The 114,569-nt window shown below is 55.4% G+C and carries 109 protein-coding genes, 1 tRNA gene and 1 pseudogene (1 of these 111 running past the window's edge); 75 read left to right on the top strand and 36 right to left on the bottom strand.

Annotation, left to right across the window (positions count from 1 at the left end; all coding sequences use genetic code 11):
* The 4 genes from QGM61_RS11990 to groL all read left to right on the top strand — a co-directional run.
* On the top strand, positions 1–1,051 hold the 3' portion of the coding sequence (locus QGM61_RS11990; protein WP_237134799.1) for an AmpG family muropeptide MFS transporter. 311 nt of this gene lie to the left of the window's left edge; the window shows 1,051 of its 1,362 coding nt (coding positions 312–1,362); its start codon lies beyond the left edge, outside the window; the stop codon is at positions 1,049–1,051.
* A complete protein-coding gene (locus tag QGM61_RS11985) occupies positions 1,051–1,563 on the top strand; it encodes an FxsA family protein (protein WP_237134798.1) in 513 nt (170 codons plus the stop codon). The genes QGM61_RS11990 and QGM61_RS11985 overlap by 1 nt, the downstream gene beginning before the upstream one ends.
* A gap of 209 nt (positions 1,564–1,772) precedes the next feature.
* On the top strand, positions 1,773–2,063 hold the full coding sequence (locus QGM61_RS11980; protein ID WP_237134797.1) for a co-chaperone GroES: 291 nt from the start codon (positions 1,773–1,775) through the stop codon (positions 2,061–2,063).
* A gap of 79 nt (positions 2,064–2,142) precedes the next feature.
* On the top strand, positions 2,143–3,786 hold the full coding sequence (gene groL / locus QGM61_RS11975) for a chaperonin GroEL (RefSeq protein ID WP_237134796.1): 1,644 nt from the start codon (positions 2,143–2,145) through the stop codon (positions 3,784–3,786).
* 94 nt (positions 3,787–3,880) lie between these two features.
* Here the strand turns inward: groL and QGM61_RS11970 are convergent, their stop codons facing one another.
* A complete protein-coding gene (locus QGM61_RS11970; protein WP_281133140.1) occupies positions 3,881–5,011 on the bottom strand; it encodes an OmpA family protein in 1,131 nt (376 codons plus the stop codon).
* Between the two features lie 163 nt (positions 5,012–5,174).
* Between QGM61_RS11970 and QGM61_RS11965 the strand changes: the two genes are divergently transcribed.
* From QGM61_RS11965 to QGM61_RS11945, 5 genes are all read left to right on the top strand, one after another.
* The gene (locus QGM61_RS11965) at positions 5,175–6,119 is read left to right on the top strand and encodes a sodium-dependent bicarbonate transport family permease (RefSeq protein ID WP_281133139.1); all 945 of its coding nucleotides are present in this window, start codon (positions 5,175–5,177) and stop codon (positions 6,117–6,119) included.
* Complete coding sequence (locus QGM61_RS11960; RefSeq protein ID WP_281133138.1) at positions 6,116–6,430, top strand: P-II family nitrogen regulator; 315 nt, start codon at positions 6,116–6,118, stop codon at positions 6,428–6,430. The genes QGM61_RS11965 and QGM61_RS11960 overlap by 4 nt, the downstream gene beginning before the upstream one ends.
* A gap of 39 nt (positions 6,431–6,469) precedes the next feature.
* The gene (purE, locus tag QGM61_RS11955) at positions 6,470–6,973 is read left to right on the top strand and encodes a 5-(carboxyamino)imidazole ribonucleotide mutase (RefSeq protein ID WP_237134792.1); all 504 of its coding nucleotides are present in this window, start codon (positions 6,470–6,472) and stop codon (positions 6,971–6,973) included.
* Between the two features lie 24 nt (positions 6,974–6,997).
* Positions 6,998–8,074 (top strand): 5-(carboxyamino)imidazole ribonucleotide synthase, encoded by a 1,077-nt coding sequence (locus QGM61_RS11950; RefSeq protein ID WP_281133137.1) that lies wholly within the window; start codon positions 6,998–7,000, stop codon positions 8,072–8,074.
* Between the two features lie 77 nt (positions 8,075–8,151).
* The gene (locus QGM61_RS11945; RefSeq protein ID WP_281133136.1) at positions 8,152–9,066 is read left to right on the top strand and encodes an alpha/beta hydrolase; all 915 of its coding nucleotides are present in this window, start codon (positions 8,152–8,154) and stop codon (positions 9,064–9,066) included.
* Positions 9,067–9,073: 7 nt separating this feature from the next.
* Here QGM61_RS11945 and QGM61_RS11940 read toward each other — a convergent pair whose 3' ends face one another.
* Positions 9,074–9,901, bottom strand: coding sequence for a flagellar motor protein MotB (locus tag QGM61_RS11940; protein WP_281133135.1), 828 nt, complete (start codon positions 9,899–9,901; stop codon positions 9,074–9,076).
* 18 nt (positions 9,902–9,919) lie between these two features.
* A complete protein-coding gene (locus tag QGM61_RS11935) occupies positions 9,920–10,726 on the bottom strand; it encodes a motility protein A (protein WP_237134788.1) in 807 nt (268 codons plus the stop codon).
* A 179-nt stretch (positions 10,727–10,905) separates the two neighbouring features.
* On the opposite strand from QGM61_RS11935, the gene QGM61_RS11930 reads away from it, so the two are divergent.
* Both QGM61_RS11930 and QGM61_RS11925 read left to right on the top strand, forming a co-directional pair.
* The gene (locus tag QGM61_RS11930; RefSeq protein ID WP_281133134.1) at positions 10,906–13,467 is read left to right on the top strand and encodes a TonB-dependent receptor; all 2,562 of its coding nucleotides are present in this window, start codon (positions 10,906–10,908) and stop codon (positions 13,465–13,467) included.
* Positions 13,468–13,604: 137 nt separating this feature from the next.
* Positions 13,605–14,780, top strand: coding sequence for a DUF3667 domain-containing protein (locus QGM61_RS11925; RefSeq protein WP_281133133.1), 1,176 nt, complete (start codon positions 13,605–13,607; stop codon positions 14,778–14,780).
* Positions 14,781–14,816: 36 nt separating this feature from the next.
* Here QGM61_RS11925 and QGM61_RS11920 read toward each other — a convergent pair whose 3' ends face one another.
* Complete coding sequence (locus QGM61_RS11920) at positions 14,817–15,404, bottom strand: superoxide dismutase (RefSeq protein ID WP_237134785.1); 588 nt, start codon at positions 15,402–15,404, stop codon at positions 14,817–14,819.
* A gap of 152 nt (positions 15,405–15,556) precedes the next feature.
* Here QGM61_RS11920 and QGM61_RS11915 point away from each other — a divergent pair, with 152 nt between their 5' ends.
* The 8 genes from QGM61_RS11915 (at position 15,557) to QGM61_RS11880 (ending at position 21,605) form a co-directional block, all read left to right on the top strand.
* On the top strand, positions 15,557–16,339 hold the full coding sequence (locus QGM61_RS11915; protein WP_237134784.1) for a hypothetical protein: 783 nt from the start codon (positions 15,557–15,559) through the stop codon (positions 16,337–16,339).
* A 61-nt stretch (positions 16,340–16,400) separates the two neighbouring features.
* Positions 16,401–16,485, top strand: a tRNA-Leu gene (locus tag QGM61_RS11910).
* Between the two features lie 18 nt (positions 16,486–16,503).
* Positions 16,504–16,836 carry a cupin domain-containing protein gene (locus QGM61_RS11905; protein WP_281133132.1) on the top strand — a complete coding sequence of 111 codons (333 nt, stop codon included), beginning with the start codon at positions 16,504–16,506 and terminating at the stop codon, positions 16,834–16,836.
* A gap of 228 nt (positions 16,837–17,064) precedes the next feature.
* Positions 17,065–17,463, top strand: a complete 399-nt coding sequence (locus QGM61_RS11900; protein WP_281133131.1) for a BlaI/MecI/CopY family transcriptional regulator — start codon at positions 17,065–17,067, stop codon at positions 17,461–17,463.
* A 2-nt stretch (positions 17,464–17,465) separates the two neighbouring features.
* Positions 17,466–18,788, top strand: a complete 1,323-nt coding sequence (locus tag QGM61_RS11895) for a M56 family metallopeptidase (protein ID WP_281133130.1) — start codon at positions 17,466–17,468, stop codon at positions 18,786–18,788.
* Positions 18,789–19,012: 224 nt separating this feature from the next.
* Positions 19,013–19,753, top strand: a complete 741-nt coding sequence (locus QGM61_RS11890) for a cytochrome b/b6 domain-containing protein (protein WP_281133129.1) — start codon at positions 19,013–19,015, stop codon at positions 19,751–19,753.
* A gap of 280 nt (positions 19,754–20,033) precedes the next feature.
* Positions 20,034–20,780, top strand: a complete 747-nt coding sequence (locus QGM61_RS11885) for a VWA domain-containing protein (protein WP_281133128.1) — start codon at positions 20,034–20,036, stop codon at positions 20,778–20,780.
* Positions 20,781–20,834: 54 nt separating this feature from the next.
* Entirely contained in the window at positions 20,835–21,605 is a 771-nt protein-coding gene (locus QGM61_RS11880) for a molecular chaperone DnaJ (RefSeq protein ID WP_281133127.1), read from the top strand.
* Positions 21,606–21,639: 34 nt separating this feature from the next.
* Here QGM61_RS11880 and QGM61_RS11875 read toward each other — a convergent pair whose 3' ends face one another.
* Both QGM61_RS11875 and QGM61_RS11870 read right to left on the bottom strand, forming a co-directional pair.
* The gene (locus QGM61_RS11875; RefSeq protein WP_237134774.1) at positions 21,640–22,401 is read right to left on the bottom strand and encodes an enoyl-CoA hydratase; all 762 of its coding nucleotides are present in this window, start codon (positions 22,399–22,401) and stop codon (positions 21,640–21,642) included.
* Positions 22,402–22,462: 61 nt separating this feature from the next.
* On the bottom strand, positions 22,463–23,326 hold the full coding sequence (locus QGM61_RS11870; protein ID WP_272907350.1) for a ferritin-like domain-containing protein: 864 nt from the start codon (positions 23,324–23,326) through the stop codon (positions 22,463–22,465).
* A 300-nt stretch (positions 23,327–23,626) separates the two neighbouring features.
* Between QGM61_RS11870 and QGM61_RS11865 the strand changes: the two genes are divergently transcribed.
* From QGM61_RS11865 to QGM61_RS11845, 5 genes are all read left to right on the top strand, one after another.
* Positions 23,627–25,291 (top strand): AMP-binding protein, encoded by a 1,665-nt coding sequence (locus tag QGM61_RS11865; protein WP_237134772.1) that lies wholly within the window; start codon positions 23,627–23,629, stop codon positions 25,289–25,291.
* Entirely contained in the window at positions 25,284–25,571 is a 288-nt protein-coding gene (locus QGM61_RS11860) for an acyl carrier protein (protein WP_237134771.1), read from the top strand. Before QGM61_RS11865 ends, QGM61_RS11860 begins: the two co-directional genes overlap by 8 nt.
* A 467-nt stretch (positions 25,572–26,038) precedes the next feature.
* A complete protein-coding gene (locus QGM61_RS11855) occupies positions 26,039–26,851 on the top strand; it encodes a hypothetical protein (RefSeq protein ID WP_281133126.1) in 813 nt (270 codons plus the stop codon).
* Positions 26,852–26,856: 5 nt separating this feature from the next.
* Positions 26,857–28,092: an HlyD family secretion protein gene (locus QGM61_RS11850; protein ID WP_281133125.1), complete on the top strand. Its 1,236-nt coding sequence runs from the start codon at positions 26,857–26,859 to the stop codon at positions 28,090–28,092.
* Positions 28,089–30,167 (top strand): peptidase domain-containing ABC transporter, encoded by a 2,079-nt coding sequence (locus QGM61_RS11845; RefSeq protein WP_281133124.1) that lies wholly within the window; start codon positions 28,089–28,091, stop codon positions 30,165–30,167. Before QGM61_RS11850 ends, QGM61_RS11845 begins: the two co-directional genes overlap by 4 nt.
* Before the next feature lie 98 nt (positions 30,168–30,265).
* Here the strand turns inward: QGM61_RS11845 and QGM61_RS11840 are convergent, their stop codons facing one another.
* From QGM61_RS11840 to QGM61_RS11815, 6 genes are all read right to left on the bottom strand, one after another.
* On the bottom strand, positions 30,266–31,261 hold the full coding sequence (locus QGM61_RS11840; RefSeq protein ID WP_237134767.1) for an FAD binding domain-containing protein: 996 nt from the start codon (positions 31,259–31,261) through the stop codon (positions 30,266–30,268).
* A gap of 10 nt (positions 31,262–31,271) precedes the next feature.
* Positions 31,272–33,716 (bottom strand): xanthine dehydrogenase family protein molybdopterin-binding subunit, encoded by a 2,445-nt coding sequence (locus QGM61_RS11835; protein ID WP_281133123.1) that lies wholly within the window; start codon positions 33,714–33,716, stop codon positions 31,272–31,274.
* On the bottom strand, positions 33,713–34,300 hold the full coding sequence (locus QGM61_RS11830) for a (2Fe-2S)-binding protein (RefSeq protein WP_237134765.1): 588 nt from the start codon (positions 34,298–34,300) through the stop codon (positions 33,713–33,715). Before QGM61_RS11830 ends, QGM61_RS11835 begins: the two co-directional genes overlap by 4 nt.
* A 178-nt stretch (positions 34,301–34,478) precedes the next feature.
* A complete protein-coding gene (locus QGM61_RS11825; RefSeq protein ID WP_281133122.1) occupies positions 34,479–35,624 on the bottom strand; it encodes a homoserine O-acetyltransferase family protein in 1,146 nt (381 codons plus the stop codon).
* Between the two features lie 103 nt (positions 35,625–35,727).
* Positions 35,728–37,332 (bottom strand): long-chain fatty acid--CoA ligase, encoded by a 1,605-nt coding sequence (locus QGM61_RS11820; protein WP_317622187.1) that lies wholly within the window; start codon positions 37,330–37,332, stop codon positions 35,728–35,730.
* A 22-nt stretch (positions 37,333–37,354) separates the two neighbouring features.
* Complete coding sequence (locus QGM61_RS11815; RefSeq protein ID WP_281133120.1) at positions 37,355–38,659, bottom strand: GntP family permease; 1,305 nt, start codon at positions 38,657–38,659, stop codon at positions 37,355–37,357.
* A gap of 169 nt (positions 38,660–38,828) precedes the next feature.
* Between QGM61_RS11815 and QGM61_RS11810 the strand changes: the two genes are divergently transcribed.
* A complete protein-coding gene (locus tag QGM61_RS11810) occupies positions 38,829–41,120 on the top strand; it encodes a TonB-dependent receptor (RefSeq protein ID WP_281133119.1) in 2,292 nt (763 codons plus the stop codon).
* Positions 41,121–41,245: 125 nt separating this feature from the next.
* Positions 41,246–41,947, top strand: coding sequence for a response regulator transcription factor (locus QGM61_RS11805; protein ID WP_281133118.1), 702 nt, complete (start codon positions 41,246–41,248; stop codon positions 41,945–41,947).
* Here QGM61_RS11805 and QGM61_RS11800 read toward each other — a convergent pair.
* Positions 41,944–45,333, bottom strand: a complete 3,390-nt coding sequence (locus tag QGM61_RS11800; protein ID WP_281133117.1) for a PAS domain-containing hybrid sensor histidine kinase/response regulator — start codon at positions 45,331–45,333, stop codon at positions 41,944–41,946. The two genes, QGM61_RS11805 and QGM61_RS11800, sit on opposite strands and share 4 nt — an antisense overlap.
* Positions 45,334–45,519: 186 nt before the next feature.
* Here QGM61_RS11800 and QGM61_RS11795 point away from each other — a divergent pair, with 186 nt between their 5' ends.
* The 5 genes from QGM61_RS11795 to QGM61_RS11775 all read left to right on the top strand — a co-directional run bounded on the left by QGM61_RS11795 (position 45,520) and on the right by QGM61_RS11775 (position 49,384).
* The gene (locus QGM61_RS11795; protein ID WP_281133116.1) at positions 45,520–47,049 is read left to right on the top strand and encodes a fumarate hydratase; all 1,530 of its coding nucleotides are present in this window, start codon (positions 45,520–45,522) and stop codon (positions 47,047–47,049) included.
* Positions 47,050–47,325: 276 nt separating this feature from the next.
* On the top strand, positions 47,326–47,859 hold the full coding sequence (locus QGM61_RS11790) for an EF-hand domain-containing protein (RefSeq protein ID WP_281133115.1): 534 nt from the start codon (positions 47,326–47,328) through the stop codon (positions 47,857–47,859).
* A 45-nt stretch (positions 47,860–47,904) separates the two neighbouring features.
* The gene (locus QGM61_RS11785; RefSeq protein WP_281133114.1) at positions 47,905–48,447 is read left to right on the top strand and encodes a sigma-70 family RNA polymerase sigma factor; all 543 of its coding nucleotides are present in this window, start codon (positions 47,905–47,907) and stop codon (positions 48,445–48,447) included.
* Positions 48,447–48,896 carry a hypothetical protein gene (locus tag QGM61_RS11780; RefSeq protein ID WP_281133113.1) on the top strand — a complete coding sequence of 150 codons (450 nt, stop codon included), beginning with the start codon at positions 48,447–48,449 and terminating at the stop codon, positions 48,894–48,896. The genes QGM61_RS11785 and QGM61_RS11780 overlap by 1 nt, the downstream gene beginning before the upstream one ends.
* The gene (locus QGM61_RS11775; protein WP_281133112.1) at positions 48,893–49,384 is read left to right on the top strand and encodes a periplasmic heavy metal sensor; all 492 of its coding nucleotides are present in this window, start codon (positions 48,893–48,895) and stop codon (positions 49,382–49,384) included. Before QGM61_RS11780 ends, QGM61_RS11775 begins: the two co-directional genes overlap by 4 nt.
* 50 nt (positions 49,385–49,434) lie before the next feature.
* On the opposite strand, the gene QGM61_RS11770 is transcribed toward QGM61_RS11775, so the two are convergent.
* Positions 49,435–51,354, bottom strand: a complete 1,920-nt coding sequence (locus QGM61_RS11770; protein ID WP_281133111.1) for a beta-ketoacyl synthase — start codon at positions 51,352–51,354, stop codon at positions 49,435–49,437.
* Positions 51,355–51,459: 105 nt separating this feature from the next.
* On the opposite strand from QGM61_RS11770, the gene QGM61_RS11765 reads away from it, so the two are divergent.
* The 4 genes from QGM61_RS11765 (at position 51,460) to QGM61_RS11750 (ending at position 54,066) form a co-directional block, all read left to right on the top strand.
* Positions 51,460–52,041: a M15 family metallopeptidase gene (locus QGM61_RS11765; protein WP_281133110.1), complete on the top strand. Its 582-nt coding sequence runs from the start codon at positions 51,460–51,462 to the stop codon at positions 52,039–52,041.
* A gap of 29 nt (positions 52,042–52,070) precedes the next feature.
* Positions 52,071–53,120 carry a lytic transglycosylase domain-containing protein gene (locus QGM61_RS11760; RefSeq protein WP_281133109.1) on the top strand — a complete coding sequence of 350 codons (1,050 nt, stop codon included), beginning with the start codon at positions 52,071–52,073 and terminating at the stop codon, positions 53,118–53,120.
* Between the two features lie 101 nt (positions 53,121–53,221).
* Positions 53,222–53,638: a ribosome hibernation-promoting factor, HPF/YfiA family gene (gene hpf, locus QGM61_RS11755; protein ID WP_237134748.1), complete on the top strand. Its 417-nt coding sequence runs from the start codon at positions 53,222–53,224 to the stop codon at positions 53,636–53,638.
* Positions 53,639–53,802: 164 nt separating this feature from the next.
* Positions 53,803–54,066: a DUF1244 domain-containing protein gene (locus QGM61_RS11750; RefSeq protein ID WP_281133108.1), complete on the top strand. Its 264-nt coding sequence runs from the start codon at positions 53,803–53,805 to the stop codon at positions 54,064–54,066.
* Positions 54,067–54,075: 9 nt separating this feature from the next.
* Here QGM61_RS11750 and QGM61_RS11745 read toward each other — a convergent pair whose 3' ends face one another.
* From QGM61_RS11745 to QGM61_RS11730, 4 genes are read right to left on the bottom strand one after another with little or no spacing between them, the layout of a single operon-like run.
* Positions 54,076–55,074, bottom strand: coding sequence for a GlxA family transcriptional regulator (locus tag QGM61_RS11745; protein ID WP_281133107.1), 999 nt, complete (start codon positions 55,072–55,074; stop codon positions 54,076–54,078).
* Positions 55,071–55,577: a transcription elongation factor GreB gene (greB, locus tag QGM61_RS11740; protein ID WP_237134745.1), complete on the bottom strand. Its 507-nt coding sequence runs from the start codon at positions 55,575–55,577 to the stop codon at positions 55,071–55,073. The genes QGM61_RS11745 and greB overlap by 4 nt, the downstream gene beginning before the upstream one ends.
* Complete coding sequence (gene serC, locus QGM61_RS11735) at positions 55,574–56,662, bottom strand: 3-phosphoserine/phosphohydroxythreonine transaminase (RefSeq protein WP_281133106.1); 1,089 nt, start codon at positions 56,660–56,662, stop codon at positions 55,574–55,576. The genes greB and serC overlap by 4 nt, the downstream gene beginning before the upstream one ends.
* 37 nt (positions 56,663–56,699) lie before the next feature.
* Positions 56,700–57,881, bottom strand: coding sequence for a 3-phosphoglycerate dehydrogenase family protein (locus tag QGM61_RS11730; RefSeq protein ID WP_281133105.1), 1,182 nt, complete (start codon positions 57,879–57,881; stop codon positions 56,700–56,702).
* Positions 57,882–58,089: 208 nt separating this feature from the next.
* Between QGM61_RS11730 and QGM61_RS11725 the strand changes: the two genes are divergently transcribed.
* The 14 genes from QGM61_RS11725 to QGM61_RS11660 all read left to right on the top strand — a co-directional run bounded on the left by QGM61_RS11725 (position 58,090) and on the right by QGM61_RS11660 (position 70,627).
* The gene (locus QGM61_RS11725) at positions 58,090–58,995 is read left to right on the top strand and encodes an MBL fold metallo-hydrolase (protein ID WP_281133104.1); all 906 of its coding nucleotides are present in this window, start codon (positions 58,090–58,092) and stop codon (positions 58,993–58,995) included.
* A complete protein-coding gene (locus QGM61_RS11720) occupies positions 58,985–59,266 on the top strand; it encodes a GIY-YIG nuclease family protein (RefSeq protein WP_281133103.1) in 282 nt (93 codons plus the stop codon). The genes QGM61_RS11725 and QGM61_RS11720 overlap by 11 nt, the downstream gene beginning before the upstream one ends.
* Positions 59,263–60,219: a YbgA family protein gene (locus tag QGM61_RS11715; RefSeq protein ID WP_281133102.1), complete on the top strand. Its 957-nt coding sequence runs from the start codon at positions 59,263–59,265 to the stop codon at positions 60,217–60,219. The genes QGM61_RS11720 and QGM61_RS11715 overlap by 4 nt, the downstream gene beginning before the upstream one ends.
* A gap of 50 nt (positions 60,220–60,269) precedes the next feature.
* A complete protein-coding gene (locus QGM61_RS11710; RefSeq protein WP_281133101.1) occupies positions 60,270–61,529 on the top strand; it encodes a glutamate-5-semialdehyde dehydrogenase in 1,260 nt (419 codons plus the stop codon).
* Positions 61,526–62,182, top strand: a complete 657-nt coding sequence (gene nadD, locus QGM61_RS11705) for a nicotinate-nucleotide adenylyltransferase (RefSeq protein WP_281133100.1) — start codon at positions 61,526–61,528, stop codon at positions 62,180–62,182. Before QGM61_RS11710 ends, nadD begins: the two co-directional genes overlap by 4 nt.
* A 31-nt stretch (positions 62,183–62,213) precedes the next feature.
* The gene (gene rsfS / locus QGM61_RS11700; RefSeq protein WP_281133099.1) at positions 62,214–62,576 is read left to right on the top strand and encodes a ribosome silencing factor; all 363 of its coding nucleotides are present in this window, start codon (positions 62,214–62,216) and stop codon (positions 62,574–62,576) included.
* Positions 62,573–63,043 carry a 23S rRNA (pseudouridine(1915)-N(3))-methyltransferase RlmH gene (rlmH, locus tag QGM61_RS11695; protein ID WP_281133098.1) on the top strand — a complete coding sequence of 157 codons (471 nt, stop codon included), beginning with the start codon at positions 62,573–62,575 and terminating at the stop codon, positions 63,041–63,043. Before rsfS ends, rlmH begins: the two co-directional genes overlap by 4 nt.
* 88 nt (positions 63,044–63,131) lie before the next feature.
* A complete protein-coding gene (gene mrdA, locus QGM61_RS11690) occupies positions 63,132–65,096 on the top strand; it encodes a penicillin-binding protein 2 (protein WP_281133097.1) in 1,965 nt (654 codons plus the stop codon).
* Between the two features lie 76 nt (positions 65,097–65,172).
* On the top strand, positions 65,173–66,051 hold the full coding sequence (locus QGM61_RS11685) for a septal ring lytic transglycosylase RlpA family protein (RefSeq protein WP_281133096.1): 879 nt from the start codon (positions 65,173–65,175) through the stop codon (positions 66,049–66,051).
* Positions 66,052–66,178: 127 nt separating this feature from the next.
* Positions 66,179–67,285: a D-alanyl-D-alanine carboxypeptidase family protein gene (locus QGM61_RS11680; protein WP_317622190.1), complete on the top strand. Its 1,107-nt coding sequence runs from the start codon at positions 66,179–66,181 to the stop codon at positions 67,283–67,285.
* Positions 67,286–67,291: 6 nt separating this feature from the next.
* Entirely contained in the window at positions 67,292–67,561 is a 270-nt protein-coding gene (locus QGM61_RS11675) for a YbeD family protein (protein ID WP_237134732.1), read from the top strand.
* Positions 67,558–68,235, top strand: a complete 678-nt coding sequence (lipB, locus tag QGM61_RS11670) for a lipoyl(octanoyl) transferase LipB (RefSeq protein WP_272907348.1) — start codon at positions 67,558–67,560, stop codon at positions 68,233–68,235. Before QGM61_RS11675 ends, lipB begins: the two co-directional genes overlap by 4 nt.
* A gap of 17 nt (positions 68,236–68,252) precedes the next feature.
* The gene (locus tag QGM61_RS11665) at positions 68,253–69,278 is read left to right on the top strand and encodes a peptidylprolyl isomerase (protein ID WP_281133094.1); all 1,026 of its coding nucleotides are present in this window, start codon (positions 68,253–68,255) and stop codon (positions 69,276–69,278) included.
* On the top strand, positions 69,275–70,627 hold the full coding sequence (locus tag QGM61_RS11660) for a sodium-dependent transporter (protein WP_281133093.1): 1,353 nt from the start codon (positions 69,275–69,277) through the stop codon (positions 70,625–70,627). The genes QGM61_RS11665 and QGM61_RS11660 overlap by 4 nt, the downstream gene beginning before the upstream one ends.
* A gap of 23 nt (positions 70,628–70,650) precedes the next feature.
* Here QGM61_RS11660 and QGM61_RS11655 read toward each other — a convergent pair whose 3' ends face one another.
* The 3 genes from QGM61_RS11655 to QGM61_RS11645 all read right to left on the bottom strand — a co-directional run bounded on the left by QGM61_RS11655 (position 70,651) and on the right by QGM61_RS11645 (position 74,824).
* On the bottom strand, positions 70,651–71,847 hold the full coding sequence (locus QGM61_RS11655; RefSeq protein WP_281133092.1) for an aminotransferase class V-fold PLP-dependent enzyme: 1,197 nt from the start codon (positions 71,845–71,847) through the stop codon (positions 70,651–70,653).
* A gap of 2 nt (positions 71,848–71,849) precedes the next feature.
* Positions 71,850–73,340, bottom strand: a complete 1,491-nt coding sequence (locus QGM61_RS11650; RefSeq protein WP_281133091.1) for an aspartate kinase — start codon at positions 73,338–73,340, stop codon at positions 71,850–71,852.
* Positions 73,341–73,441: 101 nt separating this feature from the next.
* Positions 73,442–74,824, bottom strand: a complete 1,383-nt coding sequence (locus QGM61_RS11645; RefSeq protein WP_281133090.1) for a hypothetical protein — start codon at positions 74,822–74,824, stop codon at positions 73,442–73,444.
* 138 nt (positions 74,825–74,962) lie between these two features.
* Here QGM61_RS11645 and QGM61_RS11640 point away from each other — a divergent pair, with 138 nt between their 5' ends.
* The 3 genes from QGM61_RS11640 (at position 74,963) to QGM61_RS11630 (ending at position 76,502) form a co-directional block, all read left to right on the top strand.
* Positions 74,963–75,529 (top strand): methyltransferase family protein, encoded by a 567-nt coding sequence (locus tag QGM61_RS11640; protein WP_281133089.1) that lies wholly within the window; start codon positions 74,963–74,965, stop codon positions 75,527–75,529.
* Positions 75,502–76,125 (top strand): hypothetical protein, encoded by a 624-nt coding sequence (locus QGM61_RS11635; RefSeq protein ID WP_237134725.1) that lies wholly within the window; start codon positions 75,502–75,504, stop codon positions 76,123–76,125. Before QGM61_RS11640 ends, QGM61_RS11635 begins: the two co-directional genes overlap by 28 nt.
* Before the next feature lie 119 nt (positions 76,126–76,244).
* Positions 76,245–76,502 (top strand): DUF4404 family protein, encoded by a 258-nt coding sequence (locus tag QGM61_RS11630; protein ID WP_237134724.1) that lies wholly within the window; start codon positions 76,245–76,247, stop codon positions 76,500–76,502.
* On the opposite strand, the gene holA is transcribed toward QGM61_RS11630, so the two are convergent.
* From holA to miaB, 7 genes are all read right to left on the bottom strand, one after another.
* On the bottom strand, positions 76,471–77,514 hold the full coding sequence (holA, locus tag QGM61_RS11625; RefSeq protein ID WP_281133088.1) for a DNA polymerase III subunit delta: 1,044 nt from the start codon (positions 77,512–77,514) through the stop codon (positions 76,471–76,473). The two genes, QGM61_RS11630 and holA, sit on opposite strands and share 32 nt — an antisense overlap.
* Positions 77,511–77,999 carry an LPS assembly lipoprotein LptE gene (gene lptE / locus QGM61_RS11620; protein ID WP_281133087.1) on the bottom strand — a complete coding sequence of 163 codons (489 nt, stop codon included), beginning with the start codon at positions 77,997–77,999 and terminating at the stop codon, positions 77,511–77,513. Before lptE ends, holA begins: the two co-directional genes overlap by 4 nt.
* A complete protein-coding gene (gene leuS, locus QGM61_RS11615) occupies positions 77,999–80,485 on the bottom strand; it encodes a leucine--tRNA ligase (protein ID WP_281133086.1) in 2,487 nt (828 codons plus the stop codon). Before leuS ends, lptE begins: the two co-directional genes overlap by 1 nt.
* A gap of 69 nt (positions 80,486–80,554) precedes the next feature.
* A complete protein-coding gene (locus QGM61_RS11610) occupies positions 80,555–81,421 on the bottom strand; it encodes an HlyC/CorC family transporter (RefSeq protein ID WP_237134720.1) in 867 nt (288 codons plus the stop codon).
* Entirely contained in the window at positions 81,418–81,936 is a 519-nt protein-coding gene (gene ybeY / locus QGM61_RS11605; RefSeq protein ID WP_281133085.1) for an rRNA maturation RNase YbeY, read from the bottom strand. Before ybeY ends, QGM61_RS11610 begins: the two co-directional genes overlap by 4 nt.
* A complete protein-coding gene (locus QGM61_RS11600; RefSeq protein WP_237134718.1) occupies positions 81,920–82,963 on the bottom strand; it encodes a PhoH family protein in 1,044 nt (347 codons plus the stop codon). Before QGM61_RS11600 ends, ybeY begins: the two co-directional genes overlap by 17 nt.
* A gap of 142 nt (positions 82,964–83,105) precedes the next feature.
* Entirely contained in the window at positions 83,106–84,452 is a 1,347-nt protein-coding gene (miaB, locus tag QGM61_RS11595; RefSeq protein WP_281133084.1) for a tRNA (N6-isopentenyl adenosine(37)-C2)-methylthiotransferase MiaB, read from the bottom strand.
* Between the two features lie 195 nt (positions 84,453–84,647).
* Here miaB and QGM61_RS11590 point away from each other — a divergent pair, with 195 nt between their 5' ends.
* Together QGM61_RS11590 and QGM61_RS11585 are read left to right on the top strand one after the other, a co-directional pair.
* Positions 84,648–84,980 carry a DUF1820 family protein gene (locus QGM61_RS11590; RefSeq protein WP_237134716.1) on the top strand — a complete coding sequence of 111 codons (333 nt, stop codon included), beginning with the start codon at positions 84,648–84,650 and terminating at the stop codon, positions 84,978–84,980.
* 81 nt (positions 84,981–85,061) lie between these two features.
* The gene (locus tag QGM61_RS11585) at positions 85,062–85,571 is read left to right on the top strand and encodes a hypothetical protein (protein ID WP_281133083.1); all 510 of its coding nucleotides are present in this window, start codon (positions 85,062–85,064) and stop codon (positions 85,569–85,571) included.
* On the opposite strand, the gene QGM61_RS11580 is transcribed toward QGM61_RS11585, so the two are convergent.
* A complete protein-coding gene (locus QGM61_RS11580) occupies positions 85,568–86,842 on the bottom strand; it encodes an aminotransferase class I/II-fold pyridoxal phosphate-dependent enzyme (RefSeq protein ID WP_281133082.1) in 1,275 nt (424 codons plus the stop codon). The genes QGM61_RS11585 and QGM61_RS11580 overlap by 4 nt on opposite strands.
* A gap of 195 nt (positions 86,843–87,037) precedes the next feature.
* Here QGM61_RS11580 and QGM61_RS11575 point away from each other — a divergent pair, with 195 nt between their 5' ends.
* Positions 87,038–88,048 carry a serine/threonine protein kinase gene (locus QGM61_RS11575; protein ID WP_237134713.1) on the top strand — a complete coding sequence of 337 codons (1,011 nt, stop codon included), beginning with the start codon at positions 87,038–87,040 and terminating at the stop codon, positions 88,046–88,048.
* Between the two features lie 40 nt (positions 88,049–88,088).
* Here QGM61_RS11575 and QGM61_RS11570 read toward each other — a convergent pair whose 3' ends face one another.
* Both QGM61_RS11570 and QGM61_RS11565 read right to left on the bottom strand, forming a co-directional pair.
* Positions 88,089–88,634: a TlpA family protein disulfide reductase gene (locus QGM61_RS11570; protein WP_281133081.1), complete on the bottom strand. Its 546-nt coding sequence runs from the start codon at positions 88,632–88,634 to the stop codon at positions 88,089–88,091.
* Positions 88,635–88,641: 7 nt separating this feature from the next.
* Positions 88,642–89,841: an acyl-CoA desaturase gene (locus tag QGM61_RS11565; RefSeq protein ID WP_237134711.1), complete on the bottom strand. Its 1,200-nt coding sequence runs from the start codon at positions 89,839–89,841 to the stop codon at positions 88,642–88,644.
* A gap of 234 nt (positions 89,842–90,075) precedes the next feature.
* Here QGM61_RS11565 and QGM61_RS11560 point away from each other — a divergent pair, with 234 nt between their 5' ends.
* A complete protein-coding gene (locus QGM61_RS11560; protein WP_237134710.1) occupies positions 90,076–90,297 on the top strand; it encodes a SlyX family protein in 222 nt (73 codons plus the stop codon).
* A 75-nt stretch (positions 90,298–90,372) separates the two neighbouring features.
* Here the strand turns inward: QGM61_RS11560 and QGM61_RS11555 are convergent.
* A pseudogene (locus QGM61_RS11555) lies at positions 90,373–90,579 on the bottom strand (cold-shock protein); the annotation flags it as partial.
* Positions 90,580–91,111: 532 nt separating this feature from the next.
* Between QGM61_RS11555 and QGM61_RS11550 the strand changes: the two are divergent.
* From QGM61_RS11550 to QGM61_RS11535, 4 genes are all read left to right on the top strand, one after another.
* Positions 91,112–91,627, top strand: a complete 516-nt coding sequence (locus QGM61_RS11550; RefSeq protein WP_237134709.1) for a glycine zipper 2TM domain-containing protein — start codon at positions 91,112–91,114, stop codon at positions 91,625–91,627.
* A 125-nt stretch (positions 91,628–91,752) separates the two neighbouring features.
* A complete protein-coding gene (locus tag QGM61_RS11545) occupies positions 91,753–92,031 on the top strand; it encodes a PepSY domain-containing protein (protein ID WP_237134708.1) in 279 nt (92 codons plus the stop codon).
* 2 nt (positions 92,032–92,033) lie between these two features.
* On the top strand, positions 92,034–92,708 hold the full coding sequence (locus QGM61_RS11540; protein ID WP_237134707.1) for a response regulator transcription factor: 675 nt from the start codon (positions 92,034–92,036) through the stop codon (positions 92,706–92,708).
* 6 nt (positions 92,709–92,714) lie between these two features.
* Positions 92,715–94,145 (top strand): ATP-binding protein, encoded by a 1,431-nt coding sequence (locus QGM61_RS11535; RefSeq protein WP_281133080.1) that lies wholly within the window; start codon positions 92,715–92,717, stop codon positions 94,143–94,145.
* A 50-nt stretch (positions 94,146–94,195) separates the two neighbouring features.
* On the opposite strand, the gene QGM61_RS11530 is transcribed toward QGM61_RS11535, so the two are convergent.
* Complete coding sequence (locus tag QGM61_RS11530) at positions 94,196–94,954, bottom strand: sulfite exporter TauE/SafE family protein (RefSeq protein ID WP_237134705.1); 759 nt, start codon at positions 94,952–94,954, stop codon at positions 94,196–94,198.
* 146 nt (positions 94,955–95,100) lie between these two features.
* Between QGM61_RS11530 and QGM61_RS11525 the strand changes: the two genes are divergently transcribed.
* Genes QGM61_RS11525 through QGM61_RS11515 form a run of 3 tightly spaced genes read left to right on the top strand, consistent with a single transcriptional unit; the run spans position 95,101 to position 96,565 of the window.
* On the top strand, positions 95,101–95,565 hold the full coding sequence (locus QGM61_RS11525; RefSeq protein ID WP_281133079.1) for a hypothetical protein: 465 nt from the start codon (positions 95,101–95,103) through the stop codon (positions 95,563–95,565).
* Positions 95,565–96,242 (top strand): type II secretion system protein J, encoded by a 678-nt coding sequence (locus QGM61_RS11520; protein ID WP_281133078.1) that lies wholly within the window; start codon positions 95,565–95,567, stop codon positions 96,240–96,242. The genes QGM61_RS11525 and QGM61_RS11520 overlap by 1 nt, the downstream gene beginning before the upstream one ends.
* Positions 96,239–96,565, top strand: coding sequence for a hypothetical protein (locus QGM61_RS11515; protein WP_237134702.1), 327 nt, complete (start codon positions 96,239–96,241; stop codon positions 96,563–96,565). Before QGM61_RS11520 ends, QGM61_RS11515 begins: the two co-directional genes overlap by 4 nt.
* Positions 96,566–96,585: 20 nt before the next feature.
* On the opposite strand, the gene QGM61_RS11510 is transcribed toward QGM61_RS11515, so the two are convergent.
* Positions 96,586–97,158, bottom strand: coding sequence for a GspH/FimT family pseudopilin (locus QGM61_RS11510; protein ID WP_281133077.1), 573 nt, complete (start codon positions 97,156–97,158; stop codon positions 96,586–96,588).
* Between the two features lie 76 nt (positions 97,159–97,234).
* Here QGM61_RS11510 and thiO point away from each other — a divergent pair, with 76 nt between their 5' ends.
* The 3 genes from thiO (at position 97,235) to QGM61_RS11495 (ending at position 100,747) form a co-directional block, all read left to right on the top strand.
* A complete protein-coding gene (thiO, locus tag QGM61_RS11505) occupies positions 97,235–98,407 on the top strand; it encodes a glycine oxidase ThiO (protein WP_411268765.1) in 1,173 nt (390 codons plus the stop codon).
* A gap of 21 nt (positions 98,408–98,428) precedes the next feature.
* Positions 98,429–100,084 carry an NAD+ synthase gene (locus tag QGM61_RS11500; RefSeq protein ID WP_281133075.1) on the top strand — a complete coding sequence of 552 codons (1,656 nt, stop codon included), beginning with the start codon at positions 98,429–98,431 and terminating at the stop codon, positions 100,082–100,084.
* Between the two features lie 63 nt (positions 100,085–100,147).
* Complete coding sequence (locus QGM61_RS11495) at positions 100,148–100,747, top strand: SIS domain-containing protein (RefSeq protein ID WP_237134698.1); 600 nt, start codon at positions 100,148–100,150, stop codon at positions 100,745–100,747.
* Here the strand turns inward: QGM61_RS11495 and QGM61_RS11490 are convergent.
* On the bottom strand, positions 100,738–101,775 hold the full coding sequence (locus QGM61_RS11490; RefSeq protein ID WP_237134697.1) for an outer membrane protein assembly factor BamD: 1,038 nt from the start codon (positions 101,773–101,775) through the stop codon (positions 100,738–100,740). The genes QGM61_RS11495 and QGM61_RS11490 overlap by 10 nt on opposite strands.
* A gap of 111 nt (positions 101,776–101,886) precedes the next feature.
* Between QGM61_RS11490 and rluD the strand changes: the two genes are divergently transcribed.
* From rluD to ilvN, 5 genes are all read left to right on the top strand, one after another.
* Complete coding sequence (gene rluD / locus QGM61_RS11485; RefSeq protein ID WP_237134696.1) at positions 101,887–102,849, top strand: 23S rRNA pseudouridine(1911/1915/1917) synthase RluD; 963 nt, start codon at positions 101,887–101,889, stop codon at positions 102,847–102,849.
* Positions 102,839–103,654 (top strand): peptidoglycan editing factor PgeF, encoded by an 816-nt coding sequence (gene pgeF / locus QGM61_RS11480; RefSeq protein ID WP_281133074.1) that lies wholly within the window; start codon positions 102,839–102,841, stop codon positions 103,652–103,654. The genes rluD and pgeF overlap by 11 nt, the downstream gene beginning before the upstream one ends.
* 120 nt (positions 103,655–103,774) lie before the next feature.
* Positions 103,775–106,381 carry an ATP-dependent chaperone ClpB gene (gene clpB / locus QGM61_RS11475; RefSeq protein WP_281133073.1) on the top strand — a complete coding sequence of 869 codons (2,607 nt, stop codon included), beginning with the start codon at positions 103,775–103,777 and terminating at the stop codon, positions 106,379–106,381.
* Between the two features lie 366 nt (positions 106,382–106,747).
* Positions 106,748–108,472, top strand: coding sequence for an acetolactate synthase 3 large subunit (locus QGM61_RS11470; RefSeq protein WP_237134693.1), 1,725 nt, complete (start codon positions 106,748–106,750; stop codon positions 108,470–108,472).
* A gap of 1 nt (position 108,473) precedes the next feature.
* Positions 108,474–108,965 (top strand): acetolactate synthase small subunit, encoded by a 492-nt coding sequence (gene ilvN, locus QGM61_RS11465; protein WP_237134692.1) that lies wholly within the window; start codon positions 108,474–108,476, stop codon positions 108,963–108,965.
* 193 nt (positions 108,966–109,158) lie between these two features.
* Here ilvN and ilvC read toward each other — a convergent pair whose 3' ends face one another.
* Positions 109,159–110,628 (bottom strand): ketol-acid reductoisomerase, encoded by a 1,470-nt coding sequence (gene ilvC, locus QGM61_RS11460; protein ID WP_272907347.1) that lies wholly within the window; start codon positions 110,626–110,628, stop codon positions 109,159–109,161.
* A gap of 151 nt (positions 110,629–110,779) precedes the next feature.
* On the opposite strand from ilvC, the gene ilvY reads away from it, so the two are divergent.
* The 4 genes from ilvY (at position 110,780) to QGM61_RS11440 (ending at position 114,396) form a co-directional block, all read left to right on the top strand.
* Entirely contained in the window at positions 110,780–111,715 is a 936-nt protein-coding gene (ilvY, locus tag QGM61_RS11455; RefSeq protein ID WP_281133072.1) for an HTH-type transcriptional activator IlvY, read from the top strand.
* 49 nt (positions 111,716–111,764) lie between these two features.
* Complete coding sequence (gene pssA, locus QGM61_RS11450; RefSeq protein WP_237134690.1) at positions 111,765–112,604, top strand: CDP-diacylglycerol--serine O-phosphatidyltransferase; 840 nt, start codon at positions 111,765–111,767, stop codon at positions 112,602–112,604.
* A 61-nt stretch (positions 112,605–112,665) separates the two neighbouring features.
* Complete coding sequence (msrP, locus tag QGM61_RS11445) at positions 112,666–113,709, top strand: protein-methionine-sulfoxide reductase catalytic subunit MsrP (RefSeq protein ID WP_237134689.1); 1,044 nt, start codon at positions 112,666–112,668, stop codon at positions 113,707–113,709.
* 108 nt (positions 113,710–113,817) lie between these two features.
* The gene (locus QGM61_RS11440; RefSeq protein WP_281133071.1) at positions 113,818–114,396 is read left to right on the top strand and encodes a sulfite oxidase heme-binding subunit YedZ; all 579 of its coding nucleotides are present in this window, start codon (positions 113,818–113,820) and stop codon (positions 114,394–114,396) included.
* The last annotated feature ends 173 nt before the right edge of the window (positions 114,397–114,569 follow it).

Raw genomic sequence — 114,569 nt, 5'->3', positions numbered from 1 at the left:
CGATCCGGCGAGCAACCTTTGGCTGATCAGCATCAGCGCACTGGCTGTGGCGCTGTTTTCTGCTACGCAGGACATAGCGGTAGATGCCTATCGAATCAGTATCTTCAAACGCGAAGAAATGGACGAAAAAATGCCATTTGCCGCCGCCGTCACTACTACAGGCTGGTGGGCAGGCTATGGCTTTATCGGCGGTGCGTTTGCGCTGGCGCTGGGCGGAGAAACCATCGGTCTGGAGTGGCCGCAGGTGTATCGCACATTGCTATTCTTGTACCTGCTGTTAATGGCCTGTGTGGTTCTGATCAGGGAACCCGATGAAGAAGTGGAGGCGTCTGCCAGGACGCTGCAGGCGCCCAGGGCCGCACCCTCAGCATTGCGAGCACTTATTAACGGGTTTACAACCTACGTGGTGGGGCCGTTCAGGGAGTTCTTTGTTCGATGCGGCTGGAAGCTGGCCCTGTCGATTCTGGTGCTGCTGCTGGTGTTCCGGCTGGGTGATGCCATGCTGGGCCGTATGTCGCTGGTTTTCTATGTCGAGATCGGCTTTACCCGAGATCAGATAGCCTTTTATTCCAAGTTTTTTGGTGGCGTCATGACCGCCCTGTTCTGCCTGGGCGGCGCACTGATCAACACCCGTTATGGTGTCATCAAGGGGCTGATGGTGGGTGGTGCGGCCATGGGGGCCACCAACCTGATGTTTGCCTGGCTGGCGCTGGCCGGTCCAAGTATTCCCATTCTGCTGGCAACCCTGGTGCTGGATAACTTCACTGGCGCCTTTGCCACCGTCGCGTTCATATCATTTATTTCCTATTTCACCAGCCGGACTTACACCGGAACGCAGTACGCCCTGATGTCATCGGTGTCGAACTTTGGGCGCACCACACTGGCAGCCAGCAGTGGCCTGATCGTGGATTCAATGGATGGAAACTGGCCATTGTTCTTTGTGATGACAGCTGCGATGGTGATTCCCGGCCTGTTGATGTTAGGCTGGATAGGCAAGCAGATTGATCAATACAAAGAACGTCAGGATGCCCTGGCCGAAGAGAATGCCTGATGAGAATACCGTTTTTAGCGCTGGTCGTTGTCCCACTCGCCGAGCTTTACCTGCTTTTCGCAGTGGCTGACCTGATCGGCGGGCTGGCGACGCTGGCACTGGTGATACTGACTGCGGCGGTTGGCCTCAGCGTGTTGCGTTATCAGGGCTTCAGTACCCTGAACCGCGCCAATCAGCGTATGGCCGCCGGGCAACTACCGGGTCAGGAGATTGTTGAGGGAATGATGCTGGCGGTCGCTGGTGCGCTGCTGCTGACTCCCGGCCTGATAACGGATACGATTGGGTTTTTGCTGCTGACTCCAGTTGTGCGCAAGCGACTGGCGAAACGCGCGATCAGCAAAGGCAGCGGCTTTTTTGTTGGCGGCTTTACGTCCGGCACCCACTGGCAGTCCGGGCCCTCAAACAGTCGCGGCCAGGGCGACATTATTGATGGTGAGGTTGTGGACCGGGACGCGCCGCCGCGAGACTCGACGCTTGAGCACAACAGCGACGATGAACGCTTTCGCCATTAAAACCCCGATGCAAACCTGCGACTCCGGCCCATAAGCGTTACTCAGAAAAACCCGCAAAAAGTTTAAAAATTTTTTGCCCCAGCCATTGAAATCCTGCCGGTCATCCCCACATACGCTGTCACAAGGTAGTAAGTTTTGCCGGCCTGGCACCGCCAGTCTGGCGATTTTCAACATCGATAATCAATGTTTCAGTCAGGAGAGTACGAATAATGAACATTCGACCTTTGCAAGACCGTGTTGTCGTCCGACGCAAGGAAGAAGAGACCAAGACAGCAGGCGGTATTGTTCTGCCGGGTTCTGCAGCCGAAAAGCCGGCTCAGGGCGAAGTGCTGGCAGTGGGTCCTGGTCGCATTCTGGAAAACGGTGAAAAGCGTCCGGTCGACGTAAAAGTGGGCGATGTCGTGGTCTTTGGCAAGTATGCCAGCAACACCGTAAAGATCGGCGATGAAGAGCTGCTGATCCTCAACGAAAACGAAATTTATGGCGTGATTGAAGGCTAAACACCTGACTCAGAGGTACTCCTGAGTCACTCGCAATCACACTTTGTTTGTATTCTGGATTTAAAAGGAAACATAGAACATGGCTAAAGACGTAAAATTCGGTGATCCAGCCCGTCAGAAACTGCTGAAGGGTGTTAACGTACTGGCAGACGCAGTCAAGGTAACCCTGGGCCCCAAAGGCCGTAATGTGGTCCTGGACAAGTCTTTTGGCGCACCTACCGTAACCAAGGACGGCGTATCTGTAGCTAAGGAAATCGAGCTGAAGGACAAGTTCGAGAACATGGGCGCGCAGATGGTGAAAGAAGTCGCTTCCCAGACCTCCGATGTGGCTGGCGATGGTACGACCACTGCAACTGTTCTGGCTCAGGCGATTCTCAACGAAGGCCTGAAGTCTGTCGCCGCTGGCATGAACCCAATGGATCTCAAGCGCGGCATCGACAAGGCTGTAAAAGCTCTGGTTGAGGAAATCGGCAAGATCTCCACGCCCTGCACCGACTCTCGTTCCATCGCTCAGGTTGGCACAATCTCTGCCAACTCTGACTCCGATGTCGGCAAGATCATTGCCGAAGCAATGGAAAAAGTGGGCAAAGAAGGCGTCATCACTGTTGAAGAAGGTTCCGGTTTCGACAACGAACTGGACGTGGTTGAGGGTATGCAGTTCGACCGCGGTTACCTGTCTCCCTACTTCATCAACAACCAGGACAACATGAGTGCGGAGCTGGAAAATCCGTACATCCTGCTGGTTGACAAGAAAATCTCCAACATCCGCGAAATGCTGCCGCTGCTGGAAGGCGTAGCAAAGTCCAGCCGTCCGCTGCTGGTAATTGCTGAAGACGTCGAAGGTGAAGCGCTGGCAACACTGATCGTCAACAACATGCGCGGCATCGTCAAAGTGGCTGCGGCCAAGGCGCCTGGTTTCGGTGACCGCCGTAAGGCCATGCTGGAAGACATTGCTGTGTTGACTGGCGGTACCGTCATCAGCGAAGAAGTGGGTCTGAGCCTGGAGCAGGCTGACCTGTCACATCTGGGCAGTGCCAAGAATGTCACGCTGTCCAAGGAAAACACCACCATCGTTGATGGCGCAGGCGACAAGAAGGCCATCGAAGCGCGTGTGAATCAGATTCGCAAGCAGATCGAAGATACCTCGTCTGACTACGACAAGGAAAAGCTGCAGGAGCGCGTGGCCAAGCTGGCTGGCGGTGTTGCGGTCATCCGTGTTGGCGCCGGCACTGAAATGGAAATGAAAGAGAAGAAGGCTCGCGTGGAAGACGCGCTGCACTCAACTCGTGCTGCGGTGGAAGAGGGTGTTGTTCCTGGCGGTGGTGTCGCACTGGTTCGTGCGCTGCAGGCCGTTGAAGGCAAGCTGAAAGGCGACAACGAAGATCAGAACGTGGGTATCGCGTTGCTGATGCGTGCTGTTACTGCTCCGCTGCGTCAGATCGTACGCAACGCCGGTGATGAGCCATCAGTTGTTCTCGACAAGGTGAAGTCTGCCACTGGCAACCAGGGCTACAACGCAGCCACCGGCGAGTATGTAGACATGGTTGAAGCGGGCATCATCGACCCGGCCAAAGTGACTCGCAGTGCATTGCAGGCTGCTGGCTCCGTGGCTGGCCTGATGATCACTACTGAGTGCATGATCACTGAAATCCCGGAAGAGAAGCCTGCTGCTGCTCCTGATATGGGCGGCATGGGTGGTATGGGCGGCATGGGCATGATGTAAGCCCGGCTTCCTGAGCCAACAAAAAAGGGCCAGCGCAAAAGCGCTGGCCCTTTTTTTTGCCTCGTTGAAAAAGGCCCAGAAAGGGCCTTTTCGTTTATGGTTCGCGGGTTCCGTCGATTTCGACAACAACACGACGATCTGGCTGCAGACACTCGATGGTTGCGGCATTGCTGCCCAGACCACGGCAATCAGATGGAGACAGCAGGGATTCGTCGTTCGCTACCCCTCGGGCCGTGATGGTGCCTGCCGGAACACCGCCCTGTACCAGGTATTCGCGGACTGCTTCTGCGCGGCGCTGGGACAGTCCAAGGTTATATTCACGGCTACCGATACGGTCTGTATGGCCGACCACAATGGCTGCGTCGTAATCCAGTTCGTTGAGCTGGCGCAGCAGGGCATCAAGCTCCTGACGTCCGGACGGTCTGATCGTTGACTCGTCAAAGTCAAACAGCAGGCTGGCATCCAGAGTGATGCTTACCGGCTCAGGTGCTGGCTCAGGGGCAGGCTCGGGCCGTGGTGCGGGTGCAGGCGTTGGAGCCACTGGTGCTGGAGCCGGGGCAGCCCGTCCGAAGCGGTAAACCACACCAACTGTCGCCATATGGGCACTGTCGCCAATCATCTGGTTTGAAGGCAGCTTGTAGTAATCCAGCTCTGCGCGTGCTGACAGGGCATCAGTAAAGTCATATTCCAGACCAACGCCGGCCTTGCCCTCGAATTCACGATCGGTCCGGCCGTCAAAGCTGTTGGCAGGCGTCGATGGGAAACGGGAGAATGACTGCGCGACTGCAGTACGTGCCACACCGGCGCGGAGCAAGGCTGTCAGTCTGTCGGTTACCGGCATTTTGGTGACCAGATCGAGCCCGAAGCCGTCTACATTGGCTCTGCCTCTCATGTTCTGAGCGGGAGCGAGTCTCGTATTGAAATCATAGTCGCCAAGGCGAAAATAACTGAATTCGGCAGCGAAGATCTCGTTGATATCGTAGCCCAGCAGAAGTTTGCCGGCGCCGTCCTCGTCATCCTTGGTCAGTGACAGTACCTGCCGCCCATTCGCCTGAAAGGTTTCTGAGACCTCTTCGCGAGACAGACGACCATAACTTTCGCCATAACTGCCGCCGATGTAAAAGCCGCTATCCTGAGCCATAGCAAATGAGCTTGTCAGCAGCAGGGGGGCTGATACGATAGCAGCAGCAAGTGAGCCTTTAATCGGGTGGAATGGGTGTTTCATGTCTTTGAACTCCCTTGTGGGTTAGAATTCTCACGTCATTCTTTATTATCAAGACAGTAAAAGCAAGAAATGCCCGCTCAGTAAGTGATTGATATCACAGTTGCCATGGTAGTTTCTGCGGATATGGCTCTCTAATTCGGCGCGATCGCGAGGATAATGTGTCATGGGCTGGGATCCAGTCGTTCTGTTCTTTATTTTTGGCCTGGTGGCGGGCCTGCTGCGCAGCGAATTGAAGCTGCCGCCTGCGCTCTACGAGACTCTGTCCATCCTTCTGTTGCTGGCAATCGGCCTGCATGGTGGCGTGGAGCTGGCCGCTCAGGCCAGTCCCGCCCTGCTTTGGCAAATGCTGGCGGTGTTATTGATGGGCGTGGCCTTGCCACTGATTGCCTTTCCGCTGCTGCGCATCCTGCGCTTCGGGCGTATTGATTCTGCAAGTATTGCTGCGCACTACGGCTCTGTCAGCGCCGGTACCTTTGCCGTCGTGGTGGCCTATATGGTCACCGAGGACGTTTTTTTCGAAAGCTATATGCCGCTGTTTGTAGCCATTCTGGAGATCCCGGCAATCATCGTCGGTATTATTCTGGCAAGAGGGCTTTCAAAACAGACCCACTGGGGCGAACTGGGCAGGGAAATACTGCTCGGTAAGAGCATCATGCTGCTATTGGGTGGCCTGGTTATAGGCGTGCTGGCGGGCAAAGAAGCGGTTGCACCCCTGGAGCCGCTCTATACCAGCATGTTCCCCCCGGTACTGGCGCTGTTCCTGCTGGAGATGGGGCTGATAGCCTCCAGGCAGATGTCAGCGCTGCGCTCCGTTGGTCTGCGCCTGGTGTTTTTCGCCCTGCTGATGCCATGGCTGGGCGCCGGCGTTGGTCTGATGGTAGGCGCAGGAATTGGTCTGTCGATCGGTGGCACGGCAATGCTGGCGACTCTGGGTGCGAGTGCTTCCTACATCGCGGTGCCTGCCGCCATGCGACTGGCCCTGCCGGAGGCGAACCCTTCACTTTCGCTGGCAGCGTCGCTGGGCATCACATTCCCGTTTAATATCCTGATTGGAATCCCTCTTTATCTGCAGGCAGCGCAGTGGCTGCTGACTGGAGCATCATCATGAGCGAACACAGTGGCGCTGCGACACGGACATTGGTGACCATCATCTGCGAAGCTGTCCTTGAGTCCCGGCTGCTTAAAGACCTGGATGCGCTGGGGGCGCCTGGCTGGACGATCTCAGAAGCGCGCGGCAGTGGCAGTCGCGGCGTCAGGGCATCGGATTGGGACAACAACAGCAATATCCGGGTGGAGGTTGTCTGCGGTCGACCCGTGGCAGAAAAAATCATGCAGTACATGCAGGAGCACTATTATGCAGACTTTGCCATGATCTGCTTCCTGTCAGACGTGGAAGTGCTGCGATTGCACAAGTTCTGATATATACTACGCGCTTTTTCTTTCTGAGAGGAAATGCCAATGACCGCACCGGCAAAACCTTTGGTGGGTGTCATCATGGGGTCCAAGTCTGACTGGTCGACCATGAGCCATACCGCCCAGATGCTGGAGCAGCTCGGTATCCCCCACGAAGTCAAAGTCGTCTCGGCACACCGTACGCCTGATCTTTTGTTCAGCTACGCGGACACTGCCGCCGAGCGAGGGCTTGAAGTCATTATTGCAGGTGCAGGCGGCGCAGCCCACCTTCCGGGTATGTGTGCGTCGAAAACGCATCTGCCGGTGCTGGGTGTTCCGGTGCAGTCCTCCATGTTGTCTGGTGTAGACTCTCTTCTCTCAATTGTGCAGATGCCAGCGGGCATCGCTGTGGCTACTCTGGCCATCGGTCGCGCCGGCGCAGTCAATGCGGCGCTGCTGGCTGCCAGCATTCTGGGTAACAAATACCCCGAGTATCAGCAGGCACTCAAGGCCTTTCGGGACAATCAGACCCGGACAGTGCTGGACAATCCCGATCCCAGTCAGGCGTAACTGGCACAACGTGACGGTCAACTTATGAAAATAGGCGTGATTGGTGGTGGTCAATTGGGGCGGATGCTGGCTTTGGCAGGCACTCCGCTGGGTATGCAGTTTGTGTTTCTGGATCCAGCGTCGGATGCCTGCGCAGCCGCTCTGGGTTCGCACATCTGTGCAGATTACAACGACTACGATCATCTGCAGCAGCTGGCACAGCAGGTTGACCTGGTGACCTTCGAGTTTGAGAACGTGCCGGCCGACACAGTCGCCTTTTTGTCGCAACTGGTGCCTGTCTATCCCGGTGCTGAAGCGCTGCGCATCGCGCGCGACCGACTGCTGGAAAAGACGCTGTTCAGGCAGCTGGGTATTCCGGTTGCTCCCTTCGCCGATATTCACAGCCAGGCTGACCTGGAAGAGGCTGCCAAAACCCTGGGTTTACCCGCGGTCCTGAAAACACGGACACTGGGTTACGATGGCAAGGGACAGCGCGTACTGCGTCAGCCCGAAGACCTGCAGGGGGCATTCGCGGCGCTGGGTTCCGTGCCCTGTATCCTGGAAACCTTTGTGCCGTTCAGTGGCGAAGTTTCTCTGGTTGCTGTTCGCGGACGCAATGGCGAAACCCGCGCCTACCCGCTGGTTCATAATACCCACACCGACGGTATCCTGCGCCTGTCCATCGCCAGTTCCGAGCATCCCTTGCAGGCTCAGGCTGAGGACTACGTGAATCGCGTGCTGGAGCATCTGGATTATGTCGGGGTTCTGGCATTTGAATTCTTCGAAATTGATGGCGGGCTAAAAGCCAATGAAATTGCGCCGCGCGTGCACAACAGTGGTCACTGGACTATTGAAGGGGCCGAGTGCAGTCAGTTCGAAAATCATCTGCGGGCGATTACCGGACTGCCTTTGGGTGATACCCGTAAAGTAGGCGAAAGTGCCATGATTAACTTCATAGGTGAAGTACCCGACGCCAGCGCGGTTCTTACCGAACAGTCATGCCACCTTCATCACTACAACAAGGCGTTTAAGGCCGGTCGCAAGGTCGGACACGCTACCCTTCGTTGCGACAGCATGGACCAGCTCCAGCAGGCCCTGCAACGCATGCAACAGATCGTTTGACACCAGTCGCCAGCTGAGCAAGCATTGAGACAGACGCGATGGCCCGGATGCGCCGGGCCGCGACAGGAGATGTCTGTATGTTGACCCGCAAGACCGTCAAACGTCGATCACTTCGATCACGCTTCATCAGCTGGTTTCTAAAGCGCAAATTCAAGCCCAAATTGATGGCCGACGATTTTGACCCGATACGCTTCCGCAAAACCGTTGAACGCGATATGGGGCAGGGTGGCCCAGCGGACGGTGTCAGCATTCGTGAAGTTGAACAGTCTGGCCTGAAGGGCGAGTGGCATGAGCCGGCTGATGCGGATCCGGCGCGATGCATCCTGTATTGCCATGGTGGCGGTTATCTGTTTGGTACAGCTGCCTCCTACCGTCCATTCACCACGCGACTCGCCAAACAGTCCGGTGCCAGGGTGTTTTCCCTCGACTATCGTCGTGCTCCGGAGGCGCCTTTTCCAGCGGCCGCGGATGATGCCATGGCTGCCTGGCATTACCTGTTGGAGACGTTTCAGCCAGAGCAGATTTATCTGGCGGGCGATTCTGCGGGTGGTGGACTGGTACTGTCACTGCTGCACCAGATCCAGCAGGCTGGTCTTGCCATGCCCGCGAAAGCTGTAGTGTTGTCCCCTTATGCTGATTTGAGGTGCACGGGAACGTCGCTGGACAGCAATGATCGCAGTTGTGCCATGTTCAGTGGCGACGCGATTCGTCGTGCTGCGGCGGGGTACCTAAATGGCGCTGATCCCAAAGATCCCCGAGCTTCACCGCTGTATGCGGACTATACTGGGTTTCCGCCACTGCGAATTTATCTGAGTGACACAGAAGTGCTGCGCGATGACGGTATCAGGGTTGCGGAGCGAGCCGCGGATGCTGGCGTCAGCGTCGAAGTGCATACCTGGCGCGGCCAGCCTCATGTCTGGCCACTGTTTGTTCCAGTAATGCCCGAGGCAAACACCACGCTTCAGGAGATGGCTGATTTCTGCCGGACCTGATTTTTGCTCAGGGTTCGCGTAGCACCAGTTCGACACGACGATTGCCAGCCCGACCCTCTGCGCTAGCATTGCTCTGCAGGGGTTGAGTGTCAGCGTAACCAATAGCGCGCATTCGTGATGGGTCGATGCCATCACTTTCCAGAAAACGCAGTACAGAGATTGCGCGTGCGCTGGACAGCTCCCAGTTGGAGGGGAAGCGGGGAGTGCTGATCGGTATATTGTCGGTGTGGCCCTCTACCGAGATGTTGCCACTGAATGCTTCAAGTACTTCAGTCAATTGGCTGATCAGAATCATGCCCTCGTAACGCAGCTCTGCCTCGCCGCTGTCGAACAACAGGTTGTCGGCGATACGCAGGGTCAGTCCTTCTGTGCCAGGCGTCGCGTCGACGCCCTGCAGCGACAGGGCATTGAGGCTGTCCTCAAGATCACCATAGCGTTCATCGTAGTCTTCTGTGCTCTGCTCGTTGGTGCCGGTGGCGTCAGCATCGGGATTGGTTTCGCCAGAGTTGCCGGCAATTATGGCGTTGTACTCGGGTAAAACACCAATCCCTCCCGTCAAGATGCCGTCACTGGCCGCCTGGACGCTGGTAATCTGATTGGAGTTGGTAGACGTGCTGCCAGTCACCTGTCCGTCGGCGCCGGGTGCTCCCGAGGTGACCAGGGTCTGCAGGACGGGCTCCTCTTCGGTTTTTGGTTCAGACATTGCCAGCAACAGCACAAAAAAGGCGATCAGCAACGTCAACACGTCCAGGTAGCTGAGCATCCAGGAGTTGTCCTGCTCGGGTGGTGCCCCGTCGTCGCCAACCTGGTCGACGGAATATCGACTCATTTCCATAACACAGTTCCAGTGCCGTCAGGCGTCCGCCCGACGCTTCATGGGTGGCATGCCTTTGTCGCGAATTTCGTCTTCATAAGTTGCTGCAAACCCTTTCAGCGTATCTTCGATGAAAGACGGCGGGCGGCGCTTGCTCATCATGGCGACGCCTTCAAGCACCATGTTCATGGCAATCAGGCGTTCTTCTGTGCGGCGCTCCAGCTTGACGGCAATCGGCTGAAAAAACACGTTGCCCAGCAAAATACCGTAAAAGGTGGTCAGCAGCGCAACCGCCATCTGCGGGCCGATCATATCCAGGCTGCCTGAATCCATCACCGCTAGCATATTCACCAGCCCTACCAACGTGCCTATCATGCCGAAGGCGGCAGCGTAGGTGGACATGGTTCGGAAGATATGCGCTTCGGCTTTCTCTCTCGCCTTCACGCGGGCGATCCGCCAGCGCATGGTATCGATGATTTCCTGCTCGTCAGTATTGGCTATCACTAGCTGTATGCCATTGCGCAGGAAGGGGTTTTTTATCTTGACCAGCGCATCGTCGACATCCTTGATATTGCCCTGAAACCACAGGCGCGATACTTGCACCATCTCTTTGATGTCGTCACGTGTATAGGTGTTTTCGCGCCGGAACACCAGGCCGACCAGTTTGAATACCCGCAACACCTCTTTCATGGGGTAGCTGATGAATGTCGCCGCCATTGTGCCGGTGATCACGATGGCCAGCCCTGGCAGGTTCAAAAAGCTGGTCTCCGACTCAGCAGAGAAGAACAATACGCTGGTCAGCAGCGCAACGCTGGACAGCATGCCGATGATGGTAGACGGATTCATAACAGGCTCTGGATTACGGGTTAACTCCTTAAGGATCGGCCGGCGACGGTCAATCTTTAGCGCCAGATCTGCATGTCATTGAACCGTCATGGAAGTTACATCAATTGGTCACCAAAGCTTCATAGCATGGTCGCGAAAAATAAAACCGACAAATTCCCACATGCTTCTGGAGTTTTTTGATGAGCAATTCTCACGCATTCACATACCGCAAGCTTTTGATTGCCATGCTGGCTGTGAGCGGCGCAAGCGGCGCCAACGCACAGTCATCGGGCGAAATGGAAGAGATCCTGGTATTCGGCCAGCGCGCCGCCCAGAACAAAGCGCTGGACGAGTACCGTCGCGCCAACTCGATCACCAACTATATCGCAGCCGATGACATGGGGCAGTTCGTGGACCAGAACGTCGCCGAATCCCTGCAGCGTCTGCCTGGTATCTCCATTACCCGTGACCAGGGCGAAGGTCGTTTTGTCAGCGTGCGTGGTATTGATGCGGGGCTGAGCACGGTTACCATCAATGGTGTGCGTATCGGCACGCCGGAAGATGGATCACGTGCTGTGCCGCTGGATGTGATTCCCACTGGCTCAGTTGATCTGCTGGAAGTCACCAAGGTACCAACTCCGGATATGCCAGGTGATGCCATTGGTGGCGCCGTCAATGTGCGCTCTGCGTCAGCATTCGACCGCGATGAAAGGCAGGTCAGCTACCGCGTACAGGGTACGTATAATGAACTCAGTGGCGAGACCAGTCCCAAAGGGCAACTGGATTTCAGCGACGTGTTCAGCGCCTTTGGTGGAACCGAAAACCTCGGAGTGACCTTTGGCGTCAACTACACTGAGCGCAGCATGGAGTCGGACAACATTGAGCCGCTCTACGATTTTATGGACTTCAACGGTGAAGATGTATTTACGCTGCTTGAGGTCAATGAGCGCAAGTATGCTCTGACACGTGAACGTATCGGCATGAACCTGAATCTGGAGTATCAGGCCAATGACCAGACACGCCTGTACGCCAACACGGTATACAGCGAATTTACAGACGCCGAAAGCCGTCAGCGTAACGTATTCGTGTTCGAGGACGGCACCATTACCTCCTATGACGGTACAAACGTCACCTATGCGGATCTGCCGGAAGACAGCTTCCGCCGCCGTATCCGCTTCCGCACCAAAGAGCAGGATACGCTGGCCTTTAACGTGGGCGCTGAACACGCTTTGCGTGCCTGGACACTCGACTACAATGTTGGTATCTCAACCACCAAAGAGCGTGTACTGGACGAAAAGGAGGGCCGTTTCGAAAAAACCGGCAACGAACTGGACGCCAACGTTGTAATCGGTCAGGGCATCGCACGTTATACATTCCTGGAAAACGGTTCGCCGGCCGTGGGTTATCTGGACAATGCAATCTATGAGATTGACCGCGTGGTGATTGAGCCCATCCTGGTGGATGACGACGAAGTCAACTTCCAGCTCAACATGGAAGTGCCCTATGCCTTTGGTATGGAGTCGCTGACATTAAAAGCAGGCCTGGATGGGCGCTATAAAGACAAAACCACCGACATTAGCGAAATCGAAGAACGAATCACACCTGATGTCATGCTGTCGCAGTTTACCAGCGCAGCTCCGTCATACGGCCTGGGTAATCTGGGCCAGGGTATTGATGCCCGCGGATTCATGAATTACTACAACCAGAACCGCAACCAATTTGCTGTTCGTCCTCAGGATCGGGATGAAACTCTGGTATTGAATACCGTCAACGATTTTGACGCTGAGGAAGATGTGACAGCCGCCTATCTGATGGGCACCTGGGCGCTGGACCGGCTGCAGGTCATCGCGGGCGCGCGTGTTGAGCGCACCAGCTACAGTGCCGACGGCAATCAACTGGTGTTTGATGAAAATGAAAACCTCAGCGTCAATGCCCGCTCGGTCTCATCGGACTACAGCAATTTGCTGCCGGGTCTGCACCTGCGTTATGAGCCGCTGGACAATCTGGTGGTTCGTGCGGCGTGGAGCAACACCATTGCACGGCCCAATTTCAATGATATCTCGCCACGTTCACAGATCAATCGTGAATCACTGGAGATCGACATGGGCAACCCGGATCTGGATCCGTATGAATCCAGCAACCTGGACCTGCTGGCAGACTGGTACTACGGTGAGTCTGGTGTGATCTCTGCAGGTGTCTTTTATAAAGATATCGACGACTATATTGTTGAATTCACTACACGTAACAGCACAGCATTCAACGGTTATGATGTCACTATGCCGATCAATGGCACCAAAGCATCGGTAACAGGCGTCGAGTTCAATGCACAGCAGGGACTGGATGTTATCAATGCGCAATTGTCCGGCCTGCTGGTGGGACTTAATCTGACCGTGCTGGATACCGAGTTGAACGTTGCGGAACGTGCTAACGAAAACTTCATGCTGCCGCAGGCCGCAGAACGTTCAGCCAATGCCTATCTTGGATTTGAGAATGAGCGTTTAAGCACTCGTCTGAGTATTACCCATCGTGATGAGTACCTGGAAGAGATAGGTGACGACACTCGCTTCGACATCTACGTGGCGCCGCATACACAAGTGGATCTGACCGCGGCATATCGAATCAGCGACCAGCTTGAAGTAGTCGCGGAGTTGACCAACCTGACCGATGAGCCTTTGGAGCTGTATCAGGGAAGCAAGGCCTATACCTTCCAGTTTGAGGAATACGGCCCGACATTTGCCGTGGGTCTGAAAGGTCGATTCTAAGTACTTCTGGTCCAACGCAATAGTACAAGGCCCGGTTAACACCGGGCCTTTGTGTTTATGCCTCCAATTGAACCCGGCCGGTAATTACATTAATCTGCTGGAATACCGGGTTATTGTTATGAACGGGCTTCCAATCTATGGGTGACATCACACCTGTCCTGCCCTCACACTGCCTTAACTGTGACACTGAGTTGCAGGGGCAGTGGTGCCATCATTGCGGCCAGAAGGCCAGGAGCGAAGTCCGCCATTTTGGATCGGTTTTCACCGATATCCTCGACACTGTCTTTGAGTACGACAATCGCATCTGGCGAACACTGGTGCCCCTGTATTTTAAGCCCGGGCGTTTGACGCGCGACTATATGGCAGGCAAACGAGCTCGTTACGTATTGCCATTTCGGCTGTTCTTTGTCCTGAGTATCGTCAGTTTCCTGGCATTGCAGCTACTGGCATTGCCTGATGAAGTAACAGAACTGAGTGCCCGTGCGAATTATGAAATATTTGCGGAGCTCGAAACCGCAGACGCCGTTATCGCAGAACGTGATCGCTTGATATCAGAAATCCAGCAATCGCTCACTCAGCTGGAAGCCGGTTCGGTTGATGGCGGTGGACTTGCCGGCAACACGCTACGAAGTGCTAGAGACGGTATTGAAACTGCGGCCCGATCGCGGCTTGAAGAGCTTGGAGTCACAACTGAGCCGCCAGCTATTCCGCCGCCCGAGCCGGTGACGCCGCAGGAGCCAGCCGAAACCGGCCTGCCTGATACGACTGGCGAATCAGCAGAGGACAGCTTCCGCAGTGAGCTACAGATCGACTGGTTGCCGCAAAGTGCCAACCAGTGGCTGAATGCCATGGTCGAGCGTGGAGTCGGCAACCTGGAGCAGGTGAATCAGGATCCGGGCCGGTTGATTGATGCCATGTTCAGCCTGTTGCCTATCGTGCTTTTCTGCATGCTGCCCATTTTTGCGCTGTTGCTGAAGTTGTTCTATGTCTTCTCTGGCCGTATGTACATGGAGCATTTTGTGGTGGCTCTGCACAGCCACAGTTTCCTTTTCATGGCGCTGTTGATCGGTCTGCTTCTGAACTGGGTTTCCGGATTGCCGCCGGCTGGCTCGTTTCTGGACGGGGTTCTTTCCACCATCGGAAGGGTGGCTACAGTTTGGGCGCCGCTTTATCTTCTGCTGATGCAAAGGACTGTGTACGGGCAGGGCTGGGATATGACGGTAGCAAAATATCTGGTGATAGGGGTTCTGTACTTCATGCTGCTGGCAATGGCGCTGCTGACAGCGGCCTTGCTGAGTCTGGTCAGCCTTTAGCGAACGCTGTCAGGCTGACCTCCTCAAGATCACTGATTAAGCCAGGTTTTCGTTAGCGAAATCCCAGTTGATCAGGTTGTCGACAAAACTGTTCAGGAAGTCAGGGCGACGATTCTGGTAATCCAGGTAGTAGGCATGTTCCCACACGTCGCAGACCAGGATGGGCTTGGCGCTGGTGGTCAGCGGTGTTTCGGCATTCGGAGTCTTGACGACTTTCAGTTTGCCACCGTCTTCAACCAGCCATACCCAGCCGCTGCCGAACTGGCCGGCACCGCCATTCACGAATTCTTTCTTGAAATTTTCATAGCTGCCAAAATCAGCATTAATGCGATCGGCAATTGCGCCGGTTGGCGCGCCACCACCATTAGGTGTCATGCTTTTCCAGAAGAAATTGTGGTTGTACACCTGGGCGACGTTGTTGAACAGTGGGCCGCCTACTTTGGCTGATTCGCGGACCAGATCTTCCAGGTTATCGGCGTCGATGCCGGCGTCAGCCAGCAGTTCATTGCCTTTGACGACATAGGTGTTGTGGTGTTTGCCATGGTGGAAACTGAAGGTTTCCGCCGACATATGCGGCTCCAGTGCATTGGCCGCATACGGGAGTTCAGGTAGTTCTAATTTCATAGCATCCTCAGCTTGTTTTGGATTGAACTAGACCCAGTGAGCATAATGCACAAAGGCCGGTGATTCAAGGCAAGCCACTGTTGGACAGGCTTTGCTGGCAGCCCCTGAATGCGTCTACAATAGGCGGTAACCCTGTACTGAGGAATTGAGTGATGCGAGATAACGACGATATTGGTGATGATATTCCTTCGATGTCGGTGCCGAAGGATGAGGTAGCATCCCGCCAGAAAGGCCGTCGTCAGCCAGACCTGGTAAAAACGACCTCCTATGTCGAGCAGGTAAAGGTATCCACCTGGCCGGTACGCATCATGCTGGGTATATTGTCGCTGGCGCTGATAGGTGGTGCCTACGCCGGCTATACGGTTTATCAGGCCACCCTGCAGCAGCTTGATCAGGCAGAGCGCCGTATTCTGGACCTGGAAGACAGACTTGCCCTGGTCGGTGACAGCGCGGAGGAAACCACAGGCAATATCATTGAGCGTCTGGACTTTAATTTCTCGGAGATCGATAAACTGTGGGCGGCACGAAATGCCACCAACAGCAATGTCGACGATCTCACCGGGCGAGTTGCCAATGTTGAGACCCGTTCACAGGAAAACCTCACGGCGATTGAAGAAACCAACCAGCGAGTGGTCAATGTGTCCTCACTGGCTGAGGGCGCGCAGCGAGACATCGCAGCCGTGCGTCAGGAGACCAGTCAGGTGTCGCAGCGCCTGAATACACTGAACGGGCAGGTGCAAAACCTGCAGGGCGTGGCTCAGGAGCTGGTCAATCTACGCGCAACCATCAGTACTGCCGAGAATGCCTCAGGTGGTCTTAACGATCGCCTGATGCGCGTTGAAGAGGCGATTGAGGCGATTGATGCCTACCGTCTGCAGTCCAACCAGGCCCTGCAGCGACTGCAGCAGCAGATTGAAGCGGTCGCCCAGGATTAATCGAAACCAGAGCACTGGCAGAGCAGGCCGCGCCGCTATATAATGCGCGGCCTTTCTCAAGGCGGACGTGGTGGAATTGGTAGACACGCTGGATTTAGGTTCCAGTGCCGCAAGGTGTGAGAGTTCGAGTCTCTCCGTCCGCACCATTAAATCGGTTGATACCCATGCTGACCGAAAACCTCTTTGATGCAATCCCCGAATCTTCAGACGCCGAACAGTTCGACGAGATACTCAATACACCTGGCGTGCGCATAGAGCGTATCGTCTCGCAGGGTCACACGTCACCTGCGCAAGGCTGGTATGACCAGGATGAACATGAGTGGGTCATGGTGCTGCAGGGTGGTGCTGTACTCGCCTTCGAAAACAGTGCGGATGTGCGCCTGGCTGCTGGCGACTACATCAATATTCCTGCGCACTGCCGCCACCGGGTCGCGTGGACAGATCCTGATCAAAAGACGGTCTGGCTGGCTGTGTTCTACAGCGCTGCAGGCATCTAAACAACAAACTCTCCTAACTTACGGACCAAGCCTGTCAGAGCCCCTGGCCTGACCCCGCCCTGCTGTTTCTTATCGGTGTGTTAATTTATTAGCAGAAATCGCTTGACTTTGATTCTTGCATGCTATTTTATTAGCACTATGTTAAATATTTAACACTCGCTGCAATCCAGCGGCGTAGCTACCGGAGCACCGGGCAGGAAGCCAGGGCGCCCGGACAGGAGAGGATCAATGACCAAAGCAGACAAATTAAGCCGGCGTGAACGTCAGATCATGGACATTCTCTATCGACTGGAGCACGCCAGCGTAAAGGATGTGATGGAGGCAATGGAGGATGCGCCCAGTTATTCATCAGTGCGCACGTTGCTGGGCAAACTGGTGGAGAAGGGGCATGTCGGTCACCGTGAGAGTGGCCCCAAGTATGTCTATTTTCCACTGGTCGCTCGAGAAAAAGCCTCACGATCGGCGCTGGGTAATGTCGTCAGGACATTCTTTGATGACTCTCCCTATCTGGCCGTGAACTCATTATTGGATATGTCACTGGATGAGCTCTCCGATGAGGAGCTTGACGAGCTCAAGTCCATGATTCAGGCACATAAGCGCCGCAAGTCATCCGGTGAGGAGGTCTGATTATGGAACAGGCAATCTGGTTGATGGACTTGCTCGGAAAATCGGTGTTGCTGGTGCTGGTCTTTGTGCTTGCAGACAAATTGCTGAGCAAGCGGTGCGTCGCGGCGAGTCAGCACCTTTTGTGGCTGGGCTGTCTTTGCTGTCTGATCATGCTGCCCGTTACGGGAGTTATTTTGCAAGGCATTCAGGTTGAAGAGACAGCTGGCGCTCCCGCTTCGGCACTGTTCGAGTTGCGCGTCAGCACTCTGCAGAGCGCATCGGCGAGGAGCTGGTCTTTTGTAACGCTTCTGATTGCACTTTACGCCAGTGTGGCAGTGCTGTTGGCGTCCCGGCTGCTGATAGCCGCAGTGCGTCTTGCCAGCATTGTACGCCAGTCTCAATTACCGGCCGACTCCAGAACAGTGACGCAGCTCAGTGAGTTGAAAGATCGCCTGCAGATAAAAAGACCTGTTGTGCTGCGGGTAAATGATTCGCTGGATTCGCCGGTTTCATTCGGGCTGCTCAGACCAACAATTCTCCTGCCAGGCGTGTCATCAAAGTGGTCTGACTCGGTATTGACCGATGTGTTGTTGCATGAGCTTTGCCATATTAAACGACTCGATTGGTTGACTGCTCTATTGTCCTATCTGGCCGCCTGCGCCTTCTGGATAAATCCGCTGGCCTGGCTCGCCGCGAAGCGCCTGCATGAGTCTTCCGAAAACAGTTGTGATGCGGCCGTGCTGCAAGCTGGCCGCATGAATACCGACTACGCAGAAAGTTTGCTGGGAGTGGCAACCGGCTGTATCCATGCCCGGCGTTCCAGACGCATCAGCAGCCTGCTGGTGCAGACCATGCACGACCGCCACACACTAAAACAAAGAATAAGCCGAGTGCTTGAGGAGAACGTGATGAACGCACAACAATCAAAACGCCATATGCGCAAATCGCTGGCTGCTGTTGCCTTACTTTCAGCAACAGTGCTGGGGGTGATGGGAAGTCATCAGATGCTGCAGGCCCAGGAACAGCCCAACCCGGAAAGTCGTGACGTCGATCAGGAAATGATACCGCTGAATACTGTCGAGCCGATGTATCCGCGGCAGGCAGCCGACGAGAGAATTGAGGGCTGGGTGCACGTAAGGTTCACTGTGACAGCTGATGGCGTCGTCGATTCAGACTCTATCCGGGTGCTGGAGGCTGAACCTCCCTATATGTTTGATCACACAGCTGTGGCCGCTACCAGACAGTTCCGTTTCCGGCCACGCGTGGTCGCCGGCCAGGCGGTGGACGTACCGAATGTGCAGTATGTGTTCCGTTATGAGCTGGAGGCTCCGGCCTCCGCTGAGTAATGGTTAGTCGATATTTATCGATTACGTGGTGTAACGCGCTGCCGGGTTTGACCTGTGGGTCGGCCCGGCATTTTTTTGCGCAGACGCTATGAGTTTTTGATGTCGAAGGTGCGCGCTGTTAGCGGATCAATAAATCCCGGTTTGCTTCCCGCTTGATTCATCTCAATTGACTCTCATGAAATCGGTGTAGAGTGAATCTGACGACCATAGCAGAGGCGAAGCAGATGACAACCGAAAACCGGCTTCATGAGGAACAAATATGGGATCGATCCATTCGCATCTTTCATTGGGTGAATGTGCTCTGTGTCCTGGCTCTGATTGTTATTGGTTCGGCTATACTGAATTCCAGCTCACTCGGTGTAAACAGCGAAGGCAAGATAACGCTTAAAATCATGCACGCCTATGTGGGGTATGTATTCGCCTTCAATCTGCTCTGGCGCCTGGTATGGGGATTTGTGGGCAGCAGCACGGCGCGTTGGGGGGCGGTAATGCCGTTCAGCAAATCCTTCAGGAGCGACCTGAAAGTCTGGTTGCACGGTGTGCGCACGGGCCATCCTCCAGAGTATCGCGGACATAATCCGGCTGCCAGACTGATGCTGCTGTTTTTGTATATTCTGCTGGTCGGGCAAATGGCCACCGGCTTGGTGTTGGCAGGCACAGACCTATACTTCCCGCCTTTCGGGCACGAGTTTGCCGAGTGGGCAACTGGTGCCGGTGAAGATCACAGCCAATTGGTTGGTCTGGTGCCTGGCGCCAAGGAAATGCTGGATCCGGAAGGTTACGCGGCAATGAGAGAATTCAGGGCGCCATTCATTGAGATCCACAAAAGATTCTTCTGGCTGTTACTTATATCGGCTTTCCTGCATGTCCTGGCCGTTGTAGTTGAAGAAGTACGTTTTGGTAATGGTCTGGTTTCCGCCATGATTTCCGGCAAGAAGGTATTTCGTCGCCAGCCCCAGGATTGACATGTTTGGCAGATCCGGATGCTTGAGAAAGGGCCTGTTAAGGTTGAGGCAGCCGCGCAACATGCACAAGTTGACTCACAAGCGCCAGTGCAGCATCCACAAGCTACGCCGTTGCGAGATTTATGGTACTGATTTCAAGGCCAACAGCGTGGGACAATTTCCTTCATACAGGGTCGTTTGTTATGCTGAAATCACTGTATCGGCGTTGTTACGAAACATAGCGTTGATTTTCGGCGGCGTGAGCGGGCTCATCACCAGCGAGCCCATCAAGAGGTAGACCATGAAGGATCTGAAAAGTCTCATCAACAATAAGTCACCAGCCCGGCAGCGCGACGCCGACTCGCTTCCGGCATCCCGCCCGGACGTCAGCAACTTCCTGCAGCAGGTAAAATCCATGCCGCCGGTCAATACCAAAGGACGCAGTGGCCGCCTGATTTTTGCACTGGATGCCACCGCCTCCCGAGAAGCAACCTGGGACAAGGCAATGCAGTTGCAGGCCGACATGTTCGCCAGTGCAGGCAGCCTGGGCGGCCTGCAGATTCAACTTTGTTATTTCAGGGGCGTTGCCGAGTTTCGTGCCAGCGACTGGTACGGTGACTCCTCACAGTTGCTACCACAGATGACAGGCATTCGCTGCCAGGCGGGCATCACCAAGATCGAGAGACTGCTGGAGCACGTAAAGACTGAAACACGCCGTGAGAAAGTGCATGCAGTGGTATACGTCGGTGATTGCATGGAAGAGAGCATGGATGTGTTGTGCCAGCATGCCGGCGAGCTGGGCTTATTGCGTGTTCCTCTGTTTGTTTTTCAGGAAGGTCAGCATATTACTGCACAACGCTGTTTTGTTGAGATGGCGCGGCTTTCCGGCGGTGCCTATTCGCCCTTTGATCACGGCAGTGCGGAGCAGCTGCGTGACCTGTTGAATGCCGTTGCGGTGTACGCCAGCGGCGGGATCAAGGCGCTGGAGGATTTCAGTCGTCGTGCCCACCCTTCAGTAAAATTGCTTGGCCAACAGCTATCCGGTTAAGCTTCCAGCCTGATTGTTCCACCTGCTGCTTAAAACGATTGGGAGACTGCATCGTTGTTGATTTTCAGACTGCTGGGCCCGCTGTTGCTGATCGGGCTTGCCTGGTGGGGGCTGTTGCGCGTCAGGCAACATTACTCACTCACAAAACAGCAGTTTCGCTGGCTGGTTGCACTGACGTCGGTATTGGTGCTTGTACTGGCCCTTATCCTGATGGGACGACTGCCAGTGCAGGCAGTACTGGCACCAATCATATTCCTGCTTACCTTCGCGATGCGCAATGCCCACTGGCTGATGCAGCTCGCGTCCATGTTACGTCTACGGCGCTCCTCGACGGGTTCAGGGCCTGCTGGCAGCGGTGGACGTCGCTCTGGCAACTCTACAGTTAAAACTGACTGGCTGGCGATGGCGCTGCAGCACAGCACTGGGGCAATGGACGGGCGAGTCCTGCAAGGTCAGTTTAAGGGCAAGCGACTGTCGCAACTGGGTCTTCCGGACCTGTTGGAACTGGCGCAGGAGAGCCAGGACGACGCTGATACCCTGCAATTGCTGGAAGCCTATCTGGACCGGATGCATCCAGACTGGCGTGAGCAGGCCGATTCGGCTTCAAGCCAGACGGGCGGTGAACGTGCACATCAAGACAGCGATACAATGTCCGAGTCACTGGCGCTGGAAATACTGGGGCTTGAGGCGGGTGCCACCCGAGAGCAAATCGTGGCGGCCCACAGGCGCCTGATGCAGAAGCTGCACCCGGACCGGGGAGGTTCGCCTTACCTGGCGCAGCGGCTTAATGAGGCTCGTGATGTTTTGCTGGGAAAACGAGCCTGATTAATAACAGCTGGGCCAGTTGCTAAACCGGGGCTTATTTCTTTTTGTTAAGAAATGCCTGGAAAATCGCCTGGGCGTCAGGTGATTGCAGCAGTCGCGAAAATTGCAGCAGTTCAGCCTGAATCGTATCGTTCATTGGCGATGCCTGGTTGCGCTTTATCAATGCTTTTGAGGTGCGTACCGCATCGGCAGGCAGTTTCGCCAGTTCTGTCGCCTTGGCCATGGCGTGCTCCAGATATCCGGCCGAAGGCAGCACCTCATTCACCATGCCATACTGATGGGCTTTGGCGGCGGAGAAACGATCACCCAGCAACAACAGCTCGCTGGCGCGCTGGTGGCCCAGGATCTGCGGCAGCAGGGCACTGGAGCCGGCCTCTGGGCACAGACCCAGACGAGTGAATGGCAGCTGGAAGTAGGCATCCTCAGCCGCATACACAAGGTCACAGTGCAGCAGCATGGTGGTGCCAATACCGATGGCAAGCCCCCCGACCGCCGCCACAACTGGTTTGCCCGCATGTGCGATGGCCTTCATGAACTGAACAGAGGGACGCTCTGTGCCGACGTCAGACGATTTAACAAAGTCATTGACGTCGTTGCCACTGGTGAAGCAGTCCTCAGAACCCCGAATCAGAATCACCCGCGCGTCGTCGTCTTTTTCAGCAGCCGAAATGCCCTGAGCCAATGCCTGGTACATGGTCTGTGTCAGCGCATTCTTTTTTTCAGGGCGCTGAATCTGCATTACAAAAACGCCGTGTGTCAGTTGATAGCTAATATTCGGATCGGGTGATGTGATCATGGGTACCGCTCTGATAAATGAATGATTAGGCCAGCCAGACACCCGATTGTAGAGCAAGCAGTCAGCTATTGGTAGGGCTGGTGATACGCTCAAGGCGCTTGCGCACGTTGTCAGTCATAAGGCCCGCAGAGCTCATGTTCAGGCTGAGTTGCCGCAGCCTCTGGCGGGCAATTTCAGGGTGGCGAATACGGTATTGTCGCAGGTGCAGTCGGAGGTGTGCGGCATCCCAGCGACCTTCACGCGCCAGTACTGCGCTACTGTGTGTTGTATCGATCAGCAGCAGGGCGCTGTGTAGCAGATGGCTGCCCCTGAGTTCTCTCTCCTCTGCTGTGAGATCTGCAAAAGCTTCATGCAATGTGTCAGTGCCGAACTTCACATGCCTGGCTTCATCCTGCAATATCAGCGCAAGCCCCTGTTGCAGAGCCGGTATGCGGCTACTGCTTTTGAGCTCCCTGAATCTGGCCAGAGCCAGGCTTTCAATCAGGACCTGGCATACACTGAACTTATAGCGCCAGTCCGGGCTTTGCAGCGCGCCATGAATAAGCCTCGCGAGCTGATTGTTGGGCGCGGAAACAGGAAGCTTCGCCGCGACCATATACTGAATAAAAAAATCTACGTGACGGGCCTCATCTGAGACCTGACTACTCATGAACAGTCTTGCTGCTGGGGTGGGTACAACCGACAACAATTGCGCTGAAAGTAACAGAGCGGCCTGTTCGCCGTGAAGTATGTCGCTGAGCTCCATCGCATGACGACGCCAGCTCAGCGCACGACGCCGTTCTCGGGAAAGTGACTGGTAAGGCTGGTAGGCGTCAAGAGGATCATCGCTTTTACACTCCGGAAAGGCAGAGCTGCGTTTCGACATGTCCCAGTTAATCTGTTGCTGCACATTCCACACCCGTGCGTTTGCCAACTCGTAAAGCATACGTTGGCGAGTCTCAGTGCGCGTTCCGGACGTGTCTGGGTTTTCATCAAGATAGCCCAAGAGGAATGAGCTTTGAAGCGAAGTTGAATAGCTTATATTTGTATGACTCATGGCCCTTTTATTGCTGACACTGGTGCCTGTGTACATATTGATTACCGCCGTCATTGCATAGATACCTAACCTGGATGTTAGACAGGAAGATGGAGGTTTGCCGGAAATTATTTTTAGGAAAATCTCAGATGCCTGTGCTTAAACTCTTGGTAACCATGGCGGGAATTGATAGTCACAAGGAACAGTGATATGCAAAATCGGCTTTTAACAACGGCAGACCATGACCGCACTGCAGAGTCGGAGACACTTCCGGGGTTATTGCGATGCCGCACGGCATCAGAACCTGAAAAACTGATATACACGTTTTTGAATGCTGACCTCAAACCGGAGTGTCAGATAACATTGTCAGGCCTGCTTGAGCAGTCGCAAAAACTGGCCTGTGGCATGCAGCGTATTGGCTTAAAGGGAACGCGGGTAGGCCTTATTTATACACATGGCCCGGAGTTCGTGCAGGTATTCTGGGCATCAGTGCTGGCGGGAGTCACGCCGGTACCGATGACAAAACCACGAGGCACATCCTGGACCGGGATGGCGGCGTTGCTAAGTAAACATGGTGTCCGCGCTGTGCTTACAGGGCAGACCCTGGCAGCCTTGATCAAGGTTGATCATGTACCGGTATACACACTTCAGTCGCTGCTTGAGTTCAGTCATGAACAGCCACAGCTTGAGCTGCAATCGCCACAGGCGTCCGACGTCGCTTTCATACAGTTTACTTCGGGATCCACCAGCCAACCCAAAGGAGTGGCAATCTCTCACAGCAACATATTGGCTAATGTCAGGCAGATTAGCAGTGCATTCCAATGCAACAGGGATGATGTCGGTCTTTCATGGCTACCGTTTCATCACGATATGGGCCTGATTGGACATGTCATCCAGCCAGTCTATGCGGGTATCCACAATTATTTTCTGTCGCCAAAGACATTTGTTGCCAGACCACTTAAGTGGCTTGCCGCGATCGACAAATACCGCGTCACCATTTCAGGTGCTCCAAGTTTTGCCTATCGTCGATGCCTGCAGCAGATATCCCAGTCTGGACAGCTGGACACGGATCTGGATCTGAGTTGCTGGCGCCTGGCTTACTGCGGCTCAGAGCGAGTCAGTTACCGGACACTCCGGGAATTTCTGATAGCACTGCGTCGATATGGCATGCAGGAACGGGCACTGTTTCCCTGTTACGGGCTTGCCGAGGCAACATTATTTGTCAGCGGAGTGCAAGGCTTGAAGGCAGACAGGGAAAGCCTCAATAAGAGGGATGATCAAGCCGTTGCTGTTGGGAGTAGCAGTCGAGTTATCAAGGTAGTGGATACCGTCAGGCGACGTTGTTGCGAAGACGGTCAGGAAGGTGAGATCTGGGTTAAATCGGCATCAGTAGCGCGCGGATATACCCTTGAAACTGAAAGTGATGGCAGGGTTTTTGGTCAAAAGCTTAACGACGTTTCCGGCAGATTCTTGCGTACCGGTGATCGCGGATATTTCAGAGCGGGACTGCTGTATGTCACCGGGCGAGAGAACAGTGTGCTCAAAGTCCGCGGTAGACCACTTTGTGCAGAGTTCATCGAGGGGCAGGTTGAACACAGGTTTACCAGACATGGCATTGGCAGATGTGCAGCTGTTGCAGTCAACTGTGACGGCTGTGAAACATTGGGGCTGGTTCTGGAAAGTACTCGGGCCATAGCCAGTCTCGACCTGCATCGGATTGTTTCCTTTGTGCTTGAGTTGACCGGGGTAGCGCCAGAGGGAGCGCACGTTCTCTCAAGCGGACGTATGCCGTTGACGACCAGTGGAAAAATCAAGCGCGATCAGTGCAGATCGCTAATGCAGAGTCTGCTGGACAAGGAGGTCAACTGTGCCTGAGTCTCTGATAAGGGCCGGCATCGAGAATAAATTGCTGGAGCAGATTAATGTCACCGCGTCCCAATCAACTGGTAGTAAGGAGCCATGTCTGCAGTCCTATGACAGGGATATTCGCGTTGCCGACCTGGGGCTCGATTCCCTGAAGCTGGTAGAGGTTGTTTTTGAGCTGGAAGCTGAGTTCGGCATAGATGTGGATGAGTCCATGCTGATTCAGGTGTCTACTCTGGGTGACCTGGTGGAGCTTGTATTTTCCGCTATTCATACCGAGATTGCGACGTGATGCCTTGTGCCCGACCCAGAAAACAGCCAGCGGGGAGCGTCGGGCTGATGGCCTCCTGCCAGGACTTTCAACTCCGTTGTCAGCAGATTGAGGACCGCATGGCACAAAGCCTCCAGCTCAGGAGCCAGGCATTTATAGAGCACTCGATTCGTGCTGGGGATTTACCAGTCGATGGTTTGCGGATTCTAAGGACTGAGCGTGGAGCACAGGTCTTTGCTGCTTGCAGAAACGTCGAGGGTCCCACACAACGCGAAGAACATTTCGAGAAGTTGAAAGCACAGCTGAGCGTCATTGAAAAGCTGATGGCGCAGCCAATGAGTACTCTTGAGTGGATACATGTGTCATGTCGCAGGAAGTTACACGATTCGATAAAAGCCGCCATAGTTGAGCACCCGTTGCTGAGGGGGTACTTAAAACTCGTCAGCAATTGCACAAGCTATTCTGAGGCGCTTTTGAAAGAGGAACGTGTGACCAGGCAGCTGCGACGACAGATAATAGGTGTTCTGCTCGGCGAGCCTGAAAGGCGTGTGGCCAGGCTGCTGATTCAGCAGCAGCATATGACCGCGTTGTTTTACTGTTGGCGCCTGGCGCACTATCAGACTCGTAAAACTGATAACGCTCAGTTGAGCCGCTTCATCTGGCCTGAAGAAAGTGCCTATCAACGAATGATACAAGAGAATCAGGAATCTCGCGTACTGGTCACTATTCATATGGGAGATTTTGTGGGCGCCATGAAGCGGATAGCCACGCACGCATCTCCAGAGCGCAGTGTCATCACATTAAAACGTGAGCATGACAGCCCAGCACTGCAGCACCAGTTCCAGGGTGAAAAGGGTCAACATCATGTACTGCTGCATGGTCAGTATGACCCGGTGGAGATAGTGGCCAGAATGCGCCAAGGTAACCATACCCTGAACATTCTGTTCGATCTTGGTGACGATTTTGGAGAGACGACAGAAGTAGACTTTTTTGGATATCGCGCGCGTTTCGTCAAGGGGCCCGCACTGCTGGCGATCATGGCTAAGGCGCCAATACTCCCGTTCTGCACATTCGAACAAAGTGGGGCAAGTTTTATTGACATGCAGGCGGAGATTGATGCCAGGCCAGTTCATGGGGAGCGTCTGGACGTCGCCTGTCAACGAATTACCCAGAAGCTTGCAAAACTGGCGGAGACATGGATACGACGCCATCCGGAGCAGTGGAAGTTTCTACCTGAGCTGCCAAGATATCTGGACCGGCAATCTATAAGAGTTTGCAGTCAACAGCGTGCCGGAGGGTGACTGACATGTTGTTTCGGGAAGAAGCCCTGCAATTTAGTCGCGGTTCTCAATTTGGTGATGGAATACTGTACCAACCAGTCTCGGTGAGATTGATGGTGGCTGGTGCGCTAACGGCCTGTATTGTGTTTGTGTTGTTTGCCACCTTTGCGACATTCAAGCAGGTTGAGCGTGTGCGTGGTTATCTCAGTCCAGTAGTCGGCGAATCGAAAGTGTTTGCAAACACTGCTGGCACAATTTCGGCGATCAATATTAAAGAGGGCGATCTGGTAGAAGCCGGACAGGTGCTGATGACCATCAGCGCCCCGGGATTTGACGTCACAGGAAAGAATCAGCTGCAGGAACAGGTAATGCTGGTAGATAGCCAGATACAGCTTCTGAAGCAGCGTCAGATCAATAAAAAATTACAGGCTCAAATAGAGCAACAAAAATTCCACAGCAGAACCCAGGGCCTGGTTGAGGAATTGAGGATCGCGGCGCAGGCGCATCAACTATTGAAACAGCGTCTTGAAATTATTGACAGCGATTACGACAAACATCAGATACTGTTTGACCGTGACCTTATCTCACGACGAGAGCTGGATCGAATCAGATCCGAGCAGGTTAACTTGCAACAACAGAACATGTCATCTGAAGCGGAACTGCTCACCAGAGAGTCGGCATTACTGGACGCAACTCAGCAGCTGGAAATGTTGAAGGCACAGGCCCACGACCAGCAGTTGAGTCTCGCAGCTAACCTGCTGCAGCTGCAACAGCGCCGTGCTGAGCTGCAGATTCTGTCAGCTCAGAGCATTGTAGCTCCCGTATCAGGCGTCGTGGATAACCTGATGTACGACGTGGGGGAGTCTGTGGACGCTCGCCTGCCGCTGTTGACTGTGCTGCCGGAGAGTCAGGAACTGGAAGCTCATCTGTATTTGCCGTCCAGAGCCATTGGAGAGATCAGGACGGGACAGGAGTTAATGATGAGTTTCGACGCATTTCCCTACCAGTTGTATGGCACACACAGCGCCGAAGTAGCAAGAATATCAGGGACGGTGATCGATCCACGAGAGCATCTGATACCGCTTGAGGTGAACGAGCCCGTATACCTTGTGAGGGCCAGCACAGGCAGTGTCATCGAACATGCAGGCTCGCTGTATCAGTTACAGCCGGGTATGCAGTTCACCGCGGATGTGGTGACCGGTGAGGAAACCCTGATGCAACGAATAACAAGGCCGCTCAGTAGTGTGGAGCGTCGATTATGATCGCCTCACTGTTTGGCGGCAGGTTTCGCCTCCCCGTTATCTTGCAGTCCGAGCGTGCCGAATGTGGTCTCGCCTGTATTGCCATGATCGCCAGTTTCTTCGGTAATCGAATTGATCTCAATACTCTGCGTAGCCGTCACGAAATATCTGGTCGCGGAAGTCGCCTGTCTGATCTTTTGTCCATTGGAGAGTCCATCAGCCTGAAGGCCAGACCCCTGAAACTGGATATAAACGATCTGTCAGCAATTCAGCTGCCTGCAGTGCTGCACTGGGATATGAATCACTTTGTAGTACTCAAGAGCGTCAGTAAGCGCAGTATCCGCATACATGACCCGGCAGTCGGAGAGCGGCGTTACAGTATGGCCGAAGTCGGCAGGCATTTTACCGGCATCGCTCTGGAGATGACACCTGGCGCTGAGTTTCATCAGGGCAGTACCAACATGCGATCGCGAATTTCTGATCTGTACCGACGCTACCCGGGTTTTAATCGCGCCGTTGTCCAGCTGTTTGTTCTGTCGCTGTTTCTGCAACTGGCATCGATAGGCAGCGCGTTTTACATGCAACTGGTCATAGACGAAGGCCTGTCCAGGCAGGATGCCGATGTGCTCAGTCTGCTGGCTCTGGCTTTTCTGATGTTGGGGCTGACGTCGGTAGCAATGACTTATGCCCGATCACAGGTGCAACTGTATTTTTCCAATCAGATCGGCTTCCAGATGGCTGGTAATGTTCTGACGCATCTATTGAGCCTGCCAGTCGCTTACTTTGAAAAACGTCATGTTGGCGACCTTGTCTCGCGCTTTGGCTCGATCAGGGAGATTAGACGCATTCTGACAGAGGATCTGATAACCGTAGTTCTTGACGGGGTTTTCGCGCTGATTACTCTGCTGGTCATGTTCTACTTTAGCGGCATGCTGGCGGTGACGGTGCTGCTGTTTGTCCTGGTGTCTGCCTTGCTTAAAGTGGTCTGTATTCCAGCCATGCAGTCTCTGCAGGAGCAGGTTGTGGTGGCAGAGGCCAAAACCAGCTCTCAACTGATGGAGAATATGCGCACCATTGAGGTCATCAAATTTTATTGCCGGGAGTTGACCCGACAGTTCCTGTGGCGAAATCGTTACGCTGAACAGATCAATGCCCAGGTACGGCTGGCAAGGTTCAATATCAACATTGACGCTGTTTACGGCGTGCTGACGACGGCAGAGCATGTGGTTGTGGTGTTTCTGGCAGCGACACTGGTACTGGATGGCAATATCACGCTGGGTTTCCTGACTGCCTTCGTTGCACTCAAGGGTAATTTCACCAGCGCCATCAGATCGTTTATCGAAAAGCTGGTTCAGATACGTCTGGTCAGGCTTCAGCTTGAAAGGGTGTCGGACATCACCTGCGCCGAGCGCGAAACCGAATCCCTGCATATGCCAGCAGTGCGCAGGCGTGTGAAGGGGCAGTTGACGATCGAGAACGTGTCTTACACCTATCCTGGCGCGACAGGTCCTGTTATCGATGGCATAAGCATTGAAGTGAAGCCGGGCGAGGTGCTGGCGATCTCGGGCGTTTCCGGCGCAGGCAAATCGACACTCCTGAAAATCATGGCCGGCCTGCTGAAACCCGATAGTGGCCGGGTTCTTATAGATGGCATCGATATCCTTCAGTATGGAGTCCGTGAGTATCGTTACGCCTGCGCGGGAGTCTTGCAGACCGATCAGCTATTGTCGGGTTCCATTGCAGATAACATCACAATGTTCGATGAGGCTGCAGATCAATCGCGTATGGAGTTTGCTGCTGAACAGGCTGGGATAAAATCCTTTGTTGCGAGCCTGCCAATGGCCTTCAACAGCCTGGTAGGTGATATGGGCTCGATGATGTCTGCGGGGCAGCAACAGCGTATCTTGTTGGCCAGGGCGTTCTACAAAAGACCTGCGATCATGTTTCTGGATGAAGCAACCGCGAATCTGGATGAGGCGCTGGAGGAGGGGATACTCAAAAACCTTCGTGAACTGTCCTGCACTGTGGTGCTCATTTCGCATCGGCCTGTCGCGCTGAGAGCTGCCAGTCGAACCATAAAGTTCGGGCAGCTTTGAGCCTGGCGAAAATGCAAAAAAAAACGGCGCAGCTGAATGGCTTCAGCGCGCCGCTTCTTGGATCGTCAATCTTGCGACCGACGACTCAGTAATACCTGTCAGGCAGTCATGGTCAAGGCACGCTTAACCAGATTGTCCATCAGTGGCATTTTGAAGTGGTTGCGTGTCAGTGGCTGTGCGCCCTGACTGGCCATACCGGCAACCATGTCGGCAGTTGCCTGGTTGCGAGGTTGACCCTGGATGGCACGCTCAACGTTTGTCATACGACGTGGCGTGCACTGGACAGCGCCTGCAACCATGCGTGAGTCAGCAATTGTGCCGCCTTCCACGCGCATTGCTGCCGCGATGCTTACCAGTGCAAAGTCCCAAACGTTACGGTCAGCGACCTTCTCGAAGTAGAACTCGGCATTGGCCCACTTGGCCGGGATGCGGACAGCGGTCAGAATGTCGCCTGGACGCAGAACGGTGGTGTTCTCGATATCAAGCGCTGGCCCAATCCAGAAGTCTTCTGCATCCACGACTCGTTCGCCACTTTCGTTGCGAATGACCATTTGTGCTTCCAGAGCGACCAGTGCAGGTGCCGTATCACTTGGCGTCACGGCTACACAGCGGCTGGCTTCGAACAGGGCGTGTTCACGGTTCTGACCATCAGGTGTGTCTGCGTAACACAGGTTGCCACCAGCGCGGTAGCAAGCCAGTCCGCGGCGGTAGTACCAGCAGCGTACGTCCTGAGCCATATTGCCGGCCAGGGTGCCGACGTTGCGGATCTGCGGGCTGGCAACCTTGCTGGCTGCCTGCGCAAGCAGGGCGTAACGCTCAAGGACGATAGGGCTGGTGGCCACTTCAGTCAGGGTAGTGAGGGCACCGATTTCGATGCCATCACTGGTTTCGCGAATACCGCGCAGAGCTTCAATTCCGTTCAGATCGATCAGCGCTTCTGGACGCTTGGCGCGGTCTTTGATCCACCCGTAGGTGTCCTGACCGCCACCCAGCAACCAGCCGCGATCGGCGAGTCGTGAGGCTAGCGCGAGGGCATCTTCAACCTGAACCGGCTGATAGAGGCCCATTTCTGGCATATTGTCATAAGCTGGCATAGTTAAAACCTCAGAATGTGTTCGTTTTCAGTTCGCCGGTGTTGTACTGATCAAGCTGCGCTACATGATTCACGATCATGTCCGGAGTGATCGGCGCGCGGTTGAACAGGTGTTGCCCGCCAAGTGCATCGGTGATCGCACTGGCCAGCGCGGCTGCAGCACATCCCTGAGCTGGTTCACCCACACCACGTGAACCCATTGGGCTCTGTGGATCAGGGATATCCAGGCCAGCACTGTTACTTACGTGCGGGACATCCAGATAGCTGGGGATTCGAGCCTGATACAGGCCCACATTTGCTGGCAGGCCGTTCTGAGGATCATATACGTGACGTTCGTAACCGGACAGACCCACACCCCAGACGCCACCACCGTTCATACCCTGACGGAAGCCCAGTGGGTGAATGATCGTGCCGCAGTCGGCGACGCAGGTGTAATCCACGATGTCGTACTTGCCGGTATCCAGGTCCATTTCGATTTCCATGAAACCGATGGTCATGGCTGGCACCGTGCCAGAGTGACGAGAGTCCTTGGCAACACCAATCAGGCCGCTGCCTGCCAGACCCTGCACGGCACGCTTGGTGACGTCGTTGAGCTCTTCCGGGAACTCCTGACCGCTGTATTCACCACCCATTGCCACGGCACGCTGCGCGGCTTCGGCGTAGGTCATACCCTGTTCCGGGTTGCTGGTCAGGAACACGCGCTGTCCATCGATGTCGTAGTCATCTGCATTGCCGCCCAGATCAGCGGCTGCGATGGCTTTAAGTTTGCGCAGGGCATCCTGGGCAGCCACATAGTTGGTACGAACTTCGGTGAACATGGTGTTACTGCCGGCCTGATAGGTGCTGTAAGGCAGGTGCAGGTCAGTGTTGCCGCGTACGATCTCACAGTTGTCCCAGTCTACTTTCAGGACTTCTGCGGCGGTACGCACAACGGCTGCATAGGAGTACGTGCCGAGGTTACCGACACCAGTGTGCAGGTACAGCTTGCCATCGGTGCCGATGCGGCACAGACCGTCGTAACCGCTGGCGCCAGCTGAGTGATAACCCATGCCGATGCCGATACCAGTGACTTTGCTGCCATTACGCTGGCCGGAACGCTGTGAACGCTCGCTCCAGTTAAACATGTCCGCGCCCATCTGGATGGCCTGCGGGAAGAAGGCACTGGTCAGATCGCCGCGACGCGGACCAATCTTGTCTTCACTCACCGGCGCATTCAGGCGACGGACTTCCATACGGTCGAGTCCGGCTTGACGAATCGCTTTGTCATATATGGGTGCCAGTACAGCAGCCATCTCGTTTTGGCCTGGCCCACGCTGTGCACCACGCGGAGTGGTGTTGGTGTAGATGCTGACACCTCGGAAGCGCATGGCAGCGGGTTGCAGCATCAGTGTGATGTGCTCCGCAGCTGAACTGCCGCTGGCGCCACCGCCAGAACCGGCATCACCAACGATTACGGTATCGACTGCGCCGACTTCGCCATTCGGCTTGAGTCCCAGCTTGATCCAGCCCTGCATGCCCGCGCGTGCCGAGCCGATGTAAAACTCTTCTTCACGCGTGATTCGCAGCTGCACTGGACGGTTAATCTTGCGGGCCAGGTGACCGGTTACCGCCATGATCGGGTAAGGGAAAATCTTGCCGCCGAAACCACCACCAGTGTATTCGTTGATGAATACCAGGTTGGCCGGGTCAATACCCAGCATGCCGGCCAGAGGCGCGACTGCAATAGTGTGACTCTGCAGGGAGCCGTGGAAGTAGCAACGTCCATTTTCCCAATACGCCATACCGGTGCGCGGTTCCAGCGCGTGGTGCGGCTGACCGATAGTGACAAACGGCTCTTCAACGATGGTGGTGCACTGTGCGAATTCGGATTCGATATCGCCGTAGCTCCACTCGTCGCCGAAAGTGACGCCGCTGGGCTCGCGGCCGGCACGGAATGCGTTCATGGCATCGCGTGACCACTTGATCTCACCAACATCTGTACCGGCAGCGGTGGTACCTGCTGCGGCTTCGCCGGCGTTTCGGATCAGTGTGTTACCAGTCGGGTAGGGGTTTGGACCGCCCTCAACCAGTGTGTCCAGCGGGTCAGTGACAAAGGGGCGACGCTCAAACTCAATGCGGATCTTCTCGATTGCGTTTTCGGCAATCTCTTCAGTGACCGCAGCGACCGCCAGCAGCGGCTGACCGATGTAGGTAATGTGATCTGATGCCAGCGCCGGGTTAGCGGGCGGTGGCGGCTGGGGCAGGTCAGCAGTAGTCAGAATGCCGACCACGCCTTCCATTGCTTCAGCTTCAGAGGTATCGATGCTGATAATACGACCTGCGGGTAGCGGGCTGGTCAGCAGGCGGGCGAATACCATGCCCTCTTTTTTGAAGTCTTCTGCGTAACGTGCAGCACCGGTTACCTTTGCTTCGATATCCGGCGGAGTGAAATTCTTACCGATATGCTTGTATGTCATGACAATTGCCCCGAGGCGCGCATCACGCCATTCAGATAGTGTTCATAGGCACCACAGCGACACAGATTGCCTGACATGGCCTGGCGAACTTCATCGCGGGTGGGTCGTGGATTCACTTTCAGCAGGGCAACAGCTGACATGATCTGTCCGGGGGTGCAGAAACCGCACTGCGGACTCAGCTCATCAATGAACGCCTGCTGGACGGGGTGCAGCGTGCCATCGGCGGCGCGCAGGCCTTCGACTGTCAGTACCGCACGGTCCTTGACCGAGTGGGTCAGCGTGGAGCACGCATAGTTGGTGACGTCGTCGATTGTGACCGTACAGGCACCACATTCACCGCGGTTACAGCCGATCTTGGTACCGGTCAGACCCAGTTTATAACGCAGGGTATGCGCCAGCGTCTCCTGGGGGGCTACGTCGACACGACGCGTACGACCGTTGATGTTAAGGGATATCAGGCGTTCTACGCCGCCGGCGGATCTTGAAGCAGCCGACGCGTAATACAGTCCGGCACCACTTGACGCAGCGGCCCCAACGAATATGACGCCCTTGATAAATCGTCTGCGGGTCAGTCTAGAGTTCACGGATGAATTCTCCACTTATTATTAAAAGATTGATGGAGGCTGGTTTTTGAGCTTGCTACTATAATATTTTATCGCCTGGAACACTAGGCTATGCCCGTTTAAAGCAAGTATCAAGTTCCAATACAAATTTGTCACAATTTGTGGTGATTTAGCTACATGCTGCGTGTGACCTGCGATCTCAGTCAGTAGTCAGGAAATCTTCAATCAAATCCGCCTTTTGGTCAATAAGATAGACACCATCCAGGTGTCCCCAGGGGCCTTCTATCTCTTCATAGGCGCTGCGTTTGCCCAGCCCGACGAGCGTTTCATGGGCCGTGCGCGCCAGGTAGGGCTGCAGCAACAGGTCGTTGCTGGCGGGGAGGAACAGTGTTTTTGCGGTAACTGGAGCCAAACCTGCGCCCAGCGTCTCCGAAAAACCGGCCATATACAGCTGGTTGGCCCGCACCAGATAAAGTACATGATTGGCGTCAGCAAAGCGCGTACGTGCCTCGGCGGCAGCACTCAACTGCTGCACCACCGTAAAGTCGGCACGAATATCCTGAAGCGGTGCAGTTTCCCGTGGGCCGCTGGCAGCATAGATCTGATTGAACATCATGGGGTGCATGGCCTGCAGAGTGACCATGCCAAGTGCCTGCCGTAGACCCACTAGTGGCGCATCGCCCTGGTAGTAGTCACCGTTGTTCCAGTTCGGGTCGGCGATAATGGGGTTGGCCCACTGCTGCAGCGTGGCGATGGTCCATGGATCAACAGCACCCCCGCCAATCACTGAAATGACGCGCTGGACAAAGTCAGGATAGGCAGTCGCCCAGTCCAGTGCCTGCAGGGATCCCATTGATGCCCCAACGACGGCGTGCAGTCGGGTCACGCCCAGGCTGTCCAGCAGCGCCTTCTGGACATTCACAAAGTCACGAATGGTGACTACCGGAAAGTCCAGGGCGTAGGGCTGTCCTGTCGCGGGATTTATGCTGGCCGGTCCCGTTGTGGTAACCATGGGGTTATGCGGTTCCTGATTTACCAGGGTGTCCGAGCTGATGACGTAATACTTGTCAGTATCGATTGCTTTGCCGGGCCCGATGATGCTGTCCCAGTAGCCCGGCAGTGCGTCGTCTTGATCGTAGCGACCGGCGGCATGGCTGTTGCCGGAAAAGAAATGCGTGATAAGGACAACATTGTCCTTGCGCTCATTCAGCTGACCATAGGCCTCCCAGCCAACACTGACCTCCGCAATACTGGCGCCGTTGAGTGTCTGAAAGTTCTGCGTTGTGAACACCTGTTTCGATACGATGCCAACTGAGCCCTCGTCTGCTGTTGTCGCCGCGCACATCAGGCACGCCATGGCAGCGAAAAAAAGGCGGATTTGCGCTGTGTATCTTGGGGTTCGGCTCATATTGGCAGCTCTCATCTTAATTCAATGGGGACGTTCGCTCTTACAGAAGAATATTTCGATACTGCTCGCGCAGCTCATTCTTTAGTACTTTGCCAGTGCCCGTCCGTGGAAGGGACGTCAGAAACTCAATACGGTCTGGCATCCACCAGCGTGCTATGCGCCCGTCCAGGAATTCACGGATGGCATCAGCATCAATGTGGCTTTTTGCCCGGGCTACGATAAACAGCACGGGGCGCTCATCCCATTTGGGGTGTCTCGCACCGATAACTGCACATTCACTGACGGCTTCATGTTGGCTGACAATATTCTCGATTTCCAGTGAGCTGATCCACTCGCCGCCGCTCTTTACCACATCCTTTATGCGATCGACCACCCGGAGGATACCGTCCGCATCGATGGTGGCGATATCGCCCGTGGCCAGCCAGCCATCCGGAAACGCGCTTATGTCATCATTCTTGAAGTACTGTCTGCAGATCCAGGGACCGCGTACGCGAAGTTCTCCAGAAGCTTTGCCGTCGTGCGGCAGGGCGTGACCGGCGGCATCAAATATGCCCAGTTCAACGCCAAATGCCGCCCGTCCTGCGGAGGTCTGAAGGTCCAGACGTTTGTCATCCGGCAGGCTCAGCAGCCATGACGCGGGCGGCAGCGAGGTCGCCAGAGGCCCGGTTTCAGTCATGCCCCAGATGGGTTGCCAGTAGACGCCATAGCGGCGGTGATAGGTCTCCACCATGCCACGGGGCGAGGCGGCCCCTCCAACGCAGACACGTTGCAGAGAGGTCTCAGTGATGTTCTGATCCAGCCAGTGATTGTGCAACGTCAGCCAGATCGTCGGCACGCCCAATCCGACGGTCACATTTTCAGTGGCGATCAGCTCGGCCATTGAGGCGCCGTCCATACCAGCCCCTGGTAAAACCAGTTTGCAACCTGCCAGCGGTGCTGCGTATGGGGCGCCCCAGGCGCCGGCATGATACATCGCCACCATTGGCAGCAGCACGGTGTCAGTGTCCAGGTCCAGCAGCTCGCGCGAAGCCGTTGCCTGGGCATGCAATACCATCGCCCGGTGGGAATAGAGCACACCTTTTGGATTGCCAGTTGTACCGGAGGTATAGCACAGCGCTGCTGCGGTGTTTTCGTCAAACCGGGGCCAGTCATAGCTGTCAGGCTGATTCTGCAGCAGGTCTTCGTAGCAGTGCAGCGGGCCAAGTGATGTCTCGGGCATGTGCGCGCGGTCGGTCATCACGACAAAACCCTTGACCGAAGTCAGTTGCTCGGCGATCGATTCAAGTAGTTCAACAAAACCCAGATCCACAAAGACGTACTTGTCCTCGGCGTGATTGATGACGTATTCGATCTGTTCACTGAACAACCGCGGGTTTACCGTGTGCAGCACAGCGCCGCGTCCGGAAACTGCGTAATAAAGCTCCATATGGCGATGCGTATTCCAGGCCAGAGTTGCCACGCAGTCACCAGATCTAATGTCCAGTTGTTCCAGAGCATTGGCCAGTTGTCCACTGCGTTGCCATATTTCCCGATAACTGCTGCGGTGGATATCGCCCTCCAGGCGACGCGATACCACTTGTTGATCAGGGTGGTGTCGTCTGCCGTGATCAAGCAGATCAATAATCAGCAGCGGGGAGTCCATCATATTGCCATGCATAAACAGTGTCTCAGAACAGATTGAATAACAGAATTGCGAGTGACAGCCCCATCAGCGGGACAACAACGGTGACAGCGCCAACTGCCCAGTAGGCATCCTTGTGCGATTCATTGCAGATGCCGCGAATGGTGGTCACCACGTAACCATTGTGCGGCAATGAATCCAGTGCTCCTGATGAAATAGCCACCACCCGGTGCAGCTGTTCCGGATTTACGCCGAGATCCAGATAGTGAGGGCCAACCGCGGGCAGGGCGATCACCTGGCCGCCGGATGCTGAGCCGGTCAGACCAGCAATGGCGCTGACCGCAATGGCTGCACCAACCAGCTCATTGCCAGGCAGCGAGGTCACGGCCGCGACTGCCAGATCAAACGCTGGCGTTACTCGGGCAACACCACCAAAACCCACTACGGCTGCGGTATTGCCAATGGCAATGAGCGCTCCGGTCGTGGCATTGCCCAATGCTGCCTGCAGGTTGGTAAAAAATCGCCAGTTGATGATCATCAGACTGATCACGCCACCCAGCAGTGCGATAATCAGTGCGTTCTGCATCAGCGTGTCGTGATAGATGAATGATAGTCCCAATACCACAAGAAGGGGCAACAGTCCGGTTGCTGGATGTGGTAATTCCCGGTCGACGAGCTGAGGGTCGGAACTGCGTTCCTGGAAATGCTCGCCGCGTTTGACTGCGCTGTTGATGATGCGCTGCAGCCACCAGTAACCAAACACTGCCATGAAAACCGCGACGACCAGGCTGACTTCCCAGGCGGCGTAAGGTGTTGTGCCCAGGTATTCAATCGGGATCCAGTTCTGAATTTCCGGGGAGCCGGCAGAGGTCATTGTGAAGGTGACCGATCCAAATGCCAGTGCGGCAGGAATGAAGCGACGTGGCAGGTTGGCCTCCTTGAACAGGCTCAGCGCCATTGGGTAAACGGCAAATGCAACCACAAAAAGGCTGACGCCGCCGTAGGTTAAAACTGCACAGGCGGCCACAACGGCGAGCACCGCCCGTTGTTTGCCCAGTAGCCCGGTAATCCACGCAGCCACGCTGTCGGCTGCACCGGTATCCTCCATGAACTTACCGAATATTGAACCGAGCAGGAACATGAAAAACCAGGATGCAATGAAGCCGGTAAAGCCGGCCATGTAGTTCTGCACAAAATTGATGTCGCCGGTAAATACCGGGATGTTGCTGCTGAAGGCTACGATCAGTGCGCAGAGAGGCGCGCTGATAAAAAGATTCCAGCCACGCAGGGTCAGCACTATGAGCAGGGCCAGTCCTCCGACCAGACCGATTAAACTGATGACTTCCGACATGTGCCCCTCACGTTTTCTGATTATTGGCGTGAACTGATGGTTCCTCAGTGGGGGGGTATTGTTCATCAATGCAACGGTGCAACCCATAGTACTATGGTACAGGTCACAAAGCTGACGACTTGGAGTAAGGTGGCTGCCGACCAATAAAAATCACGGGGGAGCCATTCCGATGCAACAGACAACATTCAAATACTCAGCCTGCGCCTTGGCCGTGTCAGCCGCGATCAGTGGCCTGGCTACCCCGGCCCTGGCCCAGGACCAGCAGGAACGTCAGCCCGAAGGCAGGATACTTGAGAGTATCGAAGTAACGGCGCGGCGCACCGTCGAGAACATGCAGCGTGTCCCGTTGGCCGTGACCTCGCTGGGTGAGGGCGAAATCGAAACGCGCGGTCTGGACACCATCCTTGAGGTTCAACAGTTTTCTCCCAACACTACCCTGCAGGAAAGCCGGGCCACTAACTCAACGCTGACTGCTTTCATCCGCGGCGTAGGTCAGGAAGATCCGCTTTGGGGATATGAATCCGGTGTTGGTATTTATGTAGACGATGTCTATCTTGCCAGACCACAGGGTGCTGTCCTTGATATTCTGAATATACAGCGTGTTGAGGTGCTGCGTGGACCTCAGGGCACACTCTACGGCAAGAACACCGTTGGTGGGGCGCTGAAGTATGTCACGCAGCGCATGAGTGGTGATGCCGAGCTCGACACGAAACTGACGGTTGGCAACTACGGCCAGCGTGACCTGAAACTGGTGGGCCAGGTGCCGGTAACCGACAGGCTTTATCTTGGTTTCGGCTATGCCGATCTCAATCGTGATGGCTACGGAAAGTTTCTGGTCAGTGACCTGCCGGGACAGGACCTGGAGAACTACAACAAAGACCTGCAGGCTTTTCGTGTAACCGCCGAATATGCGCCACTTGATAATGTCTTCATGCAGCTGGGTTATGATCGCACTGATGACAAATCCAATTCCAAGGGTGGCTATCGCTTACTCCCCAGTCTGTTGACCAATCAGGCGCCAGTACCCGACAGTATTTACGACTCCTATACCAGCCTGCCGACTGAAAACCGGGTAGAGACCGAAGGTGTCAATCTGACCGTGACCTGGGATGTCAATGAGCGTGCGACGCTGAAATCTATTACCTCTCGCCGCGAGAATTACTCGCCGGTCAATATTGATTTCGACAATACACCGCTGCGTATTTTTGACGTACCCGCTATCTATGAAGACGAGTGGTTCACCCAGGAGCTGCAACTGAACTACCGAGGCGACAACTGGAATGTTGTGTCCGGACTTTATTATTTTGATTCAGAATCCTGTGGTGTATTTGACGCGATCCTGGAAAGGCTGGGACAGTCTCTGGGCGCCGCTGGTCTGACCCGTGAAGTATCGGGCTGCAGTAATGGCACAAGCACCGCTGTGTATGCTGACGGTACCTACCGAATCAACGATCAGTGGAGTGTCAGCGGTGGTCTGCGTTATACCAAGGACGAGAAAGATGCCCTGGTACGCAACGGCCTGATCTTCGCGACCGTCTACCCTGAGTCTGGCTGGGTTCCCGGCTATACAAGGGCACCTGGAACCGGTACACCTGTTGTGCTCGATGACTCGGCTGACTGGTCCAAGGTGACGCCACGCATCAGTGTTGAGTATCAGGCAACAGAAGACACCATGTTTTATGCCAGCTACAGCGAAGGCTTCAAATCAGGTACCTTCAATCCACGAGCGGAGCGTGCCGAACCAGCAGCTGATCCGGAAGACGTGCAGTCCTATGAAGTGGGCGTCAAGACTGACCTGACATCGACATTCCGACTGAATGCTGCCGCCTTTATGCTGGATCACAAGAACCGTCAGTACATTGCTGTGATTCCTGACCCCAACAATGCTGCAGCGCTTAACCAGCGACTGGGTAACGTGGGTCAGTCAGATGCGACTGGTGCCGAATTCGAGTTTACCTGGCTGGCGACACAGAACCTTAGCCTGTTCGGCAACATCGGCGTGATCGATGCCAAGTTCAAGAATGTATTCAGCTTTGATGCCAATCTGAATCGTATCGATATCACAGACAATTTTGTGATCACCAATACGCCAGAGCGCACCATGAATGTCGGCTTTACCTATGACATGCCGCTGGCGTCGGGTGATGTCGCGGTAACTGGCAACTACAGCTATCGCAGCAAATACAGCCTGACGGAACTGGGCAATGTGCTGGAGCAGGATGCCTACGGCGTGCTGAACCTGGGTGTCACCTGGACCAGCATGGACGATAAGTGGGCACTCGGACTGCATGGTAAAAACCTGACTGATGAAGAGTTTTTGGTGGGTAACTATGCATTCCTGGGCGCAGCCAATGCTTCCCTGCCGAATGGATACGCACCGGGCCTGGGTGGCGATACCACGCTGATCGGATACTACGGTGCACCGCGTACAGTAAGTCTCTCTTTGGGATACCGCTTCTGACTGTGAGTAGTGGGTAGCTCCTCATGATCCTGGCCACCATGATAGCTTTCGTGGTGGCTTTTTTTTTGCCGCTGGTTTAGGTTTAACGTGAAAGCCGTATGTTTATCAGTCCTGAAGCCCGTAACATGACAACAAGCCCACCTGAGTCTCTGGATGCCATCAAGGCAGTAATTGCGGATGATCACCCGCTATTTAGGGCAGCGCTTCGACAGACATTAAGTTCTACGCATGCCGCCAGTGTGCATGAGGTGGCGAGCTTCACAGAGCTGATGCAGTGTCTGGATAACGATGCCCGGATCGAACTGATTTTTCTTGATCTCAATATGCCTGGCAACCAGGGCCTGGCCGGGCTGACCGCCATCAGAAACCAGTTTCCTGACATCCTGGTTGTGGTTGTGTCTGCCAACGAGCAACAGGACGTGATTGCGCGCGCCATGAGTTTTGGTGCCAGTGCCTATGTGCCCAAGTCTACGCCACTGCCCGAGATTGTCATGGCGGTGGAGACCGTCCTGGCAGGCGACAGCTGGCTGCCAAATCATCTGCGTTCCAGCTTGACGGGTCATTCGAATCGATTGCATCAGGAGTTCGCGCTTAAACTGGGACAGTTGACACCTCAGCAGTTCAAAGTCTTGCGTTGCCTCGCAGATGGCCTGCTGAACAAGCAGATTGCCCATGAGCTGGATATTCAGGAGACAACAGTAAAGCAACATGTTTCTGCGATACTGCGCAAGCTGGGGGTGATCAACCGTACTCAGGCTGGTGTGCTGTTTCACGACATGCTGCGTGCGGATGATGAAGACAATAATCCAGCGGAAAGTCTGTCCTAAAGCGTATTTTTTAGTAGCCGTTTGAGCGCTGCCTGTTTCACCGGTTTCGGCAGAAACAGGGCGTTGACCTCTATTACCTGTTCACGAATATGTTCGTCAGGATCGGCTGTACTCAAAATGGCGGGGATGTCGGCCCGGAAATGACGTCGTAACTGCCTTATCGCCTCCGTGCCAACTTCCTGTTCAGACAAATGGTAGTCAACGAATAACAGGTCGGCACGGCTGTTCAGCTGCAGGGCGTCGTGCAGCGTTGCAAAAGCATGGACCTGCGCGCCCCAGCCGTTGAATAACGAGGAAAGTGCTTCACGTATATTGTCGTCGTCATCGAGAATCAGCACCTGTGTGTTGTCAGGCACGGACCAGCTTGCTCTGTCTGGCAGTGCTGTGCCTGGCCGCAGTGTCGCCGCGCTGGTCAGTCTGCTCGGCCAGTGGCTTACAGGCAGCGTAATACCAAAACAGGTGCCTTTGTCCAGGGTGGAGTGCAGCCGCAACGGCAGATCCAGCAGTTTGCACATGCGGTCAACTATCGCCAGGCCAAGCCCAAGACCTGGGTTGTGATCCTGCTGATCCAGCTGTTTAAACTCCATGAATATTTCCTGAAATTTTTCAGGCGGGATGCCGCGGCCTGTGTCCCACACCTGAAGTTCAACCGTATTGTCTGGCCGGCGTCGGATACCGCAGACGATACGGCCACTGTTGGTATAACGTATTGCGTTGGTCAGCAGGTTTTGCAGAATGCGCTGGAGAATTTTCTGGTCGGTGTGGACCACTGCCTGCGTATGGTGCATGCGCAGCGTAAGGCCTTTTTCCTGGGCCAGCATCTGAAACGATGCCTGCAGTGGCTCCATGATGTCCCAAAGCGCAATGTCACGCTTTACAGGTTGCAGGTTGCCTGACTCCAGTTTGGTCATTTCCAGCAACATGGTCAGCAGCTCTTCGGCATTCTGCAGCGATTGTTGTATCTGCTGCGCCAGTCTGGCCTCATCGTGCTGCACGCGCTGCAGGAGCATTTCGCAGAACAGACTCGCTGCGTTGAATGGCTGCATCAGGTCGTGACCGGCAGCAGCAAAGAATTTCGATTTACTCTGATGGGCTTGCTCAGCAGCCAGTTTGGCTTCTGACAAAGCCTGTGTCCGCTCGGCAACACGTGCCTCCAACTCCTGGTTAATGCGGAGCAGCTCGTTCTGAGCGTTAACCAGTTCTGTGATGTCCGTGTAGGTAGTGACAAAGCCGCCATCGGGCATGGGATTTCCCTGCAGTTCAATGATCTGACCTGAAGGTTGCTGTCTCTGGTAACGATAGCGACTGCCGGTTCTAAGGTGCTCCAGTCGTTTGCCTACTTCTTCCTCAATGCTCGCATCGGGCGCGCCAAACAGGCCGCGGCTGGCATTAAAATGCAGAATCTCTTCAATCGCGACACCGGCACGTATCAGTCCTTCCGGATAATCAAAGATCTCCAGATAACGACGGTTCCAGGCCACCAGCCGCAGTTCTTTGTCAATCACACTGATGCCCTGCGGAATGTTCTCAACGGATGCCTGCAGCAGCTCACGATTGAAGCGATATAACTGAGAGGCTTCCGACGCCCAGTCAACCACCTCGTCGACCGCTACCGGCGATGTCCTGGCAAGACTGCTGATCAGCAGGCGGCTGGCGGCACTGCCGATTGCGCCGGCCAGTTCGCGCTCAAGCCGCGAAAGTAGTGCCGGATGTACCAGTTTATTGTCTGGCAGGTCGGCGATGGTAAGGCCGAGGCGTTTGTCGAGACCGCCAGCGTCAGCCGGGTCAACAAAGCGGGCCAGCACTGCCCGCAGTTTTCCCCAGGTTACCTGCTGCATTTCGTCCACCGGAGCAGACTCATTATCTGGCCGGGTGAATTGCTGAGCCTGGCTGCGTTCAACGGCACTCTGTCGAGTCAGTATGGAAACCATTATGTAAATCAGTATATTGACGGCAAGACTGCTTACCACTCCGTCACTGATAGCCCGGTCGGAAAGTGTTCCTGACGGATTCAGGGATGGCAACAGCAGCATTACGGTCCATACCGCTGTCCCGGACAACAGACCAGCCATGGCTCCATGCCGGCTGGCCTGCGACCACAGCAGACCTCCGAACATTGCAGGCGCCAGTTGTGATACCAGGGCCATGGCAATCAGGCCGTTACTGACCAGCGGGATGCCACCCTGAGTCAGCTTGTGGTAGACGTAGGCCAACAGGATGATGATCACCATGGTGAGTCGGCGCGTCAGCAGAATGTCGGCTGGCATTAGATTGGAGATCAGGTTGCCGGCTCGGCGGCTGCGGATCCATAACGGTGTAATTACGTCGTTGGAGATCATGATGCTCAAGGCGAGAGTCGCCATGATGACCATACTGGTTGCGGTCGACAGACCGCCAATGAACGCGATCAGGCTGATGTCCGGGCGGTCGGCCAGGATGGGCAGTGCGAGTAGAAAGGTATCCTGGGATTGTGCCTCGGGCACCAGCAGCATGCCGCCCATGGCAATCGGCAGAATAAAAAAATTGATGGCAAACAGGTACAGCGGGAAAGCCCAGCGAGCCTTTTTCAGCTCTTCCGGGCTGTTGTTCTCGATAAAATTGACCTGGAATTGTCTGGGCAATACAAACATGGCCAACGCACCCAGCAGCATGTGAGTGACGTAGATATACACCCCGTTCTCTTTGGGCTGCAGCATGCGCTGCGCGACCGGATCAGAAGCCGTTTTGATAATCAGATCGTTGATGCCATCAAACAGCTGGTAGCTGACAAACAGGCCCACAATGGCGAAGGCTACCAGCTTTACAACCGATTCGAAGGCAACCGCATCCATCAGGCCAGGATGCTGCTCGGCCAGACTGAGCCTGCGGGCACCGAACAGAATGGCAAAGCCAATCATGGCCAGGGCAACCGCTGCGGCCAGGTCTACGAACCAGGGGGCAAGAGTGGGCTCAATACTGGTAACCGCTGCAAAGCTGGCGGCCACGGCGCGCAACTGCAAGGCGATATAGGGGATCAGTGCGACCAGGCAGATCAAGGCCACGGCTGCGGCCAGCGTCGGAGACTTGCCATAGCGTGAACCAATCAGGTCGGCGATAGACGTCAGGTTCTGTTGCTTGACCAGCTTCAGCATTTTAATCTGGAACTGATGAGCGAACAGAAAAACACAGATGCCGCCAAGATAGGTTGGCGCAAACCACCAGCCATAATTGGCGGCCTGGGTCACTGTGCCATAAAAGGCCCATGTGGTGCAGTGAACGCCAAGTGCCAGGGTGTAGCGCCAGGGTCGCACCGTGTTACTGGTTTGCCTTTCACCGCGTGAGGCAATGCCAAACAGCAGGGTCAGGTAAATCACTGCCGCAATCAGTACGGTAGAAATCGATAGCATCGCTAGGGCGTCGTTTTGTTGTCCTTATCGATCCCATGGTATCACCCGCCAAACAAAAAGCCGACGATTCTGGCGACCCTCAATGCGCCCCATGGGCCGCCACGCTGAATGTGGTAAAATGCCGCCGTTTTCAGCGTCAGCGCCATACGGCCAGATGCACATGTCCCGTCAAGACAGGAATCACACATGACTGTAATCAAGCAAGACGACCTTATTCAGAGCGTGGCCGATGCGCTGCAGTACATCTCTTACTACCACCCTCTGGACTTTATCCAGGCGGTCAACGAAGCCTACGAGCGCGAGGAGTCACAGGCGGCCAAAGATGCCATGGCGCAGATTCTGATCAACTCCCGGCTGTGTGCCGAAGGCAAGCGGCCAATCTGTCAGGACACCGGCATCGTGACCGTATTCATCAAAATCGGCATGAATGTCCAGTGGGAAGCAAACAGCAGCGTGGCTGACATGATCAATGAAGGGGTGCGTCGTGCCTACCTGCACCCGGACAACGTCCTGCGTGCCTCCATCCTGGCCGATCCGGCTGGCGCCCGTAAAAACACCAAAGACAACACACCTGCCGTTATTCACATGGAAGTCGTGCCAGGAGATACGGTCGATGTCATTGTGGCTGCCAAGGGCGGCGGCTCCGAGAACAAGGCAAAAATGGTCATGCTGAACCCCAGCGACAGCATCGTTGACTGGGTCGTCAAGACAGTGCCGACGATGGGCGCCGGCTGGTGTCCGCCCGGCATGCTGGGTATCGGTATTGGTGGCACTGCTGAAAAGGCTGCCGTCCTGGCCAAGGAAGCGCTGATGGATCCGATCGATATTCATGAACTGCGCGAGCGTGGTCCACAGAATCGTGTTGAAGAGCTGCGACTGGAGATCATGGATAAGGTCAATGCGCTGGGTATCGGCGCCCAGGGCCTGGGTGGCTTGACCACCGTTCTTGATATCAAAATCAAGGATTACCCCACACACGCAGCCTCACTGCCGGTGGCGATGATTCCGAACTGTGCAGCGACGCGTCACGCACACTTTGTGCTGGACGGATCGGGACCCGCGCACTTGCAGCCGCCCAAGCTGGAAGACTGGCCGCAGATTACCTGGGACGCAGGCCCTACGGCGCGCCGGGTAAATCTGGACACGGTGACTGCTGAAGACGTTGCCAGCTGGAAGCCGGGTGAAACCCTGCTGTTGTCAGGCAAGATGCTGACGGGCCGCGATGCCGCTCACAAGCGCATGGTTGATATGTTCAATCGTGGTGAATCGCTGCCTGATGGTGTCGACCTGAAGGGACGCTTTATCTACTACGTGGGCCCGGTCGATGCAGTTCGCGACGAGGTGATTGGGCCAGCTGGTCCGACCACGGCGACGCGCATGGACAAGTTCACCGACACGATTCTTGAAAAAACCGGCCTGCTGGGCATGATCGGCAAAGCCGAGCGCGGCCAGGTGGCCATTGATGCTATCCAGAAACACAAAGCGGTCTACCTGATGGCCGTTGGTGGCGCAGCATACCTGGTGTCGAAGGCGATCCGGGATGCCCGCATCGTTGCCTTCGAGGATCTGGGTATGGAGGCGATTCATGAGTTTGTGGTCGAAGATATGCCAGTGACGGTTGCTGTGGACGTAAATGGCAGTTCGGTGCATCGCACTGGACCTGCCGAGTGGCAGGCAAAGATCGCTGAAGCCAGACCTGTCAAAGTAACTGGCTGATCTGCAGGTCAATCAGACAGGCTTCGGGCGACCCGGGTAATAGCGGTCTCCCGAAGCTCCAGCCGTTCTGGCGCTGCAATATTAAACATCCTGACTTTCTGTACCCGCCATACGCGCTTCCCGCTGATCTTTTCTAATGCCATTCCCGCCTCGGGATAAGTTGATGGTGCTCTTTTTTTGAGAAATCTCGAAAAGTCGCGACGGATTCTCGCCGGCTGCCCGTATCAAGATATGTAAACAGGCATATACTGGCTGAGCCAGAATGGGAGACTTATCATGAGTAAACGAAATTATCTGATCGCACTGACTGCATTTTGCGCCGCTGGTGCCTTTCAGGTGTCTGCTCAGGACGCCGGCCACGGTCAGGGGCATGGACAAGGCCAGGCGCAGGCGCAAGCCCGCTTTGACGCCCTGGATGTTAATGGCGATGGCAATCTGACGCTCGAAGAGTTCGCAGCGGCACCGATGGCCAACTTTGAGCGTCAGGACACCAACGGTGACGGTGCCATCAGCAGGCAGGAGGCTCTGGAGCGCGCGTTTCAGCGGCTCGACCAGGATGGCAACGGACTGATATCGGCAGATGAAATGCGTCCACAAAGAGGCATGCAACAGATGGGTGAAATGGATCCACAGCAGCGCCGTCAGATGCGTGAACGTATGGGTGAAATGAGCCCCGAACAGCGCCGTCAGATGCGTGAGCGGATGGCGAACATGACAGAGGAACAGCGAGCTGCGATGCGCGAGCGTATGGAAGAGCGACGTCAGGCTGGTCCAGATGGTGAGCAGCAGTCGGACCACACGGATCATTGATAGCGTTCTGTTTCCGCGCGCGGCAACTACTGCCAGGCAAGACATATGTCGATTGAAGAGCAGATGATGCAGGCAATCGTTGCTGGACGGCAGGATGCCTATGCCCGCGCGGTCCATCAGTATGGCCGTCTGATAGCTGCTTATGCTTACCGCTTGCTCGGCAACCAGGCTGAGGCTGAAGATGTTGCGCAGGAGACTTTCTTGAAGTTATGGACCCAGGCAGCGCGCTGGGATCCGGCCCGGGGCAACGTGTCAGCCTGGCTGCACCGTATCGCGCACAACCTGTGTGTCGATAATCTGCGGAAACGGTCAGCGCTGGCAATTGACGCAGACCTTGATAGCGTTATTGATACCGGCGCAGCAGCTGCCGACCTGGGGCTGGCTGCGCAGCGCCAACACGAACGGTTGCAGCAACTGATTGGCGGATTGCCGGAGCGACAGCGCAGCGCCCTGATTCTGGTTCACTACCAGGGCTTATCGAATCAGCAGGCAGCCGATGTGCTTGATGTATCGGTTGATGCGCTGGAGTCCTTGCTGGCGCGTGCGCGCCGTGCCCTGAAGAGTCAAATGTCCGTGGAGGATAAATAATGTTGTCGAGAGATCGACTGATCAGCCTGATTGACGCCTACGGTGGAGATCTGCAGCGATGGCCAGCGGCCGAGCGTGAGCTCGCCGGGCAGTGCCTGGACAACTATCCTGAGCTGCTTGCTGAGCTGAAAAATGCACAGACTCTGGACAGCTGGTTAAGCGATTCACAGACTCCGGCATTCGCGGGTCTTGAGGCGCGCCTGCTGGCTCAGCCCTTACCGCCTCGTCGACCAGGCATTCTGGAGCGGGTAGGGCACTGGCTGATGGCGGTTACCTCTGCGGGTGCTACTCAATGGTGGCGACCCGCGGCGCTGGCGTGTATTCCGCTGATGCTTGGTCTGTACGTTGGCCTGCAGTTGAACATGGACAATGATACGAATACCTGGCTGACAACAGATGAGGAATTGTACTGGATGGCGCTGGGTGAAATTGCCGAGGAAACGCCATGATGCTTTTGCGAAAGAACTTGCTGGTCTTTGCCCTGCTGGTATCGGTGGTCGTGAATCTGTTTTTGGCTGGAGTAGTCGGTGCGCAGCTGTTCAGCCGGCCTGAGCCGCCGCCTGCGCCGGTCGGCATGATGTGGATGAACCAGTCACTGGATCCTCAGGCGCGCGACAGAGTGCAGTCGCAGATGCGGCAAGCCAACGAGGAGTTACGCCAGGTGCGGCGTCAGATGCTTCAGGCGCAGCGTGAAGTGAATCTGTTGCTGGTTCAGGACCCTCTGGACACTGAGGCGCTGACGGACGCTTTTGCTCGACTGCGACAGGCCAGTGAGGCTTACCAGGAGCGCAGTCACGGCCAGTTGCTTAACCTGATGAGCCGGCTGACGGTTGAACAGCGGCAGCAGGCACTGCGTCGGCTGAGTGTCCGGCGTGCTGAGGAGCGCCCCCCGGCCGCACGCCGACCGCCTGCTGACACGCCATCGACTCCGCAATAGTTCCGAGCGGCCCGATTGAGCTGTGAAGCGGTTTCGCCTGTTTGCTGCTGTCAGTCAATCATGTCGCCGTAAGGCGACTGGTGCCGGGTTGAGATTTCGTGTGTGTGCCCTGGCACTTTGATAGCATCACGGCTGATCCCCAGCTCTTCACCACCAAGTACATTGTGGTCAAATCGATAAATGACCTCGGCAGTGTTGCGTCGAACCGACTCGTCATAGTCAGCAATTTTCTGCTTGACTGATTCGTTGCGTTCGGCCCAGGCCGCGGTCGCCGACTTGCCATGCCGCTTCTCCAGCATTTTGCGTGTCTGCTGTGGCGACAGCACGGAGGCAGTGGCATTGTTGCCGCCGAAACCTTTGGCATTGATCAGCACAGCATCCATCGCATCCGTGCCAACCTCAGTGTGGTTCAGCAGAAAATTTAGGTGGCTGCCGTGCACATCGTCGGCAACTTTATCCACCGTGGTGATACCCGGAATGATGCCGTACTGCCAAACACCCAGGCTGGCTACCAGCTGGTCGCCGGATGCAGACGCCAGAGAGTGTCCGACATAGGTTTTGAGTGCCGTCACAGGCCAGTTTTTAATACCCCAGGTTTGTGCCAGCGTGTTGAAGATATGAGACTCGGTCACGCGATTCTGCGGGGTGCCGGTGCCGTGTGCCTGCACGTAACTGCGTTGCTGCAGGCCCTGTTCGCCAATAACAGCCGCGGTTGCCGCCATCGCCTTCGCCATGGTGATGTAGTTACCGGCGCCCGGACTGGAGATGGATTTCTTGTAGCCATCAGCGTTCACAAAGACATCATTGACGGACCCGTAAATATTGGCGCCCAGTTCCAGAGCCAGTTTGTCATCACAAAGGATGACAAACTGTGCTGACTCACCCAGTGTGAATCCGGCATTATTGCCAAACGGGCGGCAGGCCCGACGATGATCCGGGGCACTCAGTCCCTTGTCAGCATCCAGTGCCAGCAGCGCTGCATCGTCCACCAGGGCGCCCATGGTGTGGTAGCCATCCATCACTTCCGGGACCAGCGGTGCTTCGGCGGTGCCGACAATAACCAGTCGGTGGGTACCGTTGCGAATGTCGCGGATACCCTGGCGCAGGTTATAGAGGAATGTGGCGCATGCTGCAGCGTTAGTGCCGGTTGTCCCTAAATTGCCAAGCACGTAGGCATTGATAAAGTCAGCTGGCATTTCAGCAAAACCCAGGGCCAGTTGCTTGGAACTGACTTTTTTGCCAAGCAGGCGTGCCTGCAGCAGTCCGCCATTGCCGTCATAGTCGAGCTGGCTCATGCTGCTGCCGGCGTAAACACTGATCTGATCGGCTGATACATGCTGGAGTACAGTCTGCCAGTCTACACCCAGTGACTGTATCGCATCACTGGCGCCGAACACCGTCATCTGCAAACCGCGCGGATGATTGCGCGACTGATAGAGCGCCCGGGGGTCGAATCCGCTGGGCAGCTGGCCCGCAGAGTTGACCGCAGATTTACGTGTGTTCTCGGTCATGATCTCCAGCGATGTGGGGATTTCGACATCTACCAGTCCATTGCCGGCATCACTCAGCAGCCAGTCCATCGGGATGCGATCTGGCAAGTGCTGACGCCGCATACGGAACCGGATCGGGCTGGCATCGCTGGCGTTCAGCACGGCCTTTTTGTGGTAGGGCAAACGAGCTGGATCAAACAGATTGTTTTCAAGTTTCCGGATAAGTGTGCCGTGCTTCAGCTGTGCATCAATGCTCATCAGGTAGGGTTCGAGCTCGACGGCTTTGTTATCGATGGGATTGAACCAGCGGCCTTCGCGCCATTGCAACAGCCCCATCAGGCTGGCCAGGCTGGCTCTGGTCTGCATCGCGTCCTGCGCGGCCAGCTGATCCATTACCAAGCGGCGATACCCATGATGTGAGGAACTGCGGCCTGCCGGGTTGATCCCGCCGAAGCCAATAATCACGGGAAGTGCTGTCATCCGATAATTCTCCTTGACGCTATGACGGCCAGTGCAACGACTGCTACGATATGATTAATATAGCTAAACACTCTTTGTATAATTATGTCGTTACAGTCAAACAATATGGCATTTAAGACACCTGTCTCGTCAATTGACGAGCTGCAGTCCTTGTTTGCCCAACTGGGGATTCCTGCCGATTACCCCACTACTTCGGGCTTGCCGTTTCACCCCGAGCCGGGCCGGCTGGTTGATGCGGGTCATGACATGTTCCAGCGTCCCGTGCAGTTGACGCCAGCGGCCTTGCAGGCCTGGCTGGCCATGCAGGCAGCGGCTGCTCGTGACGGCATTACCCTGCAATTGATCTCAGCATTTCGCAGTGTGGCTTATCAGGCAGACCTGATCAAACGCAAGCTTGCCTCTGGCCGAACGCTTGAAGATGTACTTGCCTACACTGCCGCCCCCGGGTTCAGCGAGCACCACACCGGGCGTGCCATCGACATCGGCACGCCGGACAGCCAACCACTGGAGACAGAGTTTGATGGCACAGCTGCTTACGCCTGGTTAACGGCCAATGCGGAGGATTACGGATTTCTGTTGTCCTATCCTGAGGGAGGGACCGGAATGATCTGTTACGAGCCCTGGCACTGGTGCTATCACGAGACAATCGACGCGCATCTGTTAGACAAAACTGAATTTAAGGAGTAGGCTGAAATCATCATGGGAGTATGTGTTTGATGACTCGATTGTGGTTTGGTTTGACCCGAATGGCATTTGTGACGATGGTGGTCCTGTCATTCGCTGGATGGAAAGTTAGTGCCCAGTCAGACAGTGAAGTCGCTGCTCCTGATCCCGAGTTTCAACAGTGGCTGCAGCAGCTGATCGCCGAAGCGAGAGAAGCCGGCATCTCCGAAAATATCATCGATCAGGCGCTGACAGGGTTGGCGCCCATCCCCCAGGTCGTAAGCAACGACCGTAATCAGGCCGAATTCGTCGAAACGCTGGCTCAGTATCTGGACAAGCGTGTCACCGACTGGCGCATCCAGACGGGCAGGACGCGCATGGCGCAGCACCGCGATGTACTTAATCAGGTAGCTGCCGAATATGGTGTGCCGGCCCGCTTCATCGTCGCCATCTGGGGTATCGAAACCAATTACGGCAATTTCACAGGTGGCACGGACGTGATTCGTGCCCTCGCTACGCTGGCCTACGACCCACGCCGCGCTGCCTACTTTCGGGGTGAGCTGCTGTCCGCACTGCGCATTCTTCAGGAGGGTCATATCGACCATCCGAACATGAAAGGCTCCTGGGCTGGCGCCATGGGTCAAAGCCAGTTCATGCCCTCCAGCTTCATCAATCACGCGGTAGATTTTGACGGTGACGGCCGGGTCGACATCTGGACGACCGAGGCTGATGTCTTTGCGTCGATTGCCAACTACCTGCGTAATGCCGGCTGGCAGTCTGGTGAACGCTGGGGACGGCAGGTCACACTGCCTGCCGACTACCACGATCGCGCCTCGCAGTGGAGCCAGGAGAATGTCAGCTACTCATGCAGTGTGCTGCGTCGCCATACTGTGCAGCGTCCGGTGGACGAGTGGCAGCTTGAGGGCGTGCGCCAGGCTGATGGCAGCGACTTACCGACTTCAGACATCGCAGCGTCAATTGTGCTGCCGGACGGCGCCGACGGACCTGCATTTTTGACTTACCAGAACTTTCGCGCACTGCTCAGCTACAACTGCGCCAACAATTACGCGCTGGCGGTTGCCAGACTGGCCGACAGTTTCTGATCACGTCTGCAAACTGGCTGATACAGCCGAGGAGGAGTTGACCTATAAAGTGACCAAAAAAATAGAAAAGTGATCACCGTTAAATCAGGAGACAAGTGATTATGTCCAATGAATTTCAGGTAGTGTTTCACAATCTCGAACAAACAGAAGCTATTGTTGACGCCGTTAACAAGCGAATCGATAAATTGCGTCGCTTCTGCAGTGACATCATAGGTGGTCGTGTGGTTCTTGATTCGCCCCACAACAATCATCACAAGGGTAAAGTCTACTCCGTGACCCTTGAGTTACACACCCCGAACAAGCCTGTGGTTGTTACGCAGGAGCAGCATGACAATCACGCACACGAAGATCTCTATGTGGCGATTCGCGATGCGTTTAACGCCGCCGAGCGCCAGTTGAAGTCTGTCGACAAAAAACACCGCAAAGAAGCCATCCACAAGATGCCGGAAGCCGTTGATGACGGCATGGGCGATCTGGCCGATGACGAAGAGCCTGAATACACCAGCGCTACCGGCTAACGACCACGGTCGATCGTCAATGTGAAGGGGGAGGTCTGCTGCGGCGGGCCTCTCCTGACAGAAACCAGGACATTTCAATCTCAGAATCCTCCACCGAACTTCGCTCGCAAGCTCCTTTCAAGTTACACTTTCAACCATTCATGAATAGTTGAGGTTAGTGTTTTATGTCTGATGCAAAAAACGACGCGCTGCGAACTGAACTTGAGGCAGCCGCATTCCGGCGACTGCTGAGACACCTGGATGAAAACAAACAGGTGCAGAATATTGATCTGATGGAGCTGGCTGGATTCTGTCGTAATTGTCTTGCCAAATGGTATGCCGCTGAAGCGCAGGAGCGGGGAGTTGCCATGGATTACGAGCAGGCAAGGGAAAGGGTCTACGGCATGCCCTACGCTGAATGGAAAGAAAAATATCAGACACCTCGCTAGCGCGGGCTGTCACCCTTCCTGGTGCACGTTGAACACCTTGTTGCGGACCAGCCGTCGGTAAGCATTTGGGGTTACCCCCTGCAGACGCTTGAAAAGCCCCGTGAAATAACTGACGTCCTGGTAAGCGACAGCAAAGGCGATTTCCGCAATACTGAGGTTGCTCTGTTTGAGCAACTCGCGTGCCTGGTCTACGCGAACTTCCTGCAGATACTGCATGGGCGTCTTGCCGGCCGCGAGGCGAAAGCGACGATTGAACGTGCGACTGTTCAGACCAAATCGTTGTGCCACCTCGGTGAGGTTGATCGATTCCGCGTAGTGTTTTTGCAGCCACTCCTGAACCTTGATGATCTGCTCATCGTGATGGCTGTTTTTTTGATCAGTCGCCAGCAAAAGAGCTTCGAATGAGCGCTTGAGCTCGTGCGTGAAATGGCGTGCCACTTCGTCCGCGATCTGCGCATCAAACAGTACTTCGACAAAATGCAGCATGACATCGCGCACGGCGTTGACGCTGCCCGTGCAATACAGCCTGTCCTGGTGCGTGATAAAGCGTTTTCGCTGGAGATTGACGCGAGGATACTCTCTGGAAAAATCGTCAAAGTAGCGCCAATGAGTCGTCGCCGTGCGATCGTCCAGCAGTCCCGCCTCTGCCAGGAAGTAACTGCCTGTGCCGACGCTGCAGAAGGTGGCACCTTGCTGATATTGCTGCTGCAGCCAGTCAACCATCCGTGCATGGCGCCGCACTGCCGCGCGCGGATTGCCCCACAGCGCGGGAATGAAAACCAGACTGCTTTCCGCTACCTGGTCAAGAGAGGTGGTCGGCGTCAGCGAGATGCCGGCGGTCATGGGCAATGGTTCTATGCGTTCGGCAACAATGTCCAGTTGCAGCTGTCGCTGGCGTCGGTGTTGCCGCAGTCCGTGAATCGTGTCGGCAGCACTCATCATCTCCAGTGGTATGGATACGCTGGAGGCCAGAGCCTCGGGCAGGGCCAGCATACAGACACGTTTCATGGCTGCATGTTATAACGAATTGAAACGATCCAGTAGCTGGCGCGGCCGGTAGGAGAGTTGATGGTAACTTCATCGTCAAGCTGGCGGCCAAGCAGCGCTCGACCCAGAGGCGCATCCATGCTGATGTAGCCGTCGTGGTCACCGACTTCGTCGGGTCCGACGATACGGTACTGATTCACGTCGCCGGCCTCATTCTCAAGCTCCACCCAGGCGCCAAAATAGACTTTGTTCGTATCATCGGGAGGGCGGCGGACCACCGTGGCGGCCTCCAGTCGTTTGCGCAAATAACGCACCCGCCGGTCGATTTCACGCAGCCGCTTTTTGCCGTAGATGTATTCGGCATTTTCGGATCGATCACCCAGTGCAGCTGCATCACTGACCTGCTGTGTGACCAGGGGCCGTTCCTCACGCCAGAGCGTATCCAGCTCCTGCCGCAGTCGGGCTTCGCCCTCTGCGGTCAGGTAGTTGGATTTTGGCGGGGCAGGTGGTCGGTAGCGGCTCATCCGTTCTGCTGAGCAAACTCCTTCATGAAGTCTGCCAGTGTCTGGCAGCCTTCCAGTGGCATGGCGTTGTAGATTGAAGCCCGGATGCCACCGACCAGACGGTGGCCCTTGAGCGCGTAGAGGTCACGGGCCAGGGCTTCATCTAGGAATTTCTTGTCGAGCGCGCTGTCTTTCAGGTTAAAGGTCACATTCATGTGTGACCGGTGCGCTTTTTGAGCAGAGCCGATGTAGAAATCATGGCTGTCTATCACATCATAAAGCAGCTTGGCTTTTTGCGCGTTAAGCTGTTCGATAGCCGGCAGTCCGCCCTGGGCCTTCAGCCATTTGAGCATCAGATTCATGATGTAGATGGCAAATGTGTTGATGGTGTTGGGCATGGAGTGATTTTTCTCGAAGGTCGCGTAATTGAGCAGCGACGGCGTCTGCGGCAGCGCGTGGCCAATCAGGTCTTTGCGGACCAGTACCACGGCCATACCTGAGGGGCCCAGGTTTTTCTGCAGGCCAGCGAAAATCAGGCCAAACTGGTCAAAGTTCAGTTTGCGTGACAGCAGTTCGGAAGTCATGTCGGCAACCAGTGGGATCTTGCCTGTGTCAGGGAACTGATTCCAGCGTGTACCGAAAATTGTATTGTTACTGGTCAGATGGACATAAGAGGTATCCGGGTCCAGCGCGCTGACGTCAAGCTCGGGAATATGATCAAAGTTGCTGGCCTCGCTGCTGGCGGCGATGGTGATATTGCCGAAGCGGGAGGCTTCTTTGCGGGCGAGCTGCGCGAAGTTACCAGTCTCTACGTAGGCTGCCTTGTGCGCCGGATTCAGGCCCAGCAGGTTGAACGGTACTGCCGCGAACTGCATCTGGGCGCTACCGTGCATGTACAGAATCTCGAAGTTATCGGGCAGGCCGGATACTTCCCGGATCAGCTCGTCGGTTTCCGTCAGCAGTGCCTCAAACTCCTTGCTGCGGTGGCTGATTTCTACCACAGAGATGCCCATGCCGTTCCAGTCGAGCATCTCATCACGCGCCTGTTCCATGACTGACGTTGGCAGCATGGCCGGTCCGGCCCCAAAATTGTACACACGTTTCATAGCATTGGTTCCTGCAACTAATTGACTCAGTAGGTGTTTATAAACGGGTCACTCTGATGACATCAGCGGTATTGGCAATTGCAGCCACAGCGGCGTCAGAGGGCGCGCTGGCGAGGTCAATCAGGTTATAGGCAATCTCGTCCCGGCTCTTGTTGATCATGTCCACCACGTTGATGTTCTGATCAGCAAGCACAGACAGGATTTTTCCTAACATGCCGGGGACGTTTTTATTGGTAATGGCCAGGCGGGTACCAGCATCGGCGCCGGGCACCCGGTCCAGGGTCAGGAACGGGAAATTGACCGAGTTGCGGATATTACCATTCTCCAGAAAATCCTTCAGCTGTTCTGCAGCCATAATCGCGCAATTTTCTTCAGCCTCGGCAGTGCTGGCGCCGATGTGAGGCGTCAGGATCACATCTTCCCTGCCGATCAGTTCATGTCGCGGGAAGTCACTGACGTACAATCGCAGCTGCTTGCTGTTCAGGCCGGCAATGACTGCGTCGTGATCGACGATCTCGTCGCGGGCGAAGTTCAGCAGGCACAGGCCGGGTTTCATCGCCAACACCAGGTCCGCATTAATCAGATTGCGGGTGCTGTCCAGTACCGGCAGGTGCAGACTGACAAAGTCAGCATTGGCCATCAGCGCGCTCAGGTTCTCGATTTTGTGAACCTGGCTGGGCAGTCGCCATGCGGCATCAACGGACAGGGCAGGGTCGTAGCCAAGCACGGTCATACCCAGATCGATTGCCATGCCGGCCACCATGGAGCCGATGGCGCCCAGGCCGACGATACCAAGCGTTTTACCTGCCAGCTCCTGGCCGGCGAAACGCTTCTTCTCGGCTTCCAGCAGTTTGGACATCGCTGCGTTATCGGTCATTTCATTAAGGGTGTCGACGTAGGCCATGCCAGGCAGAATGCCGCGCGACGCCAGCAGCATGCCGGTCAGAACCAGCTCCTTGACCGCGTTGGCGTTGGCGCCGGGCGTGTTGAAGACAACAATGCCACGTTCAGTGCAGTGGCTGACAGGCACGTTATTGACACCTGCGCCGGCACGGGCGACAGCACGGACTGAGTCATTCAGCTCTTCAGGGGCAAGTTTGTGGCTGCGCAGCAGGATGGCATCGGCCTGGTCCTGGACACCGCCCACCTGATAGTGCGTCGACGTGAATCGATTAATGCCTTTTTCCGAGATCTGATTGTAGGTTGTGATCTTGTACATGTGTCTCTGCCCTGCATTTATTGTTGTCGTTGGTCCTTTCCGGTCGCAATCCCAGGGGACATAAACCTGACGGCCATAAAAAAGGAGCCATTTATAGCGTGAATCGTCGGTGAAAACCACCCTGGCCGGGTCTGTCCGCGTGACATGGTCATGAAGGGGTGAAGCCGTTATCATTGGCGCTCTTGCAACTGACTGGCACAAGATGAGCATGGATAATTCTCGATTTGTCGTCGGCAGTCCGACTCTGCTGCGCGACGGACTCCAACCCGGCGAGGTGCCCGTGCACCGGATACTGTGCCCCAATGCCAGCACCATGACCGGGCCGGGCACCAATACCTATCTGATCGGCTCGGAGAGCATGGCGCTGGTGGATCCCGGACCGGCGCTCCCTGAGCATATTGCTGCCATTGAGGCGGCGCTTGAGGGACGGCCCCTGGAGCGGATTTTTGTCACTCATACGCATGGTGACCACTCGCCGGGGGCCATGGCACTGCACCGGGCTACCGGTGCGGAACTGATCGGTCTGGCAGCACCACCGGGGGCGGCCTATCAGGATACGGGATTTCAGCCATCCCGCATCTACCATGATCAGGAGCGTATAGAATGTGATGGTTTTACAATGCGCCTGATCAGTACACCGGGACATGTTTCCAATCATTTGTGCTTTCTGCTGGAGGAACAATCGCTGCTGTTTACCGGAGATCACATTCTGCAAGGCACAACACCGGTCATATTGCCGCCTGATGGTGACATGAAGGACTATCTGGACTCGCTGGAGCAGCTGCGCAGTCTGCCACTGCAGTATCTGGCGCCCGGACACGGAGAGTTGATGAGCGACCCGGAGCAGATGATCAGCGCCCTGATTCGTCATCGTCAGCGCCGCGAGCTGAAAATCATCACTCATCTTGCAGACATGCAGCCAGTCACGCTGAAGCAGCTGGTGGTCCCGGTGTATGATGATGTACCAGCGCATCTGTTGCCATGGGCTGAGAAGACGCTGCTGGCACATCTGCTGAAACTGGAACGAGAAGGTCGCGCGCGCCAACAGAGCGGTCAGCAGACCGGTGCTGCCAGCGACGATTCAGCTCTGTGGAGTCTGATCGGTGGTCAATGATGGCTGGCATGTCTACGTGGTTCGCTGCGGTGACGACAGCCTGTACACCGGTATCAGCACCGACGTCGCCCGGCGCTTCGCCGAGCATCAGGCACAGGGTGCCCGGACTGCACGTTACCTGCGGGGGCGTGGGCCACTGGAGCTGGCCTATGTGACGCAGAGCGTTGATCAACGCACAGCACGGCAGCTGGAATATAGAATCAAACAACTGAGCCGGGCAGAAAAACTGCAACTGATTGCCGGCCAACTGCAACTGGATATCACACCATGAACGAGCACCAGCATCAAAAAATCCCGGTTGGCATCAGTGCCTGCCTGGTGGGCGAAGAGGTGCGCTTCAACGGAGGCCACAAACAGCACTCTTACATTCAGCGCACGCTGGGACAGTATTTTGAGTTTCGCACCTTCTGTCCGGAGGTTGATATTGGCCTCGGCATCCCCCGGCGTCCAATCCGACTGGTCAAGCGGGATGACGAGGTGCGCTGCGTTGATTTTGAGGACGATACCCTCGACTACACGGACAAGCTGACCGCAAGCGCTGATGCGCAAGCCCACTGGGTGGGTGAGATGTGCGGGTTTATCCTGAAGAAAGACTCACCCAGCTGTGGTATGGAGCGGGTGAAGGTGTACGGTCCGGGGCATGCGCCGCGTGAGGGCGCCGGCATATTCGCAGCACGCATTATGGAGCGGTTTCCGGAGCTGCCGGTGGAAGAAGAGGGACGACTCGGTGACGCGGTGCTGCGGGAGAACTTCATTCAGCGGGTCTATGTGATGAATCGCTGGCGACAACTGGTGGCCGATGGATTGTCAGTGGCTTCCCTGACGGATTTTCATGCACGTCACAAACTGATACTGATGAGCCACTGCCAGAAAACCTATCGCCGTCTGGGTCCGCTGGTGGCCAGCGCGCGCAAGGACAACGTCTTCGAGGTGGCTAAACAGTACCTGCCTGAGTTGATGCAGGCGCTGAAAGAGCGTGCTTCACGTGGCGATCACGTCAATGTGCTGCAGCATATTCAGGGTTATCTGAAAGAGCAGCTGGATGCGCAGGACAAAGAGGAATTACGCGAGATGCTGGAGCGGTATCACAAAGGGCTGTTGCCTCTGATTGTGCCCATTACACTCCTGAATCATCATTTTCGCCGCAATCCGGTCGAGTACATTGAGCGTTCCTGGTACATGCATCCCTACCCGGCGGAAATGGCCCTGCAGAATCACATCTGAGTGCGCTATAATGCGCGCCTTTCCAAACTTTTCACTGCGGATTCATTCAAATGAGCGATATCGCAGCCTACATGGACAAAGTAGGCTCACAGGCCAGACAGGCGTCCCGTATCACTGCGGCGGCGACTACTGGCCAGAAAAACCAGGCGCTGCTGGCAATGGCCGATGCTATTGAAAGCAGTCGCGCTGAACTCGAGAGTGCCAATGCGCGCGACCTGGAGGCCGGCAAGGCCAAGGGTCTTGATGCGGCCATGCTTGATCGCCTGGCCCTGACGCCGGCCAGGATCGATGGCATGGTTGAAGGCCTGCGGCAGGTTGCGGCGTTGCAGGATCCAGTGGGCGAAATCAGCGACATGCGCTATCGCCCCAGCGGCATCCAGGTAGGCAAAATGCGTGTGCCGCTTGGAGTGATTGGCATCATTTACGAATCTCGCCCCAATGTGACCTGTGAGGCCGCCAGCCTATGTCTCAAATCAGGCAATGCAGCCATCCTGCGCGGTGGTTCAGAGGCACTGCACTCGAACCAGGCGATCGCTGCCTGTATCCGCCAGGGGCTGGCTGCGGCGGGGCTGACCGAACATGCCGTGCAGGTAATCGATACCACTGACCGCGAAGCGGTTGGCCGATTGATCACCATGCCGCAGTACGTCGATGTCATCGTGCCACGTGGCGGTAAAGGTCTGATTGAGCGCATCAGCGCTGAGTCTCGCGTGCCGGTCATCAAACATCTGGATGGTAATTGCCATGTTTATATTGACGACCGCGCTGATCTGGAGAAGGCGGTAAAGATTACACTGAATGCCAAAACACAGCGTTACGGGACCTGCAACACACTGGAATCCCTGCTGGTTGCCGAGCCAGTTGCCGCTGAGATTCTGCCGCAGCTGGCTGAAGCCATGGCGCCGCACAATATCGAGTGGCGCGCCTGTCCGCAGTCACTGCCATTGATTCCCGGTGCCAGAGAAGCCAGCGCAGCCGACTGGGACGAGGAGTATCTGGCGCCCATCCTGTCGGTGAAAATTGTGGCTGGTCTGGATGAGGCGATCGAGCATATCAATCTCCACAGTTCGGCTCATACCGAGTCTATCGTGACCGAGGACTTCCATCGCGCGCAGCGATTTCTGCGGGAGGTGGATTCCAGCTCGGTAATGATTAATGCGTCGACTCGATTCGCTGATGGATTCGAGTATGGCCTCGGTGCAGAAATCGGCATTTCGACCGACAAACTGCACGCGCGTGGTCCGGTTGGGCTGGAAGGCCTGACCTCGCAGAAATATATAGTGATTGGTGACGGTCACATCCGCACATGACCAATACGTCGGCGAGCATGCGACTGGGAATCATGGGTGGCATGTTCGACCCGGTGCACACGGGACACCTTCGGGTGGCGCAAACCGCTCAGCTGAAACTGAATCTGGACCAGGTGCGCCTGATTCCCTGTTCCATTCCAGGGCATCGCGCCAGCGCACAGACCAGCGCTGAACACCGCCTGGCCATGCTGGAAGCAGCCATCGCGGATTATCCGGGGTTTGTCGTAGATACGCGAGAATTGCAACGACCAGGTACTTCCTACATGGTCGACACGCTCGGCAGTCTGCGAGCGGAATTTCCGCGGGCGACCATGGTCTATATTATGGGCATGGACAGTTTTCTGTCCTTGCCCAGCTGGCACCGCTGGCGGGACATTCTGGACTTGACGCATCTGTATGTGGTCAGCCGTGATGAACTCTCGCAGGCAAATGCAGAACCGGCACTGCAGACGGAGCTGGCGGCACGTCTGGTGTCGAAACAGGAAGATTTGTTCGACACGCGGGCTGGCCGAATTTTGTTTATAACAGGAATCAAACTGCCCCAGTCATCAACACGTGTTCGCCGTGATGCGCGGCAAACCGGTACCATAGCGATTGACGATGTGCCAACAGTCGTCGCCGACTACATCAAGACGCATAAACTATACAGATAACCGCATGCCCTCGGGCTGGAGATAGCAAGCATTGGAAAACAAGCAACTGATTGAAGTGATCACAACGGCGCTGGAAGATATCAAGGGTCAGCAGATCGAAGTGTTTGACGTGGCTGACCTGACACCTTTAACGGACGCCATGGTGATATGTACAGGTACATCCAGTACGCATATCAAGGCTCTGGCAGATGAAGTTGTGGTCAAGGTCAAACAGGCTGGTGCGCCGGTTAGCGGTGTGGAAGGGCGCGAGCAGGCAGAGTGGGTGCTGGTCGATCTGGGGACAGTGGTTGTGCATCTGATGCTGGGCGCCACACGTGCGCTGTACCGACTTGAAGATTTGTGGAGCTTCCGTCCGCAGTCAGCAACCGACAAGCGAGCCACCGACAAAGAGTGAACATCAATCTGATATCCGTGGGTACCCGCATGCCTGACTGGGTCAGTCAGGGCGTGCAGGAATATCAAAAGCGGCTGCCCGCTGATTTCGCCATGAATCTGATCGAAGTGCCTATGGCACGGCGCAGTAAAAACCTTAATGTGGAGCAGATGATGGACCAGGAGGCAGACAGTCTGCTGGCCAAAGTCGGCTCACGCGACTATCTGGTGGCGCTGGATGTGCAGGGCAAGGCATTGAGCACCGAGAAGATGGCTTCACGGGTATCTGATATCCGTGACAATGGTTTTCATCTGAGTCTGCTTGTGGGCGGGCCCGATGGACTGTCACCCAGATGCCTGCAACAGGCATCGGAAAAGTGGTCGCTATCGGCACTTACGCTGCCTCACCCGCTGGTTCGGATTCTGATCGCAGAACAGATTTATCGTGTCTGGAGCGTGATCAATGGCCATCCCTACCATCGCGCCTGAAATTACGTGTAAACTAATTGATAATTAGCCTGTCTACTTAAGTTTTCCGGGGCGTGATGGCCCGGACGAGCGCTGACATCAGGACACTATGGCACACAAATTCCGTTTGGATGAGCATAAACAGGAAATACGGGTTTTCCACGGTCGATTGATCTTCGCGGCCGGGTTCGTGACGCTGCTGGTCCTGATCCTCGCCGGATGGATGATCAACCTGCAGTTGTTCAACCATGATTACTTCTCAGCGCGCTCAGATGGCAACCGACTTCATTCCCAGTTCATACCCCCCACCCGCGGACTGATCTACGATCGCAATGGCAGTCTGCTGGCCGACAATCGGCCAATTTTCAACCTGACGGTAGTGCGAGAGACGGCTACTGATTTTGAAAAATCACTGGAAGTGGTTCGCGACTTCATACCACTTACTGACGAGGACCTGGAGCAATACCGGGAGCGACTGCAGCGACGTGCCGTACCTCACACGTCTGTGCCATTGAAGTTTCAGCTGAATGACGAGGAAATTGCCCATATTGCGGTCAATCAGCACAAATTGCCTGGTTTTGCTGTCGAGGCGCAACTGCTGCGTTATTACCCGTTTGGTGAAGCCACAGCGCACTCGATTGGTTATGTCTCGGAAATTAACCGTGACGAACTTCAGGCCATGAATGAAGAGCAGTCGCGAAACTATCGTGGTAGCAATCACATCGGCAAGATTGGAATTGAGAAGACTTATGAGGAACACCTGCACGGTACTGTAGGCTTCGAAACCGTCGAGAAGAATAATCGGGGTCGTGTCACGCGCGTATTGGGGCGAACCGACCCGGTACCCGGGCTGGATATTCAGTTGCACATGGATATTCAGCTTCAGATGGCGGCAGAGGCTGCCCTGGGTGACCGGCGGGGCGCCATTGTCGCGATCGATCCTGCCACAGGAGGCGTGTTGGCCATGGTCAGCAAACCAGGTTATGACCCCAATCTGTTTGTGACCGGTATCAGTCGTGATCAGCTTAATGAGCTTAACGGGTCACGTTATTCGCCCATGTTCAACCGTGCGATCAACCCCAGAGTGCCTGGCTCCACGATCAAGCCGATCGTAGGGCTTGCCGGTTTGTATCATGGCATTGTAGACAAGGAGTTTACCATTCAGGACCCAGGCTTCTATCGACTGCCCGGACGTTCCCGGCCTTACTATGACTGGACGTGGTGGGTAGATAAGTCAGGTCATGGCACCATCGACCTGGAGCGCGCGATTTATCAGTCATGCAATACCTATTTCAGTCATATCGCGGTTGAACTTGGCATTGATACGCTGCACGACTATCTGTTGACCTGGGGTTTCGGCAGCAACACTGCACTGGATATTCCCAATGCCAATCCCGGCCTCGTGCCATCACCAGAGTGGAAGCGGGAGGCACGCGGAGAGCCCTGGTATCCGGGCGAAACGCCGCCTGAAGGTTTCGGCAATGGCATGTTCCAGGCCACCACTTTGCAGATGGCCAGCGCGGCGGCGACGATTGCCAACCACGGGGTCTTTAAACGCCCCCGCATGCTCAAGGCTGTCCAGAATGGTGTCGATGGCGAGTTTGCGGACACTATTTTTGCGGATGAGGACGTGCTGCAGCCGCTGCTCCCTTCAGCCGAAGACGTGGCCTATGTGCGACAGGCGATGGAGCATACCGTCAGCAAACCCTACGATCGCGAACACCGACGTCACGAGGGCACCGCCTATCCCTACGTGCATGGTGCAGAGCCACTGGCCTATCCGATGGGGGGCAAGTCTGGAACGGCGCAGGTGGTGGGCGTTCAGGTTGATGCACGGGGCAACCGCATGGATCCTGAAACCGTTAATGAGGACCATCTGAATCATGCGATGTTCATTGCGTTTGATGCGTCCCCCAAATCACGCATCGCGGTGGCGGTGTTCATAGAGAATGGCGAAGGCGGCAGCTCGGTTGGCGGACCATTGGCACGGGAAGTGCTGGATGCGTATCTGCTGCCGATCATTGAACAAGAGCAGGTGGATGACGGGTCCCTGTTACTGACAAGCAGTGACTAACACGTTAGTATTGCGGGTCGCATACGATTGAATCAAAGGTAGTTCAGGTGATGTGCGATCAGCCAGAGGCACAATAGTGAAAATAAGAATTTTTGTTGTAGTTGTTCTGGCCGGAGTGCTGGCAGCATGCGGCAGCACATCTACCCCGCGCGGTGACAGCAGCAGTTCACAAAGTGGCCGCTACAGCATCAGTCAGGACCGTGCGCCAACAGCACCTATGGATCCGGCGAGTATTCGCGAGGTTGTGCCCGAACCGCTGCAGAGAACCATGGCCGGCAATCGGTCGCCCTATACCGTCAACGGGCGAAGCTACCGAGTCATGGCGACGGAAGAGGGCTTTCAACAAACTGGTCTGGCATCCTGGTACGGTGAGAAGTTCCACGGCCATTTGACGTCCAATGGCGAGATCTTTGACATGTACCAGATCTCGGCTGCACACACAGCCTTGCCCATCCCCAGTTTCGCCAGAGTTACTAATCTGGAAAATCAACGCAGCATCATCGTTCGCGTTAACGACCGTGGTCCGTTCCACAACGACCGCGTCATTGATCTTTCCTACGCCGCTGCCTGGAAGCTGGGTTTTGCCGACCAGGGCACGGCGCTGGTGCATATTGAATCCATTGTGCCTGGTCAGCAGCTGTTGCTGGCAGCCAATGATGCAGGCAGTGCGGTCACAACAACTGCCAATAACGTCGCTGCAACGGACCTTGTAGCACAGACTGCAGGGAAGTATTTGCAAGCTGGCGCGTTTTCCAGTCGTAGAGCAGCTGAACAGCTGTCGGCGCGACTGCGCGACCTGACTTCTCGCCCGGTGTTTATTCGCTCTGTTCAGAGTAATCAACAGGAGCTGCACCGGGTTCGAATCGGGCCGATTATTGAGCAAAGCGAGATACAGCGCCTGACTGACCTGATGATAGCTGCTGACCTGGGTCAGCCATTTACCGTCGAAGAGTAATTAGTTCATGACAATACAGATTTCAAAAACTGACGCACACTCACCCACCTCCGCTCATTCAGGATTGACGCGCTGGCGTCGCCTGGTTGCCGTGTTGACCACTGCCAGTCTGGTGCTGGCTTCGGCAATGCCGGCTGCGGCTCAGAACATTATGCCCAGAGCGCCGGAAATAGCCGGTAGCAGTTATATTCTGCTGGATGCCAAAACCGGTCACGTCATCATGGAGCACAATGCAGACGAGGCGCTGCCGCCCGCCAGTCTGACCAAGATGATGACCTCTTATATTGCCGAAGTGGAAATCGACAATGGCAATATGAGCTATGACGATCTTGTTTTTATCAGCGAGAAGGCATGGCAGACCCAAGGCTCCAAAACCTTCGTTGATGTAAACAGCCGCGTGCGTGTTGAAGATCTGCTGCGGGGCATCATCATTCAGTCCGGCAATGACGCCAGTGTGGCCATGGCGGAACACATAGCCGGCAGCGAAGCTGCCTTTGCGGACCTGATGAACCAGCACGCCCAGTCCCTGGGTATGTCCAGCTCCTACTTCATTAATTCCAGCGGCCTGGATGATGGCGCCGAAACCAACCTGATGTCGGCGCGCGATCTGGCGACGCTGGCACGCGTCAAGATCATGGAGCACCCTGATCATTACGCCATGTACTCGGAGCGTGAATTTACCTTTAATGGCATTACCCAGGCCAATCGCAATACATTGCTGTTTCGCGATCCGACTGTTGATGGCATGAAAACTGGCTGGACCACGGCTGCAGGTTACTGTCTGGTCGCTTCTGCCGAGCGTGATGGCATGCGCCTGATTTCTGTGGTGATGGGCACTGCCAACGAAGAGGCGCGCGCAGTAGAGACCCAGAAGATGCTCAGCTATGGTTTCCGTTTCTTTGAAACTCACAAACTTTATGATGCCGGCCAGGTTATCAATAATGCCCGCGTCTGGGCCGGGGCGGCCAACAGTGTTGATCTGGGCATCCAGGAAGAAGTGTTCCTGACCATTCCTCGTGGCAGGGCCGAGGATCTGGTGGCAACTCTTGATACAGAAGAGGTGATTCGCGGCGGTTTTGAGGCCGGTGAAGTGCTTGGTCAGGTTAACATCACGCTTGATGATGAGGTGCTGTACACCGGCGATGTCGTGGCAATAGATGCCGTGGAACGTGGTGGCTTCTTTAAGCGTCTGATCGATGCGCTGACGCTGTTCTTCATGAACCTGTTCAGGTAACAGACCATGAGCGAACCGAAAGCGCCAAAAATCGAATTTCCCTGCCAGTATCCGATCAAAGTGATGGGCGAGGCGGTCGAGGGGTTTGAGCTTGACGTGCTGGAAATCGTCAAGCTTCACTCGCCCGGGGTGAGCGCCGACAACATGAATACCCGCGGCAGCGCCCAGGGCAACTATCTGTCCGTAACGATCGTGATCGAAGCTACCGGTGAAGAGCAGCTCCAGGCCCTGTTCGCGGACCTGAAAGGTCATTCGGCGGTCAGACTGGTTTTATGAGTCAGGCTCTGGTTCTTCGGCAACTGGGCTTGCAGCCTTATGTGCCGGTCTGGCAGGCAATGCAGACCTTCACATCCGAGCGGGACCAGACAACACCGGATGAGATCTGGATACTTTCGCATCCACCCGTGTTCACTCAGGGGCAGGCCGGCAAAGCCGAACATCTGCTGGCGCCTGGTGATATTCCGGTGGTGCAAATTGATCGCGGCGGTCAGGTCACCTATCATGGCCCCGGACAACTGGTGGTGTACCTGCTGATCGACATACGACGATCAGGGACGGGCGTCAGGGATCTGGTCAGTGGTATTGAGCAGGCCATCATCGAAACCCTGTCATCATTGAAAGTTAACGCACAGACTCGAACTGGAGCACCAGGCGTGTACGTCGGGGATGCCAAGATCGCCTCGCTCGGATTGCGTATTCGCAGAGGCTGCTCTTATCACGGCCTCAGCCTGAACGTGGCCATGGATCTGGAGCCGTTCTCACGAATCAATCCCTGTGGTTATCAGGGGCTTGCAGTCACTCAGGTGACTGAACTGGTGAATGGTGAAGAGCTGGGCCTGAAGACAGAAGCAGATTACATGCACACAGTAGAAAAACTGCTGTTGCAGGAATTGATCACCCGCACAGGGGTGTACGGTTGGATTGACGTCAGGCAAACATTGCCGACCTGACGATGACAGGAGATTTTATGCAGGATTCGATGAATACACGCCGCCACAAGCGCAGCTTTGTGCAACGAACGCTCGTCGTTCTCGCAACCTGTGGCATGCTCGCCACGACCTCGGTGCTGGCCCAGACCAATACGCTGGTGCGGGTGGCCACTTCCTATGGCGACTTTACGATTGAACTGTTTGATGAGCAGACACCCAATACCGTGCGCAATTTTCTCGGCTATGTGGATCGCGGTGACTACAGCGGTTCTGTGTTTCACCGCTCGGTAGACAATTTTGTCATTCAGTCAGGAGCCTATCGCTGGCTGGGAAACTGCCCACAGGGCGCCAGTCCGGGAATCAACTGCAGTGCACAGCGAATTACCCAGCGTGACGCCGTGGTCAATGAGCCGGGTATTTCCAATACCGCGGGTACACTGGCAATGGCCAAACTGGAAGGAAATCCAAACAGCGCAACCAGCCAGTGGTTCATTAACGTTTCCAACAATGCGGAGGCACTGGACGATCAGAACGGCGGCTTCACAGTGTTTGCGCGCATTCTTGGAGAAGGGCTTGAAGTTGCCGAGGCCATAAACAATCTGACGGAATATGCTATTGGTGGTGAGGCGCAGGCCATGCCTTTGCGCAGCTCAGAAGGGGCGCCATTGCCCTCGAACGGGATTCCACCCGTGACCGAGAACCTGGTGTTGATCAATATGCACCGGGTACAGCGGTTCAGCTCTGCCATGCACGTGTTTGAATACCAGACGGGCATACTCAGCACGAAGGTCAATGCCGGGGACGAGCTCGGACACATGAGCATGCTCCTGCGTGTGGTTGCCGGGGACGATCCCGCCCAGACTTATTTTGAGATTGATCCACGCAGTATGGTGGATCTGGCGATCAACCCCGAGGGTATGGCAAGCTTCAGTACCAGCGATCAGCGGCTGCGTATCCCGCAAGTCGAGATCAATAATAATGGCAACGTCTCTCTGGTGAATAATGTCGTACTCAGAATGGTAGACGAGGCCCGGCTTCGTTTTGTTCTGGAATCCTACGAATGAGTGCACCGCGCGGCGAGTTTAGTTCACGTTTTGGTTTCTTGATGGCAGCCTCAGGCTCAGCAGTGGGTCTGGGCAATATCTGGGGATTTCCAACCAATGCGGCGAGTAACGGCGGCGCGGCATTCCTGTTTACCTATCTGATACTGGCATTCGCGCTGGCTTATCCCGCATTGATGGCTGAACTTATCATCGGGCGTCACGCCAAAGCCAATGCGGTCACTGCATTGAGAGGGCTTTCCACCAGCCCGGCAAGCCGAGCGCTGGGCACTACGGTTGGTTTCGCCGGCATGATAACGGTCAGCTTTATCCTTAGCTTTTACGCCATAGTCAGCGGCTGGATGATGGCCTACATGCTGGCGGCTGGTGCTGATATCGTTGGCGCAAATGCACTTTCCTCCTGGTTGCAGACACCAGGGCTGACACGTGACTCTCTGTTCACTGTTGTATTCATGATGCTCACTATTGCGGTGGTAGTGGCTGGCGTTAAACATGGTATCGAGAAGTGGGCCTCGCGCCTGATGCCATCGCTGGTTGTTATCCTGGTGGCGCTTATTGCCTATGTGATGACACTGGACGGCGCCATGGATGGATTGCGTCTGTATCTGGTGCCTGATTTCAGTCGTGTCGCAGATACGGGCTTGCTGCTCAGTGCCATGGGGCAGGCTTTCTTTTCACTGTCTCTTGGTGTCGGCACTATGCTGATTTACGGGTCCTATATCAGCAAACGGGAAAACCTGCCGGCGCTGGGTGGTATGGTCACACTGCTGGATATTGCAATTGCGGTAACCGCCGGTCTGCTGATTCTGCCGGCGATGATGGTGGCGCTGAACAACGGTATTCAGATTTACGACGATCAGGGTGGCCTGGTCGCCGGTCCGGGACTGATCATCGCGGTATTGCCTGCCTTGTTTGAACAGATGGGCGGCGCTGGCATGCTGGTGGCGCTGGCCTTTTTTGTATTGATGACCATTGCATCGCTGACCTCATCCATATCAATGCTCGAAGTTCCGCTGTCGTATCTGGTTGAGACGCGCTCGGTATCACGCCGCAAGGCGGGGGTTGTGCTGGGTGCGGGTATCGCCGTCATCAGTCTGATAATCGTGTTCAATTTCAACGTGCTGTTCGATCTGGTGGTAAGCCTGACCACCGAATACAGCCAGCCGCTGCTGGGATTCTTCTTTGCCATATTTGCTGGATGGATATGGAATCGCAATGGCATCCTGACTGAAATCAAACAGGGCTGTGAAGGTGCGGAATACGGTCTGTTCTGGCGCATTTGGCCGTTTTATATCCGTTTCATCTGTCCGCTGGCGATTCTTGCAGTTTATGTTCAAATGCTGTTTGCCTGAATATCTGGCCCCAGGCTCAGAGCTCAGGCAATAGCCTGTTTAACCGCGTTGCAGAACCGAGTAATTTCCGCTTCGGTATTAAAATAGTGTACGGAAGCGCGATTGATATCGCCCAGCCCCCGTTCCTCAAACTCCAGGCGTGTATTGCGCTGGCGCAATACAGAGCTATTGATGCTCTGCGCCTGCAGACGCTGTTGCAGCGTCTCTGCAGACAGTGGTGTGTCGAAGGTGACAATGCCTCCCAGGTGTTCACATTGGCTCGCTTCTGCCATGAAACCCGGATCGTGAATACGCACGCCTGAAATACGCGACAGCTGCTGGCGCAAGCTGTGCCCAAGACGCTGGATGGCAGCCGAGGTTTCGGCGATGTTGTTGTCGAGGGCGTACTGCGCAGCAATGGCCAGGCCGATCTTGCCCGCCACATAGTGTTCAAACAGTTCGAATCGCCTGGCGTCGTCCCGCCACTCAAAATGATCGCGCTGCAGCCAGCTGATTGCACTCAGGTCCACGGTAGCCGGTTTCAGATAGTCCAGAATGCTGTGGCGCACATACATAAACCCCGTGCCTCGAGGTCCTCGCAGGTATTTGCGGCCGCTGCCGGTCAGCATGTCGCAGTGGATCTCATTGACGTCCAGTTCAGTCTGGCCCGCGGACTGGCAGGCGTCCAGCAGAAACAGTATGCGGCGCTGCTGGCAGAGTCTGCCCACTTCGGCAGCGGGGTGAATGACACCTGACTGACTGGGTATGTGTGTCAGCGCCACCAGTCTGACATTGTCGTCCAGCGCAGCCTCCAGTTTTTCCAGGTCAATCTGACCCAATTCGTTGTTTGGCACGATATCGATAATCACACCCTGTGTTTTTGCAAGGTGCAGCAAAGACAGGTAATTGCTGGCGTATTCCGAGACACCGGTAACGATATGATCGCCGGCCTCAAAGGGGATTGCCTGCAGCAGGAGGTTCCAGCCGCGCGAGGCATTCTCGACATAAGCGATTTCACGAGGGTTGCAGTTCAGCAGGGCAGCAAAGGCTGTATAGAATCGTTCACTGGCGTCGGCATTTGCCTGCGCAGCCTCGTAGCCGCCCACTGTTTGCTCGAGTAACAGGTGCTGCACAACCGCGTCCGTCACTGGACGCGGCTGCAGCGATGAGCCGGCGTTATTGAAGTGGAGCAGCTCCCGGCACGCCGGGGTGTCACTTCTCAGCAGCTCGATTGGCTTCATGCTCAGGCCAGCTTGATGGCGCGGCCGTGGTTGTATACTTCCACCAGTTGCTCATGCATGGCTTTTATCGCCGTTTCGAAGTCATCCTCGTCCAGCACAAACTGCATGTCGACCTGCCGCATACACTGATGTACACCCTGAATATCAACGCCAGCATCCGCCAGCGCCTTGGCTGTACGAGCCAGCATGCCAGGAATCTTCAGGTCACTGCCAATCGCAGAAACGATACACACCTTGCGCACGTTTATTTCGGCGCCGGGGAACAGATCAGCCAGTGATGCCTGAATGCGCTTGACGGTTTTCAGGTTGGCAGACAGGTAGTGAGTAATAGTGTTGGCATTGAGGTCTTTGTTGATTACCTGTGCCTTGTATCGCGTAATTTGTCCCAGAAACTGTTTCTCGTAATGTGATAGGTCGCCCACCATGTCCTGGTCAAACAGCTCAATGGCATACACACCTTTCCGGCCGGCGATGATTTCAACGCAGGCGGACTCACTAACGTAGTCGCGCGTGATCAAGGTGCCGTTGTGTTCGGGCTCAAATGTATTCTTTACACGCAAATGGATGTTGCTCTGTCGCAGGCCTTTGGCGGCCCGGGGATGGATCGCTTCCATGCCAAGGTTGGCCAGCTGGTCTGCCACGTCATAGTTTGTGCGGCCAATCGGTACCGCTTTGTCTTCGCCGACAATGCCCGGGTCGGCACTGCTGAGGTGAAATTCTTTGTGGATGACTGCTTCGCGAGCGCCCGTCAGCACGGCGATCCTGCTGAATGTCATTTCGCTGTAGCCACGGTCGAATATGGCCATCAGGCCGCCATCACAATGGCTGTAACCGGTTGCAATCGGCAGTTCATTGCTTAGATCGATACCTTCAAAAGCTTTGGTGATATGGTCGTCCAGCGACAGATGTTTGGTACTGGCCCAGCCTGACAAGTCGACGAGACGTGCGTTCAGTCCGTGCAAACGGAGAAGTTGCGCGGTATTGGAGGCGCTGTGCATTTCGCCCAGACTGGCCAGCATCTCGCGAACCGTCAGCAGGTAGTCGGACAGCGCAAAATGGCCGTGCTGACAGAGGCTGGATACGTCTTCCAGAACACTTTCTGCATCGTTCAGACGGTCCAGAATGAAGCTGTCGGCCTCTTCTTTCTCGCTGGGTGGATGCGGTGCGAATAAATCAGCATTGATCTCCAGCATGCGATCGCGCAGTGCTTTAAACGCGTCGCGCCAGCTTTGCTGCTCCTCAGCGTCAGAGAACAGTGCATAAATGCCTGGCTGTCCGGTTTTTTTGTGCTCCAGCAACATGTTGGTGATGCCGGCATACGCTGATACAACAAAGATTCGCTGGTAGTAATCGCCTTTGAGCGCGGGGTTCATGAAGATATTCTGTCGAACGGCGTCAAATTGACTCATGGAAGTGCCGCCGATTTTTTCGACGGTGTGCTTCTTGTCATTGTCTAGACTACTGGCGGCAACTGATGCATTGGCGTCTGTCATTTGTCATCCTGTGGTGATGAATGGGAATATCAAAGCCGCGACATTATAGCGTATCGGCTACAGGATTTCATGACAGTGCCCCCGGGCGCGCCGGTAGCCGCTTAGTCGAGGATGTGGAAATAGATGTATTGCGCGTCCGGATCCTGCGGAATCGGATGGTCCTCGCGCGTAAGCGGCAGTGGAGTGAACAGCGACTTGAAGCCATCACAGAGTGTGTTAAATATCACTTCCTGGATGATCAGGATGTTGTAGTGGCGCAGCCCCAGATCATCGGCACGTGCGTGGATGGCTTTCTGGATGACAGGGTGCTTACGAAGTTCTTCATAACGATAGGCCTGGACCAGCGCATCACCAAAAAGGTCGTAAGCGCGAATACCACTGCTCTGGAAGGTGCCCTGTACCGAATTGTAGGCTAGCCCCATAGCCGCCTTGATTGGATAACCATAGGCGAATTTGTCGACCTCCGTGTTAAACGCTCTGAACATCAGTAGGGCGGTTTCAACGGCATGGTCTGCAAGCGTGTGTTTCTGATCCGTCAGGAAAGGATACCCGACCGCACTGATGAAACCGTCGCCAGTCTCCTTGAGTCGGAATGCGCGTGCCTGTAATGGGTTGTGTTTGTAACCCATCATGCATATCTGCGAAAACGCCCGGAATACTTCGAGGAAAAAATCCTGAGTTCGTTCATGTTTTATATTGCTTGAGTTCTGGATATCAAAGACGTTGATAATGGCCTTGCTTTTCTCAACCGGCATGGTGGATTCGAGCTGATCGCCAGCCTTGATTCGCTCCAGCTGGTGAGGGTAAACCAGTTTGGACAATTGCTTGTACAGATGCTGACGGGTGTCTGCGTCAATGGATTTGTAGTAAAAGCGTGTCTGTATTCGGCGGAAAAACAGCCAGCTGACAATGATGCCGCCCAGATAACCCTGCACCAGCTGTATCGCGTTGATGGCGAGGAACTCCGGATTGATCAGGAATATCAGAAGGGCGGCCAGCAGAGCAAAAATAGTATTGCGCAGCAATGTCAGTGCAAAACTTATGTGGTACGAAAAGGCGGTGGTCATCAACACCACAAAGTTGATCTGGCCAGACAGCGCCAGGAAGGCGTCAGACTGATAACTCTCTGAAAGGTTGGGCTCAAACACAAAATGCAGTGTCAGGCAGAACCCCCCCAGAATACTCAACAGGAAGACGTCGAGAACACTGCGTGAATATTTTTCGAAGCCTGCAAACAGCAGCGTCAGTAGCGGATACAGAAACACCAGCGCAATGGGTGGAGCATAGGCAAACATACTGTGCAGTGCGTAGGGATTGCCGCTCTCCTGCAAATTACTCCAGGTCAGCATCGAAGACAGGGCCAGCAAAACCGCTGCGGCTTTCCCTGGCCAGTTACGCAATGCCTTGGCAGCATCCTCGCGCATTTCGTCCCTGAATTCTGCAGCGTGCTCTTTACAGTACGCCGCGTATTTGTCTGTTTTCATAGTCGCAAAGTCATGATGCGGGCCTGATTCTGTGTGTGTGCCGATTATACATAATTGGTGCCAGTCGGCAATTGCGAACACGCGGACTGGAGTGTATAACAATGTCAAAGTTTCATCATACTGCAAAGGGATTGTGTCATGCTGCAAATGGCGGTTTTTTCGCTATATCTGACGATTGTGCTAAGCCTTGTCTGGGCTCGTTTCCGTTTCTTTACCGTTAATGTTGGCACTGGCCGACTACGCGCATTGACGTATGATTTTGCCGTCGCGATTCAAATGCTGTCAACCGCATGGCTTTTTTATAATGTGACGGATATCACAAAACCAGAGCTGATCATTTGTGCGCTCTTGTACAGCCTTTCGCTGGTGATATTCTGGTCAGCGATAAGCACCGCCAAGTCACTTGACTTCGCATTTAGTAACCATGTCGGAAGTATTGTGACATCAGGTCCGTTTGGTGTTTTTCGTCATCCATTTTATGTCTCATACATGATTGCCTGGTTCGCCAGTACGTGGCTGTTCGGTACGATATTGTTGTGGCTGAGCTTCGTGTATCTGATGGCGTTTTATGTGATGTCTGCCAGGAAGGAAGAACGCATGATCCTGAACAGTGATCAGGCAAACGAGTATCAACTTTACCAACAACACGTAGGCATGTTCCTACCGAGGATAAAACGATGGAAGCGATCAAATTCAAAACTCTGACCCAGGAAAAAGATATCGAGTATTTTTTGAGCCGTTTTGAGGGCTACGTCGGTGTCAAGCTGCCTTATGACTATGCGCAGCGCAGCACGTTTGTGGCTGGCTATAAGGGTGACGAGATGGTTGGTGGATACATGCTGGTTACCAAGCCGGAGTTCAGAAGTCTGATGTTTGTTCCCGATGACGTCAGGGAATCTCATGAATTCTTCCGCAACGAAGCCTACGACATGATGGAAATCAATGGTGTCTGGATGAGTGCATCGCTGAAAACAGCCTCTGAACAGTTCAGCATCTGGTTAAAACTGATACTTGACGCCTTTAAGTGCCGTAAACAGTTTGTCCTGTTGATGGCCAATCAGCGCAATATCAATATTCGACACGTCCACGCCATGACTGGAGCCAAGGATATCTATGAAGGCGCTCCGATGCTGATGTCGGGCGACAAGAGCCATTCAACTATCCGTGTGAGCTACACAACACGGTGGTCACTGCTACTGAATGTGCCTCGTTACTGGTTTGAGTACAAGAGCCGCGAGCGTCGTTTCCACCGTCGTCTCAAGCAGCGTGCCTACTCCAGGGTCGCCAGCAGAGCGAGCTGATTGGCGCGACAGAAAATACCTCGGTGGCTTCACATTGAGCAGGACCGGTTACACCGGTTCTGCTTGTGTGGTCCTTTGACTGGCATTAACATGTATTCATTCACGATGGAGGAATACGTGTGAGCCAGGAAAGAATCAGGCAGTTGCTGCAGGAGCTTCAGTCGGAGCTAGCCAAAACAGAGGATCTGGACGACGACACGCTGGCACTGGCGCGCCAGCTTGACGACGATGTTGATACGCTGCTGGAAACATCCGCGCGTAACAGTCCGGAAATGGATAATGCCATCGCGCTCGAGGCGCGCTTCGCCGCGACACATCCAGTCGCCGAGCGACTGATGCGTGAGATTATTGCCACCTTGAGTCGGATGGGAGTTTAAGCGCCCGGCCACTCAGCCGCGCGACAAGCTGCTCCAGCAGTTCCCATGCAGACAGATGGGTCAGGCCTTTGACGCTGATGTCGATCTGTCTGGCCAGCGTCAGCTGGTTTCTAAGCGCGGGTTCGCTTAAACGGTTCAACGCAGAGCTCATCAGCGCCTGCCTTGATTTCCAGACCCGCTGGGACTGCATGACGCTTTGTGCCGACAGGCCTCTCTGCATTTGACAGGCCACGCCATGCAGAGTGCGGAGCTCACGGGCCAGCATGGTATTGATCATCAGGGCCTGGGCGCCCTCGTCGCGCATACGTCGCAGTGTTCTTATCGCCTTGCCACCTTCGCCAGCCAGGCAGGCATCAATCAACGCAAACACATTGAAGCGCGAGCTGTCTGCGACGCTGCGAGCGATCGCTGCCGCGTCAAGATGTGTACCTGACCCGAACAGCAGAGATAGTTTTTCAATCTCCTGGTCAGCGGCCAGCATATTACCTTCAACCCGATCTGCAAGCAGTTGGCAGGCATCAGCATCGGCACTCAATTGACGCTGAGAAAGGCGTTGCGTGATCCATGCTGGCAGGCGTGATGCCTCAACCGGATAAAGCTGCACTACGCCAAGCAAGGACTCGAGCTGTTTGTACCACTGGGTTTTGGTCGCAGCCCCTTCGATACGGGGGCTCAGGATAAGCAGCAAGGTGTCTTCCGGGGCTGACTTGAGATACTCAATCAACAGTTTTCTGTCAGCGTCGGCGATCTTGCTGGAGCCCAGGCGCAGCTCGATCAGCTTTTTGTCGCTGAACAATGACATGCTGGCGCCTGCCGAGGTCAACGTTCGCCAGTCAAACTGCCGGTCTGCCTCGTAGACTTCGCGTTCGGTATAACCCAGTGTTTTGGTGGTCTGCCTGACAATATCTGCACAGTCACGCATCTGAAGGGGTTCATCTCCAGCCAGCCAGTAGCCCGGCATCAGTTTGCCTGACTGAAAGTGTCTGGCTAACTGATCGGCATACAGCTTCATAATTCCACGGCCTGAAGGCGTCGGACTATGTTGTCGGCGAGTTCGCGCCGCATGTCATTTAAAGTCAGCTCCAGCCCGCTGTTGCTGCCACTGATGTTCGCAGTGTCTTCGTAAAATGTGCCCCGTACCTGAAAGGTCTCGGGGCCAGCGATGACCTGACCGCCCTGTCGCAAAGCGGCATCGACACTCAGCATCAGTTCGTACTGACCCGCCCCGGCTCGCGTATTGATGCTGATTGCACGCCGCTCCAGTTGCTCCGCAGACAGAGCAAGCTCCAGAACCTGCCCGTTGCCATGAACAATTTCGACATTGCTGGCTTCCAGAGTGTCTTCCAGTGCTCCCTGCAAAGGGTAGGGGCCTGATGGCACGGTCAGCGCCATCCGCTGCATCGGCAACACGGCTGTCTGGGCGCCGCGAAGCGCGAAGCCACAGCCAGACAACGCCACAAGCAGCGAGATCAGCAACAGACGGCGTAAAGCGTTCATCAGCCCACCACGATGTTGATCAGCTTGCCCGGCACAACAATCACCTTGCGAACGGTCTTGTCGGCAATATGCCGTTGTACGTTGTCATCGGCCATGGCCAGTGCTTCCAGCTTGTCCTTGCTGGTGTCACGCGCGACGGTCAACTTGCCACGCAGCTTGCCATTGACCTGTATGACGACCTGAATCTCATCCTGCACAAGAGCGGCCTGATCAACTGTCGGCCAGGGCTCATCAATGATGGCGCCCGGTTTTCCGATACTTGCCCACAGAGCGTGGCAAAAATGCGGAACTACTGGCGACAGGCCAAGCAGCACAATCTGTAGAGCTTCCCCGATGACTGCATTATCCTGCTCACTCAAATTGTCAGCGCGGTCATCCTGGAAACGGGTGATGCTGTTAACCAGTTCCATGATGGCTGCGATGGCTGTGTTGAATGTCTGCCGTCGCCCATAGTCGTCACTGACCTTTTCCAGTGTCGTATGCGTTTTGTAGCGCAGCTGCTTCTGCTCACTGTCCAACTGGGTCTGGTCCGGCGATTGCGAAGACGCAGTGCTATGACCGTAGCCTGTTACGACCCGCCAGAGTTTGCGCAGGAACCTGGAGCTGCCTTCCACGCCGCTGTCCGACCATTCAAGAGACTGGTTGGGCGGTGCTGCAAACATCGTAAACAGTCTCACCGTGTCTGCGCCATACTGCTCGATCAGTTTGGCCGGTTCCACGGTGTTGCCTTTGGACTTGGACATCTTGCTGCCGTCTTTGAGAACCATGCCCTGAGTCAGCAGGCGTTTGAAAGGTTCGTCCGAGGAAATGAGACCCTCGTCGCGCATCAGTTTATGGAAGAAACGCGCATACAGCAGGTGAAGAATGGCGTGTTCTATGCCGCCGATATACTGATCCACAGACAGCCAGTAATTTGCGCGCTCGTCCAGCATGCCAGTCTTGAGGTCAGGGCAGCTGTATCGGGCATAATACCAGGACGATTCCATGAAGGTATCGAAGGTGTCTGTCTCGCGCTCTGCATCTTTGCCACAAGAGGGACACTTGACACTATAGAATTCCGGCATTTTCTTTAATGGAGAGCCAGAGTCCGTGAAACTGACATCTTCTGGCAATACCACTGGCAGATCCTGCTCAGGCACCGGTACAGCGCCACAATCCGGGCAGTTGATGATCGGGATAGGGGTGCCCCAGTAACGTTGCCGGGATACACCCCAGTCACGCAGGCGGAAGTTGATCTGTTTGCTGCCAAGATCCCGCTCGCGCAGCCATTTTTCAATCGCCTCAAAAGCGGTTGCCGAATCCATGCCATCAAACTGGCCGGAATTGATAAGAATGCCTTTGCTTGTAAACGCCTGCTCTTCAAGCTTGCAGACTTCGTCATCGCTGCCGGGTTTGATCACCTGCTTGATGGGCAGCTGGTACTTGCGGGCAAATTCGTAATCGCGCTGATCATGGGCAGGCACGGCCATCACGGCGCCAGTGCCGTAGCTCATCAGGACAAAATTGGCGACAAACACCGGTACCTGTTCGCCACTGATCGGGTGAACAGCCTTGAACCCGCTGTCCATGCCTTTCTTTTCCATCGTAGCCATGTCAGCTTCTGCCACTTTGATGTGGCTTTGTTCTTCAATGAAACGTGCAAGCTCGACGTTCTGTTCAGCCGCCTGCAAGGCCAGTGGATGCTGCGGTGCGACAGCGACATAGCTCACGCCCATCAGGGTGTCCGGGCGGGTTGTATAGACCGTAAGCCTGGTGTCCTGGCCTGCCACTTCGAAGCTAAGCTCCACACCTTCGGATCGACCAATCCAGTTGGCCTGCATGGTTCGCACTTCGTCTGGCCAGCCATCCAGTTTGTCCAGGTCGTCCAGCAGTTCCTGTGCATAGGCCGTGATCTTGATGAACCACTGAGGGATCTTGCGACGCTCCACCAGGGCGCCGGAACGCCAGCCGCGTCCGTCAACCACCTGCTCATTGGCAAGCACAGTCTGATCGACAGGGTCCCAGTTCACTTCGGCTTCTTTTTTGTAGACAAGGCCTTTCTCGAACAGACGCGTAAAAAACCATTGTTCCCAGCGGTAATAGTCCGGATGACAGGTTGCCAGCTCCCGGCTCCAGTCATAGGCATAACCCAGCTGTTTGAGCTGCTTGCGCATGTAGTCGATGTTGCTCCAGGTCCATGAGGCCGGCGCGATACCGCGCTGCATGGCGGCATTTTCCGCAGGCAGGCCGAACGCGTCCCAACCCATGGGCTGCAGCACACTCTTGCCCTGCATTCGCTGATAGCGGCTGATGACATCGCCGATCAGGTAGTTTCGTACGTGTCCCATGTGCAGGTGGCCACTGGGATACGGGAACATCGACAGGCAGTAGAACTTTTCCCGGGTCGGATCTTCGCTGGCCTTGAATGACTGGTGTTGCTCCCAGTATTGCTGTGCCTGTGCCTCCACTTCTTGTGGATTGTATTGGGTTTCTTCGCTGTTGCTCATGGCTGGTAAGTTGTCTCGAATAGTCGTCTGTTTGGGGCAGTATTGTTTTCGGTTAGTGTTTGCGTCTGTCTAGTCAATGTTTTCTGCCGCGCCCGGAGGCAGCGCGGTCAGTTTTAGCAGACGTATCTGGCGACTGTCGGCGTTCAGAACCGTGAACTGGTAGCCGCCCAGTGCAACTGTCTCATCGCGTTCCGGGATATGCCGCAGCTCCTGCAACAGCAGGCCACCAACGGTGTCGGCATCATCTTCGCTGAACTCGCTGCCGAAGAATTCATTGAACTCTTCAACCGGGGTCAGCGCCTTGACGATATACTGCTCATCGCCTAGCGGTTTGATGTAGCTCTCGTCATCGACGTCGTATTCGTCATCGATCTCACCGATGATCTGTTCCAGAACGTCCTCAATGGTGACCAGCCCGCAGACCATACCATATTCGTCAATTACGACTGCCATATGGTTGCGTGTCTCGCGGAACTCACGCAGCAGAACGTTCAGTCGTTTGCTTTCCGGAACACAGGTTGCCGGTCGGATCATATCTTTCAAGTTGAATCGTTCGGCGTTATCGCCCAGCGCCAGTGGCAGCAGATCCTTTGCCAGCAAAATCCCAATCACCTGGTCTGGGTTTTCACCCGTCACCGGGAAGCGGGAGTGCGCAGCTTCGACGACGACGTCGAGAATTTCGGCGAGCGTCTGTCGCACCGAGACCGTCGTCATCTGCGAGCGCGGGATCATGATCTCGCGCACCTGCATGCTGGATACCTGCAGGGCACCTTCGATGATGCTCAGTGCATCAGCATCCAGCACCTGATCCTGCTCGGCATTGCGGAGCAGATTCAGCAGGCTTCTGGTGTCGGTTGGTTCATCAGAAAACACCTGCGCGATGCGCTCGAGCCAGGACTTTTGCCGCGGCTCGCTACTGGGAGGGTCGTCGGTCATGCCGGTATGTTGCTCCTGTCGTAATAGGGGTTGGCAATATTGAAGCCTTCAAGAATGCGTATTTCCAGCTGTTCCATGAGTTCTGCTTCTTCGTCGTCCTGATGATCCAGTCCGCAAAGATGCAGGACGCCGTGCACAATCAGGTGCGCCCAGTGGTCAATTGTCGACTTGCCCTGTGCCTGTGCCTCTTCGATAACGATATCGGCACACACGACCAGGTCACCCAGCGGATATTCGTCCAGTTGTGCTGCAACGGTACCGGGAATGTCGGCAGGAAACGAAAGAATATTGGTTGCATAGTCTTTCTGGCGATATTGGTGGTTCAGTTGGGCTGCCTCGTCGCGATCAACGATCCGCACACTGATGACACAGGGTTGGCCGCTGCGCTGCTGCTCGTGCAGGGATTCATTGGCAGTCTGATGTGTCAGTGCGGCAGTACACCAGGACGCGATGCTGTCGCTGTCCGGCGCATTGAGAGATGGATGCTCACAAATGACATCAACCGTCACGTTCATGGCTGCCGTCATCTTTACTCAGCGATTTGATGGTCGTCTGTCTCTCGTAGGCGTCGTAAGCTTCGACGATGCGCTGCACGAGTGCATGTCGCACCACATCTTTGGAGTCAAAAAAGTTGAAGCCGATTCCTGGCAGGCCGTTCAATACCTTCAGGACGTGAACCAGGCCGGAGCGTGTGCCTGAGGGCAGGTCGATCTGGGTGACATCACCGGTAATGACAGCGGTGGAGCCGAAACCGATTCGCGTCAGAAACATCTTCATCTGGGAAATGGTGGTGTTCTGACTTTCATCCAGAATAATAAACGAGCCGTTCAGGGTGCGTCCGCGCATGTAGGCCAGAGGCGCCACTTCGATAACGTTTTTTTCGATCAGGCGGGTAACCCGCTCAAACCCGAGCATTTCGTAGAGAGCGTCGTAGAGAGGGCGCAGATATGGATCGATTTTCTGGGACAGGTCGCCAGGCAGGAAGCCCAGTTTTTCGCCAGCCTCGACGGCGGGTCGCACGAGCAGCAGTCGTTTGACCTGGTCCTGCATCAATGCTTCGACGGCACAGGCGACGGCCAGATAGGTCTTGCCGGTGCCTGCCGGACCGATACCAAAATTGATGTCCATCTGACGGATCGACTCGACGTACTGCCGCTGATGTCGGCCGCGCGGTTTGATTGAGCTGTGCGGGGTCTTTATCAGGACTGGCCGGGTGCTGTCTTCGGCGGACTGAACTGCCTGTGGTGTGGCTGGCGGTACAGGCGTAAACCCTGACTCCTTGAGAGTCAGGTGAATAAGGTCGGGGCTGACATTGGTGCCATCAGCAGTCACGGCATAGAGCGACTCAAGCACTCTGATGCCCTCGCGGACGGCATCAGCTTCGCCAGACAATTCAAATTCGCTGCCGCGTTGCCGAATCTGCAGCGCCAGTGATTTTTCGATCTGGTGGATGTGCTCGTTCAGATGACCGCCCAGGTTCGCCAGGCGATGTGTGTCTTCCGGCGTCAAAGTGAGCCGTTGAGTGCTTTGTTCAGTAGCCATGCAGCTGGGGTACTACCTCCACCTCAAATGTGAGACGTCATATTTTCAGACTGGGCAATCAGTATAGAGCAATCCGTGTGATGGGCAAAATCTGGCCACAATTATCTCCGCAACTGCCCGCTACAGGTCCAGATGCTGTTGCTTAGAGCTCTCCGGCCAGGGAGTTCGGATAGGCCTCGCGGATGCGGACATCTACAAACTGCCCGATCAGGCGGGTGTCGTCACAGTGGAAATTGACCACGCGGTTGTTCTCGGTGCGGCCCTGCAGGCTGCTCAGGCCACGTTTGGATTCGCCGGTGACCAGCACGCGCTGGGTGCTGCCCACCATTGCCTGGCTGATAGCGGCTGCCTGCTGGTTGATCTGTGCCTGGAGCACAGTAAGCCGGTGCTTCTTTTCCTGCTCACTGGTATTGTCGGGCAGGTCTGATGCCGGCGTGCCTGGTCTGGGGCTGTAGATGAAACTGAATGATGTGTCGAAACCGACATCAATAATCAGGTTCATGGTGTCTTCAAAATCCTTCTGTGTCTCGCCAGGAAAGCCAACAATAAAGTCCGACGACATACTGATGTCGGGGCGAATTGCCTTCAGTTTGCGAATGATGGATTTATATTCCAGAGCAGTGTGTCCGCGTTTCATGGCGGCCAGGATGCGATCCGAACCGCTTTGCACTGGCAAGTGCAGATGGCTGACCAGTGCCGGCACGTGACGATAGACCTCAATCAGATTGGCAGAAAACTCTGTCGGGTGTGACGTCGTAAAACGAATGCGGTCGATTCCGTCCAGCGCCGAGATGTAGGTAATCAAGGTCGCCAGGTCAACAATCTGGCCGTCGTGGCTCAGCCCGCGGTAGGCGTTGACATTCTGACCCAGCAGATTGATTTCACGCACGCCCTGTGTTGCCAGATGCGCTGCTTCTGCCAGAACGTCATCCAGCGGTCGACTTACTTCCTCGCCGCGGGTGTAGGGCACGACGCAGAATGAACAGTACTTGCTGCAGCCTTCCATGATGGTCAGAAATGCCTGGCAGCCTGCGACACTTGGCTCCGGCAGGCGGTCGAATTTTTCGATCTCTGGAAACGTAATGTCTACCAGCGGCAGTCCGCGGCCGGAGCGGTCCAGCATTTCAGGCAATTTGTGCAGTGTCTGGGGACCAAAAACAACATCGACATAGGGCGCGCGTTTTCCAATTGCTTCGCCTTCCTGGCTCGCCACGCAGCCACCCACAGCTATTTTCAGACCGGGTTTGGCTTCCTTGAGACTGCGCCAGCGGCCCAGTTGGTGAAAGACTTTTTCCTGGGCTTTTTCACGGATCGAGCAGGTATTGAGAAGCAGAATGTCGGCTTCTTCTGGTGTTTCCACCAGGTCTGCACCTTGCGTCTCTCGCAGCAAATCCAGCATGCGTGACGAATCATACTCATTCATCTGGCATCCGTGGGTCTTGATGTAGACTTTTTTGCGTGTGCCGCTGGCTTGCTCGTTGGTGCTCATGACAATTCGGGCTCGTTGTGGAAATAAAGCTGCTGAATTACAGAAAGGCGCGGATTATACCAGTTCTGACGCTCGCGAATAAGTCTGAATGGGCTTCAAAAGAAGCCTGACTATCAGTCAGCTGTATTCCGGACAGGGGTTTGCGTTACAATACGCGTCTCGCTCCCATTCCCAGTAGTCGTCCACGAGAGTCTTATGGCCAGTCGTCAGGAAATCTATCGCATTACATTCCTCAACAAAGGGAAGGTCTATGAGCTGTTTGCACGTCAGGTGTATCAAAGCGAGCTCTATGGATTCATTGAAATAGAGGAATTCCTGTTCGATGAGCGCAGTCAGGTGGTGGTCGATCCCGGCGAAGAGAAACTCAAAAACGAGTTTCAGGACGTTAAACGCAGCTTTATTCCCCTTCAGGCCATCATCCGCATAGATGAAGTCGAAAAGACCGGCGTCGCCAAGATTTCCAGTGGCGACAACGTCATGCCTTTTCCCATACCCGGATTTGTCAGTCAGCATCAGTCTGAGAGCTGATCGTCCCACCGTCGTTCAGTCTGCATTCAGGCAGGTAGCGCTATAACGGTACCGAGCATGTGCAAACGAGGAGGGCAGGTGATGAAGTTCTATTCAAGAAAGTATCGTATGGTGATGCTGGCAGCGGCTACATTAATGCTGGCATCAGTCAGCACAGGCGCGCTCGCAGATCGCTACAAGCGAGTGACGGTCTACGAGACTATTCACAAACCGATCACGCTGGTTCACTCGCCAGTTATTGGCTCTGTTTATATCGGCACTACCGTATATCGAGCCGACTATGGTCATGGGCGTCATCACGACAACCGTAAACACTACCGCAAACACGGTCATCATGATCGGGGATATCACGGCAAAGGACATCGCAAACATGACCATCATCGCCATGGTCACGGCTATAGTGGCCACTTCCAGGGGCATGACATCTGGCGTGGCGGCAGTTACCACGATCGTCACCAGCACAACGCGCGCGGCAGCTGGGAGACTGATCGCCGCCACGGCACTGTCTATGTCAATGAAAGAGGACGCAAGGGCTCGACCTATCGTCAGGTCGAGCGCAACAGCGTGGTGATTCGCCAGCGGGGCCGTTAGGCGGCTTCCAGGCTGGCCAGCTCCACACACAATACAAACACCGCCATGGCTTCGTCGATCTCCTCAAGGCTGGGGAAGGACGGTGCCAGGCGGATGTTGCTGTTGTTGGGGTCTCGCTGATACGGCCAGGTTGAGCCAGCCGGTGTCAGCTTGACGCCTGCTTCCGCGCAGAGTTTGACGACCTTGTCTGCCAGTCCGGGCTGGGTATCGAACAGCACAAAATAGCCCCCCTGCGGGCGCGTCCAGTTACCCAGTGGCTGCCCGTTAACGGTCTTGCCTGCCAGACTGTCGTCCAGATGTTTCAATACCCGCTCGAACTTCGGCTGCAGAATGGCGCGGTGTTGCTGCATCAGGCTGCGCAATCCGTCCATGTTCTTCAGGAAACGCACATGGCGTAACTGGTTGACCTTGTCCGGGCCGATGGTTGAGATACCCAGATAGTCAGCAAACTGTTTGATATTGGCTTCCGATGACGCGATAAACGCCATGCCGGCACCGGCAAAGGTGATCTTGGAGGTTGAGCCAATGACGATGGCGCTATCCAGGGTGCCCTGTTGTTCACATAGGCTCAACAGGTTTGCCAGCTCGGGCGGGTTGTCGACCAGATGGTGCTCGGCATAGGCGTTATCCCACATGATACGGAAATTGGCGCCAGCGATTTTTGCCAACGCCGCAAAACGGCTGACCACAGCGTCAGAGTAAACGACACCGTTCGGGTTGGCATACTTGGGCACACACCAGATGCCCTTGATCAGCGAATCGCTTTTGACCAACTGCTCGACCTGATCCATGTCAGGCCCTTCCTCTGTCATAGCCACCGGGATCATCTCGATGCCGAGCGCCTCGCAGACCGAAAAGTGACGGTCGTAGCCGGGTGCCGGACACAGAAATTTGACTTTCTGGCCGTCACGCGCTTCTTTGCTCCAGGCAGAATCTGCGCCTTTGACACCATTGATGTGCGCATTGGCAACGTACTGATACATAAGCTGCAGTGAGCTGTTACCGCCCACCATGACCTGCGCAGGGCGTGTTTCCAGATAATCTGCAGCGAATTGCCGGGCTTCAGGGATTCCCAGGCCGCCGCCGTAGTTTCGGGCGTCAGTGCCGTCAGCACAGCGGTAATTGCCTTGCAGGATGCCGTCCAGGGCATTGCTCAGGTCCAGTTGCGCAGTGGCCGGTTTGCCACGCGTCAGGTCCAGATTGAGCTTTCGGGCCTTGATCTGTTGGTAGGCAGACTGTAATTCCTGAAGACGCGCTTGTGCGTTAGTCATGCTGACGATGTACTCCTTGCTGGATGTGTGGTGAGTGGCTTGCATTGTTGGTCTGCGACGGTGTTGTCAGGCCGGGCGTCAGACCAGAAAAGCCGCGTCGACCAGAGACGCTGGCCGAAAACAGTCGACTGAAACCAATGCGGGTAGGCATTTTACAGTATACTCGCGGCAAACTCGATCCACAGGCCGCAATTGATGAATGAAACAAGCCAGTCCAGCCACCCGTATCAGTCGCTGGGCCCAGATCAGGTGCTGGATGCGATTGATGGCCTGGGTTTACAGACCAATGCGCGCGTATTTGCTCTCAACAGCTATGAGAACCGCGTGTATCAGGTGGGCATGGAGGACGGATCCTATCTGGTGGTGAAGTTTTATCGACCCGATCGCTGGAGTGACGAACAGATCCTGGAGGAGCACGCGTTTGCGCAGGAGCTGGCAGATCTGGATGTGCCGGTAGTGCCGCCACAACGCATAAATGAACAGACATTGCATGCCTGCCAGTGTGGAACCCAGCAATTTCGGTTCGCATTGTTTCCCCGACTGGCGGGGCGGGCCCCGGAGCTGGACAACCCGGACAACCTGCTGGTAATGGGCAGGTTCATCGGCCGGGTCCATCTGGTTGGTTCTCAGCGCAGCTTCGCTAATCGACTGCAACTGTCAGTTGCCACTCATGCCGTTGCCAGCCGCGAGTTTCTGTTGCGGCATGATTTTATTCCCGCCTCTTTGCGCACCGCCTATGAGACGCTGTCGGGTCATCTTGTTGAACGATTGGATCGGGTATTTGCAGATCAGCCCAACCTTCAGCAAATCAGGCTGCACGGCGACTGTCACCCTGGCAATGTACTCTGGCGCGATGAGAGGCCGTTTTTTGTCGATTTTGATGACGCGCTGACCGGGCCTGCCATGCAGGACCTGTGGATGATGCTATCGGGTGAACGTGATCAGCAGCAGGCACAATTGCTGGAAATCGTGGAGGGCTATGAGGAGTTCTTTGATTTTCAGCCACGTCAGCTGGCACTGATTGAGCCGCTGCGGACCATGCGACTTATGCATTACAGCTCGTGGCTGGCGCGGCGATGGGATGATCCGGCGTTCCCGATGAGCTTTCCCTGGTTTAATACCGAGCGATACTGGTCAGAACATATTCTGGAGTTGCGCGAGCAAATGGCTGCGCTGGATGAGCCACTGTTGCGTCTGTACCCATAAAGAGCCAGTGAGGCCATGGCTGCAGGGCACCCGCGGCCATTCACTGCTCTTCGTTGAGTAACTCCACCAGCGCCTGTTCCAGCAGTTCTGTATCGCCTTCCCGAAACCCTTCTTGCACTTTACGAATTACGCCTTGCCGGTCGATCAGGAATGAAGTCGGCATGCCGAACACATCGTAGGCATTCATAACGTCAGTGGTTTGATCGGCGACCAGATGGTAGGCCAGCGGGGTTTCAAGATCGGCCAGGAATTCGTGGGCATCCTCGATAGGGTCATCGATTGTGATGGCTACCACTTCGAAGCCCTGGTCACGATACTGTTCGTAAAGGGTATTGATCTGAGGTAGTGAGCGCAGGCAGGGCAGGCACCAGGATGCCCAGAAGTCGACATAGACTATTTTCCCGCGCAGATCTTCAAGCGCCACGGCGCTGTCCTGGTCGCGTACACCCGGCAGTTCAAATGACGGAGCGGTATCGCCTGGCTCAAGTGCAGATACAGAGCTTGCCAGCAGGCAGAACAGACCGGCAGCCAGCGCTACGCCGCGTACCGGGTTTTTGCCAAGCAGGAGCTTCACAGAGTTCAACATGATGCGATCAGGCCGCCGAAGCTTGCTGGTTGGCAAAATTGTGCATCAGATCCTGCCATCGCTGACGCTGCAGCTTAAGCTTGTAACGGACCTCACGGTAACTGTCGCGCAGTGCCAGACGATCCCACTTTTCGTGAATCTGGTCGTGCAGCTGCGTTGTTTTAGCCTCATACCATTCCTGGCGATGCTTGGCCCAAAGGTCCAGCGTCGATTTCAGTTGCTGGTACTCTTCTTCCAGTTTAGCTCGCCACTTTTCGGCGTTCGCCAGCGTGCTGCAGCGTTCGGAGGCGTGTCGATATTGCATCTCCAGGCGGGCTGTTTCGATGCTCAGTGGAGACACTCGTTTCAGGTCGCTGGTCAGACCCAGCCACTCACAGCTTCGGATCAGCCATTTAGTAGGGTCGAAGTGCCACCAGCGGATGCCGTTGCGATAGTCCCACTGAAAGGTGTGGTGGTAGTTGTGGTAGCCCTCGCCATAAGTGAGGAATGCCAGCAGCGAGTTGTCACGGGCTGAACTCTTGTCGCTATAGGGTTGTCGCCCCCACATGTGTGCCAGTGAGTTGATCAGATAGGTGACGTGCTGACTGAGTACAAGGCGCAGCAGACCGCTTAACAGCAGGCCAGCCATGATGCTGCCACCAAGGTAGCCGATAAATGCCGGAACGGCGATGTTCATGAACAGCACCAGGGCCAGGTAGTGTTTGTGCTGCCATTGCAGAATGGGGTCTTTCTGCAGATCCTTGATATTGGAGAAGTCCTGCACGCCACTGGGGTAGTGACGCACGATCCAGCCAATATGCGAAAACCAGAATCCGCGGCCGGCGGAGTAAGGGTCGCGATCATTGTTGTCGACAAAAGCATGGTGTCGGCGGTGGTCCGATGCCCAGTTAAAAACGTCATTCTGCAGGGCGCAGGCACCACCCAGCGCAAAAATGAAACGCAGCACCGGATGTGCTTTGTACGCCTTGTGTGACCAGAGTCGGTGGTAACCAGCGGTAATTGAAATGCCGCAGAAGCCCATCATCAGCACGAACATGACCCAGTCGTATACCGAGTAACCGTAAACGAACCCGAACAGGGGAACGAGAATCACGGCTAAGATCGGTGTGCTGGTAAATAGCACCATATTGGTCCAGTTAATCGGGGCATGCTCCTTTGCCGCTGCTGAGTCTGTGTTACCTGGCTGGGAAAGCTGCTTGTCTTGCATATGTCTATAACTTCCTGAAAAACCGAATGAATACTGCTGTTAACGTGGCCTTGCGGTGGATTAACCCCTGGAATGGACTATTGAATGAACTAAGACAGGCCAGAGGTCTGGAATATTACACGCTTAGGCGTGCAAATAGAAATATGACAGCCACGAATCGGAGTACAATACACCTGCCATTCATGCGGCAATGATACATTGGGCAGCCCGGAGCTGGGCTCAGGGGGTAGCGTAATGATGACAGATGATCAACTGGTGGACCTGCAAACACGGATAGCGTTTCAGGAAGACAGCCTGTCGACTTTGAACGATGTGATTGCCAGGCAGCAGCAGCAGATTGACGCTCTGGAACGCGAGCTGGCGCTCCACCGCGACAAGATTACAGAACTACTGGAAATCCAGGCAGAGCGGTCAATCAGTCCCGGCGCGCAGGAAGAAAAACCACCGCATTATTGATTGTCATGCGCCGGCGACGATGCGTGCCGGCGCAATCCGTATGCGGGACGGGCGGTCAGACAATCGTAGTCAGTCTCATTGCTGCTGGCTCAATGCAACAACGTCATCTGCCTGCAAGCCTTTGTCACCCTCGCTGACAGCAAACTCGACGCGTTGTCCGTCACGCAGAATACGATGTCCTTCGCCGCGGATTGCTCGAAAATGGACGAAAACATCGTCCCCACTATCACGGGTAATGAAGCCAAATCCTTTGCTGGCATTGAACCATTTGACGCTGCCCTGCTCGCGTGCGGCATTGCTGCTGGATCGATTCTGCTTTGGCTTGCGGGAACGTTTTTTCCTGGGGCTGCTTTGCAGGCGACTGGCAAGCAGCGAACTGAGCAATGTTGCCAGCAAAATCAAGACCAGTAAGCCGGCCATCTGATTGACGGCGGGCACCAGGAAGTACAAAACGGGTGCACTGATAATAGTTGCGACTACTGCCGCGATGACTGTATTGCGGAACATGGGCTCTCTCTTGGGGGAATACTTTAGGCGGCGCTCTGGGCCTGATGGTCGAGAGGGGGCTTGCCCGCGCCGGCAGTCGGGCAATTTGATGCCTCTTGTTGCCAGCCAGTATTCCTGCATCCTGATTGTTGTTGTTAATATCCGGGCTGGATTGTACCCGTATCGCGTCAGGATTCAAACTCTCCGCAGCTTGAATCGATTGCAGGCGTCGTTAAGTTATCGTTCAGCTGATTACCGCTATTCTGCACACGTCAACCAATGGACGAGGTGCAAAATGAACATCCACACGCAAGCAAAAAAAAGATCAATGCTGGCGATCGCGCTGTCAGCCGGTTTCTGGCTTTCGTCATCAGTCGCGTCTGCACAGACTCAGTATGTTTACGCTGACGTTATTGATACACGGCCTGTTTACCAGTCGGTCACGATTTCAGAGCCTCTTGAAACCTGCTGGAATGAGCAGGTCCTGGTAAAGGAAGACCGCCATGGGCAAAGCCGTACTCCAGTGCTGATCAGCACCATAGTAGGTGGTGCTATTGGTAACGCGCTTGGCACCAATAAATCGAGTCAGCGAGTTGGTGCGGTGGTTGGCGCTGTGTTGGGGCATTCTGTAGGCCGTGATATAGTGAAAGCCAACCACAAACCGCAGCACGCCCGGTACCAGACCGTGCAGCATTGCGAAGTGACAGAGTCCTACCGCGATGAGGAGCGCCTGACCGGATACCAGGTGCGCTACCGCTATAACGGCGAGGAATACACGGTACACACGGATCACGATCCCGGCAGAAAAATTCGGCTTCGCGTCGACGTTGCGCCGGTGTTTTAACTCTCTCCGGCAAGCTGCTGATGAGCCCGGTGGAGTGATTCCGGCTGTATCCTGACGGCAGTTTCGACATATGGAGAGACATAGTGAGTATGGTGACGTTAATGAGGGGCCGGCGCAGGAATCGATTGCTGATAGCAGCCATCGTATCCTGGCTGGCTCTGGCCGGAAGCGACGTGGTCGCGCAACCTCCGGCTGATCAGGCCGAGCAGCAACAGAACAGTGGTCGGACGGTCAATCAGCGACAGGCACTGGATATCGTCAGAGCCCAGTTTCCTGGCGAGGTCATCAGCATCAATGAAGTCAGGCAGGGCGACCGGGTTCGTTATCGGGTCAGACTGGACAATGAAGGAAATATTTACACTGTCTATGTCGACAAAGCGACAGGTGCCATCAGCAGGGAGTGAGCATGCGGGTATTGGTTGTAGAAGATGCCAGCCTGTTGCGGCAGCAGCTTAAACTGGGTCTGGAGCAGGCCGGATTTGTCGTCGATGATGCCAGGGACGGACGCACAGGCGTTTACCTGGCCGTCGAAAATGATTACGACGCCGCCATCATTGATCTTGGCCTGCCAGAACTGGATGGCATCAGCCTGATTCGCCAGATGCGTGAGGCGGGGCAACGCTATCCAGTACTGATTCTTACAGCGCGCGGTGATTGGCAGGATAAAGTCAGTGGCCTTGATGCAGGCGCCGATGATTACGTCGTAAAACCGTTTCGCATGGAAGAAATTCTTGCGCGCCTCAATGCCCTGATGCGCCGCGCCGCTGGCTTCGCCAGCCCGATCATCACCTCGGGATCCATCCAGCTCGATACCAGTGCCAAACGCGTCAGTGTTAACGGCACTGGCGTGGATCTGACCGCCTACGAGTACAAGACACTTGAGTATCTGATGTTGCACCCTGATCAGGTTGTCTCCAAGACGGAACTGACTGAGCACCTGTACGCACAGGATTACGATCGTGACAGCAATGTGCTGGAGGTGTTCGTTCGGCGCCTGAGACAGAAGCTTGATCCGGATCAGACGCTCAATCCTATTGAAACTGTGCGGGGCCAGGGTTACCGCATGCGCGTCATGGATTGATGCCAGGTGTCCAGGCCCGGTTCCTATTCGCTGCAGAGCCGACTGCTGGTCTCGGTCAGCATTCTCCTGACGGTGTTTCTGGGTTTGACGGGAGTGGTGCTGGACAGGGCGTTCAGAGCCAGCGCCGAAGCCGGCATAGCCGAACAGTTACAGGTTCAGATCTACGTGCTGCTGGCGGCTGTCGATCAAAGCGACGGCGACTTCTATTTCATTGAAGATCTGCGCGAGCCGCGCTTTTCTCAGCTCAATTCCGGGCTTTACGGCCTAATCAGAGATGCTGACGGACAGGTGTTGTTGCGCACTCCCTCGGCGCTTGAACTCGCTGTTAATGAGCTGGCGCTGGGACGTGAGCTGTCACGTGGCGACACGCAGTTTCGTCGTCTGGCCGGGGCATCAGAACTGGAATTCTTTGTCAGCAGTTATGCTGTGACCTGGGAAAATCGACCCGCGCCTGTCATCTTTACGGTGCTCGAGGATACTGCCACTTATCAGTTGGAGGTGAATCAGTTTCGTCGCAGCCTGTGGTCCTGGCTGGGAGGACTGGCCGCGTTGCTTTTATTGTTGCAGCTGGCGCTATTAAGATGGGGGCTGGCACCGTTGAGAAGACTGGCCCGGGATCTGGTCAGCATCGAAAGAGGTGACAGCGAAACCCTCGGAGAAGACTATCCGCGCGAGTTGAACGCAGTAACAACCAACCTCAATCTTTTGATTCAGTCAGAGCGCAAACAGCAGCAGCGCTATCGCACCACACTGGGCGATCTGGCGCACAGCCTGAAAACACCACTGGCCGTTATTCAGGGCGAGATGGCCGGCCTCAGGTCCGGGCCCGATCACGCGGGTGCGACCGCGAGCGATACAGTGCGTGCCGATGTGATTCAGGAACAGCTTGATGCCATGAACCAGATTGTGGGTTATCAATTGCAGCGCGCCGTAAGAGGGGATAACACCAGTACGCTGGCACGCCAGGTCAACCTCGCCGAGGCGACCGCGCGGGTAGCGCGGGCGCTGGAAAAGGTCTACGCCGACAAATCGGTAAAGATCACACAACAAGTGGACGAGCAGACCTTCTTCCTGGGAGACGAACGGGATCTGATGGAGGTTCTGGGCAATCTGATGGACAACGCCTGCAAGTATGGTCGGGGCAGGGTACTGGTGTCTTCATCCTCTGTTGGCACTGATTCCGGTGCTGCGCAGCTTCGTGTGGAAGACGATGGCAGTGGCATACTGCCTGAGGCAAACGAGCTGGTACTGCAGCGAGGAGTCAGGCTGGATACCTTGCCGCAGGGGCAGGGCATAGGCCTGGCAGTTGTGGCAGATATCGTGCACAGCTATGGCGGTCAGATCCAGATAGAGCGGAGCAGCCTGGGGGGCGCCGCAGTCATTGTAACCCTCAACAACATCCGGGTCAGCAATCTGCGCGAAAGTACCGCTCGCTAAACTTTTCCAGTCTCAGCTGGTGTCGCCCGGTTTATCTGCGCAGCCGTCGATCAGAAAACCAGTGCAGCGCCGCAGGACACCAGCGTCATCGCGAACAGGAACCACTTGATGGTGCTTTGCTGCACGCTGATGGCAAATTTTACGCTCAAGTGACTGCCCAGCATTGTTCCGGCCGCAAGTACAAGGCCCGGCAGCCAGCGCACCAGATCGAACCAGAGGAAGATGGCCAGTGAAACGGCTGTAAAACACAGCGTGCAGACCATTTTCAGCGCGTTCGCCCGGACCAGGTCGTAGCGCAACCCGCCAGCCAGGGCGGCCAGCAATATAAAACCGACTCCCGCCTGCACGAAGCCACCATAAACTCCGGCCAGGAAGAGACCTGCCCATGCACCGGGACTTTCACCCGGCGTCTTTACTGGGGTGCCTGGAGGCGGCGCGATGAAACCCGGGCGCACCAGGATGATGGCTGACATCAATAGAATTGTTCCCAATAGCAGCGGTTTGAGCGCCACATTCGGCAGCAGCGCTGCAATCAGTGCACCGATGGCGCCGCCAATCAGATTGGGGACCAGAATAGGCCAGATTGACTGAGTATCCAGTCGCCCGTATTTGTGAAACCCCTTGACCGCAACAACACCCTGCAAGATGACGCCAACACGATTGGTGCCATTGGCTACGTCGGGGGGCAGGCCCAGCAACATCAGGGCCGGCAGGGTCAGATTGGATCCGCCTCCGGCAAGGGTGTTTATCCACCCGGCGATGAGACCTGTCAGGGCCAGCAGCATGAGAAGCAGCAGATCGTATTCCATGCCCGTGAGCACCCGATTCATTGCGAAGCGCGGATTATAGGTAATTTACCCGCTGCCGCCAAAACTATCTGCTTTTTTATTGAGCATTGACGGGGATTCATGACTACAGTCTTGGTGGAGTCGTGAAATTTGCAGGGATGGCAATTATGCGTGCAACAGGGTCGTTCAAGATCCTCTGGAAGAACCGTGGTGTCGCCACACTTGAGCTGCTGCTGGCGGGCCTGCTGGCAGGCAGTGCCATCTCCGTCTCAGGGCTGATGCAGATCCACAGTGATGATGCCCTGTCGCGGGCCCTCGCTGCGCATCAAGTTTCAGTGCTGCTGGAAGAGTGGCTGGCATTACATGAGTTGTCGCCAGAACTTGCCTGCGCTGCCGAACGGACAAACTGCACGGCATTGAATAGCGGGAACACCGCGCTTCTGGACCATGATCAGGCAGTGGAGCTACTTGATCAGTGGGAGCAGCAATTGATAGACGCTGAGGCAGCAGAAATGTTCGGTCATTTTTCACTGCATGCCGCTGAAGACTACACGTCGATTTGCTGGCAGCAGCCAATGCGCGCCACAGAATGTCTGATTCGGGTGGCATCCGCTCAGGAGTCGGATGCCTGATGAAGTTGCTCGCGAACATGCGATCGGGGCATGGTTTCAGTCTGCTGGAACTCCTGCTTGTCATCGCCTCAGGCGCAGTCATCAGTGGGTCTTTATTACAGGTCTACCTGTATGGACATCAGGACCGCTTAAGGCAGCTCGAGCGGCAGCAGTCTCTGGATACCTCGACGGTGGTGCGTCGGATATTTGGTGAGGACCTGCGACTCGCGCTGGATATGGCAGAAGCATTGGCACGCGCAGGCGCCACTGGATTGGTGCCCGTTGAGAAATGGCATGCTGGCGCGTCGTTCAGCCGCCCGTCCACAGCGGTCAGCGGCAGCGATGTTGTTATCGTCAGGCACTATTCCGTCACCGGTCTCTTCGAGAGCAGCAACCTGTACTACCTGGCACATCGTGGTGGTCGCCGAGACCAGCCCGCCGGGCTTTATCTTCGGAGAAGTCGACCAGAAGGTGGCTTTTATAGAGGCGAGGAACTTGTGACTGGTTTGAGTGACCTGAAAGTCGCAGTTTGTCAGCGGCGCTGTGATAGCGCTAGCCGAGTCGAACATGGGAATCTGACTGCAGTCCGCATCCGCTACCGAGTGGCTGAAGATTCAGGCCTGATGCGGGGTCTGCTGACGGTGCCGGCAGGTATCAGTGACACCGAGCCGGCGGTGCTAAATGAGAGCTCCCCGTGAGCCCGAAAAACTGGCATCGGCAATTCCACTCCCGCAGGCAGCTGGGCGCGGTGTTGCCGCTGTGTCTGATCCTGAGTCTAGCCCTTGCTTTGATGGTTCAGGCAACTCTGGCATCGGCAGTCCTGACCCACCGTAAAGTGTTCAACCTGTTACATGCCAAAGGGTTCTGTGTGGTCGAACTGGCTTCTCAAGATCATGGCGAAAGAGGCGAGAACATAGCCGGTGAGACCCCGTGGGAGGCCGACAGCTTTGTGGCTAATCGTGAGGCCTTGCTGTCTGAAGTCCTGGTGAAATGTAAAGCCGCTGGCGTTAGCAAGCCGTAGCGGAATCAACAAGACTTCGGTCAGACATCGTCGCAATCGAGTGGATTGCCAGCACCATCCTCGCGCCAGCCGTCGCCGTCTGAGTCTTCTGCCAGTCGAATGCGACCTGCGCCGTTTATTACCAGCTGGTGAGGAGAGCCGGCATCAGGTTGGAGCGGACACCACATCAAACTGCCATTCTGATGAAGCAGCGCACCTGTTGTATCAAACTCCAGACGATTCGACGCACCGAAGCTGCGCCAGTGAACCGTGCCGTGAACTGCCGTCCAGTCCTGTCTGTGCACCTGCTCACCGTCGGAAACCAGTACGATCCCCAGGTTCCAGTCAGCTCCGCAACCTTCAAACCGTGCAGGGCACAGCGTGACAGCCAGGTCGGAACGGATGGCATGGCTGCGTGCCAGCTGTATCATCTCGGCAGCCTGCGAAATCACTCTCTCGCTCTCATCTCTCAGAAGCCATTGTGAGGCTGGAAGGGAAAACTGCAGCATTATTGTTATAATCACGGTGCAGATCATGATCTCCAGCAGGTTTACGCCTGATTGTCGAAACTCAATCGCGTGACGCCGGTACACCCGGCTGCAGTGGGTCCTCATCCATGAACTCCCGGCATGACTAGTATGTGGTCAACTAAAACTATAGCAGCTCTTCCGCAGATCGATGGGTGGTGCTGTGTCTGATTTTCTGATTTGCGGAGGTGGCATATCCGGATTGCTGGTTGCGCGTGAGCTGGTACTGGCAGGTGCGACCGTGCATCTGGTGGAGCGCGGCCGGATAGGTGCAGAGGCATCCTGGGCTGGTGGTGGTATCGTTTCACCACTTTATCCATGGCGTTACGAGGATGCGGTATCGGCTCTGGCCAATCAGGCCCAGGACGCCTACCCGTCACTGGCTGGCAGTCTGTACGCAGAAACCGGTATTGATCCGGAACTCAATGAGTGTGGACTGCTGATGCTGGACGCCGAGGACCACGTTGAGGCACTTGATTGGGCCAGTCAATTTGGGCGGCAGATGAGCCTGTGGCAGGCAGATCACGTTTATCGGCACGAGCCCGCACTTGCCGAGGGGTTCACACAGGCGCTGGCAATGCCAAAGGTGGCCAACATTCGCAATCCCCGGCTGTTAAAAGCCTTGCATCAATGGCTTCGGCAGCATGCCTCGGCAACCATAACGGAGAACTGCGAAGTGCTTGGCCTGAACCACACCGGCGGCACAGTTCAAAGTGTAAGCGCCAACGTGGGCGGACAGAAGAAGTCTCTCACGGCAAGCCACGTTGTAATCACAGCAGGTGCCTGGGCGGGCTCACTGCTCAAGGCTGCGGGCCTCAACGTTCCCATCGAACCGGTCAAGGGTCAGATGATGCTGTACAGGGCAGATCGGCAGCTGCTGAGAGGTATCGTTCTGAATCAGGGACGCTATCTGATTCCCCGGCGCGACAATCATATACTTATCGGCAGCACGCTGGAGGCAGCAGGCTTCGACAAGACAACCACCCAGCAGGCGTATGAGAGTTTAAAAATCTCAGCAGAACGGATGTTGCCCGCGCTTGCCGATGTTCCGATCGTAAACCACTGGGCCGGCCTCAGGCCTGGGGCTCCGCGGGGCGTTCCGTTTATTGGTGCATTGCCCGGCTTCAAGAATCTCTCGATCAATGCTGGCCACTACCGTAATGGACTGGTTCTGGCGCCGGCCTCGGCGGCTTTGCTGGCGGACCTGGTAACAGGCAGGCGACCAAAAATTGACCCGCGTCCCTATGACCCGGCTCATCGCCTGGCAAACACAAGTTTTGCCTCGCATTCGATTATCGCTGACAATAGCGCGCAACCGCGAACACAGCACCGTTAGTACCCCGGAGACAGGCACGATATGGCAAGACAGCTCAGGCTGGTAATGGCCCAGTTGAATTTATTGGCAGGCGATATCGCCGGCAACGCTGATCGCGTTCTGGATACGGCAAAACAGGCGATTGCTGAGCACCAGGCCGATGTTGTGGTTTACCCGGAGCTGGCGCTGACCGCATACCCGCCGGAGGACCTGCTGTTGAGGCCCGCGCTGGCGACGCGTGTTGATGATGCCCTGGCGAAAATATGTGAGGCAGCCCTGCCGGCCTGGCTGGTGATCGGTTTTCCGCTTTACGAGCAGGGGCGGTTATTTAATGCGCTTGCTGTCATTCACGGTGGTGGTATCCAGGCCATCTATCGAAAGCAGTGCCTGCCAAATTATCAGGTGTTTGACGAGCGGCGCTACTTCAGTGCCGGTGACGCCCCCTGTCTGGTAGACATAGAAGGTGTGAAAACGGCATTCACCATTTGTGAGGATATCTGGGAGGCGGGACCTACCCGGCAGGCTGCGCAGGCGGGTGCGGCTCTGATGATCAATATCAATGCCTCGCCATTTCATCTGGACAAGATGGAACGCCGGCTGGCCTTGCTGGCAGATCGTGCTGCCAGCGCGGCGATGCCGATCGTATATGTCAATCAGGTTGGTGGGCAGGATGAGCTGGTATTCGACGGCAACTCCATGATTGCTGACGCGTCCGGCGAGGTTCAGGTTTGTGGTCCGGCATTTGCTGAAGCGCTGATCCCTGTGGCCCTTAATGTTGAGGCCGATGCGGTCACGTTCGCCAATCCACTGACGGCAACAACTGCACTGCCAGGCATAGAAAGTCGATGCTATCAGGCGATGGCGCTGGGGCTGCGTGATTACCTGCGCAAGAATGGCTTCAAAAAAGTTTTGCTTGGACTCTCTGGGGGTATCGATTCAGCACTCACGCTGGCTGTCGCGGTTGACGCGCTGGGAGCAGAGAATGTCAGCGCTGTGATGATGCCCTACGATTATACTTCGCCACTGAGCCTGCAGCTCGCCGAGCAGCAGGCCACACGGCTGGGTGTGGACTATCAGATCATTGCCATCAATGACATTTACCGTGCGTTTGAATCCGCCCTGGCAGCGGAGTTCGCAGGTATGCCTCCCGACCTGACGGAACAGAATATTCAGGCGCGCTGCCGCGGCACTTTGCTGATGGCGATTTCAAACAAAAAAGGTGCACTGGTGGTGACTACCGGCAACAAGAGTGAGCTGGCGGTCGGTTACTGCACGCTCTACGGAGACATGGTGGGCGCCTTTAGTGTGCTGAAGGATGCCAGCAAGACGCTGGTATACAGACTGGCCCGCTATCGTAACGAAGTGGCTGCAGAAGCAGGGGAGACTGACATCATTCCCCAGGGGGTCATCGATCGTCCTCCGTCGGCTGAGCTTGCTCCGGATCAGCGCGACGATGATAACCTGCCACCTTACGATCGACTGGATGCGATCATGGCCATGTATGTGGAACAGGACATGAGTGCGGAGGCCATCATTCGCAGTGGACAGGATCGTGATGAAGTCTATCGTGTGCTCCGCCTTATTGATATCAATGAGTACAAGCGCCGTCAGGCGCCAATTGGCGTACGATTGACGGAGCGTGCGTTTGGACGGGACAGGCGCTATCCACTGACACACGGCTGGAAAATTGGCGATTGATGCCTATTCGCGCTGGCCAGCGGCTACAGACCACTCACCAGGTATGACAGGTAGACACTGCATATGCACACGATAATCCGTGACACCCTGACTGACTCTCAGGCTTATCTGGGAAACTTTCTTTCTGATGAAACCAATATTCAGGCAATTGCGGATGCCGCAGAAGTGCTGATAGCTGCACTGTCGCAGGACAAGGCGATCTACAGCTGCGGTAACGGCGGGTCAATGAGTGACGCCATGCATTTCGCTGAAGAGCTCACCGGGCGCTACCGTGATAATCGGGCGGCGCTGTCAGCTACGGCGATCAGCGATCCCGGGCATATCAGCTGTGTGGCCAACGACTTTGGGTATGAACATATTTTTTCCCGATATCTGCAGGGACGTGCTCGATCCGGCGACTGCCTGCTTGCGATCAGCACCAGTGGCACCAGCAAAAATGTCATCCGTGCGGCGGAGTACGCAAGAGAGTCGGGTATAGCTGTGGTCAGTCTTACCGGGAAGCCCGGTTCAGTACTGGGCACACTGGCCACGGTTGATATCAGCGCCGGTGCCAGTCGCTATGCGGACCGGGTGCAGGAAGTTCACATCAAGATTATTCACATCCTGATAGAACTGATTGAACGCCGTTTCTTTCCGGAAAACTACCCGTCAGCTCAAGGCTGACCGGGAGTCCCAGGTACGGGTTCAGAAGGTGTGCCGGGCGGTGGCTCGGTTGGCAGCACTCGCTCGTCGGCGCCGCGTCCGAAGCGTCCAAACGTCAGAATATTCAGCAGCGAACGACCAGACTCCAGTCCCGTCGTGTCTGGCTCAATAGAACGCTGGGGGCGCTGCGTGGGTGCTAGCGGTGTGTCATCGACGTTGCTGCCGAGCAGACCAAAACTGACCATGTATAGCAGTGAAGGGTCTGTGACATGATTGCGGACTATAAAGTCACCATCGCTGTCCAGCGATGCATGATCCGGGAAGTTGGTTCGCAGCAGCGCGAGTGAGGTATCAGCAAGGTCGTTCAGGCCAAGACGCAGGTAACACTCGACCATAATGGATACGGCATCGGCTACCGCCGGTGAGCCCTGAAAGTTCTCAACCACATATCTGGCGCGGTTAAGCGCGGCAATGTAGGCACGACGCTCAAGATAATAGTTGGCAACGTGGATTTCATGGATAGCCAGGTTGTTGCGCAAATAGATCATGCGCGCCCGGGCATCAGCCGCATAATCACTGTCCGGGTAAAGCGACAGCAGAATGGAAAACTCGTTAAATGCATCGCGAGCCCGGCTGATATCCCGCTTGGACTGATCCGTTGGCAGGAAACGGCTCATGAAACCGGTGTTCTCAGAAAAGCTGGCGACGCCTTTCAGATAATAGGCGTAGTCTATGCTGGGGTGATCGGGGTGCAGACGTATAAATCGATCCGCGGCAGCCCTGGCGCCTTCCAGATTACCACTTCGGTAATGCGCGTAGACCAGCTCCAGTTGGGCCTGAGAGGCAAACTGGCCGAACGGGAATCGCGACTCCAGCGCCTGGTAGGTGCGCACGGCAGCGCTGAAGTTGGAAGAGTTCAGCTGCCTGTTGGCGGTGCGATAGAATTGCTCTTCTGTCGACAGATTGGCAAACTCGTCACGTTCCTCGCTGTTAAACAGGGAACAGGACGCCAGACTCAGAAGTAACGTAAATAGCAGCAGGACTCGCACGCGGTAGACACCTCAAAAACATTCAAAACAGACTATAATGTCTGGTTGCAGTCGACTATTTAACCACATCAGTGCCACAGAACCCAAGGGCGCAGAGGCCTCAGTTTTACCATGACCGATACAATTAATCTTAGCGCCACCGTTCCCGAAGAGCTTGATGGCTCCCGCTTGGACCAGATTGCTGCGAATTTGTTCAATGACTATTCGCGGGGTCGACTGCAGCAGTGGATCAAGGACGGCGTGCTGCGCGTCAACGGACAGGAGCGTCGATCCAAAGACCGGCTGCTGACTGGCGATGTGCTGGAGCTACGCGCTGAGCCGGTAGCAGAGGAGGCCAGCGAATGGCAGGCTGAGCCGATCGAGCTCAATATCGTGTATGAAGATGAATCAGTCCTGGTCATCAACAAGGCCGCAGGCACCGTGGTTCACCCTGCTGCCGGCAATCGCTCCGGCACCCTGATGAATGGTCTGCTTCACCACTGCCCGGAACTGCACAATATCCCGCGTGCCGGGATTGTGCATCGACTGGACAAGGATACAACCGGGCTGATGGTGGTCGCCAAGACCCTGCCGGCACATCACCGGCTGGTCAGGCAGTTGCAGCGCCGTGAGGTGACGCGCCAGTATCAGGCAGTTGTCTGCGGTGTGCTGACAGCCGGCGGCTGCGTTGACGAGCCGCTGGGACGTCATCCGGTGCACCGGAAAAAACGCGCAGTAACCGAAAGTGGCAAAGAGGCCGTCACACACTATCGCGTGATTTCAAGATTCAAAGCGCACACCCATGTGCAGCTGCAGCTGGAAACCGGCCGTACCCACCAGATACGGGTACACATGGCGCATATCCGTTATCCGCTGGTTGGTGACCCACTGTATGGTGGTCGTTTGCATATACCATCCGGCGCGACACCGGCCCTGGCCGAGCAGTTGCGCGGATTCCACAGACAGGCCCTGCATGCAGCCAGACTTGGATTCTTACACCCCGCCAACGGTGAAGAAGTCAGCTGGGAGGTGCCATTGCCCGAGGACATGCAGATACTGATCAACACCTTGCAGGAAGATGCGCGTGGCAGATGATGACCGGGAGCTCTGGCAACACAGTGAGGACGGCCAGGTTTGCTGGCTGGTGCCGCAGTGGCCAGCGCCCGACTCAGTCTGTGCGCTGGTAACTTCGCGACAGGGCGGTGTCAGTGTTGGGCCGTATTGCGGGCTTAATCTTGGTACTCATGTTGATGATGATCCTGCACACGTGTCAGCAAACCGGGACCTGTTGGCGGAACAACTGCCGGCGGGATTGCGGCTGGGCTGGATGAAACAGGTGCACGGCACGCGTGTTATTGACGCAGCCACTATCGATGATGAGGTTCCGGAGGCTGACGCAGCGTGGGTGTCGACACCTGGCGCGGCGGCAATTGTAATGACTGCGGATTGTCTGCCGGTGTTCATAGCGGATCAGCAGGGCTCGGTCGCAGCGGTAGCGCACGCAGGCTGGCGCGGACTGCTGGATGGGATACTGGAAAATACTGTCGCCAGCCTGCCGGTGGATCCAGGCAAACTTCTGGCCTGGCTGGGGCCGGCCATCGCTGTCTGCCACTTTGAGGTGGGCGACGAAGTAAGAGAGGCCTTTCTGGGCCGGGCCGAAAGCACCACTCAGCGCTCTAAGATCGCGGACAGCTTCTTACGCAGCCCGCAGCACCCCGACAAGTGGATGATGGACATATACCAGGTCGCCAGAATCAGGCTACGTGCTGTTGGCGTTGAAGCCGTCCATGGCGGCAGTTTGTGTACTGTCTGTGACGATACCCACTTTTTTTCCTACCGTCGCGATGGTGTCACCGGACGCATGGCGAGTGTGATTTACATCAAACAATCCGCTACTTGACGCTTGTTGGGGAGCGGCCTACTTGAAATTCCCCCGTGTCACCGCAATCTTTATTGGCAACCAAGTTAGTAATCCGGCGTGCCCAGCCTCTCGCTTCCGCATGCCAATCGAGGTGATGCTATGAGAATGGATCAATTAACCAGTAAATTGCAGGCTGCCCTGGCGGATGCGCAGTCCATGGCCCTGGGCAATGACAACAATTTCATTGAACCCGTACATCTGATTTTGGCGCTGCTTGATCAGCGCGGTGGTTCAGTGCGGCCGCTGCTGTCGCAGACCGGTTTTAACATTCAGGAGTTGCGTGATGGTTTGCAGGCCATCGTCAAACGCCTGCCGACAGTGGAAGGCACCGGCGGTGACGTTGCCATGTCCAACGAGCTCGGGCGCCTGTTGAATCAGGCCGACAAGATATCGCAAAAAGGCGGTGACAAATATATTTCCAGTGAAACCGTCCTGCTTGCGGCCATGTCCGATAAGGGCGAGATGGGTAAACTGCTGAACAGCTTTGGCGTCAGTGAAAAAGCACTTGAAAATGCAATCCGCAATCTGCGTGGCGGCGATAAAGTGACGGATGCTGGTGCGGAAGACGCATTTCAGGCGCTGCAAAAATATTGTATCGATGTCACCGAGCGTGCCGAGCAGGGCAACCTGGATCCGGTGATTGGCCGTGACAGTGAAATTCGCCGAACCATTCAGGTGCTGCAGCGACGGACCAAGAACAACCCGGTGCTGATCGGTGAACCCGGCGTCGGCAAAACTGCTATCGTCGAAGGCCTTGCCCAGCGAATCGTCAACGGAGAGGTGCCGGAAGGTCTAAAAGACAAGCGCATTCTGGCACTGGACATGGGCGCCCTGATTGCAGGGGCCAAGTTCCGCGGCGAGTTCGAAGAACGTCTGAAAGCAGTGTTGAATGAGCTCTCCAAGCAGGAAGGCTCTGTCATTCTGTTTATCGATGAAATTCACACCATGGTCGGCGCCGGCAAAGCCGATGGTGCCATGGACGCAGGCAATATGCTGAAACCGGCGCTGGCACGCGGGGAATTGCATTGCGTCGGCGCGACAACACTTGATGAGTATCGACAGTACATTGAAAAGGACGCCGCACTGGAGCGACGCTTCCAGAAAGTGCTGGTCGAGGAGCCTTCCGAGGAAGACACCATTGCCATTCTGCGCGGGCTCAAGGAGCGCTACGAAGTGCACCATGGCGTACAGATTGCGGACGCAGCCATCATCGCCGCAGCTCGGCTGTCGCAGCGCTACATTCCGGATCGTCAGTTGCCCGACAAGGCTATCGACCTGATCGACGAGGCGGCCAGTCTTATCCGTATGGAGATTGACTCCAAACCTGAGGAAATGGACAAGCTGGAACGACGCCTGATCCAGTTGAAGATCGAGCGCGAGGCTCTCAAGAAGGAAGAAGATGAGGCGTCCAGGAAGCGACTCGAAAAGCTGGCTGACGATATTACCAGGGTAGAGAAAGAATACGCCGATCTGGAAGAAATATGGAAAGCGGAGAAAGCTTCTGTGCAAGGCACTCAGTCCATCAAGAGTAATCTGGAAAAGGCCCGGGCTGATCTGGAAATCGCCCGCCGGGCGGGCGACCTGGCGCGCATGTCTGAATTGCAGTACGGCATCATCCCCAATCTGGAGAAGACGCTGGATATGTCGACCCAGGCGGAAATGATGGAGATGAAGCTGTTGCGCAACCGCGTGACGGAAGAAGAGATCGCGGATGTCGTGTCGCGCTGGACCGGGATCCCTGTCTCGAAGATGCTGCAGAGTGACAAGCAGAAACTGCTGGAAATGGAGCATGCTCTGCACCGTCGGGTGATTGGGCAGGAGGAGGCCATATCTGCCGTCGCCAATGCCGTGCGCCGCTCCCGATCTGGTCTGTCGGATCCCAACCGTCCGAACGGTTCATTTCTGTTCCTGGGGCCGACCGGTGTTGGTAAAACCGAGTTGTGCAAGGCGCTGGCCGAGTTCCTGTTCGATACCGAGGAGGCGATGGTCCGAATCGATATGTCCGAATTCATGGAACAACATTCAGTTGCCAGGTTGATCGGCGCGCCGCCGGGGTATGTGGGTTATGAAGAGGGCGGTTATCTGACTGAAGCTGTCCGCCGCCGACCCTATTCAGTGCTGTTACTGGATGAGGTGGAGAAGGCGCACCCTGACGTATTCAACATCCTTCTGCAGGTGCTGGATGACGGACGCCTGACTGATGGACACGGTCGCACGGTGGACTTCCGAAATACGGTAATTGTAATGACGTCCAATCTGGGTTCGGATCGCATTCAGGAGATGCTGCTGGATCCGTCGGACGAGAACGCCTATGAGCAGGCCCGGCATGAAGTCATGAATGTGGTGACGCGACATTTCCGCCCGGAGTTTGTGAACCGCATCGACGAAACGGTGGTTTTCCACCCCTTGCTGGCCTCACAGATCAGGGGCATTGCGGATATCCAGATTGCCTCACTGAGCAAGCGGCTGCATTACAACGACCTTGGACTCGAGGTGTCGCCAGCGGTGCTGGACCGGATTGCCGAGCTTGGCTACGACCCGGTTTACGGTGCGCGACCGCTAAAGCGAGCGATTCAAAACTGGATCGAGAACCCGCTGGCGCAGCGTGTGATAAAGGGTGAGTACCTGCCAGGTGACCGGATCACGATTGATGTTGGCGCCGACGGGTTCACATTCGGCAAGCAGGGGGCAGGCAGTCTGCACTGATGACTGCCCCTGTTGAAAGTCTCCTTGCGCCTTGACAACAGGCGGAATCATGGGACAATTGTCTGCTCACAACCGGCGCTCCACTCTGAGTGTCCGGTTGCTGCAGACTGAGAAGGTAACCCCCTCCCCGACTCTGCAAGACAGGCCACAACAATTATTGCCGACAGCCTGTCGACCGGTGTGCCGCAATCGGCGCCCACACCGGTTCCTCATAGGTGACTGACAAACCACCTATGGCTTCAAAGTGTTACAACGCAAGAAGCCGCTCATCTTTTGATATAAACTAGCGCCGGATTATCGCGACCTCGCGGTATTCCTTCGATGTCATTGCGACATGGAAAATTGGATTCAATAGAGGCTAAGACTGTGGAATTGCTTTCTGGTGGTGAAATGCTGATTCGTGCTCTGCACGACGAGGGCGTTGAGCTTATGTTCGGTTATCCGGGCGGCGCAGCGCTGCATATTTACGATGCGATATTCAACCAGGACAAGGTGGATCACATTCTGGTACGACACGAGCAGGCGGCGACGCACGCTGCCGACGGTTATGCCAGAGCCACCGGCAAGCCTGGTGTGGTGCTGGTGACCTCGGGCCCTGGTGCCACCAATGCCATTACCGGTATCGCAACTGCGTTTATGGACTCCATTCCGATGGTGGTGATCTCCGGTCAGGTTGACAGCTCGCTGATCGGTTCCGACGCATTCCAGGAAACCGACATGGTGGGTGTCTCTCGCCCCATCGTCAAACACAGCTTCATGGTTCAGAAAGCTGAAGATATTCCTGCCGTTGTCAAAAAGGCGTTCTACATTGCGACCACCGGCCGGCCTGGCCCGGTTGTCATTGATGTCCCGAAGGACGTCACAGATCCGGCACGCAAATTTGAGTATCGCTATCCTGAATCAGTGAAGATGCGCTCCTACTCGGTGCCCGCGAAAGGTCACACCGGGCAGATCAAAAAAGCAGTGGAAATTCTGTTGGCGGCCAAGCGTCCGGTTATTTACGCCGGCGGTGGTGTTATACAGGGTAACGGCTCAGAGCTGCTGACCCGCCTGGCGCAAACACTCGGGTTTCCGATTACCAATACATTGATGGGTCTGGGTGCTTACCCGGCTACGGACAAACAGTTTCTCGGCATGCTGGGTATGCACGGTACCTACGAAGCCAATATGGCCATGCATTTCAGCGATGTGGTGCTGGGTATTGGTGTTCGCTTTGACGATCGTGTGACCAATGCTGTCAACAAATTCTGCCCGGGGGCCAAGATTCTTCATGTTGATATCGACCCAGCATCGATCTCCAAAACCGTCGCTGCTGATGTCCCCATCGTGGGTTCGGTCACCAGTGTTCTGGAAGAAATGCTGGAGTTGATTGGTAGCGCGGACGCCCGTGTCGACAGTAAGTCGCTTGAATTGTGGTGGCAGCAGATTGAGGGCTGGCGGGCCAAGCAGTGCCTGAAAGTCAAATCTGCAGAGGGTGAAACCATCAAGCCTCAGCAGGCGGTTCAGAGTGTTTACAAGGCAACGCGAGGCGAAGCCTATGTATCCTCTGATGTGGGTCAGCACCAGATGTTTGCCGCGCAGTATTACCATTTCGACAAGCCACGCCGCTGGATCAACTCCGGCGGACTGGGCACCATGGGTTTTGGTTTTCCTGCCGCGATTGGCGTGCAGCTGGCCTATCCTGACGCAATCTCAGTCTGTATCACAGGCGAGGGCAGTATTCAGATGTGTATACAGGAACTGGCTACCTGTCTGCAGTATGGTCTGCCGATCAAGATTGTGTGTCTGAACAACCAGGCGCTGGGTATGGTCAAGCAGTGGCAGGACATGCAATACGGTGGGCGTCACTCGCACAGTACCTATTCTGAATCACTGCCTGACTTTATCAAGCTGGTAGAGGCTTACGGGCACGTCGGAATGCGCATTGAGAAACTGTCCGAGCTGGACAGCAAAATGGAAGAAGCATTCGCGCTGAAGGACAAGCTGGTATTTATCGATGTGGCAGTGGATCAGGCTGAGCATGTTTACCCGATGGCTATCAAAGGCGGGTCAATGAAAGACATGTGGTTGAGCAAAACGGAGAGAACATAAGATGCGGCACATAATTTCCATACTGTTGGAGAATGAACCTGGCGCCCTGTCTCGTGTTGTCGGTTTGTTTTCTCAGCGTAACTACAATATTGAATCACTCACTGTGGCACCAACTGAAGACCACACGCTGTCACGATTGACGATCACCACCATTGGCGATGATCGTAAGATCGAGCAGATCACCAAACACCTGAACAAACTGATCGATGTGGTGAAACTGGTGGATTTGACGGAGGGTTCGCATATTGAACGCGAACTGATGTTGATCAAGGTGAAGGCCACCGGCGCTCAACGTGCCGAGATCAAGCGCACCACGGATATTTTCCGTGGACAGATCGTTGATGTGACCAGCACGGTTTACAGCATTCAGTTGACCGGAACCTCTGACAAGCTTGACAGCTTCATCGCTGCTCTGGGCAATGCAGCGGTACTGGAAGTGGCGCGTACCGGTGTGACCGGTATTTCAAGAGGTGAGAAAGTACTGAGCCTGTGAAGGCTCAGTTATCCCGGTGTGGTGAGCCGCGGACATGCTTTATTTAAAGTATGAATGCGGCTGATATGTGATCTGTGCCGAATGCACTGAGGAAAATAAGTAAACGTTAGCGAATCTCAAATCTGCATTATCTTGATTGACGTGAGCACCTGCGCCTGGAAGGGCACAGGTGACTCACTATCACAGAGGCGATTTAGATCGCCTTTTTCATCGCAGTCATGTAAGAGCGCAGACGACGACCTACAATCTCGATCGGATGGTTACGGATAGACTGGTTCACAGCAATCAGTGCCGTGTTGTCGACGTTGTTGTCGCTCAACTGCAGGCCCTTGCCGATTACGTCAGTGTCAACTTTCTGCATGAAACCTTCCAGCAGCGGCACTGCTGCGTGTGAGAACAGATAGCAGCCATACTCAGCAGTATCTGAGATCACCTTGTTCATTTCATACAGCTTTTTACGACCGATCAGGTTGGCGATCAGTGGTGTCTCGTGCAGTGACTCGTAGTAGGCGGACTCTTCGATAATGCCTGCGTCCGTCATGGTCTCAAAGGCCAGCTCTACACCGGCTTTCAGAAAGGCGGCCATCAGAATGCCGTTGTCGTAATACTCCTGTTCAGAAATATCCATGTCACCGGCAGTCGACTTTTCGAATGCTGTCTCACCGGTCTGTTCGCGCCAGGTCAACAGGTTCTTGTCGTCATTTGCCCAGTCTTCCATCATGGTGCGTGAAAACTCACCGCTCATGATGTCGTCCATATGTTTCTGGAACAGTGGTGCCATAATTTCTTTAAGTTCCTGGGCCAGTGAGTTGGCAACCAGCTTGGCAGGATTGGACAGACGGTCCATCATGTTGGTGATGCCGCCGTGCTTGAGGCCTTCAGAAATAACTTCCCAGCCATGCTGGATCAGTTTGGATGCATAACCGGCTTCGACACCTTTCTCGATCATGCGGTTGTAGCAAAGAATGGAACCGGTCTGCAGTACGCCACAAAGAATGGTCTGCTCACCCATCAGGTCGGATTTTACTTCCGCAATAAAAGAAGACTCCAGAACACCTGCACGATGACCGCCGGTAGCAGCCGCGTATGCCTTGGCCAGTTCCAGGCCTTCGCCCTGCGGATCGTTCTCCGGGTGAACCGCGATCAGGGTCGGTACACCAAAGCCACGTTTGTACTCTTCGCGGACTTCTGAGCCCGGGCACTTGGGCGCTACCATGATGACGGTCAGGTCGTCACGGATCTGCATGCCTTCTTCAACAATGTTGAAGCCATGTGAGTAGGCCAGGCAGGCGCCTTTTTTCATCAATGGCATGACCTGCTTGATAACAGAGGTATGCTGCTTGTCCGGTGTCAGGTTGAGTACCAGGTCGGCCTGTGGAATCAGGTCTTCGTAAGTGCCGGCAGTAAAGCCATTTTCTGTGGCGTTTTTCCATGACTGGCGCTTCTCGGCAATAGCCTCAGCGCGCAGGGCGTAGCTGATATCCAGGCCGCTGTCACGCATGTTGAGGCCTTGGTTAAGGCCTTGTGCGCCGCAACCGACGATGACTACTTTCTTGCCCAGCAGACGGTTGACGCCATCAGCGAATTCGGCTGTATCCATAAAACGGCATTTGCCGAGTTGCTGCAGTTGCTGGCGCAGTGACAAGGTGTTGAAGTAATTCATAATCCGGTCCTTTATTGCAATCAGGTTGAATTTGGTCAGGCGGCCATACTAATAGGTGAGCATGCTTGCGTAAAATGATATATTGTCAATTTCGTATTGCGAAAATTGCAACAAAATCGACTGGCGCGCCAGAGAGGCACGGTATCTTGGCATGGATATCAGAGATCTAAAAATGTTTTTGGCTTTGGCGCGCACGCTGCATTTCGCCAAAGCCAGTCGCGAACTTCACATCAGTGCGTCGGGGTTGACGCGCGCCATTCAGCGACTGGAGCAGGAGCTCGGGGTGGTTTTGTTTGAGCGTGATCGGCGCTCGGTCAAACTGACGGCCGAGGCCTACCTGGTCAGGGATTTTGCGAACGATGTCGTTGATCGCTGGCAGCTTCTCCAGGCAGGGCTGCAATCCGACGAAGTGGTGCGAGGGGCTTTGAGTCTGTTCTGTTCGGTGACCGCGAGCTACAGCTTTCTGCAGGCCTTGATGCAGAGGTTTCGTGCCGAATATCCGCAGGTTGAGCTGCAATTGCACACAGGTGATTCGGCGCAGGCCCTGTCACGCGTGAGCGATGAGCTTGATGCTCTGGCAATAGCAGCGCTTCCTGAGCAGCTGCCTGACAGTATGGAGTTTCTGCCACTTGGCCATTCGCCACTGGTGTGTATCGGACCCACGATCGACTGCCCGTTGCGCCAGGCCTTGCAGCGGGCTGAGCAGATAAATAAGTATGATTGGGCGCAGATCCCGTTGATACTCTCTGAAACAGGCCTGTCGCGCCAACGCCTTGAGCAGTGGTTTCACCAGCGTGGTATTAAACCGCGGGTTTATGCGCAGGTATCCGGACATGAAGCCATGGTCAGCATGGTGAGTCTTGGCTGTGGTATTGCCGTGGTGCCGCGGGTTGTCGTTGACAACAGTCCATCGAGTGCGCACATTGAAGTGCTTCCGGTCATGACTGAGCTGGAGCCATTCACAATCGGCCTCTGTGCGCTGAAGCGCCGCTTGAGCAATCCGCTGATCAACGCTTTCTGGAAAGTGACCGAATCATTGTCCGACCAGCATGAGCGCTCACTGCAGCGTTTTGACAAGCGTGTATAATCGGGTGCACCGAGTGTGGTAAAGAATCACCAACAACAGCGAGTAATACATGAGCGATAAGTCGCAGCAAGACAACAACTCACAGGATGACAGCGACAGCTTTATTCCGATCGATGAACACGAAGAGTTTGTGTCAGAAGGCGGGCGCAAGATCAGCCGCAAAGGCATTTATCTGCTGCCCAATCTGCTGACGCTGGGCGCTTTGTTCGCGGGTTTCTACGCGATCATAGCTGGTATGAATGGCAATTTTAATGCGGCTGGCTGGGCGATTCTGGTGGCCGCCGTTATGGACGGGCTGGATGGTCGCGTGGCCCGGTTGACCAACACCCAAAGCGCCTTCGGTGCGCAGTTCGACAGTCTGGCAGATATGGTGTCCTTTGGTGTGGCGCCGGCGCTGATCATTTTCAGCTGGACGCTGTCCTCACTGGGCAATGCGGGCTGGGCCGCGAGTTTCATCTTCATGTCCTGTGCGGCGCTGCGGCTGGCGCGCTTCAATGTGCAGCTGGGCACCGTCGACAAACGTTTTTTTGTTGGTTTGCAAAGTCCGGTCGCGGCTGGGCTGGTAACATTCGTGGTGTGGGTTGCGTACAAATACAATATTCAGCCAGGTTACTGGACTGCGATCGGTGCAGCATTACTGACAGCGATTACCGGTTTGTTGATGGTGTCAAATTACCGGTATTACAGCTTCAAAGAGATACACTTCAAAGGGACTGTCCCCTACGTCGTATTCGTGATGGCAGTAGTATTGCTGGTGGTGATCGCGCAGCGCCCGCATGAAGTGCTGCTTACCATGTGCGTAGTTTACGTTTGTTCCGGTCCTGTTATTGGAGCATACAAGAAGTTAAAGCTGCGTCGCGAGCAAACCGGACAGTCGGCTGAACCGTAATGACAGTCAGGCCAATGAAAGCACCTTAGTTTCAGACACCCAAGTCTCAGGGAGTGCAGTTATGTTGATCAAGACCAAACGAGAAATACCGTCATCAGAGATTACACCTGAGTCAGTTTATCGCAACCGTCGTAAATTCATGACTGATGCCTTGAGTTTTGGGGCGGTGGGGGCTTCCGGACTGTTGATGCCTGGTCTGGCGGGTGCAGCCTCTGGCGATGGTCTGCGTGCCAGGGCGCCGGCGGACCTTGAGCGATCAGCGCCGGCGCAGTGGTGGGAAGATAAGTTCAGCAATATTGAAGCAGCGGAGCGGGGCGGCCCGTTCTGGACAGACGAGTCTCTGACGCCTTACCAGGATGTCGTGACTTACAATAACTTTTACGAGTTTGGCATGGACAAGGAAGATCCCTACCGTAACTCGCAGTCTTTTAATGTCGACCCCTGGTCTATTGATATCGGGGGTGAATGCGCGAAACCCGGCGTGTACCATCTGGAAGACCTGGTGCAACCTGCGCAACTGGAAGAGCGAATCTATCGCCTGCGCTGTGTAGAGCGATGGTCGATGGTGATTCCCTGGGTTGGCTTTTCGCTGGCTTCCCTGATCGAACGAATGGAGCCGACCTCAAAAGCCAAATATGTCGCCTTTGAAACGCTGGTGGACCCTGAGCAGATGCCCGCTCAACGCAGTCGTTTCAGTATCGTCGACTGGCCCTATCGGGAAGGGCTGCGCATGGATGAGGCGATGAATCCGCTGACTTTCCTGGCGGTGGGTCTCTATGGTAACTACATGCCACCTCAGAATGGGGCGCCGATCAGGCTGGTAGTACCCTGGAAGTACGGCTTCAAGAGCGTCAAGTCCATCGTCAAGATCCGATTTGTTGAGGAAGAGCCGCCCACCACATGGAATATGATGCAGCCAAATGAATATGGTTTTTATGCCAATGTGAATCCGAATGTTCACCACCCGCGCTGGCGTCAGGACATGGAAACAAGGCTGCCGCGTACCCTGTTCAGCCCGTCGCGTCAGGAGACCCTGATGTTTAATGGCTATGGAGAGGAAGTGGCGCATCTGTATCAGGGTATGGACCTGTCCCGTTATTACTAGGCCCGTTATTACCAGGAGAAAGGATTGACTGCGCGAGCTGCGCCGGACTGGCGACGCAACCCTTCGCTATGGCGTTGGATCAGGTGGGGCATCTGGGGTTTGGCCTGCATGCCTTTCCTCTATCTGTTGCTGGGTGCGATACAGAATACCCTCGGGGCTGACCCTGCTAAAGAACTTGCTCTGGAAACGGGTCGCTGGACTTTGCGTTTTCTGCTGATGAGTCTGGCAATCACGCCAATGCGAGAACTGATGGGGCTTACCGGAGCGGCTCCGCTGCGCAGGACCCTGGGCCTGTTCGCACTGTTCTATGCCAGTCTGCACTTTGTAGTGTATGTCGTGTTTCTGCTTGAGCTGCGCTGGTTCGAGGTCGGTGACGATATTCTGGAGAGGCCTTATATCACGGTCGGCTTTGTATCTTTTCTGATTCTGGCCGCCATGGGAGCAACATCTCCCAAGCGTATGGTGCGTCTGATGGGCAGGCGTTGGAAACCGCTTCACCGACTGGTTTATGTTGCAGCTATTCTCGGTGTATTACACCTCACCTGGATTTTGCGTACAGATGTTTTCGACGCAGTATTTTATGGTACACTACTCGTCCTGCTTTTGGGGTACCGACTAGTGCAGTATTTTAGACGACAGGCCAGGCGATCAAATCGCGCCGGCGCATCGTCAGTTTCGAGTCAGTAACCCAGTCAGGTATGCAGGTTTCAATCGCACACTGGTGCATAATATTGGGACCTCGTCAGGGCTCGACAAAACTTCTTAACAAATTTTTGTCAAAGTGCTTGCAGGCATCAAAAACTGTGGCATAATGCGCGCCCCTGACAGCTGAAGGGCAACTTCAGCAGGCAGGCCCGGTA

Origin of the sequence: Pseudohongiella sp. SYSU M77423, assembly GCF_029911965.1 — a bacterium.
GTDB lineage: Bacteria > Pseudomonadota > Gammaproteobacteria > Pseudomonadales > Pseudohongiellaceae > Pseudohongiella.
Note: the sequence above shows the minus strand (reverse complement) of the source record. Positions and strands in the feature narration are given on the sequence as shown.

What these genes read in the sequence shown, in the direction of transcription:
- lptE (WP_281133087.1), bottom strand. Translation starts at nt 77,999, where the DNA reads ATGAACGCTTTACGCCGTCTGTTGCTGATCTCGCTGCTTGTGGCGTTG.
- groL (WP_237134796.1), top strand. Translation starts at nt 2,143, where the DNA reads ATGGCTAAAGACGTAAAATTCGGTGATCCAGCCCGTCAGAAACTGCTG.
- QGM61_RS11915 (WP_237134784.1), top strand. Translation starts at nt 15,557, where the DNA reads ATGCGAGATAACGACGATATTGGTGATGATATTCCTTCGATGTCGGTG.
- QGM61_RS11495 (WP_237134698.1), top strand. Translation starts at nt 100,148, where the DNA reads ATGCACACGATAATCCGTGACACCCTGACTGACTCTCAGGCTTATCTG.
- QGM61_RS11950 (WP_281133137.1), top strand. Translation starts at nt 6,998, where the DNA reads ATGAAAATAGGCGTGATTGGTGGTGGTCAATTGGGGCGGATGCTGGCT.
- QGM61_RS11850 (WP_281133125.1), top strand. Translation starts at nt 26,857, where the DNA reads ATGTTGTTTCGGGAAGAAGCCCTGCAATTTAGTCGCGGTTCTCAATTT.
- QGM61_RS11560 (WP_237134710.1), top strand. Translation starts at nt 90,076, where the DNA reads ATGATGACAGATGATCAACTGGTGGACCTGCAAACACGGATAGCGTTT.
- QGM61_RS11680 (WP_317622190.1), top strand. Translation starts at nt 66,179, where the DNA reads ATGCCGGCTGCGGCTCAGAACATTATGCCCAGAGCGCCGGAAATAGCC.
- QGM61_RS11905 (WP_281133132.1), top strand. Translation starts at nt 16,504, where the DNA reads ATGCTGACCGAAAACCTCTTTGATGCAATCCCCGAATCTTCAGACGCC.
- QGM61_RS11925 (WP_281133133.1), top strand. Translation starts at nt 13,605, where the DNA reads ATGGGTGACATCACACCTGTCCTGCCCTCACACTGCCTTAACTGTGAC.
- QGM61_RS11930 (WP_281133134.1), top strand. Translation starts at nt 10,906, where the DNA reads ATGAGCAATTCTCACGCATTCACATACCGCAAGCTTTTGATTGCCATG.
- QGM61_RS11960 (WP_281133138.1), top strand. Translation starts at nt 6,116, where the DNA reads ATGAGCGAACACAGTGGCGCTGCGACACGGACATTGGTGACCATCATC.
- QGM61_RS11800 (WP_281133117.1), bottom strand. Translation starts at nt 45,333, where the DNA reads ATGCTATCGATTTCTACCGTACTGATTGCGGCAGTGATTTACCTGACC.
- pssA (WP_237134690.1), top strand. Translation starts at nt 111,765, where the DNA reads ATGAGCGATAAGTCGCAGCAAGACAACAACTCACAGGATGACAGCGAC.
- QGM61_RS11895 (WP_281133130.1), top strand. Translation starts at nt 17,466, where the DNA reads ATGGAACAGGCAATCTGGTTGATGGACTTGCTCGGAAAATCGGTGTTG.
- QGM61_RS11655 (WP_281133092.1), bottom strand. Translation starts at nt 71,847, where the DNA reads ATGAAGCCAATCGAGCTGCTGAGAAGTGACACCCCGGCGTGCCGGGAG.
- QGM61_RS11565 (WP_237134711.1), bottom strand. Translation starts at nt 89,841, where the DNA reads ATGCAAGACAAGCAGCTTTCCCAGCCAGGTAACACAGACTCAGCAGCG.
- QGM61_RS11785 (WP_281133114.1), top strand. Translation starts at nt 47,905, where the DNA reads ATGTCGATTGAAGAGCAGATGATGCAGGCAATCGTTGCTGGACGGCAG.
- rluD (WP_237134696.1), top strand. Translation starts at nt 101,887, where the DNA reads ATGACCGATACAATTAATCTTAGCGCCACCGTTCCCGAAGAGCTTGAT.
- QGM61_RS11965 (WP_281133139.1), top strand. Translation starts at nt 5,175, where the DNA reads ATGGGCTGGGATCCAGTCGTTCTGTTCTTTATTTTTGGCCTGGTGGCG.
- QGM61_RS11525 (WP_281133079.1), top strand. Translation starts at nt 95,101, where the DNA reads ATGCGTGCAACAGGGTCGTTCAAGATCCTCTGGAAGAACCGTGGTGTC.
- QGM61_RS11590 (WP_237134716.1), top strand. Translation starts at nt 84,648, where the DNA reads ATGGCCAGTCGTCAGGAAATCTATCGCATTACATTCCTCAACAAAGGG.
- QGM61_RS11575 (WP_237134713.1), top strand. Translation starts at nt 87,038, where the DNA reads ATGAATGAAACAAGCCAGTCCAGCCACCCGTATCAGTCGCTGGGCCCA.
- QGM61_RS11715 (WP_281133102.1), top strand. Translation starts at nt 59,263, where the DNA reads ATGAACGAGCACCAGCATCAAAAAATCCCGGTTGGCATCAGTGCCTGC.
- ybeY (WP_281133085.1), bottom strand. Translation starts at nt 81,936, where the DNA reads ATGAACGTGACGGTTGATGTCATTTGTGAGCATCCATCTCTCAATGCG.
- QGM61_RS11865 (WP_237134772.1), top strand. Translation starts at nt 23,627, where the DNA reads ATGCAAAATCGGCTTTTAACAACGGCAGACCATGACCGCACTGCAGAG.
- QGM61_RS11635 (WP_237134725.1), top strand. Translation starts at nt 75,502, where the DNA reads ATGGAAGCGATCAAATTCAAAACTCTGACCCAGGAAAAAGATATCGAG.
- QGM61_RS11890 (WP_281133129.1), top strand. Translation starts at nt 19,013, where the DNA reads ATGACAACCGAAAACCGGCTTCATGAGGAACAAATATGGGATCGATCC.
- ilvN (WP_237134692.1), top strand. Translation starts at nt 108,474, where the DNA reads ATGCGGCACATAATTTCCATACTGTTGGAGAATGAACCTGGCGCCCTG.
- clpB (WP_281133073.1), top strand. Translation starts at nt 103,775, where the DNA reads ATGAGAATGGATCAATTAACCAGTAAATTGCAGGCTGCCCTGGCGGAT.
- QGM61_RS11665 (WP_281133094.1), top strand. Translation starts at nt 68,253, where the DNA reads ATGCAGGATTCGATGAATACACGCCGCCACAAGCGCAGCTTTGTGCAA.
- QGM61_RS11940 (WP_281133135.1), bottom strand. Translation starts at nt 9,901, where the DNA reads ATGGAAATGAGTCGATATTCCGTCGACCAGGTTGGCGACGACGGGGCA.
- QGM61_RS11550 (WP_237134709.1), top strand. Translation starts at nt 91,112, where the DNA reads ATGCTGGCGATCGCGCTGTCAGCCGGTTTCTGGCTTTCGTCATCAGTC.
- QGM61_RS11820 (WP_317622187.1), bottom strand. Translation starts at nt 37,332, where the DNA reads ATGATGGACTCCCCGCTGCTGATTATTGATCTGCTTGATCACGGCAGA.
- QGM61_RS11935 (WP_237134788.1), bottom strand. Translation starts at nt 10,726, where the DNA reads ATGAATCCGTCTACCATCATCGGCATGCTGTCCAGCGTTGCGCTGCTG.
- QGM61_RS11945 (WP_281133136.1), top strand. Translation starts at nt 8,152, where the DNA reads ATGTTGACCCGCAAGACCGTCAAACGTCGATCACTTCGATCACGCTTC.
- QGM61_RS11710 (WP_281133101.1), top strand. Translation starts at nt 60,270, where the DNA reads ATGAGCGATATCGCAGCCTACATGGACAAAGTAGGCTCACAGGCCAGA.
- hpf (WP_237134748.1), top strand. Translation starts at nt 53,222, where the DNA reads ATGTCCAATGAATTTCAGGTAGTGTTTCACAATCTCGAACAAACAGAA.
- QGM61_RS11530 (WP_237134705.1), bottom strand. Translation starts at nt 94,954, where the DNA reads ATGGAATACGATCTGCTGCTTCTCATGCTGCTGGCCCTGACAGGTCTC.
- QGM61_RS11610 (WP_237134720.1), bottom strand. Translation starts at nt 81,421, where the DNA reads ATGACCGACGACCCTCCCAGTAGCGAGCCGCGGCAAAAGTCCTGGCTC.
- QGM61_RS11760 (WP_281133109.1), top strand. Translation starts at nt 52,071, where the DNA reads ATGACTCGATTGTGGTTTGGTTTGACCCGAATGGCATTTGTGACGATG.
- QGM61_RS11775 (WP_281133112.1), top strand. Translation starts at nt 48,893, where the DNA reads ATGATGCTTTTGCGAAAGAACTTGCTGGTCTTTGCCCTGCTGGTATCG.
- QGM61_RS11500 (WP_281133075.1), top strand. Translation starts at nt 98,429, where the DNA reads ATGGCAAGACAGCTCAGGCTGGTAATGGCCCAGTTGAATTTATTGGCA.
- QGM61_RS11900 (WP_281133131.1), top strand. Translation starts at nt 17,065, where the DNA reads ATGACCAAAGCAGACAAATTAAGCCGGCGTGAACGTCAGATCATGGAC.
- miaB (WP_281133084.1), bottom strand. Translation starts at nt 84,452, where the DNA reads ATGAGCACCAACGAGCAAGCCAGCGGCACACGCAAAAAAGTCTACATC.
- QGM61_RS11765 (WP_281133110.1), top strand. Translation starts at nt 51,460, where the DNA reads ATGGCATTTAAGACACCTGTCTCGTCAATTGACGAGCTGCAGTCCTTG.
- QGM61_RS11885 (WP_281133128.1), top strand. Translation starts at nt 20,034, where the DNA reads ATGAAGGATCTGAAAAGTCTCATCAACAATAAGTCACCAGCCCGGCAG.
- nadD (WP_281133100.1), top strand. Translation starts at nt 61,526, where the DNA reads ATGACCAATACGTCGGCGAGCATGCGACTGGGAATCATGGGTGGCATG.
- QGM61_RS11810 (WP_281133119.1), top strand. Translation starts at nt 38,829, where the DNA reads ATGCAACAGACAACATTCAAATACTCAGCCTGCGCCTTGGCCGTGTCA.
- purE (WP_237134792.1), top strand. Translation starts at nt 6,470, where the DNA reads ATGACCGCACCGGCAAAACCTTTGGTGGGTGTCATCATGGGGTCCAAG.
- QGM61_RS11875 (WP_237134774.1), bottom strand. Translation starts at nt 22,401, where the DNA reads ATGATCACATCACCCGATCCGAATATTAGCTATCAACTGACACACGGC.
- QGM61_RS11650 (WP_281133091.1), bottom strand. Translation starts at nt 73,340, where the DNA reads ATGACAGACGCCAATGCATCAGTTGCCGCCAGTAGTCTAGACAATGAC.
- QGM61_RS11540 (WP_237134707.1), top strand. Translation starts at nt 92,034, where the DNA reads ATGCGGGTATTGGTTGTAGAAGATGCCAGCCTGTTGCGGCAGCAGCTT.
- QGM61_RS11660 (WP_281133093.1), top strand. Translation starts at nt 69,275, where the DNA reads ATGAGTGCACCGCGCGGCGAGTTTAGTTCACGTTTTGGTTTCTTGATG.
- leuS (WP_281133086.1), bottom strand. Translation starts at nt 80,485, where the DNA reads ATGAGCAACAGCGAAGAAACCCAATACAATCCACAAGAAGTGGAGGCA.
- serC (WP_281133106.1), bottom strand. Translation starts at nt 56,662, where the DNA reads ATGAAACGTGTGTACAATTTTGGGGCCGGACCGGCCATGCTGCCAACG.
- QGM61_RS11725 (WP_281133104.1), top strand. Translation starts at nt 58,090, where the DNA reads ATGGATAATTCTCGATTTGTCGTCGGCAGTCCGACTCTGCTGCGCGAC.
- lipB (WP_272907348.1), top strand. Translation starts at nt 67,558, where the DNA reads ATGAGTCAGGCTCTGGTTCTTCGGCAACTGGGCTTGCAGCCTTATGTG.
- QGM61_RS11920 (WP_237134785.1), bottom strand. Translation starts at nt 15,404, where the DNA reads ATGAAATTAGAACTACCTGAACTCCCGTATGCGGCCAATGCACTGGAG.
- QGM61_RS11835 (WP_281133123.1), bottom strand. Translation starts at nt 33,716, where the DNA reads ATGACATACAAGCATATCGGTAAGAATTTCACTCCGCCGGATATCGAA.
- QGM61_RS11870 (WP_272907350.1), bottom strand. Translation starts at nt 23,326, where the DNA reads ATGCTTTACGAGTTGGCAAACGCACGGGTGTGGAATGTGCAGCAACAG.
- QGM61_RS11640 (WP_281133089.1), top strand. Translation starts at nt 74,963, where the DNA reads ATGCTGCAAATGGCGGTTTTTTCGCTATATCTGACGATTGTGCTAAGC.
- QGM61_RS11745 (WP_281133107.1), bottom strand. Translation starts at nt 55,074, where the DNA reads ATGAAACGTGTCTGTATGCTGGCCCTGCCCGAGGCTCTGGCCTCCAGC.
- msrP (WP_237134689.1), top strand. Translation starts at nt 112,666, where the DNA reads ATGTTGATCAAGACCAAACGAGAAATACCGTCATCAGAGATTACACCT.
- QGM61_RS11825 (WP_281133122.1), bottom strand. Translation starts at nt 35,624, where the DNA reads ATGTGCGCGGCGACAACAGCAGACGAGGGCTCAGTTGGCATCGTATCG.
- QGM61_RS11980 (WP_237134797.1), top strand. Translation starts at nt 1,773, where the DNA reads ATGAACATTCGACCTTTGCAAGACCGTGTTGTCGTCCGACGCAAGGAA.
- ilvC (WP_272907347.1), bottom strand. Translation starts at nt 110,628, where the DNA reads ATGAATTACTTCAACACCTTGTCACTGCGCCAGCAACTGCAGCAACTC.
- holA (WP_281133088.1), bottom strand. Translation starts at nt 77,514, where the DNA reads ATGAAGCTGTATGCCGATCAGTTAGCCAGACACTTTCAGTCAGGCAAA.
- ilvY (WP_281133072.1), top strand. Translation starts at nt 110,780, where the DNA reads ATGGATATCAGAGATCTAAAAATGTTTTTGGCTTTGGCGCGCACGCTG.
- QGM61_RS11645 (WP_281133090.1), bottom strand. Translation starts at nt 74,824, where the DNA reads ATGAAAACAGACAAATACGCGGCGTACTGTAAAGAGCACGCTGCAGAA.
- QGM61_RS11795 (WP_281133116.1), top strand. Translation starts at nt 45,520, where the DNA reads ATGACTGTAATCAAGCAAGACGACCTTATTCAGAGCGTGGCCGATGCG.
- QGM61_RS11510 (WP_281133077.1), bottom strand. Translation starts at nt 97,158, where the DNA reads ATGAGGACCCACTGCAGCCGGGTGTACCGGCGTCACGCGATTGAGTTT.
- greB (WP_237134745.1), bottom strand. Translation starts at nt 55,577, where the DNA reads ATGAGCCGCTACCGACCACCTGCCCCGCCAAAATCCAACTACCTGACC.
- QGM61_RS11750 (WP_281133108.1), top strand. Translation starts at nt 53,803, where the DNA reads ATGTCTGATGCAAAAAACGACGCGCTGCGAACTGAACTTGAGGCAGCC.
- QGM61_RS11570 (WP_281133081.1), bottom strand. Translation starts at nt 88,634, where the DNA reads ATGTTGAACTCTGTGAAGCTCCTGCTTGGCAAAAACCCGGTACGCGGC.
- QGM61_RS11780 (WP_281133113.1), top strand. Translation starts at nt 48,447, where the DNA reads ATGTTGTCGAGAGATCGACTGATCAGCCTGATTGACGCCTACGGTGGA.
- QGM61_RS11440 (WP_281133071.1), top strand. Translation starts at nt 113,818, where the DNA reads ATGCCTTTCCTCTATCTGTTGCTGGGTGCGATACAGAATACCCTCGGG.
- QGM61_RS11585 (WP_281133083.1), top strand. Translation starts at nt 85,062, where the DNA reads ATGAAGTTCTATTCAAGAAAGTATCGTATGGTGATGCTGGCAGCGGCT.
- QGM61_RS11840 (WP_237134767.1), bottom strand. Translation starts at nt 31,261, where the DNA reads ATGCCAGCTTATGACAATATGCCAGAAATGGGCCTCTATCAGCCGGTT.
- QGM61_RS11770 (WP_281133111.1), bottom strand. Translation starts at nt 51,354, where the DNA reads ATGACAGCACTTCCCGTGATTATTGGCTTCGGCGGGATCAACCCGGCA.
- QGM61_RS11580 (WP_281133082.1), bottom strand. Translation starts at nt 86,842, where the DNA reads ATGACTAACGCACAAGCGCGTCTTCAGGAATTACAGTCTGCCTACCAA.
- QGM61_RS11790 (WP_281133115.1), top strand. Translation starts at nt 47,326, where the DNA reads ATGAGTAAACGAAATTATCTGATCGCACTGACTGCATTTTGCGCCGCT.
- QGM61_RS11985 (WP_237134798.1), top strand. Translation starts at nt 1,051, where the DNA reads ATGAGAATACCGTTTTTAGCGCTGGTCGTTGTCCCACTCGCCGAGCTT.
- mrdA (WP_281133097.1), top strand. Translation starts at nt 63,132, where the DNA reads ATGGCACACAAATTCCGTTTGGATGAGCATAAACAGGAAATACGGGTT.
- QGM61_RS11730 (WP_281133105.1), bottom strand. Translation starts at nt 57,881, where the DNA reads ATGTACAAGATCACAACCTACAATCAGATCTCGGAAAAAGGCATTAAT.
- QGM61_RS11970 (WP_281133140.1), bottom strand. Translation starts at nt 5,011, where the DNA reads ATGAAACACCCATTCCACCCGATTAAAGGCTCACTTGCTGCTGCTATC.
- QGM61_RS11675 (WP_237134732.1), top strand. Translation starts at nt 67,292, where the DNA reads ATGAGCGAACCGAAAGCGCCAAAAATCGAATTTCCCTGCCAGTATCCG.
- QGM61_RS11805 (WP_281133118.1), top strand. Translation starts at nt 41,246, where the DNA reads ATGACAACAAGCCCACCTGAGTCTCTGGATGCCATCAAGGCAGTAATT.
- QGM61_RS11520 (WP_281133078.1), top strand. Translation starts at nt 95,565, where the DNA reads ATGAAGTTGCTCGCGAACATGCGATCGGGGCATGGTTTCAGTCTGCTG.
- QGM61_RS11815 (WP_281133120.1), bottom strand. Translation starts at nt 38,659, where the DNA reads ATGTCGGAAGTCATCAGTTTAATCGGTCTGGTCGGAGGACTGGCCCTG.
- QGM61_RS11600 (WP_237134718.1), bottom strand. Translation starts at nt 82,963, where the DNA reads ATGGCTACTGAACAAAGCACTCAACGGCTCACTTTGACGCCGGAAGAC.
- QGM61_RS11845 (WP_281133124.1), top strand. Translation starts at nt 28,089, where the DNA reads ATGATCGCCTCACTGTTTGGCGGCAGGTTTCGCCTCCCCGTTATCTTG.